Raw genomic sequence first — 115,343 nt, forward strand, 5'->3', positions numbered from 1 at the left:
GCTGGACCTCGGCTACATCGACTACCACCCGGACCAGATCAAGAACCTGCACGTGATCGGCGGCAAGATGCTGCAGCCGTGGGTGAACATGGGCGATGTGATCTGGGATAGCGACATCAACCCTGAAGGCCTGGCCGTCACCTACAAATACCCACTGGGTAGCAGCGCGGAGCTGTTCGGTAGCCTGGGTAACTACAACCTCAAGGACAACGTCGACGGTGACGGCGTGCAATTTCGCCATGACCTGCGCCTGACGTCCGGCCAGTTGGGTACGCGTTTCTCGGTCACCGACAACCTGAAAATGACCTTGGGCGGCAGCATCTACGCCTACAAGAACGACGAAGACAGCCGCTGCACAACCACCACCACGCCTTGCGCATTGGCGGTCAACGGCAACTCGGCCAACAACGAATTCCGCCTGTACGAAGGCTTTGCACAAGCAGACATCGGTGGCCTGGCTGTGCCGCTGTCGTTCTACGGCCAGTACGTGAAAAACAACGATGCGGTGACCGACCAGGACACCGCCTGGTTGCTGGGTGCCAAGTCCAAGGTGTTCGGTTTGAACCTGGACTACAACTACCGCGACGTTCAACGTAATGCCGTCGTCGGCGCCTTCACCGATTCGGACTTCGCCAACGGCACCACCGGCTCGCGCGGTCACAAGATGAAAGTCAGCTACGACATCGACAAGAACTTCGCCATCGGCGCCACCTACTTCCTGACCAAGGCTGACTTTGCCAGCCGGACCCAGCGCGATGCCGACACCAACACCTTGCAGTTGGATGCTGAAGCCAAGTTCTAACGCTTAACATGTAGGAGCGAGCAAGCTCGCTCCTACATGATGTCTTTAAGCCGCTCGGCTGCCAGTTGTTCGGCCAGCGCATCAACCCCCTCCACCGGCTCCTGCGGCATACGCTTGAGCGTTGCCTGCATCAGGCGCATCTGACGGATAAAGCGCCGGCAGTTCGGGCAGAACATCAAGTGATGACGCACCAGCAGACGCTCCCGAAAGGTCAATTGCCCATCGAGGTAGTCACTGGAACGCGCTACTTGTTCTTTACAGGTCAACATTCACCCGTTTCCTCAAAATGCTCCACCGTGGCGAAGACTTTAAGCCGCGCTCGATGCAACAGCACACGGACGTTGGAGAGTGAAAGGGTCAGAAGATTACAGATTTCTTCCAATTCCAGGCCCTGGCGTTCACGCAGTACCAGCACACTGCTTTGCAATTCGGACAAACTCAGAATCGTATGCTCCAGGCACTTGCGCAATTCATCTTCGGTCAGCAGCGCTTCCGGGGTGTCCTGGTGCCAAGCGTAAGGGGCGACAGCCCAATGGCCATCATCCGGGCTGAAGCGGTCATCGCCGATAGTGCCGTGAGGCGAGGGTAAATCGTCGAGAAGGACTTCCCGACGATTTTGTTTGTAACGGCTCTTTGCGGAATTGGCAGTGATCGTCAATAACCATGTCTTGAGGCTAGATCGCCCTTCGAACTTGGCCAGGTTGCGCACCACCGAGAGCCAGGCATCTTGCACCACCTCATCGGCATGGCGCTGGCCGACGATGGCATACGCCACTGCCCGCATCGCACTCTGGTACGTGTTGACCAAATCCTTATAAGCCCGCTGCTCACCCTTGAGCAGGCGTTCAAGCAGGTGCGCATCGTCCGCTGCGGCCATCGTTTACCTCAATCTTGCCGTGGAAATACGCTCAATGTGGGAGCTGGCTTGCCTGCGATCCAGACGACTCGGTGATTCAGGCACACCGAGCCGATGCCTTCGCAGGCAAGCCAGCTCCCACAGTTGACCGCGTCCGGCCACATACTCAGCGTTTGCGCAGGATCACACTGCCAATCGAATACCCGGCGCCAAAGGAGCTGAGTACGGCAACCGCGCCCTTGGGCAGGTCATCCTGATAAGTGTGGAACGCAATCACCGAGCCGGCCGAGCTGGTATTGGCGTAAGTATCGAGGATCACCGGTGCTTCTTCTACTGACGCGTCGCGCCCCAGCAGTTTCTTCACGATCAGATGGTTCATGCTCAGGTTGGCCTGGTGCAGCCAGAAACGCTTCACATCAGTGACACTCAGCTGGTTTTCTGCCAGGTGCTCGCCGATCAATTCGGCCACCATCGGGCAGACATCACGGAACACCTTGCGGCCTTCCTGCACGAACAGCTTGTCGGGGGCGCCGATGCCCTCTTCCGCCGTGCGATTGAGGAAGCCAAAGTTGTTGCGGATGTTGTTGGAGAACTTGGTCAGCAGCTTGGTACTCACCACGTCGAACTGATGTTCGGACGTCGCCAGGTCAGCACGCTCCAGGATCACCGCCGTGGCGGCATCACCGAAGATGAAGTGGCTGTCACGGTCACGAAAGTTCAGGTGGCCGGTGCAGACTTCCGGGTTGACCATCAGGATCGCCCGGGCCTGGCCCAACTGGATGCTGTTGGCCGCGTTCTGGATGCCGAAGGTGGCCGAGGAACACGCCACGTTCATGTCGAAACCGAAACCCTGGATACCCAAGGCTTCCTGGACTTCAATGGCGATCGCCGGGTAGGCGCGTTGCAGGTTGGAGCAGGCGACAATCACGCCGTCGATGTCGGCGGCGGTCTTGCCGGCGCGCTGCAGGGCTTGTTCGGCGGCACCGATGGCCATCTGGCAAAGCACCGACCATTCATCGTTGCTGCGCTCGGGCAGGCGCGGAGCCATGCGCTGTGGATCGAGGATGCCGTCCTTGTCCATCACAAAACGGCTCTTGATGCCGGATGCCTTTTCGATGAATGCCGCGCTCGACTCGGTCAGCGCCTGCACATCGCCACGTTCGATAGCGGCGGCGTTGTCGGCGTTGAACTGTTGTACGTAGGCATTGAAAGACTGCACCAGCTCTTCGTTGGAAATGCTGTTGGCCGGGGTGTACAGGCCAGTGCCGCTGATGACGACGTTATGCACGGTCGTTCCTCTAAATCTGTCAGGCAGAAGATATTGGTACCGTCGTACCAAAATTAAAGTCGTTTGATGTCATCCAGCGGGCATCAAACTGGCAATGCTTTTATTCAATCTTGTGACCGCGAAGTTTGCCACAACACCGGGGATTTGGCGCTATAGGCCAAACAAACACCTTGCGGCAAGGGCTTCAGGGCTCTACCTGGCTCCACTGCTTGCTCAGGCGTTTATCGGAAATCGGCACTTTGGTACCCAACTGCTGGGCAAACAGCGACACCCGGTACTCCTCCAGCCACCAGCGATATAGCTCCAACTGCGGGTCGCGCTTGCCTTCCTGGGTGTGTTTGTTCAGGCGGTTCTGGTACTGCGCCCACAGGCCGCCCAATTCGCTGCTCCACACGCGGTCCTTTTGCACCTGGCTCGGCAGTTTTTCCAGGCGCAGTTCGATAGCCTTGAGGAAACGCGGCAGCTCCTTGAACCACTGGGCTGGGGTTTCCCGCACAAAACCTGGATACACCAGGTTGCTCAGTTGCTGCTTGATATCGTTCAAGGCCACGGCCTGGGCCAGGTCGATCTTGCCCTTGAAGCGTTTTTGCAGGCCGTGCCAAAGTTTCAGCACTTCCAGGGTCAGGCGCGCCAGGCGTTCGGCGTGCTCAGTCCAACTGCCGCGCTTACGTTCAGCCAAGGCCGCCAGGCCAGCGCCATCGCGTGGCAGGCTGGCTTCGCCTTCAAGTACACAGGTATCGAGGCTGGCCAGCAGGATGTCTTCCACCAGCGCGTCGATTCGCCCCAGTTCACGGTACATCAAGCCCAGTTCGGTCAGGCCCGGCAATTTGCCGCGCAGGAATTTCGCCGGCTCCGCCAATTGCTGCATCAGCAGGCGCTGCAAGGCGCGACGGTGCTGGAACTCGGCTTCGGCAGCGGTGGAGAAGCGCCCCTCCTTGACCGTGCCGTTCTCTTCCACCAGTGCCGGATACACCGTCATCGACAGGCCGGCGATGTTCTGCTGGGTCTTTTGCGCCACCGCCGCAAACACCTTGGCCTCTACCGGCTGCTGGCTTTTCGCGGTTTGCGGCACCGCCAAGGCGGCCTGGCTGGCTTCGGCGAACCGTGCAGTCAGCTCGGCCAGGTCACGGCCTTCGCCGAGGAACTTGCCCTGGCCGTCGACCACTTCCAGGTTCATCTTCAGGTGGTTTTCCACCTGTTGCGCCGCCTCGGCCCACGCCTCATCGCTGACCCGCGCACCGGTCATGCGCAGCAATTCACGCCCCAGCGCCTGGGGCAGCGAGCCCTGGCCGAATTCGATGCGTTGCAGCGCGGCCTTGACGAAGTCCGGCACCGGCACGAAGTTTTTGCGCAGCGCCTTGGGCAAGTTGCGCACCAGAGCGATGCACTTGGCTTCGATCAACCCCGGCACCAGCCACTCCAGGCGCTCGGCTGGCAACGCCGGCAACAACGGCGCCGGCACCCGCAGGGTCACGCCGTCACGGGGGTGGTTGGGTTCGAAGTGGTAACTCAAGGCCAGGGCCAGGTCGCCCAGGTGCAAGGTGTCCGGGTAATGCGCGGCGGTGACTTCACTGGCCTCGCGGGCCAGTACGTCTTCTTCACGCATGATCAGCAGTTGCGGGTCTTTCTGGCTGTTGACCTTGTACCAACTGTCAAAGGTGGCGGTCTGGTGAATCTCTGCGGGCAGGCGCGCATCGTAGAAGGCGTACAGGGTTTCTTCGTCGGCCAGGATGTCGCGACGGCGGGCCTTGGCTTCCAGCTCGTCGAGTTGCTCCAGCAGTTTCTGGTTGGCCGTCAGGCACTTGGCCCGGGACTGAATCTCGCCGCGCACCAGGCCTTCACGGATAAACAACTCACGGGACACCACCGGGTCAATCGGCCCGTAATGCACCGGCCGACGCCCTACCACGATCAGCCCGAACAGGGTGATCTGCTCAAAGGCCACCACCTGGCCACGCTTCTTCTCCCAATGGGGTTCGAAGTGGCTTTTCTTGATCAGATGCCCCGCCAGCGGCTCGATCCAGTCGGCATCGATCTTCGCCACCATGCGTGCATAGAGCTTGGTGGTTTCCACCAGTTCGGCGGTCATCAGCCATTGCGGGCGCTTCTTGCCGATGCCCGACGACGGGTGAATCCAGAAGCGACGCTGGCGCGCCCCGAGGTAATCGCCGTCTTCGGTCTTCTGGCCGATCTGGCTGAGCAGGCCGGACAGTACCGCTTTATGCAGCTTCGGATAGTCGGCGGGCTCTTTGTTGAGGCTCAGCTGCATGTCGCGGCAGATCAGGCTCAATTGACGATGGGAGTCGCGCCACTCGCGCAGGCGCAAGTAGTTGAGGAAGTTTTTGCGGCACCAGTTGCGCAACGGGCTGGCGGTCAGTTCCTGGCGCTGCTCCTCGAAACCGCGCCACAGGTTGACCAACCCGGCGAAGTCCGAATCCGGGTCTTTCCACTGTGCGTGGGCTTGGTCGGCCGCTTGTTGACGCTCTGGTGGGCGCTCGCGCGGGTCCTGGATCGACATGGCGCTGGCGACGATCAACACTTCCTGCAAACTGCCGAGCTTGGCCGCTTCCAGCAACATGCGGCCCATGCGCGGGTCCACCGGCAAGCGGGCGAGCTGGCGGCCCAACGGCGTGAGCTGGCTGTTGCGGTCGACCGCCGAGAGTTCTTGCAGCAGGTTGAAACCGTCGCTGATGGCCTTGCCATCCGGCGGTTCGATAAACGGGAAATCGGTGATCTCGCCCAGGCGCAGGTGCAGCATCTGCAGGATCACGGCCGCGAGGTTGGTGCGCAAAATTTCCGGGTCGGTAAATTCCGGGCGCCCGATAAAATCTTCTTCGCTGTACAAGCGCACGCAAATACCCGGTTCAACCCGGCCGCAACGGCCTTTACGCTGGTTGGCGCTGGCCTGGGAAATCGCCTCGATGGGCAGGCGCTGCACCTTGGCGCGGTAGCTGTAGCGGCTGATGCGTGCCGTGCCGCTGTCGATCACATAGCGAATGCCCGGCACCGTCAGCGAGGTTTCCGCAACGTTGGTCGCCAGTACCACGCGCCGGCCTGGGTGGGACTGGAAAATGCGCTGTTGCTCGGCCGGTGACAGCCGTGCGTACAACGGCAAAATCTCGGTGTGTTTGAGCTGCGCCTTGCGCAGCATGTCGGCCGCATCACGAATCTCGCGCTCGCCGGGCAGAAACACCAGCACATCGCCGGGGCTGCGTCGCTCGCTGCGCTCATAGGCGGCGATTTCATCGAGGGTGGCGAGGATCGCCTGGTCGACGGTCAGGTCGTCCTCGACGCGGTTGCCCTCCTCGTCCTGTTCCAGGGTGAGGGGGCGATACCAGGTGTCCACCGGGAAGGTACGGCCCGACACCTCGACTATTGGCGCATCGTCGAAGTGCTTGGAAAAGCGCTCCAGGTCGATGGTCGCCGAGGTGATGATAACCTTCAGGTCGGGGCGGCGCGGCAACAGGGTCTTGAGGTAGCCGAGCAGGAAGTCGATGTTCAGGCTGCGTTCGTGGGCTTCGTCGACGATGATCGTGTCGTAGCGCTCGAGGTAGCGGTCGTTCTGGGTTTCGGCCAGCAGGATGCCGTCGGTCATCAGCTTGATCAGGGTGTTGGAGTCACTCTGGTCTTCGAAGCGCACTTGGTAACCGACCAGCGCACCCAATGGCGTGGACAGCTCTTCAGCGACACGGCTGGCGACACTGCGCGCTGCGATCCGGCGTGGCTGGGTGTGGCCGATCAGACCGTACTGGCCGCGACCGATTTCCAGGCAGATTTTCGGCAACTGGGTGGTCTTGCCCGAACCGGTCTCACCGGCAATGATCAGCACCTGGTGCTTGAGCAGCGCGTCCTTGATCTCATCGCGCTTGGCGGCAATCGGCAGGCTGTCGTCGTAGCGGATCACCGGCAGGCTGGCGCGCCGCGCCGTGACCTGTGCACAGGATGCCTGCATCCGCGCCACCCACTGCGCCAGCTTGTCCTCATCGGGCTTCTTGCGCAGCTCAAGCAACTGCCGGCGCAAGCGGTGGCGGTCGGCGAGCATGGCGTGATCGAGGGCTTTGAGCAGTTGGTCGAGGGTGGGTGCTTGGTCTGTCATCAGCTATTTCGACGGTCATCTATTTATGCACGGCCGGCAAGTGTGGCAGAAAAGCAGCCCATCTGGCAGGCAGTTGAGCTTCAACGGGTGTAAACCGAACCAAAATGTGGGAGCGGGCTTGCTCGCGAAAGCGGTGTGTCAGTCACAGATGTATCAACTGAACCACCGTATTCGCGAGCACGCCCGCTCCCACAGGGGCAATAGGTTATAGCGGGTCTTTGCGGCGGTAGGGGAATACGTCGATCACCTTACCGGCACGAATCGCGTCCTGCAGGCCCTTCCAGTAATCGGCGTTGTACAACTCGCCATGCAACTCGTCGAACAACTTGCGCTGGCCGGCGTCGGCAAACAGGAACGGCGGGAATTCCTCGGGGAACACGTCCAGCGGGCCGATGGAGTACCAGGGCTCGGAGGCCATTTCATCCTCGGGGGTGCGCGGCGCGGGGATATGGCGGAAGTTGGCTTCGGTGAGGAAGCAGATTTCGTCGTAGTCATAGAACACCACGCGGCCGTGGCGGGTGACGCCAAAGTTCTTCAGCAGCATGTCGCCGGGGAAGATATTCGCTGCCGCCAGTTGCTTGATCGCCAGGCCGTAATCCTCCAATGCTTCGCGCACCTGAGCGGGGTTGGCGTTGTCGAGGTAGAGGTTGAGCGGGGTCATGCGTCGCTCGGTCCAGCAGTGGCGGATAAGCACGGTGTCGCCCTCCACTTCGACAGTACCGGCGGCGACTTCCAGCAGCTCGGCCAGGCACTCGGGCTCGAACTTGCTCAAGGGGAAGCGGAAGTCGGCGAACTCCTGGGTGTCGGCCATGCGCCCTACCCGGTCGACGCTTTTCACCAGGCGGTACTTTTCGATCACCGTGGCGCGGTTGACGTTTTTCGACGGCGAGAAGCGGTCCTTGATGATCTTGAACACCGTATTGAAACCCGGCAGCGTAAACACGCTCATGACCATGCCGCGCACGCCGGGGGCCATAATGAACTGGTCATCGGTGGTGGCCAGGTGGTTGATCAGCGCGCGGTAGAACTCGGATTTGCCGTGCTTGTAGAAACCGATGGAGGTGTACAGCTCGGCAATGTGCTTGCCCGGCAGAATGCGCTTGAGAAAGCCAATGAATTCCGCTGGCACGGGCACGTCGACCATGAAATAGGAACGGGTGAACGAGAAGATGATCGACACGTCGGCTTCGTCGGTGATCAACGCATCGATCTGAATGCCACGCCCTTCGCGGTGCAGCAGCGGAATCACCAACGGCCATTGTTCGTCGCGGGTGTAGATGCGCCCCACGAGGTAGGCGCCTTTGTTGCGATACAGCACCGAGGAAAACAACTCGACCTTGAGGTCCGGGTCCTTGCACACCCAATCCGGCAGGTTTTCCCGCAACTGGGCTTCGAGGCGGCGCAGGTCGGCGGGCAGGTCGGCGTAGGGCTCGCTGAAGCGGTAGTCAGAGAAAACCTGCGCGAGCATGTCCGCTATTTTACCGGCCGGCGTGTAGATACGGGTTTGCGCCGCCCGCGCCCGGCGCAGGCTCGGCCGGGTAGTGTGGATGAACATGCAGCCGTCGCTGATCAGGTCATGGCTGAACAGGCCGCAGAAGATCGAGTTGTACCAGGTCTCGGACAGTTCATCGTCAAAGCGCAGGTCGATCAGGCCGATATAGGCGCTTTTTACCAGGGGCCACTGGCCGATGTCATGCAACGGCGCAGGGTCAAAACTGGCGCGCAGGCGGGTCGTGACCTCAGCGACTTTCTCTTCATAGAGGTTGATGCGCGCGGCCGACGCGGCCTGCCCCTGCTGCCACTGGGCCTTCTCGAAACGCTCACGGGCGCCATCGGTGATCTGGCGGAAGTGTTCACGGTAATCGTCGAAACCGTCGAGGATCATCCGGGCGACAGCGAGGGCGGACTGCGACATGCGGGAAACCTCGAACGGGTATCTGGAAGCCCAGAGCTTAGCCAGTGAACCGAGGCAGGAGAAGAATGATTTTGCGCAGGGGTGAACTGACTGCAATTAGCCATTGTGCCGACCTGCCCGCTGGGCAACACTTCTGCGCCCCATTTGGCGTAGGAGTTTTCCGTGAGACCTGTTGACACCCTGTATCTGCTGGGGCTGGCCGCCATTTGGGGCGCGAGTTTCCTGTTTATGCGCATCATCGCCCCGGAAATCGGCACAGTGCCCACCGCGTTTTTCCGCGTGTCGATTGCCGCCGCGGGCTTATTAGTGATCCTGGCGATGATGCGCGTGAGCTGGGATTTCAAGGGCAAGTTCAAGACGGTCCTGTTGCTGGGCGTGATCAACTCGGGGATTCCCGCGACGATGTACTCGGTGGCGGCACAGGTACTGCCGGCAGGTTATTCGGCGATTTTCAACGCCACCACGCCGCTGATGGGCGTGCTGATTGGCGGGCTGTTCTTCAGTGAGCGCCTGACGCCATCGAAAATCGCAGGGGTCGCCCTGGGGCTGTTTGGCGTTGCCGTGCTCACGCGTGCGGGGCCGGTGGCCTTTGATCTGGAATTATTGATGGGCGCACTGGCGTGCCTGCTGGCAACCACGTGCTATGGCTTTGCCGGTTTCCTGGCGCGGCGTTGGCTGGACCAGCGCGGCGGGTTGGACAGCCGTCTCTCGGCCTTGGGCAGCATGTTGGGGGCGACGTTGTTTCTGTTGCCGTTCTTTGCCTACAGCGCCATCAGCCATCCACCGGCGAGCTGGGGCGGCTGGCAGGTGTGGTCGTCTCTGCTGGGATTGGGGCTGGTATGTACGGCGTTCGCCTACATTCTGTACTTCCGCCTGCTGTCGTCCATCGGCCCGGTCAAGTCGATGACCGTGACCTTCATGATTCCGCCGTTCGGCGTGTTGTGGGGTGCGTTGCTGTTGGATGAGCCGCTGTCCATGGCCCACCTGTATGGCGGTGTGCTGATTGCCGGGGCGTTGTGGTTGGTGCTGCGCCCGCAAAAACTGTAGGAGCGACCAATCTCGCTCCTACAGGGGTGGGTTTATTGCTTACGGAATACAAACACCAAGCCGACGATGATCAACGCCATTCCCAGCACACTCAACAAGGCCAGGCGATTACCGAAGATCAGGTAGTCCATCACCGCCGTCACTGCTGGCACCAGGTAGAACAGGCTGGTGACATTCACCAGGTTGCCCCGGGCGATCAGGCGGTACAGCAACAACGTCGCCAGCACGGACACCACCAGCCCCATCCACAGGACCGGCAGGTAAAAACGCGCACTGTGTTCAAAGTGGAACGGCTGGAACGGCACGAACACCGCGCACAGTAGCAACCCGGCCAGGTATTGCAGTGGCAGCGTGCCCAAGGGGTTGTCGGTGATGCGCTTTTGCATGATAGAGCCAAACGTCATGCTCGCCAGCGCCAGCAGCCCGAACACCATCCCGGCCAGAGACATGCCCGCCAACCCGATGCCCTGGTACACCACCATGATCAAGCCCGCCAACCCCAACCCCAGGCCGAACAACCGGCGCCAGGAGCGTTGGCGCTCCATCAGTACCACGGTAAGGATCGGCTGCACGCCCATGATGGTCGCCATCACCCCAGGGGTGACGTTGAGGTCCAGGGCCAGCAGATAGAAAATCTGGTAGGCCCCCAGCAAGACCAGGCCCGTCGCCGCCGCATACAGCAGCGGCTTGCCGGGACGTGGCAGCTTCAACTTGAGGATGGGTACCAACACCACCAACCCCATCAGGGCGATGGCAAAGCGGATCAGCAGAAAGGCAAAGGGCGAAGCATGGGCCAAGCCCAACTTGGAGAAGATCGCCCCGCTGCTCCACAGCAGGACAAACACGCTCGTCGAGGCCGCCGCGGCCACGGATTGTTTCGAAAGCACAGACATGGTTACCACCTGTTATCAGGCTAAAAAGCCGACTCAGTAAAAACTGAATTTCAGTAGGTTTTTTTCAGGCAGGCACGGGGCAACAGCGAATCGCTGATCAGCCCGAAATGCCAACGCCCGGCGGTGATACGACTGCGTACACCGGCGTGCTACTGACAGGTGGGGGGTAGTGACTGATCTGCGCAGGCTGCTTGCCACGGCACGGCACGACCACAGCGTTGACCGCTGAATCGACTACCGCTATGCGCTGGGAAGCTGGCATGTGCTGATCTTTTTGAAGGGATGAAGACGCGACGACTATAACCAGCCGCAAATACATTTTGCAATCCTTTCCCCTCACCCTGTGGGTGGAGGAGTTTTCATGCCGTCCAGGCAGACCGCTCGCTATAATGCCGCCCAGTTTTTTTCCAAGGATTTCACATGATTGCTTTGCCCTGGCTGTACCTCACCCTACTTTCCATTGGCTATGTCGTGGCTTTGATCTACGGCCAACTGGGCGTACTGGCGGCGGTCTCCATCGCACTGTTGCTGGTGGCCGGGTACGCCGTGCGCCAGCAACGCAACCCTTGGGCACGCTACTTGGGCCACGGCTTGTTTATCGTCCTGGCCCTGGGCCTGGCGATGCACTGGCTACCGGGCTTCTATAACGGCCGCGGTATTGCGCCCCAGCGATTTACTCCGGACTCAGTGCCCTTCTCGATGTACCTGAACCAGGACAAACCCCTGATCGGCTTCTGGCTGTTGCTGGCCTGCCCGTGGATTGTGGCGCGGCGTTCATTGCGCCTGTCGATCTGCGTCACAGCCATGGCCCTGACTCTGGCCGCCATCGCCGCCTTGGGTGGCGCGGCCCTGCTGGGGATGATCAGTTGGGCACCCAAGTGGCCGGACGAGGCGTGGCTGTGGGTGTTGAATAACCTGCTGCTGGTGACGTTGGTCGAAGAAGCGCTGTTTCGCGGGTATATCCAGGGCGGCCTGAGCCAACGCTTCAAACACCTGCCCTATGGCGAGAACCTCGCGCTGCTGCTGGCCTCGCTGTTATTCGGCCTGGTGCATTTTGCTGCGGGTTGGCAGTGGATGCTGCTGGCGGGTATTGCGGGCGTGGGCTACGGCCTGGCGTATCGGTTCGGCGGGCTAGGCGCGGCGATTGCCACGCATTTTGGCTTGAATCTGCTGCACTTCGGGTTGTTTACCTACCCGATGCTCGCCGGCTAAGCCTGCCTTCTACAGAGGCAACGCTGTTCGCAGGATTGTTGCAAAAATAAGTTAAATAAATGCCCCGCATGGCCGATACCCCCTGAAAGCCTTGCGGATTGAACAATCATGCGTAATAACCAACCCGTTACCCAGCGCGAACGTACCTTCCCCGCTCAGCAACGGTTGATCTCCACCACAGATGCCAAGGGTGTGATTACCTACTGCAACGACGCCTTTGTCGAAATCAGTGGGTTCACCCGCGAAGAACTGGTGCGCGCGCCACACAACCTGGTGCGTCACCCGGATGTGCCGCCGGCCGTGTTCGCGCATATGTGGTCCACGCTCAAACAAGGCTTGCCATGGATGGGCATTGTCAAGAATCGCTGCAAGACCGGTGACCACTATTGGGTTAACGCCTATGTGACGCCGGTCTTCGACGGTAACCAGGTGATCGGCTACGAATCGGTGCGCATCAAGCCCACCGCCGAGCAGATCCGCCGGGCCGAAGCGCTCTATCAACGCATCAACCAAGGCAAGTCGGCCGTCCCCCAACGGGACAAGTGGCTGCCGGTGTTGCAGGACTGGCTGCCGTTTATCCTGGTCAGCCAGTTGAGCTTCATGATCGGCGCCACCCTCACCTCCCAATGGGGCTTTGCCCTGGCAGCGGCGCTGTCGGTGCCGTTGGGCCTGCTGGGCTTGAGCTGGCAACAGCGCGGTCTCAAGCGTTTGCTGCGCCTGGCCGAACAGACCACGTCCGACCCGTTGATCGCGCAGATGTACACCGACAGCCGTGGCGCACAAGCGCGCCTGGAAATGTCGATCCTCAGCCAGGAAGCGCGTCTGAAGACCTGTCTTACCCGCCTGCAGGACACCGCCGAGCACCTCAACGACCAGGCCGCGCAATCCAACACCCTGGCGCACAACAGCTCCAGCGGCCTGGAACGCCAGCGCGTGGAAACCGAACAGGTGGCCACTGCGGTAAACCAGATGGCGGCGACCACCCAAGAAGTGGCCAGCCACGTGCAGCGCACCGCCGACGCCACCCAGGAAGCCAACCGCCTGACCGGCCGCGGCCGCGATATCGCTGGGGAAACCCGCGAGGCGATTCAGCGTCTTTCGGCAGCCGTTGGAGAGACCGGTGTGACCGTCACGCAACTGGCCAAAGACAGCGATGAAATCGGCGGCGTGGTTGATGTGATCAAAGGCATTGCCGACCAGACCAACCTGCTGGCACTCAACGCCGCTATCGAAGCCGCGCGTGCCGGTGAGATGGGCCGTGGTTTTGCAGTGGTCGCCGATGAAGTGCGCCAACTGGCGCAGCGTACGGCCGAATCCACCGGGCAGATCCATACCCTGATCGCCAAGCTGCAACACACCGCGGCTGCGGCCGTGCAAACCATGGACGCCGGGCACCGCCAAGCCGAAGAAGGTGTGGCACGGGTGATGGAAGCAGACCAGGCCTTGGTAGGTATCAGTGAGGCGGTGGCCAATATCACCGACATGACCACCCAGATCGCAGCCGCAACCGAGGAGCAAAGTGCGGTGGCCGAGGAGATCAGCCGCAACATCAGCACCATTGCGCTGTTGGCGGACCAGACCTCGGAGCAGGCGATGAACTCGGCGCAACTGAGTGAAGAGTTGACGCATACCGCCAATACCCAGTATTCGCTGGTAGAGCGTTTTAACCGATAAACTGCTATCGCAGGCAAGCCAGCTCCCACACTGGACGGTATTCACCGATAGAAATAGGTGAACCCAGCCCAATGTGGGAGGGGGCTTGCCCCCGATAGGGCGCTAACAGGTCCGGAGAAACTCAGCCACCTGCACCGCCGCCGCCTCCAAGTGCTGCTCATGGCTGAACCCCGAAGCCTTCAGCGGCTTCAAGTCATGGTCCCCCGCCGCCAACCACATCACCTCAATGCTCTCTGACAAGTCATAACTCTGCACCGCCGCACGATTGCCCAAGGCATCGCGCTCGCCCTGCACAATCAAGGTGGGCGTCGTAAGCGCAGCCAAGTGCTCCACCCGGGGTTTCTCTGGCTTGCCCACCGCATAGAACGGATAGCCCAGGCACACCAACCCATCGGCGCCCAGTTCATCGGCCAGTAAACTGGCCATCCGCCCGCCCATGGACTTGCCACCCATCGCCAGTTTCCCAGCGACATGACGTCGCACCTCGGCATACACCTCGCGCCAGCACTCCAGCAGTTTCGGCGCCGGATTCGGGGGGCGTTTGCCGCCGTCCACGCGACGCTGTGCCATGTACGGAAACTCGAAGCGCAACACGCTCACGCCATGCCCGGCAAGGCGTGCGGCCATATCGTTCATGAACGCAGAGTCCATCGGTGCGCCAGCGCCGTGGGCCAGGATCAGCGTGACCGGCTCACCCGACGTCGCGCCGGTGGCGACATCCCACAACCAGCCATGTTCCCGTACACACTGCGCCCATTGATCCCCGTCAATACTGGCCTTGTGCTCTTTGCCCATGCTTGCCTCGCTTTTTAGTCTGCCTATAACTCCAGCCCAAGTGCCGCACTTGCTTGGGTTGAACCGTGGATGGGGAACCATGAACACTACTTTAAGTACCGCCTATAACTACAAGGTGGTCCGCCAATTCGCCATTATGACGGTGGTGTGGGGCATCGTCGGCATGGGGCTCGGGGTTTTTCTCGCTGCCCAATTGGTTTGGCCTGCGCTCAACTTCGATTTGCCTTGGACCAGCTTCGGTCGCCTGCGCCCTTTGCACACCAACGCGGTGATCTTCGCGTTCGGTGGCTGTGCGCTGTTCGCCAGCTCCTTTTACTCGGTGCAACGCACCTGCCAGACGCAGCTGTTCGCGCCGAGAGTCGCCGCGTTCTGCTTCTGGGGCTGGCAGCTTGTGATCCTGCTGGCCGCGATCAGCCTGCCACTGGGCTACACCAGCTCCAAAGAATACGCCGAGCTGGAATGGCCGATCGACATCCTGATCACCATTGTCTGGGTCGCCTACGCCATCGTGTTCTTCGGCACGATCATGAAGCGCAAGACCAAGCACATCTATGTGGGCAACTGGTTCTTCGGCGCGTTCATCATCACCGTGGCCATCTTGCATATCGTCAATAACCTGGAAATCCCGGTCAGCCTGACCAAGTCCTACTCGCTGTACGGCGGGGCGACGGATGCCATGGTGCAGTGGTGGTATGGGCACAACGCGGTAGGCTTTTTCCTGACTGCGGGTTTCCTCGGCATGATGTACTACTTCGTGCCCAAGCAGGCCGAACGCCCGGTGTATTCCTATCGCTTGTCGATTGTGCACTTCTGGGCGCTGATCACCCTGTACATCTGGGCCGGCCCTCACCACTTGCACTACACCGCCTTGCCGGACTGGGCGCAGTCCCTGGGCATGGTGATGTCACTGGTGCTGCTGGCGCCAAGCTGGGGCGGCATGATCAACGGCATGATGACCCTCTCGGGTGCCTGGCATAAGTTGCGCAGCGACCCGATCCTGCGCTTCCTCGTCGTCTCCCTGGCCTTCTACGGCATGTCGACCTTCGAAGGCCCGATGATGGCGATCAAGACCGTCAACGCCCTCTCCCACTACACCGACTGGACCATCGGCCACGTACACGCCGGGGCGCTGGGCTGGGTGGCGATGATCTCCATCGGCGCGCTGTACCACATGATCCCGAAAATCTTCGGTCGCGAGCAGATGTACAGCCTCGGCCTGATCAACGCGCATTTCTGGCTGGCCACCATCGGCACCGTGCTCTACATCGCGTCGATGTGGGTCAACGGCATCGCCCAGGGCCTGATGTGGCGTGCGGTCAACGAAGACGGCACCCTCACCTACTCCTTCGTCGAAACTCTGGTGGCCAGCCACCCTGGCTTCATCGTGCGTTTGGTGGGCGGTGCGATCTTCCTCAGCGGCATGTTCCTGATGGCTTACAACACATGGCGCACCGTGCGTTCGGCGCAACCTGCCGAAGTCACCGCTGCCGCGCAGATGGCCTGAGGAGTCGATGATGAAACACGAAACGATTGAAAAGAACGTCGGCCTGTTGATGCTGCTGATGGTGCTCGCCGTGAGCATCGGCGGCCTGACCCAGATCGTCCCGCTGTTCTTCCAGGACGTGACCAACAAGCCGGTCGAAGGCATGAAGCCCTACACCGCGCTGCAACTGGAAGGCCGCGACATCTACATCCGCGAAGGCTGCGTACAGTGCCACTCGCAGATGATCCGCCCGTTCCGCGCCGAGACCGAGCGCTACGGCCACTACTCGGTGGCTGGCGAAAGCGTGTGGGACCACCCGTTCCTGTGGGGTTCCAAGCGTACCGGCCCGGACCTGGCCCGCGTCGGCGCACGCTACTCGGACGACTGGCACCGCGCGCACTTGTACAACCCGCGCAACGTGGTGCCGGAGTCGAAAATGCCGGCCTACCCATGGCTGGTCACCGCCGCCGTCGACAGCAGCCACACCGAGACCAAGTTGAAAGTGATGCGCACCCTCGGCGTGCCGTACACCGACGACGACATCAACGGCGCCGTCGCCAGCCTCAAGGGCAAGACCGAGATGGACGCGCTGGTTTCCTACCTGCAAGTGCTCGGCACTGCCATCAAGAGCAAGAGGTGAGCCATGGGATTTGAATTCGATGCGGGCACCATCCGCGGCCTTGGCACGCTGGTGGTCGCCATCGCCTTTATCGGCCTGTCGCTGTGGGTGTTCAACAACCGCCGCAACGCGGAATTCGAGCAGGCCCGCCTGCTGCCGTTTGCCGATGAACCTTCCCCACCCGACGCTCAAGCAGAGCCAGCCACAAGGAGCACTCGGCCATGACTACGTTCTGGAGTACATGGATCTGCGTATTGACCCTGGGCAGCCTCATCGGCCTGACCTGGCTGTTGGTCGGCACTCGCAAGGGCGAGACCAAGGGCAGCGTCGACCAGACCATGGGCCACGCCTTCGACGGTATCGAGGAATACGACAACCCGCTGCCCCAGTGGTGGTTCATGTTGTTCGCCGGCACCCTGGTGTTTGCCGTCGGCTATCTGATTCTCTACCCGGGCCTGGGCAACTGGAAAGGTGTACTGCCGGGCTATGAGGACGGCTGGACCCAGACCAAGGAATGGGACAAGGAAATGGCCAAGGCCGACGCCAGGTTCGGGCCGATCTTCGCCAAGTTCGCGGCCATGCCGGTGGAAGAAGTCGCCAAGGACCCGCAAGCATTGAAGATGGGCGGTCGCCTGTTCGCCTCCAACTGCGCGGTATGCCACGGCTCGGACGCCAAGGGCGCCTATGGCTTCCCCAACCTGGCGGACAGCAACTGGCGCTGGGGCGGTTCGGCCGAGGCCATCAAGGCCACCATTCTGAACGGTCGCCATGCGGCGATGCCGGCCTGGGGTGAAGTGCTGGGCGAGGACGGGGTTAAGAACGTCGCCGCTTACGTGCGCCACGACCTGGCCAAGTTGCCGTTGCCCGCCGACAACACCGCCGACCTGGCAGCCGGCCAAGCCGCCTTCAGCACCACCTGCGTGGCGTGTCATGGTCCGCAAGGTCACGGCGTGGAAGCCATGGGCGCGCCCAACCTGACCGAGCCTGCCGGGTTTATCTACGGCACCAGCCTGGCACAGTTGCAGCAGACCATCCGCCATGGTCGCCAGGGCCAGATGCCGGCCCAGGACGTGCTGCAAGGCAATGACAAAGTGCACCTGCTGGCGGCTTACGTGTACAGCCTGTCCCATAACGCTGATGGTGCAACGCCAGATAGCCAACCGCAGTAAAAGCCTTATCTGTGGCGAGGGAGCTTGCTCCCTCGCCACAGACATAAGTCGCGACCAAGTGTCGCACCCCTTCCAAACCCAACTTTCCCCTCCTCCTATTCGGGTCTACGCTTGTTCCCACAGTGGAGCAATTCTGGCGTAGGCGACGGTATTCGTTGCGCCCCCTAAAATTCCTGTCCACTTGATCAGCTTTCTATTTCGGTCTTTATCCTTACACCAAACATGGAAAGGGCGCAGAATCTGGCGTGGAACGCATTGATACAGGTCAGCCATTGCGTTGCAATGGCCCCTCGGTTTCTACATACTTGCGGCCGATTTTACCTATAAAAAAACCTAAACCGTGGAACCTTAGAATGAGCACAGCAATCAGTCCGACTGCTTATAACTATAAGGTAGTCCGCCAGTTCGCCATCATGACGGTGGTCTGGGGGATCCTTGGCATGGGGCTCGGGGTGTTCATCGCCTCGCAACTGGTTTGGCCGCAATTGAATTTCGACCTGCCCTGGACGACCTTCGGCCGCCTGCGCCCGCTGCACACCAACCTGGTGATCTTCGCCTTCGGCGGATGTGCACTGTTTGCCACCTCCTACTATGTCGTGCAGCGCACCTGCCAGACGCGACTGATTTCCGATGGTCTTGCCGCCTTCACCTTCTGGGGCTGGCAGGCGGTCATCGTCGGCGCCATCATCAGCCTGCCCCTGGGCTACACCACCACCAAGGAATACGCTGAGCTGGAATGGCCGATCGCCATTTTGCTTGCCATTGTGTGGGTGACCTACGGCCTGGTGTTCTTTGGCACCATCGTCAAGCGCAAGACCAAGCACATCTACGTAGGCAACTGGTTCTACGGGGCCTTTATCGTGGTCACTGCGATGCTGCACATCGTCAACCACGCCTCCCTGCCGGTGAACCTGTTCAAGTCCTATTCGGCCTATTCCGGCGCAACGGACGCGATGATCCAGTGGTGGTACGGCCACAACGCCGTAGGCTTCTTCCTCACCACCGGTTTCCTGGGGATGATGTACTACTTCGTGCCCAAGCAGGCCGAGCGTCCGATCTACTCTTATCGCCTGTCCATCGTGCACTTCTGGGCGCTGATCACCCTGTACATCTGGGCCGGCCCTCACCACTTGCACTACACCGCCTTGCCGGATTGGGCACAGTCCCTGGGCATGGCGATGTCGATCATCCTGCTGGCGCCAAGCTGGGGCGGCATGATCAACGGCATGATGACCCTCTCGGGCGCCTGGCATAAGCTGCGCACCGACCCGATCCTGCGGTTTTTGGTGGTGTCCCTGGCGTTCTACGGCATGTCGACCTTCGAAGGGCCGATGATGGCAATCAAGACCGTCAACTCGCTGTCCCACTACACCGACTGGACCATCGGCCACGTACATGCCGGCGCTCTGGGCTGGGTAGCGATGATCTCCATCGGCGCGCTGTACCACATGATCCCCAAACTGTTCGGCCGCGTGCAGATGCACAGCGTCGGGCTGATCAACGCGCACTTCTGGCTGGCCACTATTGGCACCGTGCTCTACATCGCCTCGATGTGGGTCAACGGCATCACCCAGGGCCTGATGTGGCGTGCGATCAACGATGACGGCACCCTCACCTATTCCTTCGTCGAAGCGCTGCAAGCCAGCCACCCGGGCTTTATCGTACGTGCCCTGGGCGGTGCGTTCTTTGCCAGTGGCATGTTGTTGATGGCCTACAACGTCTGGCGCACCGTGCGTGCCAGCGACCCTGTAGAAGCCGAAGCCGCCGCCAAGATCGCCGTTGTGGGAGCTCACTGATGAAGCATGAAGTCGTCGAGAAGAACATCGGCCTGCTGGCCTTCTTCATGGTCATCGCCGTGAGCATTGGCGGCCTGACCCAAATCGTCCCACTGTTTTTCCAGGACGTGACCAACAAGCCGGTCGAAGGTATGAAGCCGCGCACCGCCCTTGAACTGGAAGGCCGCGACGTCTACATCGCCAACGGTTGCGTGGGCTGCCACTCGCAGATGATACGCCCCTTCCGCGCCGAAACCGAACGCTACGGCCACTACTCGGTCGCCGGTGAAAGCGTGTGGGACCACCCGTTCCTGTGGGGTTCCAAGCGCACCGGCCCGGACCTGGCCCGTGTGGGCGGGCGTTACTCCGATGACTGGCAGCGTGCGCACCTGTACAACCCGCGCAACGTCGTGCCTGAGTCGAAAATGCCGGCGTACCCGTTCCTCGTGGAAAACAAGCTCGACGGCAAGGACACCGCGAAGAAGATGGAAGTCTTGCGCACCCTGGGCGTGCCCTACACCGACGAAGACATCGCCGGTGCGGCCGCCGCCGTGAAGGGCAAGACCGAAATGGACGCATTGGTGGCCTACCTGCAAGGCCTTGGCACCATCATCAAAAGCAAACGGTGACCTACATGGATATCGGGATGATTCGTGGCCTGGGCACCGTTGTGGTGATGGTGGCCTTTATCGGCCTGGCGTTGTGGGTGTTCAGCCCACGGCGCAAGTCGGAGTTTGACGACGCGACCATGCTGCCCTTCGCAGATGACCCCGAAGCCATCAAGCACGTCGAGCAAGCTTCTAGGAGTAACAAAGAATGACTACGTTCTGGAGTCTGTACGTCACAGTCCTCAGTCTGGGTACCATCTTCGCCCTGACCTGGCTGCTGCTGTCGACCCGCAAGGGCCAGCGCACCGAGCAGACGGACGAGACCGTCGGCCACTCGTTCGACGGCATCGAGGAGTACGACAACCCGCTGCCCAAGTGGTGGTTCATGCTGTTTGTCGGCACCATCGTCTTCGCCCTTGGTTACCTGGTGCTCTACCCTGGCCTCGGCAACTGGAAGGGCCTGCTGCCAGGCTACAACTACCTCGACAACGACAAGCAAACCCCGTTCGCCAACGGCCAGACCGGCTGGACCGGCGTGCACGAGTGGGAAAAGGAAATGGCCAGGTCGGAGGCCAAGTTCGGGCCGATCTTCGCCAAATTCGCGTCGATGCCGATTGAAGAAGTCGCCAAGGACCCGCAAGCCTTGAAGATGGGCGGCCGCCTGTTCGCCTCCAACTGCTCGGTGTGCCACGGCTCCGACGCCAAAGGCGCCTACGGCTTCCCCAACCTGACCGACGCCGACTGGCGCTGGGGCAGTGAACCCAACACCATCAAGGAAACCATCATGAAGGGCCGCCACGCGGTGATGCCGGGCTGGGCCGAAGTCATCGGTGAGCAAGGCGTGGCTGACGTAGCAGGCTTTGTGGTGACCCAACTCGATGGCCGCAAACTGCCGGAAGGCGCCAAGGCCGATGTGGCCAACGGTGAGAAACTCTTCGCCGCCAACTGCGTGGCCTGCCACGGCCCGGCTGGTAAAGGCACCCCAGCCATGGGCGCGCCCGACCTGACGCATCCGGGTGCGTTCATCTACGGTTCAAGCTTCGCGCAACTGCAGCAGACCATCCGTTATGGCCGCCAGGGCCAGATGCCGGCGCAGGAGCAGTTGCAGGGCAATGACAAAGTGCACTTGCTTGCGGCGTATGTGTATAGCTTGTCTCATGGGGATAAGAAGGCTGAGGAGCAGTAAAGTTAGCTGAGCACGCCATGGCCTCGCCACTGAGAGAGCGGCGGGGTCATTTCTTGAAAAGCTTAGATCCGGGGTGGGAGCTGGCGTGCCTGCGAAAGCGCTCTGTCCGTCACAAATTGGCTGACCGGCCCATCGCCATCGCAGGCAAGCCAGCTCCCACATTTGTCCTCCTGCACATTCAAGACCGGGCCTGTTGACGGGATGGCCTTGAGACCTGCCGCGTCACCACAACCACAAAAACCGTCCATACTTGCCAAGTCAATTGATCCAGGTCACGTACACCATCAATTGATTTCCCCCAACGCGACCAAAGGTCGCACCCTTTGCGCACCATCGGGGGCGTATCATTAGGCCACTGCAACACCCTTAATTTGACCCCGGCTGGCACGTACTGGCCGAGGCAAATCTCCACCGCCGTGGGATGCAATGATGAGCGACCAGATACCGGTACATGACGTTACCCCGCCTGCCAAAACCGTCGACCTCTACGCTTCGCGTGAGAAGATTTACACCCGCGCCTTCACTGGCTTGTTCCGCAATCTGCGCATGGTCGGCGGTGCCGCTCTGTTTCTGCTGTACTTCGGCACCGTGTGGCTGAACTGGGGCGGTCACCAGGCGGTATGGTGGAACCTGCCGGAGCGTAAATTCTTTATTTTTGGTGCAACGTTCTGGCCTCAGGATTTCATCCTGCTGTCGGGCATTCTCATTGTCGCGGCCTTTGGCCTGTTCTTTATCACCGTATACGCCGGGCGCGTGTGGTGCGGCTATACCTGCCCGCAAAGCGTGTGGACATGGATCTTCATGTGGTGCGAAAAGGTCACCGAAGGCGACCGCAACCAGCGCATCAAGCTCGACAAGGCGCCCATGAGCGCCAACAAATTCCTGCGCAAATTCAGCAAGCACAGCCTGTGGCTGCTGATCGGCTTTGCCACCGGCCTCACTTTTGTCGGCTACTTTTCACCGATCCGTGAACTGGTATTCGATTTCTTCACCGGCCAGGCCGATGGCTGGTCGTATTTCTGGGTGGGTTTCTTCACCCTCGCCACCTACGGCAACGCCGGCTGGCTGCGTGAGCAGGTGTGCATCTACATGTGCCCCTATGCGCGCTTCCAGAGCGTGATGTTCGACAAGGACACCTTGATCGTGTCCTATGACCCCCGCCGTGGCGAAGTGCGTGGCCCTCGTAAAAAGGGTACCGACTACAAGGCCCAGGGCCTGGGCGACTGCATCGACTGCACGATGTGCGTGCAGGTGTGCCCTACCGGTATCGATATCCGCGACGGGCTGCAAATCGAATGCATCGGCTGCGCCGCCTGTATCGATGCCTGCGATAACATCATGGACAAGATGGAGTACCCACGCGGCCTGATCAGCTACACCACCGAACACAACCTGTCGGGGCAGAAAACCCATAAGCTGCGCCCGCGCCTGATCGGTTACGCCCTGGTGTTGCTGGCGATGATCAGCCTGTTGGTGGCGGCCTTCTTCATGCGCTCGCTGGTGGGTTTCGACGTCAGCAAGGACCGCGTGCTGTACCGTGAAAACGCCGAAGGACGCATCGAAAACGTCTACAGCCTGAAGATCATGAACAAAGACCAGCGCGACCACACCTACGTGCTCGACGCCGCTGGCCTGCCAGACCTCAAGCTGCAAGGCCGACGTGAAATCAAAGTGGCCGCGGGCGATATCGTCAGCATGCCGGTGGAGTTGTCGAGTGCGCCGGAGCAGTTGCCGTCGAGCACCAACGAGGTGACCTTCATCCTCAAGGACGCCGATGACACCAGCGTCCATATTGAAGCCAAGAGCCGATTCATCGGCCCACAAGTTCGTTAACAGGGAACACACGCATGCCTGCAACTACTGCCGCCAGCCCTTGGTACAAACACCTCTGGCCCTGGATCATCATCGCGATTCTGGCCTGCTCAGTGACCCTGACCTTGTCCATGGTGACCATCGCAGTGAACAACCCGGACAACCTGGTCAACGACAACTACTACGAGGCCGGCAAAGGCATCAACCGCTCCCTGGACCGCGAACGCCTGGCCCAGACCCTGCAACTGCGCGGCAAGCTGCACCTGGACGAACTGACCGGCGAGGTCGAGCTGCAACTGACTGGCTACAGCAATCCAAATACTCTGGAGCTGAACCTGATCTCCCCGACCCAGCCAGAGAAGGATCGCAAGATCAACCTCACCCGCAGCGACAGCGAGCCCGGTCGCTACATCGGCCAGGTCACCGACAAGGTCGAAGGTCGCCGTTTCGTGGAACTGCTTGGCGTGGAGGGCGGCAACACCTGGCGCCTGTTCGAAGAAGAAGAGGTCAGCCACGACAAGGACTTGCTGCTGGGTGACGAACCGTTGCAGGGCGCCGAGGACCTGAAGAAGTAGACGATGATCGTTCCCACGCTCTGCGTGGTAACGCCTTGCTGGACGCTCTGCGTCTGCTTTGTGACGCAGAACGTCACAGGCAACATTCCCACGCAAAGCGTGGGAACGATCTACGGAACTGAGCAATGACCCAACCCACCCCCTGCTACCACTGCGCCCTACCCGTCCCCTCCGGCAGTCGGTTCACCGCCCAGATCCTCGGCGAACGCCGTGAACTCTGCTGCCCGGGCTGCCAGGCCGTGGCCGAGGCGATAGTGGCCGGCGGGCTGGAAAGCTATTACCAACACCGCAGCGAAGCCTCGGCCAACCCCGAGGCGCTGCCCGTGCAGTTGGTGGACGAGCTGGCGCTGTACGACCGCGCCGATGTGCAAAAACCCTTTGTACGCCATCAGGGCGAGCTGGCCGAAACCACCCTGCTGATGGAAGGCATCAGTTGCGCCGCCTGCGGCTGGTTGATCGAGAAACACCTGCGCAGCCTGCCTGCCGTGGCCGAAGCGCGACTGAACCTGTCCAACCACCGGCTGCACGTGCGCTGGGCCGATGGGCAATTGCCGTTGAGCCAACTGCTCAGCGAGCTGCGCCATATCGGTTACGCCGCCCATCCTTATCAGGCCGACCGCGCAGCCGAACAATTGGCCAGCGAGAATCGACTGGCCCTGCGACAACTGGGAGTCGCCGGCTTGCTGTGGTTCCAGGCCATGATGGCAACCATGGCCACTTGGCCGGAATTCAATATCGACCTGAGCCCGGAATTGCACGTCATCCTGCGCTGGGTTGCGATGTTTCTGACAACGCCCATCGTGTTCTACAGCTGCGCGCCCTTCTTCAAAGGCGCCCTGCGTGACTTGCGCACACGCCACCTGACCATGGACGTCTCGGTGTCCCTGGCGATTGGCGGCGCGTACCTGGCCGGCATCTGGACCGCGATCACTGGCGTAGGCGAGTTGTATTTCGATGCCGTGGGCATGTTTGCCCTGTTCCTGCTGGCCGGGCGCTACCTTGAGCGCCGCGCCCGGGAGCGCACTGCCGCAGCCACCGCCCAACTGGTCAACCTGTTGCCCGCCTCCTGCCTGCGCCTCAAAGACGATGGCCAGAGCGAGCGCATCCTGCTTAGCGAATTGGCGCTGGGTGATCGCGTGCTGGTACACCCCGGCTCCGTACTGCCGGCGGATGGCTTGATTCTCGACGGCCAATCCAGCATCGATGAATCCCTGCTGACCGGCGAGTACCTGCCGCAACCTCGGCGCACGGGCGACAACGTCACGGCCGGCACGCTGAATGTCGAAGGCGCGCTGACCGTCCAAGTGCGCGCATTGGGCCATGACACGCGCTTGTCTGCCATCGTGCGCCTACTGGAGCGCGCCCAGGCCGAGAAGCCGCGCCTGGCACAGATTGCCGACCGCGCTGCGCAGTGGTTCTTGTTGTGCTCGCTGATCGCCGCCGCGCTGATCGGCCTGCTGTGGTGGGAGCTGGACCCGTCGCGGGCGTTCTGGATTGTGCTGGCGATGCTGGTGGCGACCTGTCCGTGCGCTCTGTCCCTGGCCACGCCCACCGCGCTCACCGCCGCCACCGGCACCTTGCACAGTCTCGGGTTGCTGCTGACCCGCGGCCATGTGCTTGAGGGCCTGAACCAGGTTGATACGGTGATTTTCGACAAGACCGGCACCCTCACCGAAGGGCGCCTGGCGTTGCGCGCCATTCGGCCCTTGAGTGCGCTGGACAGCGACCAATGCCTGGGCCTGGCCGCCGCCCTGGAGAACCGTTCCGAACACCCGATTGCCCGTGCCTTCGGCCGTGCGCCGCTGGCCGCCGATGAAGTGCTGAGCACCCCAGGCCTGGGCCTGGAAGGTCGTGTGGGCGAACGTTTGTTGCGCATCGGCCAGCCGGGTTTTGTCTGTGAACTCAGTGGCTGTGCGATTCCCGCCTCACCGGACGAAGCCGGGCAATGGCTGCTGCTGGGCGACCGCAGCGGGGCGCTGGCCTGGTTCGTACTCGACGACCGTCTGCGCAGCGACGCCCCCGCCTTGCTGGCCGCATGCAAGGCGCGGGGCTGGCGCACGCTGTTGCTCTCCGGCGACAGTTCGCCGATGGTGGCCAGTGTCGCCTCTGAGCTGGGTATCGACGAAGCCCACGGCAGCCTGCGCCCTGACGACAAGCTGAAGGTACTGCAAAACCTGCACAAAGAAGGTCGCAAAGTGCTGATGCTGGGCGATGGAGTCAATGATGTGCCGGTGCTGGCCGCCGCTGATATCAGCGTGGCGATGGGCTCGGCCACGGACCTGGCGAAAACCAGCGCCGATGCGGTGCTGTTGTCCAACCGCCTGGATGCGCTGGTGCAGGCCTTCAGCCTGGCGCGGCGCACTCGCCGAGTGATCATCGAGAACCTGTTGTGGGCCGGGTTGTACAATGGGCTTATGCTGCCGTTTGCGGCCCTGGGTTGGATCACTCCGATCTGGGCGGCGATCGGCATGTCCCTCAGTTCGTTGACCGTGGTGCTCAACGCGTTGCGCCTCACTCGCCTGCCGAGCGCGCAAGCCTCGGGCACCGCCCCAGTAACCCGCCCGCTGCCGGCCTGAGCCGCGTGGGCATGGAGTACAGATGCCAGCTCTCTACGTGATGATTCCTGCGGCACTGCTGTTAGTGGGCGTGGCCATCTACATCTTCTTCTGGGCCGTGGACAGCGGCCAGTACGAAGACCTCGATGGCCCGGCCCACAGCGTGCTGTTCGACGACCAGGACCCGAACCACCTGGCCGCCATCGATGAAGCCAACAACCCCGAGCAAGCGCCCAAAGAGCCGCCCCATGCTTGAGCTGGCGCCCTTGCTGGTCTCGGCGCTGATCCTAGGCCTGCTTGGCGGCGGCCATTGCCTGGGCATGTGCGGCGGACTGATGGGCGCGCTGACCCTGGCGATCCCCAAGGAACAGCGCAGCCGCCGTTTTCGCCTGCTGCTGGCATACAACCTGGGGCGCATCCTCAGCTATACCACCGCCGGTTTATTGATCGGCCTGGCCGGTTGGGCGGTGGCCAACAGCCCCGCGGCGATGTTCATGCGAGTGCTTGCCGGACTGCTGCTGATCTGCATGGGCCTGTACCTGGCCGGCTGGTGGAGCGGCCTCACCCGTATCGAAAGCCTGGGACGCGGCCTGTGGCGGCATCTGCAGCCGGTGGCCAACCGTTTGCTGCCGGTGTCCAGCCTGCCCCGTGCCTTGCTGCTAGGCGCGCTGTGGGGCTGGTTGCCGTGCGGGCTCGTCTACAGCACCCTGCTATGGGCGGCGAGCCAGGGCAATGCACTGGACAGCGCCTTGCTGATGCTGGCGTTCGGGCTGGGCACCTGGCCGGTGCTACTGGCCACCGGGCTGGCCGCCGAACGGGTGACGGCGTTATTGCGCAAGCGCAGCGTGCGGGTGACCGGTGGGGTGCTGGTGATGATCTTCGGCCTCTGGACCTTGCCCGGCCCCCATCAGCACTGGCTAATGGGGCATTAACAGGCCCTGTGGCATAGCGCCGCTCCCCGTTGATGCAAATCAAGATGCCTGCACCGCCCTGCCCCTAGACTCGGCCCACTAGCCAATCCGGGGGACCGCCCGCATGCTCGACGCCATTCGTTGGGACACAGATCTGATTCACCGCTACGACTTGGCGGGGCCGCGCTACACGTCCTACCCCACCGCCGTACAATTTGACAGCCAGGTCGGTACTTTCGACCTGCTCCACGCCCTGCGTGACAGCCGCAAGGCCGTAAGGCCACTGTCGCTGTATGTGCATGTGCCGTTCTGCGCCAACATTTGTTACTACTGCGCCTGCAACAAGGTGATCACCAAGGACCGTGGCCGCGCCCAGGCCTACCTGCAGCGCCTGGAGCAGGAAATCCAGCTGGTGGCCTGCCACCTCGACCCGCAGCAGCCCGTGGAGCAACTGCATTTGGGCGGCGGTACGCCCACGTTTCTCAGCCACGATGAACTGCGCCAGGTGATGAAATGCCTGCGCCAGCATTTCAATTTGCTGGATGACGATTCGGGCGACTACGGCATCGAAATCGACCCACGCGAAGCCGACTGGGCCACCATGGGCCTGCTACGCGAACTGGGCTTTAACCGCGTGAGCATCGGCCTGCAAGACCTCGACCCCGAGGTGCAAAGGGCGGTCAACCGCCTGCAAAGCCTGGAAGAAACCCGCGCCGTGATCGATGCAGCGCGCACCTTGCAATTTCGCTCGATCAATATCGACCTGATCTACGGCCTGCCCAAGCAGTCACCGTTGAACTTTGCGCGCACCGTGGAAGAAGTCATCCGCTTACAGCCTGACCGCCTGTCCGTGTTCAACTACGCGCACCTGCCGGAACGCTTCATGCCCCAACGGCGGATCAACACTGACGAGCTGCCCTCACCAGCGGAAAAACTGCTGATGCTGCAAACCACCATCGAACAACTGACCCAGGCCGGTTACCGCTACATCGGCATGGACCACTTTGCCCTGCCAGACGACGAATTGGCCGTCGCCCAGGAAGAAGGCAAACTGCAGCGCAACTTCCAGGGTTACACCACCCACGGGCACTGCGACTTGATTGGGCTGGGGGTGTCAGCGATCAGTCAGATCGGCGACCTGTATTGCCAGAACAGCAGTGATCTGAACCAGTACCAGAATGCCTTGGCGGGTGCGCAATTGGCGACCAGCCGCGGCCTAGTCTGCACTACGGACGACCGGTTGCGACGGGCTGTAATCCAGCATTTGATCTGCAATTTCAGCCTGGCATTCGAGGGGATCGAACAGGCGTACAACATCGATTTTCGCGGCTATTTTGCCGAGTTATGGCCGCAGCTGGAAACGATGGCCGCCGACGGCCTGATCGCGTTGGACGCCCAGGGCATTCGTGTGCTCCCGGCCGGGCGCTTGCTGGTGCGTTCAGTGTGCATGGTGTTCGATGCCTACCTGGAGCACCAGAACAGGCAACGATTTTCGCGGGTCATCTAGACGTACTTACTTCATGGCCAGGCTGGCAGCCTTGACTGCATCACCGGCACTCATGTCTTTCATCGCCTTGGTCAGGGACGCCTGGGCGCTGGTCAAGCTGGCTTGCAGTGCGCTCAACGCTGACTGCAGCCCGGAGAGTCGGGCACGGGCCTGTTCTGGGCTGAGATTTCTGTCGGCCATTACCGCAGCCATCTCGGCTTGTTTCTCGGCAATCTGCTTTTTGATCTCACGAATCATCTTGAGCAGATTCTTGACGTTGTCCGCCAGGCCGCTGTCGTCGATGTCACTGTTTGTGGCTTTTTCCGCCGCAGCAGCTTTCATCGCGGCGCCGGAGATGGTCACCGAAACGGCAGGCTTGGCTTCGTCGGTCGTCGGGATCGCGGCAACATCCGGTTCGGCAGCTTTCTTGGGTTCGGGCAGTGCCTGGATCTGAGTGCGCGAAGCGAGTTGAGCAGTGAGGGCTAACATGGTCTGAGCCGCCGTATTTGTAGTCGATAGCAGGACTATCGGCGGTTTTAGCCAAATCTTTATATACCGGTCGGTTTTTTGTACACGCTGGCCTCCGTGCCCCCCAGTGCGTTACCCTTACGTCTTATGTGTGTTTTCCCACAAGGATTTAAGAAATGTCCGAGCCAGTCAAACTGCGCGCTCACAGCCAGGCCCATTGCAAGGATTGCAGCCTGGCTCCCCTCTGCCTGCCACTTTCATTGAATCTGGAAGACATGGATGCGCTGGACGACATCGTCAAACGCGGCCGCCCGCTGAAAAAAGGCGAGTTTCTGTTTCGCCAGGGCGACAAGTTTGATTCCGTCTATGCAGTACGCTCTGGCGCGTTGAAGACCTTCAGCCTCAGCGACGGCGGCGAAGAGCAAATCACCGGTTTCCACCTGCCAAGCGAGTTGGTCGGGCTGTCGGGGATGGACACCGAGATTCACCCGGTGTCGGCCCAGGCCCTGGAAACCACCTCGGTGTGCGAAATCCCATTCGAGCGCCTGGATGAACTGGCCCTGCAACTGCCGCAATTGCGCCGCCAATTGATGCGCGTGATGAGCCGCGAGATTCGTGACGACCAGCAAATGATGCTGCTGCTGTCGAAGAAAACCGCCGATGAGCGCATTGCCACCTTCCTGGTCAACCTGTCGGCGCGCTTTCGCGCCCGTGGGTTCTCGGCCAACCAGTTCCGCCTGAGCATGTCGCGCAATGAGATCGGTAATTACCTGGGCCTGGCGGTTGAGACCGTGTCCCGCGTGTTTACTCGTTTCCAGCAGAACCAGTTGATCGCCGCCGAGGGCAAAGAGGTGCATATCCTCGACCCGATCCAGCTGTGTGCATTGGCTGGCGGTTCCCTGGAGGTCTGATCCAGGCTGCGGCCGCGCCAATCGGCGAGGCCGCAGGTATACTTCGAGTCCGTTTTCCGCTCTGGACTCCTCGACGATGACTTTTGATTCGTTCGACATCAAATCCCTGATTCGCCCCGTCATCGACTTCCCCAAGCCTGGGGTGATCTTCCGTGACATCACGCCGCTGTTCCAATCGCCCCGCGCCCTGCGCCTGGTGGCCGACAGCTTTGCCCAACGCTATGTCGAAGCCGACTTCACCCATATCGGTGCGATGGATGCCCGTGGCTTCCTGATCGGCTCGATCATCGCCTACCAGCTCAACAAGCCGCTCATCCTGTTTCGCAAGCAAGGCAAGCTGCCGGCGGACGTGCTGGCCGAGGGTTACCAGACCGAGTACGGCGAAGCCTTCCTGGAAGTGCACGCCGACAGCCTGTGCGAAGGCGATTCGGTGCTGATGTTCGATGACCTGATCGCCACCGGCGGCACCCTGATTGCTGCAGCGAACCTGGTGCGGCGCATGGGGGCAAAGATTTTTGAGGCTGCGGCGATTATTGATTTGCCAGAGCTGGGTGGCTCGCAGCGCTTGGCAGACATGGGGATTCCGACGTTTTGCCTGACGCAATTTGGGCTGACCGAGAGATAAGGGTCGTCAGTACTGCCGTCATCGCGGGCAAGCCCGGCTCCCACCTTGGAATGCATTCCCCTGTGGGAGCTGGGCTTGCCCGCGATGAGGCCCGCAAGAACACCCCGGTTTACAACCCCATCTGCTTACTGATGATTTCATTCATCACTTCGCGCGTCCCGCCACCAATCGACAAAATCCGGTTATCGCGATAAAGCCGCTCCACCAGGCTGCCACGCATATACCCCTGCCCCCCCAATATTTGCACCGCGTCATACGTCACCCGATCAGCGGTATCGGTGGCCAGGTTCTTGGCCATGGAAATCTCTTTGATCACGCTCTTGCCAGCGGCCATCTTCGCGGCCTGGCGATAGGTGAACTCGCGGGAAACCTCCACGGCGGTAGCCATTTCCGCCAGGCGATGCTTGAGCACCTGGAATTTGCCGATGGGTTTGCCGAATGCTTCGCGCTGGGCGGCCCACTGGAGGCTTTCCTCCAAGGCCAGTTGCGCGGTCATGTTGGCCATGAGGGCCAAGGCCAGGCGCTCGCTCTGGAAGTTGCCCATGATGCAGGCAAAGCCCATGTTCTCGACACCGATGAGATTGCCCACAGGCACGCGGCAATCGTCGAAGAACAACTCGGCGGTGTCCGACGCCCACCAGCCCATCTTCTTCAGCGGCTGGCCGACGGTGAAACCCGGGATGCCCTTTTCGATCAGCAGCAGGCTGATACCGCCAAAGCCCGGCCCACCCGTGCGCACGGCCACGGTGTAGAAATCAGCGCGAATGCCGCTGGTGATAAAGGTCTTGGCGCCGCTCACGCGGTAATGCTCGCCTTCACGTACGGCGCGGGTTTGCAGGTTGGCTACATCCGAGCCGCCGCTGGGCTCGGTGACCGCCAGGGCGATGATCTTCTCGCCGGCGAGCACCAGAGGCGCTATTCGCTCACGCACGTCGGGCCGGGCCCATTTGACGATGGGCGGCAGGCCGATATCCAGGGAGCCGAGCCCGGCCACCACGCCACCGGAGCCGCAGCGCATCAGCTCTTCGCTGGCGGCGACCTTGGCGAACAGATCGCCTTCGTGGCTGCCACCCAGCGCCTCGGGGTAGCCGATGCCCAGAACGCCCGCCGCACCGGCCTTGAGGTAAAGCTCGCGGGGAAAACTTTCCGCTTCCTCCCATTGCTCGATGCCGGGCAACATCTCGCGTTCGACGAAGCGGCGCACGCTGTCGCGGACCAATTGGTGGCTGGGATCGAAGTATTCCTGAAAGGCAGACATCGGCAAGCTCCATGGCGGGATGGAGCGAACTTACCAAGCGCTTGCTTGGTTATCAAGCCGAATACATTTTTTACCGTCACACAAAACCAATGTGGGAGCCGGGCTTGCCCGCGATGCAGACGCCTCGGTTTTTCAGGTACACCGTGGTGATGCTATCGCAGCGATGCGGCGACCCGACAAGCCAGCTCCCACATTGGGACTGCAGTAGGTTTTAAAGCGCGATGGGTTTGCGGCCTGCGAACGAGTGCGCCAGGGTGCCGCCGTCCACCAATTCCAGCTCGCCACCCAACGGTACGCCATGGGCGATCCGTGAAGTAATCAAACCTTTATTGGTCAGCAACTGAGCGATGTAGTGCGCCGTGGCTTCACCTTCCACCGTCGGGTTGGTCGCCAGGATCACTTCAGTAAAGGTGCCCTGCTCTTCGATTCGCGCCACCAGTTGTGGAATACCGATGGCTTCCGGCCCCAGGCCATCGAGCGGCGACAGGTGGCCCTTGAGCACGAAGTAACGCCCGCGGTAACCGGTCTGCTCCACGGCGTACACATCCATCGGCCCTTCCACCACGCACAGCAACGTGTCGTCGCGACGCGGGTCGGCGCATTGCGGGCAGAGTTCTTCTTCGGTAAGGGTGCGGCACTGGCGGCAATGGCCCACACCTTCCATGGCCTGGCTCAGGGCCTGGGCCAGGCGAGTGCCGCCGCTGCGATCACGCTCCAGCAGTTGCAGCGCCATGCGCTGGGCAGTTTTCTGGCCGACGCCGGGCAAAGTGCGCAAGGCGTCGATCAGTTGGCGAATCAGGGGGCTGAAGCTCATGGGCGAAGGGTCCGACAAAACAACGAGACGCGGTTTATACCCGCGCCCCGGATTAGCGTCAAATACTCAATCCTGCGCGACGCGCACCACCAACTTGCCGAAGTTGCGCCCTTCGAGCAGGCCGATAAAGGCTTCGGGCGCCTGCTCCAGGCCATCGACCACGTCCTCGCGGAACTTGATCTTGCCCTCGCGCACCCAAGGCGCCATAGCGCTGAGGAACTCCGGCTGGCGGTCGCCATAGTCGTCGAACACAATAAAGCCCTGGATCCGCACCCGCTTGGTCAGCAAGGTGCGTTGCAGCGCCGGCAAACGGTCAGGGCCGCTGGGCGCTTCATGGGCGTTATAGCCGGCGATCAACCCGCACAGCGGCACGCGCGCCTTGGGGTTGAGCAAAGGCAGCACAGCATCGAAGACTTTACCGCCGACGTTTTCAAAGTAGATGTCCACGCCTTTGAAGCAGGCCAGGGCCAGTTCATGGGCAAAGTCTTCGCTCTTGTGGTCGATACAGGCGTCAAAGCCCAACTCATCCACCACATAGCGGCATTTGTCCGCGCCACCGGCGATGCCCACCACGCGCAAGCCCTTGAGCTTGGCCACCTGGCCCACCACCGACCCCACCGCGCCCGACGCAGCCGCCACCACCAGGGTTTCCCCGGCCTTGGGCTGGCCGATATCCATCAGGCCCATATAGGCCGTCATGCCCGGCATACCCAGTACGCCCAGGGCCATCGACGGACTCGGCAGACCCTTGGGCAGCGGGATCAGGTTATGGCCTTCGCAAATGCAGTGGCTTTGCCAGCCAGTGGCGCCGACCACCAGGTCGCCCACTTCGAATTTCGGGTTGCGCGATTGCTCGACACGGCTGACAGCCCCACCGGTCATCACTTCACCGATTTCCACGGGTGCGGCGTAGGACGGCGCGTCACTCATGCGTCCACGCATGTAGGGGTCCAAAGACAGATACAGGGTCTTGAGCAGCACCTGGCCGTCTGCCAGGTCCGGCAGGCTGACACGTTCCAGGCGAAAGTTTTCCGGCGTGGGGGCGCCTTGAGGGCGTGAGACCAGAACGATGCGTTGGTTGAGCGTCATTTCTTGAGGCATCAGCGGGGCTCCTTTATCGGTGAGTAGTTTCAACGGTATAGGGTGCAGACCATCGGTGAAGGCTTGGGGTTCGATGTTTCGACCGGCGAAAAAAATGCCAGGCACGATGCCTGGCATTTGAGTCTAGCTAAAGCGTGTATCAGAACGGCAGTTTCATGCCCGGTGGCAGTTGCATGCCAGCGGTCACGCCGGACATTTTGTCCTGGCTGTTGGCTTCGATCTTGCGCACAGCGTCGTTGACGGCTGCGGCGAACAGCGCTTCGAGCATTTCCAGGTCATCTTCACCCACGCCCGGCAATACGCTTGGGTCGATGCTGACACGCTTGATGTCGTGACGACCGGTCATCACCACGCTGACCATATCGCCACCGGCTTTACCGGTGACTTCGGCGTTGGCCAGCTCTTCCTGCATCTTGGCCATTTTTTCCTGCATCTGCTGCGCCTGCTTCATCAGGCCGGCCATGCCACCTTTCATCATGGGAATCACCTCAAAAGTACGTGGATCAATGAATAGCCCGGTGTCATGACGCTTGGGGCACCGGGGCTTCGACAGGTTCAATAGTATCGTGGCGGACGACCGCACCGAACTGTTGCATCATTTGTTGGATAAGCGGATCTGCGTGGATCGAATCCTCAGCCTCGCGCTGGCGGTTAAGGCGCCGACGGGTCGCGGCCTGGGCCGGCGTTTCCTGCTCGGGCTTGATCAGCTCGATGGCAATGGTCAGCGTGCGCCCATGGTACTGGTTGAGCGCATCGTTGAGCCGGCGCTGCTGGGTGGCGTTGAACAAGGCGCTATGGGCCGGGTCCAGGTGCAGCAGCCAGTGGTCGCCTTCGATGGAAATCAGGGTGCAGTTGGCGGCGATACTGCCGGTCATGCCGGAGATCGGCAATTTCGGAAACAATTCCAGCCATTGCAGGGCCAGACCGGTAGCCGGGGCCGCGGCAGGTTCTGCCTCGGGCTCGGGCGCCGGTTCCGCGGTGTGCTCGCTGGCCAGTTCGTCCAGGTAGCTGTAGGCCGAATCCATGTCCGGCTCGATGTAGTCTTCGTCCAGCGGCGGTTCGTCATCCAGGTCAATGCCCGGCGTGGCCGCGTCGACCTGGGCGACCGTCGGTTCAGGAACGGGCGCCGATACCCACTCAGGGGCATCCGGCACCACGCTGTCCGGAGTCGGCGTAGGCATCGGCGTCAGCTCGGGTTGCTCGCCGGTGGTTTCCAGCACGGGCTCCACGGCGGGCTGTTGCTCGGGCTCTACTTGCGCTTCGACCGGGTCATTCCAGGGCAAGTCGACCACGGGTTCGGGCTCGGGCTCAATGACCGGCTCGGGCTCGACCACCGGTGCGACGGCAACCGGCGCAGGTTCAGGCTCAGGTGCCGGCGCAACCGGCTCAGGCACAGCAACCGCAGGCGCTGCAACTACTGGCGCGACAACGGCCGCCCCAGCCACGGGTTTGGCGGAATCAACTGTGGCCTGGCTGATCCCCACTGGCTTTAGCGGCTGTCTCGGTGCGTCTGCCGAATCTGCCGGCCGGAACGCCAGCATGCGCAGCAGCACCATTTCAAAGCCACCCCGCGGGTCGGGTGCCAGGGGCAAGTCGCGGCGACCGATCAGGCCCATCTGGTAGTAGAACTGCACGTCTTCGGCCGGCAAGGCCTGGGCCAGGGCCAATACGCGATCACGGTCGCCATGACCGTTGTCCACGCCTTCCGGCAGGGCCTGGGCGATGGCGACGCGGTGCAATACGTTGAGGATTTCCGAAAGCACGCCATTCCAATCCGGGCCTTGCTCCGACAGGTGGCGCACCGCTTCGAGCAACGCCTTGGCGTCACCCTCGATCAGCGCGTGCAGCACGTCGAACACCTGGCCGTGGTCCAGGGTACCGAGCATGGCGCGCACGTCGGCGGCCATGACCTTGCCTTCACCAAACGCGATGGCCTGGTCGGTGAGGCTCATGGCATCGCGCATCGAACCATCGGCGGCACGGCCCAGCAACCACAGCGCGTCGTCTTCGAACGGTACGTTCTCGACGCCCAGCACGTGGGTCAAATGCTCGACCACACGCTCGGGGGTCATGTTTTTCAGGGAGAACTGCAGGCACCGCGACAAAATCGTTGCCGGAAGTTTCTGCGGGTCGGTGGTGGCCAGGATGAATTTGACGTAGGGCGGCGGCTCTTCCAGGGTTTTCAACAAGGCGTTGAAGGAGTGGCTGGACAGCATGTGCACTTCGTCGATCAGGTAGACCTTGAAGCGGCCACGGCTCGGCGCGTACTGCACGTTGTCCAGCAGTTCGCGGGTGTCTTCGACCTTGGTACGGCTCGCGGCGTCGATCTCGATCAGGTCGACGAAACGCCCTTCGTCGATCTCACGGCACACCGAACAGGTGCCACAAGGCGTCGAGGTAATACCGGTTTCACAATTCAGGCATTTGGCGATGATGCGCGCAATCGTGGTCTTGCCCACCCCGCGCGTACCGGTGAACAGGTAGGCGTGGTGCAGCCGTTGGCTGTCCAAGGCATTGATCAGAGCCTTGAGCACATGGGTCTGGCCGACCATTTCGCGGAACGAGCGCGGGCGCCATTTACGTGCAAGAACCTGATAACTCATCGAAAACCGTCGCAACTGGGAAGCAGAAGCCGGTAATGCTAGCGGAGCAAGGGGGAAATTGCATCCGGCACGCTCGTCTAATCTGACGAAGCTTGTTCGATTGGCCTCCCAGAGGGCACCTGAGGACGTTTTGCTGGCACCTTGGAGCGCCAACGCCCTTCCAGACTGATAGCGGCGACGCTGGCCAGCACGACCACTGCGCCCAGCATCACCTGCAGGGTGACGTGCTCGCCAAGCAGCGTGGCGGCCATCAGCATGGCAACCGGTGGAATCAGGTACATAGCCACCGACGCACGACTGACCTCGACGTGCTTCAACACGTAACCCCAGGCCAGATAGGCCAAGGCACTGGGAAAAATACCCAGCACCAGCACGGCGAGATTCTCCCCCATCGGTGCCTGCATGATGGCGGCGGGCAGTCCCGGTAGGTTCACGCACAGCATCAGCGTGCCGGACCACACCATGTAGCACGCCATCGTCAACGGGCTGTAGCGATGGGCGTAATGTCGCTGGATGGCGAAGTACACACTCCATGAGCAGGCCGCCAACAAGATCAGCAAACCCCGTGGGTTGAGATCGCCCATGCCCTGGTCGCCCCAGATCACCACCAGTACGCCAGCCAACCCCAACAGTACGCAACCCCAGCGCCAGGCGCTGACCTGCTCTTTCAAGCAGAAAAACGCGATCAACACACTGAACAACGGCGCCGACTGTGCCAACACACTCGACGCTGCCGCCGTCACCCATTGCTGCCCATGATTGAGACTGGTGTGGTGCAGGAACACCCCGAAAAAGCCCAGCACCAACAACCACGGCAGGTCGCGCAATGGTGGCCGTCCAATTCCCACCCCCCAGGCCACGCAGCCCATGAATACCGACGCGATCAAAAACCGCAGCAGCGCCAATTGGCCGGGGCTATAACTGTGCAACCCCATGTGTACGCCGATGGGCGAATACGCCCAGCAGAGAATGACGCTGGCAATGACTAGCGTAAGCTTCAGAGGTGACGGAGTATTCATCGACAGCATCCACGCAAAAGGAATGCTGCCAGTCTTGGCCCAGGCCAGGCATAGGACAATTAAGCGTTTCTGACTTCTGAAATCATTGGAACTGAGCAATGGAACTGGCCCAACTGAAAATGGTGCGAGCCGTGGCGCAAACCGGCAGCGTGGCCCAGGCAGCACTGCAATTGCACTGTGTGCCGTCCAACATCACCACGCGCATCAAGCAGCTGGAAAGCGAGTTGGGCACGCCGCTGTTTATCCGTGCTGGCCGAGGGCTGGCGATCAGCGCTGCGGGAGAAATCTTCCTGGATTACTGCGAACGTATCCTGGCCTTGGTGGATGAATCCAAACGCGCGGTGGATGCCAGCGCCATTCCCCGTGGCACCTTGCGCATCGGTGCGGTGGAATCCAGTGCCAGCGGGCGCTTGCCGCCGCTGCTGGCGGAATACCACCGGCGTTATCCCAATGTCAGCCTGGAACTGGTCACCGGTGCCTGGGCGCAACTGCTGGACGACCTGCAGCACCACCGCCTGGACGTGGCGCTGGTGGCCGCCGGCGGCAAACGCACGAAGCTGGAACAGAGCGTGGTCTACAGCGAACGCCTGGTGCTGATCGCCAGCGCGTGCAGCGCGCCTATCAATAGCGCCGAAGACTTGGCCGGCCGTACATTGCTGGTATGGCCGCCGGGCTGCCCTTATCGCGCCGCCCTGGAAAACTGGCTCAAGCCCCATAACGTCAAGCCAGCGATTGCCAGCTATGCAAGCTGGGGCACGATCATCGGTTGCGTCAGCGCGGGGATTGGCGTGGCGTTGGCACCCGAGGGGATCCTGGCGCGCTATGAACAGGCCAATCAGTTGGCGTCTTATCGCTTTGAAGCGCTGACGCCCGTGGACAACCTGTTGTTCTGGCATACGGACACCCAGCGGCACCTGGCGCGAGATGCGTTCGCCGGGCTACTGCGCGAGACCTTTGGCTGACTTGCTCGCTTCTACAATTTAGGGCTTCGGGGCAGCCAACCGTGCGTACTGGCCCTGGCTGATCCAGCCCGTGAAAGAGCGGTCGTCAGCGTTGATGAATTCCACCTGCGCCCAACCGTCCTTGAACGCCAGTACGCCCACCACGTCATGCTTGACGATGTAGGGCCGCTTTGCCGCTTTGGCGCCCGGCGTTTTAAGCAGGTAAGCCTTGTCGGCAGACACCGTCACCAAGCCGATCCATTGTTTGCTGGCGGTCTGGCTCAGCTCCAGGCCCGTGGCGATTTCCGGCATCAGCACATTGATGCAGCCAGGGTGTTGGCGGCCCTGCGCCACGGTCAGGGTCACCCCGTCGGGCGCCGCGGCCACACTGCCTGGGTAGGCAGCGTCCCGCCAGGTGGTGAGCGCTTCGGGCTTGCCTTGCAGGTAGAACGTGCAACCACGGGCCACACCCTCGCCCATCGATTCCTGATAGAACCCCTCGACCTGATGCCCAGGCGTCACCGCCAGCATCAGCCCTTCATATTTACCTGAATGCAACGCCGCCGAGCCGGCCAACGCGGGCGCCACGGCGCACCACGACAACACTCCCATCGCCAGATAACGAATCATCTTATTTCTTCCCTTCAAAGGCTTCGTAGGCTTGTTTCATCAGGACGTCATAGTTGCCGTAATCGTCGCCATTATAGTTTCGGGCCATGGCGGTAAAATCCTTGTTTTTCATCGCGCTCAACAAGGCCGAGTTGTGGCTGCAAAGGCTGAGATAGGCCTTGAGTTGATTACCGGCATTGACCTTCAATGACGCCACGAACTCAAACACCGTCTTGAACCCGCACGCCGCGAAATTGAACCCCATGATTTGAAACATGCCCCAGGAGGCCGACATCAAGGCCGCTTCCTGGTCCAGCGCAAAGGCAGTGGCCATGGTCTCCCAGGCCTTGACCTGATCCTTGTTGTTCGTCTGCCATTGCGGGCCGGCTTTTTTCTTGTAGACATACGACAGCAGCGGCTGCGACTGGTCGTAGATGTGCTTGGTGTACTTGCGAAAGTGGTGCCCTTCAAAGGCGATGATCGGCAACTTGGCAGGCCCGAACCCCACCTTCCCGCCCGACTCCACCGTGGCGAACGCCTTGACCACATTCACCGAAATACCGTTGCCCAATTGCTTGGCGGCGTTCTGGAAATCCGTATCGCTCAAGGTCGTCCCGCCGTCGCAGGTGGACTGCATCATCAACTGCCGGTTACGCCGCTCGGCCTCGATCACCGCACGCACACGGTCCAGGTACACATTGACCGTGGCCTGTACCGCATCGATGTTGTTATTGCCGAAAATGTTGAGAAACGTCGGAATGCGCGTGTTAGGAAAAGCCCGCACCGGCACCTTCAGCGCCTCTTCGATCAGACTGTTGAACGTTCGCCCGGTGGGGTCGATCACGCCATCGGGATGGGCGTACTTGAGATGGCGAAACTGATACTGGCTGATGCACTGCACCAACTGGCCGTCGCACTTGCCGTTTTCCAGCAAGGCAAACCCCATCTTGGGAATGATCAAATTGAATAGATACTGGATGCACTGAACATCGGCGGGCAAGTTGCGGGCTTTGCCGGGCGTCCCTACCGAAGCACTGATAAGACGAGGCAACCCTTGCAGGCTTTTCATGACAGACATCCTTGTGAGTGAAAGAAGCGATAGCACTTCAATATCAAATCCATGCCCTTGTCATACTCTGAAACAAGTGGCCGGCGCAAGCTAACAAGGCGGTCTGCGGGTTGTCCAGAGGGCTTTATGAAAGTTGTGAAACAGCCGGATTAAATCCGTCAGTAACCGTGGGATTCACGGGTCTTTTGATACTTGTGGTAGTCGAGCCACTCGACCACATCGTAGGGCAGGTACAACTGCACCCGGGCTCGTGAAATCGCGATATACACCGCACAGAGTCGTTGATCGAACGCGTAGGCGTCCTGGAACTTCACGTTGGTCAACAGTTCCGGCGTAAGCAATACCCGGTCGAACTCCATGCCGCCCGCATCCTGCGCCAGCATCAACAGGACGCGCTCGTCCGGATGGCCGATCAACCTGTTCAAACGCGTGACATCCGCCACGTTAAAGCCTTTTTCCAGTTCGGCCTCGACCCACAGAAACGCCTCATCGAACTGGCAGGCTTCGCGCACCTGCTGCCAATCGGCCATGTCACTGAAAAACGCATGGGGGCCGAGGTCATTGAACTCATTGCTATAGAAATCGGGTTTGAACAACGCGATGACCGTGTCCATGAAATGCTTGAGCGACTGCTGGGCCTCTTTGCTCGCCAGGCCGAACGCACAACGGGCGTGGCTCAGTTGGATCGCCCACTGCATGGTGTCCCAATGGGAAGCGGTCAACACCACGCAACCTTGCGGGGGTACAAAACCCTGCGGATAAAACTCAATGCCGACATCGGCATCGCGTGCGCCCTCGAAAAGCGATTTGCTTTTTTCCGAGTGCAAGCTGATCAACGGGTTGACCAGGCGCTCGACATTGCGCCCGGAACGCACGGAGTAGCACACGTCGGTATGGCGAACCTCACGGGCGCGTTTGACCACGCCGCCACTGGCCTGCTGATACTCATCCCCCAAAGTGATCAGCACCTGGCGGCCGCGCTCGATGATTTGCAGCAACGGCGCGGGGATGTCCTGGCTCTCATCGATGAGCACGTGGGTATAGCGCTCGGGGACGACGCAGCCTGCAAGGCTGGCGCGCTTGATCATCAACAAGGCTTCAAACCCGGTATGCCGGCCCCAGGCCGGGTTCGCCTCAAGGTAGCCCCACAACCGGCTGGCATATTCGAGCAGCACCCTGGCATCGACGCCGGCGAGCGGTTGCTTGAAATGCGGCAAATGCTGGGCCGACAAGCTGTACTCCCAAGAGCGGCAGTAGGCTTCAAGCACCTTGAGGCACACCTCCACTACCGCTTGCCCTTCCAGGCGACGAAAACCAAAGATATTCAGTTCTTGGGCGAGCGCCTGCTTGGTCGGCACCCTCACCGGCGCATTCAGCGGCTTTGGCCTGGGGCCATGCAATAGAGCATGGGCGAAGTCCTGAAAGGTATGCCCGGCCTTACGCTCCCGCGCTCCCACCATGCGAGCACGCAGGGTTTCGAGTTTTGCCGGGGTGCGTGCCAGCAGCAAGGTCTTTTCCGGGCGCAGGTGCTCCAGCAAGGCCACCAGCAGGTGACTCTTGCCAATGCCTGCGTAGCCTTGCACATGCAGGTCTTCGTTCAGGTTGGCACGGAAGGTTCTGAGCAGCTTGTCCTGCTCGGCGCTCAACCAGCGCTCGCGATGCCTGGGCGTGATCACCTGCTGGCTGAACGGATCATTGGCCTTGAGATGGCGGACTTTATACTCGACGTCCCATTTGCCACTGGGTAACAGGTAGTCCTGCGCCTGGACTTCCTCCTCCAGCAGAAAGCGCAGCTTCAGGCTTTTGACCACATTGAGGCCGAAGTACAGCTTCCTCTGATCGAACAGCCGCTGCGCTTCAGAGAGCAGGGACACACTGGCCGAATGGCGGGCATCGACTGCCCAGTCAATCAGCTTGGCCAACACTTTTTCAGCACCGTTGGCGCTAAGGTCGCTTTCCGGCACCTGCGCCAGATTCTGGATCACCAACACCGCCGCCAATTGGGGCTCACTCAGGGCTACAAGCGCATCGAAACCCTCACTGCCCAACAACCCCGCACAGGTGTGCTCGGTGACCGGCAAGAAAACAGGGCTGGATAAATTGAAATGTTCCGAGTGCATAGAGCCTCGTAGCCAGGGGAAGAGACGCTTGGGAGTATGCCACTAGACGGGAAATGACCGTCATGCACTGTGCAGGAAGCATCACAGATGACGGGCTGAAAATAACTTGAGATTTAGAAGGGACTGCAGAAGGGAGCGTTATGGAGGCAACCCCACCAGCCACACCCCGGCACACAATGTTCCCGCTGTGGCTGCTGCCTTCCGGCTCTGACCAGGTTCACGGGTAATCGTTGCGGGGGGACCGATGGGGTCACCATAACGACGCTGCCTCTCGGCAAGCCGCGCCATTGTACCCATCTCATCGGAAGTTACAACCGTTGGTTCCGGATTAAAAAATGAGAAGGCTCAAGCACTTGCCATAACCCCATCAGCCCTGCCGCCTTCTTCCTGGATGACCAGGTGAATAAAGTGCAGCTTGGCAATCACCGCGGGCGGCAGCACGAAGGGGTAGAAATCCGGCTGGCCCATGGCGCGGGACAGTTCGTTGAGCATGCCGGCCAGTTCGATCCAGGCATTGACGAAGGAAAGGAATGCCGGGCCGCCAGGGTGTTGCGGGTCGTAGAGCGTGGTCAGGGGGAATGGCTGGTAATCCAGGTCCATCTCGCGGGCGCTCATGCCAAAGCCCAGGGCTGTGTCCACGGCGTCCATCATGTGCAGGTAGTGGGCCCAGGTTTCAGCCCAATCTTCCCAGGGGTGCATGGTGGCGTAGGCGCTCACGCAGGTGAGTTGCCAGTCGGGGCGCGGGCCGTTCTGGTAGTGCTGGTCGAGGGCCTCGGCATAACTGGCGCGTTCGTCGCCGAACAGGTTGCGAAAATGAGGGAGCCAGTGGCTGTTGGCGATCAGGCGGTCCCAGTAGTAATGACCGACTTCATGGCGAAAATGGCCGAGCAAGGTGCGGTACGGCTCGCGCATCTGTACGCGGACTTTTTCGCGGTGGGCGTCATCGGCTTCCTTGATGTCCAGGGTGATCAGCCCATTGGCGTGGCCGGTGGTGGGCGCGTTGCCTTCCAGGTCGATACCGATAAAGTCGAAGGCCAGGCCAGTCTCTTCGTCAACGCTCTTGGGCACCACTTGCAGGCCCAGGCTGATCAGTTGCGCCACCAAGCGGCGCTTGGCGGTTTCGACCTTGCGCCAGCGTTCGGGGTTTTCCGCAATTGATAGGTCAGGAATGGTGCGGTTCAGGCTACAGGCCACGCACAACGGCGCGGTGCTGTGGGCAGGAATCAGCCAGTTGCACGCAGCCGGTGAGTCGAGGTTGGCGCAGCGCCGAAAAGCGCCAGCATCAAGATTGTCGTCGGCCAGCCAAGTACCGACCACCGGCCCAGGTTGCAGGGACGACAGGCGGCTTTGCTGCGGCTGGTAACCCAACGCCGCCTGGCAGGCCAGGCATTGGCTGTTGCGAAAGAACAGCGACTGGCCACACCGGCATCGCCACACCTTGCTGTTGCGCGAGGTTTCGGCCATGAACGGAGCGGCGATGCGCGTGCTGAGTTGCTCGAAGTAGCGGAACATGGCGATCTCTCCCTGGGGTGACAGAGACTAGATCATTTCTCGGGAGAGAACGTTCCCACGCTCCGCGTGGGAATGCCGCCTTGGACGCTCTGCGTCTGCGCGAAGGCCGTGACGCGGAGCGTCACAGGATGCGTTCCCACGCGGAGCGTGGGGACGATCAATCAGACGGTGATGTTGTGCTTGGCCAGGAAGGCGACGAAGGCCTCTTCGTCCAGTACTTTCAGGCTCAGCTCATTGGCCTTGGCCAGTTTCGAGCCGGCGCCGGGTCCCGCCACCACACAGTGGGTTTTCGCCGAAACGGAACCGGCCACCTTGGCCCCCAGGCTTTCGAGCTTGTCCTTGGCCACATCGCGGCTCATCAACTCCAGGGAGCCGGTGAGTACCCAGGTGTGCCCGGCTTCGGGCAAGCCTTCAACGACCTTTTTCTCGCTCTGCCAGTGCATGCCGAAGTCCTTGAGCTGCTGCTCGATGGCCAGGGCATGGTTGGCGTTGTCGGCATTGTCGAAAAACTCCCGTACAGCCTTGGCTTGCTTCTCGGGCAGCGCCTGGCGCATGTCGAGCCAGTCAGCCTTGATGATGCCCTCCAGCGAACCGAACTTGTCCGCGAGCTTCTGCGCAGCACCTGGCCCTACCGACGGCACGTGCAGTTTGTCGAGCAAACCGCCCAAGGTGGTGCTGGCGGCGAATTCCGCGCTGAGTTCGCCCTGCTCCTGCAATTGCAGGCCGCATTCGTCTGGCGACAACAGCGCGCCAATCACCTGCTGGTTGTGCCCGTCTTCAAAGAAGCTATGGATCTCATGGGCCACTTCCAGCCCTACATCCGGCAAGTACGTCAGCACCTCTGGCAACGCCTTTTGAACACGCTCCAGGGACGCCAGCGAGCGCGCCAGCACCTTGGCCGTCTCCTCGCCCACATCGGGAATGCCCAAGGCGTAGATAAAGCGTGCCAGGGTCGGGGTCTTGCTGTTTTCGATGGCGCTGATCAGCTTCTTGCTGGAGATATCGGCAAAGCCTTCCAGGTCGATGATCTGTTCGTATTTGAGCTTATAGAGATCGGCCGGCGAGCCGATGAGCTGTTCATCCACCAGTTGCTCGATGGTCTTGTCGCCCAGGCCGTCGATGTCCATGGCCCGGCGCGAGACGAAATGAATGATGGCCTGCTTGAGTTGCGCACCGCAGGCCAGACGCCCGACGCAACGGTACACCGCGCCTTCGCTGACGGTTTCCTTGCCCTTACTGCGCTTGACCAACTGCGTGCGCTCCACATGGGAACCGCACACCGGGCAATTTTGCGGGATCTGCACAGCGCGGGCGTTTTCCGGGCGGCGTTCGGTGACCACCGAGACCACCTGCGGAATCACATCACCGGCGCGGCGGATGATCACGGTGTCACCGATCATCAGCCCCAAGCGTGCCACTTCGTCCATGTTGTGCAGGGTGGCATTGGACACGGTCACACCGGCCACCTTGACCGGCTTGAGGCGCGCCACCGGCGTGACCGCACCGGTACGGCCGACCTGGAATTCCACGTCGAGCAGCTCGGTGAGTTCTTCCATGGCCGGGAATTTGTGCGCGATCGCCCAGCGCGGCTCGCGGGCACGGAAGCCCAGTTCACGCTGGTAGGCAATGCTGTTGACCTTGAACACCACGCCGTCGATTTCATAGCCCAGCGCATTGCGGCGCTCGCCGATGTCGCGGTAGTAGTCCAGGCATTCCTGAATGCCCTTGGCCAGCTTCAACTCGTGGCTGATCGGCATGCCCCACTTCTGCAACTGCTTGAGGTTGCCGATATGGGTGTCGCTGATATCCGCGGTCACCTGGCCGATGCCATAGCAGCAGAACTCCAGCGGGCGACTGGCGGTGATCTTCGAATCCAGTTGGCGCAGGCTGCCCGCCGCGGCGTTGCGCGGGTTGGCGAAGGTCTTGCCACCCACTTCCAGTTGCGAGGCGTTCAACCGCTCGAAACCGGCCTTGGACATGAACACTTCACCGCGCACTTCCAGGGTGGCTGGCCAGCCCGCGCCGTGCAGTTTCAGAGGGATATTGCGCACGGTGCGCACGTTGACGCTGATGTCCTCGCCCGTGGTGCCGTCGCCCCGGGTGGCACCGCGCACCAGCTCGCCATCCTGGTACAACAGGCTGACCGCCAGGCCATCCAGCTTCGGCTCGCAGCTGTATTCCACCGCCGCGCCAGCGCCAAACAGATCGCCCACCGGCAGGTCAAGGCCCTCGGTGACCCGGCGATCAAACTCCAGCATGGTGGTTTCATCGAAGGCGTTGCCCAGGCTGAGCATCGGGATCTCGTGCTTGACCTGGGTGAACGCCGACAATGCCGCACTGCCGACCCGCTGCGTCGGCGAATCACGCGTCACCAGTTCTGGGTGCTCGGCCTCCAGAGCTTTGAGCTCGTGGAACAGGCGGTCGTATTCGGCGTCCGGGATGCTCGGCTCGTCGAGGACGTGGTAGCGGTAGTTATGCTGATCCAGTTCAGCGCGCAGTTCGAGGATGCGGGTATGGGCGGCGGTCATGGGTGTTCTCTCATAAAGCAAAAGAGCAGCCGAAGCTGCTCAATATGTTAGTGCACGGATTCTACAGACAACGCTTAAGATCGTTCCTCAGCGTTTCTGTGTCAGGGCGCGACGCTCGAACTCGACGATGCGCTGACGGTAGTGTTCGATGGTCTGGGCGGTGAGCACGCTGCGTTGGTCGTCCTTGAGCTCGCCGTTGAGTTCCTGGGACAGCTTGCGGGCGGCGGCCACCATCACGTCGAACGCTTGTTTGGGGTGACGCGGGCCTGGCAGACCAAGGAAGAAACTCACCGCCGGGGTGCTGAACAGGTCGATATCGTCGAGATCGAACGTGCCCGGCTTGACCGCGTTGGCCATGGAGAACAGCACTTCGCCGTTACCGGCCATGCTTTCGTGACGATGGAAGATATCCATCTCGCCAAAACGCAGGCCGCTTTCGAGGATGTTCTGCAAGAGTGCCGGGCCTTTGAAACCGCCGGCGTCGCGGCAGATCACGCTGATGACCAGCACTTCTTCGGCAGCCGGCTGATCGTTCACCGATTGGCGCGACGCGCTTTTGGTCGCGGTCTCGTCCGGGAAATCATCATCACGGCTGCTGAAGCTCGGGCCGTCGTCAACGTCGAGGTTCAGGTCGCCCTGGTGTGGCTCGGCAACCGCCGCGCCACCACGCTTGCCGCGCTTGGAGGACGGTTCGCGGGCTTCACGCAGCGGGGCGCTCATCGACGGCAGGTCGTGCTCGTCCAGTTGCGGCTCTTTATGGGTATCCAGCACACGGGGCGGCCCAAGCAGCTCGGCGGCGCCGTCGTCGTCAGGCAAGTTGGACAGGTTTCGGTCCAGACGGAACTTGAGCTTGCCCTTGCCACCGCGCATACGGCGCCAGCCATCGAAAAGAATACCGGCAATGACAATGATGCCGATGACGATCAGCCACTCGCGCAGACCGATTTCCATGTAATCCCGTGCCTCTAATAAAAAATGCTGAAAAATAAGGGGTTTAGCACCGTGCAAACCGCTTTAAAACGTGGCGCCAACTCTATGTTCTGACTGACGTTTTGCCCACGCACACGAAAAATTGACATTAAACTAGCACGACCAAAGATAACTTTACACCGTCTGTCAAAATGCCTTGAACAAATATGTCCATTTGCCACTTTCCCCAGACCGGTAAATCGCGCTACAGCGTGCTGTAAATTCTCTCTCCCGGCGTGGTTCAGGATTCCACCATCGCCATCGCCTCTTCCACATCCACCGCGACCAATCGCGAACAGCCCGGCTCATGCATCGTCACCCCCATCAACTGGTCGGCCATTTCCATGGCGATCTTGTTGTGGGTGATATAGATGAACTGCACCGTCTGGGACATCTCTTTGACCAACCGAGCGTAGCGTCCAACGTTAGCGTCATCCAGCGGCGCGTCAACCTCGTCGAGCATGCAGAACGGCGCCGGGTTCAACTTGAAGATGGCAAATACCAGGGCCAATGCGGTCAGGGCTTTCTCGCCGCCGGACAACAAATGGATGGTGCTGTTCTTCTTGCCCGGAGGCCGCGCCATGATCGTTACCCCTGTATCGAGTAGATCTTCGCCCGTCAGTTCCAAGTAGGCGCTGCCACCACCGAAAACTTTTGGGAATAACGCCTGTAAACCGCCATTAATCTGATCAAAGGTATCTTTAAAGCGGTTGCGGGTTTCCTTGTCGATCTTGCGGATCACGTTTTCCAGGGTGTCCAGGGCTTCAACCAGATCAGCGTCCTGGGCATCCAGATAACGTTTACGCTCGGACTGCTGCTGGTACTCATCGATAGCGGCGAGGTTGATCGCGCCCAGGCGTTGAATACGTGCGGCAATCCGTTCAAGTTCTTCTTCGGCGTCTTTCTCGTTGGCCTGGGCGGTCAGGGTGTTGAGCACGCCGTGCAGGTCATAGCCGTCTTCCAGCAATTGGTCTTGCAAGGTCTTGCGGCGCACGGTGAGGGCTTGCCATTCCATACGCTGTTGTTCGAGCTGGCCGCGGATCAACTGGGATTGCTGCTCGGCCATGGTGCGACGCTTTTCGGCGTCGCGCAGTTCGCGGTCTGCGTCTTCCAGGGCGATCTGTGCGGTCTTGAGTTCGACGTCGACGGTCATGCGCTTATCGAGCAATTCCTCAAGCTTGAGGCGCAGCTCTTCCAGCGGCGCCTCGCCCTCCTCCAGGTTGAGGCTCAGTTGCTCGCGCTTTTCGGTCAGGCGTTCGGACTGCATCTCCAGGCGCTCAAGGGCCTGGCGCGTGGAATCATGCTGGGCGCGCAACGAGCCCAAGCGTACGGCCAACTGATGGGCGTGGTCCTTGTGCTGCCGGGCTTCCTGGCGCACGCGGTCAAGGCGCTCACGCAGGCTGTCGCGCTGGGCCAGCAGCAACTCGCGCTGTTCGGTGTCCAGGGCCATGCTGTCGAGGGCTTCCTGCAAGTGCAGGCGCGCTTCACCGATCTGTTCGTGTTCCAGGGCGCGCTGTTCGCCCATCTCGGCCACTTCTTCGTCAAGACGGGTGCGGCGCAGGGTCAATTGCTCCACCTTGGCCCTGCTCGCAGACAACTGGGCTTTCAATTCGCCTTGCTGGCGCGCTTCGTCCTGCAACAGCCGACGCAGGTGTTCGCGGCCGGTTTCCTGCTGACGCTGGGTAGCACGCAGGGTTTGCAGTTCGGTTTCCAGGCTTTCCAGTGTGGCTTCGCGTTCTTCACGCTCAGCGCTCAGGTTGACGATTTCCTGGCCACGGGCCAATACGCCACTTTCCGCCTCACTGGCGCGGCGCACGCGCAGGAAGTGGCGGCCGACCCAATAACCATCGCGGCTGATCAAGCTTTCGCCGGCCGCCAATTGGCCGCGTTGGGCCAAGGCTTGCTCCAGAGACTCCACCGGCCTGACCTGGCCCAGCCAAGGCGACAGATCCATCGCCGCCTCGACCTTGTCCAGCAAACTACCCGGCACCCGCGCACCCTCGGGCGCCGGGCTGAGCAGGCGCAAATCGCCCTGGGCAAACCCGGCCAGGTCGAAGCCGCCGAAATCATCCACCAGCACCGCTTGCAGATCGGCGCCCAGCACGGTTTCCACCGCCAATTCCCAGCCGGCTTCGACTTTCAAGCCTTCGGCCAGGCGGGGGCGTTCGGCCAAATGCTGGTCGCGCAGCCATTCGGCGGTGCCGGTACCGGGGTCGAGCGCGGCTTGCTGCAAGGCCTCCAGCGAAGCCAACCGACCATTGAGCCGCTGCAAGTCGCCCTGGGCTTGCTGCTGCGCCTGGGTCGCGGTGTGCAATTGCTGACGCAGTTGCTCCAGGCGCTCCACTTGCTGCTCTTCGCTGGCCTCCAGCTCTTCCAGGGTCATTTCGCTTTCGGCCAGTTGTTCGCTCAGCGCCATGATCGCCGCGTCTTCCGGGTCGGCGGCGAGCAGTACGCGCTCTTCCTGCAGCCGGCGCTGGCGCTCGGCCAGGCGTTCCATGCTGGTTTCCAGCTGCTGGATGCGCGACTGCTGCACCTCGGCCTGGCGGCGTGGCTCGGCGGATCGCAGGTTGAAGGCGTCCCACTGCTCCTGCCAGCCGTGCATGGTGGCTTCGGATTCTTCCAGGGCGGCGGCGGCCTCTTCGGCGGCGGCGCTGGTGATTTCCTGCTCGGGGGTGAGCATGTCCAGCTCTTCGCCCAAGGTCAGCAGCAAGGTACGGTCATGGCCCAGGTGCGATTCGGTTTCCAGGCGTGCGCGTTCGGCTTCCTTCAAGTCATCCTGCAACTGGCGCAAACGCTGCTGGCCGTGCTGGATACTCTGCTCGACCCGGGCAATGTCACCGCCCACCGAATAGAAGCGGCCTTGCACCAGATTGAAGCGTTCGGACAACTCATGGTGACCGTCACGCAGGCGCTCAATGCTGGCGTCGGCATTGCGCTGCTCGGCCACCAGCGCTTCAAAGCTGACTTCCTGGGTGCCAATAATCGCTTCGCGCTGGCCCACCTGGTCATTCAAGGCCTGCCAGCGCAGGGCCGACAGTTGCGCCTTGAGCTGGCGCTCTTCGCCCTTGTATTCCTGATACTTCTCGGCGGCCTGCGCCTGGCGGTGCAGGCGTTCGAGCTGGCGCTCCAGCTCTTCGCGCAGGTCGGTCAGGCGGGCGAGGTTTTCGTGGGTGCGACGGATACGGTTTTCAGTCTCGCGACGGCGCTCCTTGTACTTGGAGATGCCGGCCGCTTCTTCGATAAAGTTACGCAGGTCTTCGGGCTTGGCTTCGATCAGCTTGGAGATCATGCCCTGCTCGATGATCGAATAGCTGCGCGGGCCCAGGCCGGTGCCGAGGAAAATATCGGTGATATCGCGACGGCGACACTTGGTGCCGTTGAGGAAGTAGCTGTTCTGGCTGTCGCGGGTGACTTTACGACGGATGGAAATTTCCGCGTAGGCGGCGTATTCGCCGATCAGGGTGCCGTCGGAGTTATCGAATACCAGTTCGATACTGGCCTGGCTCACCGGCTTGCGGCTGGTGGAGCCGTTGAAAATGACGTCGGTCATCGACTCGCCGCGCAGGTTTTTCGCCGAGCTCTCGCCCATCACCCATCGCACGGCGTCGATGATGTTCGACTTGCCGCAGCCATTGGGCCCCACCACCGCCGCCATGTTGCTGGGGAAGTTGACGGTGGTGGGGTCGACGAAGGATTTGAACCCCGCCAACTTGATGCACTTGAGCCGCACGCTTAGGCGTCCGCCAAGGCTGCGATGACCAGCGAACTGCTGCGCTGGCAATAGGCTGTGAGCACCAGGCGAATCTGCACCAGGTCACGGGCCAGTACTGCGGCGAGCAATTGCTCGAACAGCGCCAGGAACTCGCTCATGGACGCCTTGCGCTGATCCAGGGCCAGGTAATAAGCGCGGTTCATCGCCGGCTGCAGGTTTTCGACGGTTTCCTGCAAATAAGGGTTGTTGGCGAAGGGGTACGCGGCGCGCATCACGCTGAAGCTTTCTTCGACGAAAGCGCGGATGTCCTCACGCTCCAGGCTCAATTGAAGGCGTTGCTGGATCTGCAGAAACGGCGCCATGTCGGCCTGGGTCTGCCAGCCTTCGGCAACCGCATTGCCGAGCAGGATGTACATCTCGCCCATCAACGTACACAGGCTCTGCACCTTGTGCGCGGTAAGTTCGGTGACGTGAGCGCCACGGCGCGGCAGGATCGCAATCAAATGGCGGCGCTCAAGGATCAGCAAAGCTTCGCGCACGGAACCACGGCTGACGTTGAGCGCCAGCGTGACCTTCTGTTCCTGGATCCGCTCCCCAGGCTTGAGATCGCCGCGAATGATACGTTCGGCGAGGTGGTGAGCAATTTGCTCGGCGAGACTGTCCGGCGCCTTGAACGTCATGTTTTCCCTTCAAAATCTTCTATCAGTACAAGCGCGGCAGTGTAGCGCATTGGCCCGCTGATGGCGCTACGCCCACCGTGGCGAATTTGGCATGAAATAAGCAACGTTGAAGCCTGTAAGCCGCCAAAAACGCCGGTTCCAGAAGACTGGACCATAATTGAAAGTGTTGCGACCGGATTTTCTTGACCTTTAGGTCAGAAAACCATTGACCGAAAAGTCAGACATGACTAGATTCGGCGCAAAGCGGTTAACAACAATAATGAGTCTGCGAGGCCTTCCGTGATCCAGTTTTTACTTAACCAGGAACTCCGTAGCGAGCACGCCCTGGACCCCAACCTGACCGTGCTCAACTATCTGCGCGAGCATGTGGGCAAACCCGGTACCAAGGAAGGCTGCGCCAGCGGCGACTGTGGCGCGTGCACCGTGGTGGTCGGCGAGCTGCACACCGACGAGCAAGGCGCCGAGCAGATTCGTTACCGCAGCCTCAATTCCTGCCTGACGTTCGTGTCGTCGCTGCACGGCAAACAACTGATCAGCGTTGAAGACCTCAAGCACAAGGGTCAACTGCACAGCGTGCAACAGGCCATGGTCGAGTGCCATGGCTCACAGTGCGGCTTTTGCACCCCGGGCTTCGTGATGTCGCTGTTTGCCCTGCAAAAGAACAGCGACGCCCCCGACAGCCACAAAGCCCATGAAGCCCTGGCCGGCAACCTGTGCCGCTGCACCGGTTATCGCCCGATTCTCGCCGCCGCCGAACAGGCCTGCTGCAACAAGCCCCTGGATCAATTCGACAGCCGCCAGGCTGAAACCATCGCCCGCCTCAAGGCTATCGCGCCGACCCAGACCGGCGAACTCAACAGTGGTGACAAGCGCTGCCTGGTGCCACTGACCGTTGCCGACCTGGCCGACCTCTATGACGCCTACCCACAAGCCCGGCTGCTGGCCGGCGGCACTGACCTGGCGCTGGAAGTCACCCAGTTCCACCGCACCCTGCCGGTGATGATCTACGTCGGCAACATTGAAGCCATGAAGCGCATCGAGCAGTTCGACGACCGCCTGGAAATCGGCGCGGCCACCGCCCTCTCCGACTGCTACGCCGCGCTGCACCATGAATACCCGGACTTCGGCGAACTGCTGCAACGCTTCGCCTCCCTGCAAATTCGCAACCAAGGCACCCTGGGCGGCAATATCGGCAACGCTTCGCCGATTGGTGACTCGCCGCCGCTGCTGATTGCCCTGGGCGCGCAGATCGTACTGTGCAAGGGCAACACCCGCCGCACCCTGGCGCTGGAAGACTATTTCATCGACTACCGCGTCACCGCGCGCCAGGACAGCGAGTTCATCGAGACCATCATCGTGCCCAAGGGCCACACGCTGTTCCGGGCCTACAAGGTGTCCAAGCGCCTGGACGACGATATTTCCGCCGTATGCGCAGCGTTCAACCTGAAGATCGACAACGGCGTGGTCAGCCAAGCGCGCGTTGCGTTCGGCGGCATGGCCGCCACGCCAAAACGCGCAACCCGCTGCGAGGCTGCGCTGGTAGGCGCCACTTGGAATGCGGCCACGGTAGAAAAAGCCTGCACCGCCCTGGCCGGCGACTTCACCCCACTGTCGGACTTCCGCGCCAGCAAGGAATACCGCCTGCTCAGCGCGCAGAACCTGCTGCGCAAATACTTCATCGAACTGCAAACGCCGCACATCGAGACTCGGGTGACCGCTTATGTCTAACCATCACGCCGTGGTAAAAACCCAGGCCGAACTTGCCGCACTGTTTGCCCAGGACCTCACCACCGGAGTCGGGCGCAGCGTCAAGCATGACAGCGCTGCCAAACACGTCAGCGGTGAAGCACAGTACATCGACGACCGCCTGGAATTTCCCAACCAGTTGCACCTGTATGCGCGCATGTCGGACCGCGCCCACGCCCGGATCATCAGCATCGACACCGCGCCCTGCTACGCCTTCGACGGCGTGCGCATTGCGATCACCCATGAAGACGTACCGGGCCTGAAAGACATCGGCCCGTTGATGCCCGGCGACCCACTGCTGGCCATCGACACCGTTCAGTTCGTCGGCCAGGTGGTGCTGGCCGTGGCCGCCCGCGACCTGGAGACCGCACGCAAGGCGGCAATGGCGGCAGTGATCGAATATGAAGACCTGGAGCCAGTGCTGGATGTGGTCGAGGCGTTTCGCAACAAGCACTTCGTGCTCGACAGCCACACCCACCAACGCGGCGACTCGGCCACTGCGCTGGCAAGCGCCAAGCATCGCATACAGGGCACCTTGCATATCGGCGGCCAGGAACACTTTTATCTGGAAACCCAGATCTCTTCGGTGATGCCCACCGAAGACGGCGGCATGATCGTCTACTGCTCCACGCAAAACCCCACCGAAGTGCAGAAGCTGGTGGCCGAAGTGCTGGATGTGTCGATGAACAAGATCGTGGTCGACATGCGCCGCATGGGCGGTGGTTTTGGCGGCAAGGAAACCCAGGCCGCCAGCCCGGCGTGCCTGTGCGCCGTGGTGGCGCGCCTCACTGGCCAGCCGACCAAGATGCGCCTGCCACGGGTCGAAGACATGCTGATGACCGGCAAGCGCCACCCCTTCTATATCGAATACGACGTAGGGTTTGACGACAACGGCCGACTGCACGGCATCAACCTGGAACTGGCGGGTAACTGCGGTTGTTCGCCGGACCTGTCCAACTCGATTGTCGACCGCGCCATGTTCCACGCCGACAACTCGTATTACCTGGGCGACGCCACGGTCAACGGCCATCGCTGCAAGACCAATACCGCCTCCAACACGGCCTATCGCGGCTTCGGCGGCCCGCAGGGCATGGTCGCCATCGAAGAGGTGATGGACGCCATCGCCCGCCATCTAGGCCAAGACCCGCTGGCCGTGCGCAAGGCCAACTACTACGGCAAGACCGAGCGCAACGTTACCCACTACTACCAGACCGTCGAGCACAACATGCTCGAAGAAATGACCGCCGAGCTTGAGGCCAGCAGCCAATACGCAGAGCGCCGCGAAGCGATCCGCCTGTACAACGCCCACAGCCCGATCCTGAAAAAAGGCCTGGCGCTGACCCCGGTGAAATTCGGTATTTCGTTCACCGCCAGTTTCCTCAACCAGGCCGGCGCGCTGATCCATATCTACACCGATGGCAGCATCCACCTGAACCACGGCGGCACCGAGATGGGCCAGGGCTTGAATACCAAGGTCGCGCAAGTCGTGGCCGAGGTATTCCAGGTAGAAATCGACCGCGTCCAGATCACCGCCACCAACACCGACAAGGTACCCAACACCTCGCCCACCGCTGCCTCCAGCGGCGCCGACCTGAACGGCAAGGCCGCGCAGAATGCGGCCGAAACCATCAAGCAGCGCCTGGTGGAATTTGCGGCGCGCAAGTACGACGTAAGCGAGGCGGACGTAGAGTTTCGCAACGGCCATGTGCGCGTGCGCGAGCAGATCCTGAGCTTCGAGGCGTTGATCCAGCAGGCGTATTTCGCCCAGGTATCGCTCTCCAGCACAGGTTTCTACAAAACCCCGAAAATCTTCTACGACCGCAGCCAGTCACGCGGGCGGCCGTTCTACTACTACGCGTTCGGCGCGGCCTGCTGCGAAGTGATCGTCGACACCCTGACCGGCGAATACAAAATGCTGCGCACCGACATCCTGCATGACGTGGGCGCCTCGCTGAACCCGGCCATCGACATCGGCCAGGTGGAAGGCGGCTTCATCCAGGGCATGGGCTGGCTGACCATGGAAGAGCTGGTGTGGAACAACAAAGGCAAGCTGATGACCAACGGCCCGGCCAGCTACAAGATCCCGGCAGTGGCCGACATGCCGCTGGACCTGCGGGTGAAGCTGGTAGAGAACCGCAAGAACCCGGAGGACACGGTGTTCCATTCCAAGGCCGTGGGCGAGCCGCCGTTCATGCTGGGGATTGCGTCGTGGTGTGCGATCAAGGATGCAGTGGCGAGTTTGGCTGACTATCGCCAACAGCCCAGGATCGATGCGCCGGCCACGCCCGAGCGGGTGTTGTGGGGGTGTGAGCAGATGCGGCAGTTGCGGGCGGCGAAAGCTGTCGAGGCTGACACTGAATTGGCTTCGCTCTAGACCCAGGCGCTGCCATCGCGGGCAAGCCCGGCTCCCACATTTTGAGGTGCTAACCCGATCAAATGTGGGAGCTGGCTTGCCTGCGATAGCGGCCGAACTAACAGCAGAAATGTTGAGGTAGACATGGACAACTGGATCAGCGCCCTCGCCACCCTGCACAACCAGGGCGAACCCTGCGTGCTCGTCACCATCATCGAGGAACTCGGCTCAACCCCGCGCAACGCCGGTTCCAAGATGGTCATCAGCGCCGCGCACACCTTCGACACCATCGGCGGCGGGCACCTGGAATACAAGGCGATGCAGATCGCCCGAGACATGTTGGTGCGCGGCCAGCAGAACACTCATCTGGAGCGCTTCAGCCTCGGCGCCAGCCTGGGCCAGTGCTGCGGTGGCGTCACCGTGCTGTTGTTCGAGCCCATGGGCCAGGCGCAGGCGCACATCGCCGTGTTTGGCGCCGGCCATGTCGGCCGTGCGTTGGTGCCATTGCTGGCAAGCCTGCCCTGCCGGGTGCGCTGGATCGATTCCCGCGAGCAGGAATTCCCGCAGCACATCCCCCAAGGCGTGCGTAAAATCGTCAGCGAAGAGCCGGTCGACGAAATTGCCGACTTGCCAGCAGGCAGTTACTGCATCGTCATGACCCACAACCACGCGCTGGACCTGGAACTGACTGCCGCCCTGCTCAAGCGCAACGACTTCGCCTACTTCGGCCTGATTGGCTCGAAAACCAAGCGGGTCAAATTCGAACACCGCCTGCGTGATCGCGGCTTTGACGCCGCGCAATTGCAACGCATGCGCTGCCCCATGGGCCTCCCCGAGGTCAAGGGCAAGCTCCCGGTGGAGATCGCCATCTCCATCGCCGGCGAAATCATTGCCACCTATAACGCCAATTTCGGCCAGCACCTTGCCGGCGCCGAACCTATTGCCAAACTGCTGCCGGCTTCACGCCGCAGCCAAGCTATCTAAATCGAGACGATCATGCCTTTGACTCGCAAAGCCTACCGTGCCGCCATCCTGCACAGCATCGCCGACCCTGCCGTGGTCGGGATCGAAGCCTCCTATGAATATTTCGAGGACGGCCTGCTGGTGATCGACAACGGCCAGATCAGCGCCCTTGGTCACACCAGCGACCTGCTGCCGAGCCTGCCCGCCGATATCGACATCACCCATTACCAGGACGCGCTGATTACCCCTGGCTTGATCGACACCCATATCCACCTGCCACAGACCGGGATGGTCGGCGCCTATGGCGAGCAACTGCTGGACTGGCTCAACACCTACACCTTCCCTTGTGAAAGCCAGTTTGCCGACAAGGCTCACGCCGAAGAAGTCGCGGATATTTTCATCAAGGAGTTGCTGCGCAACGGCACCACCACAGCGCTGGTGTTCGGCAGCGTGCACCCACAATCGGTGAATGCATTCTTTGAAGCGGCCGAGAAACTCGACCTGCGCATGATTGCCGGCAAGGTGATGATGGACCGCAACGCGCCTGATTACCTGACCGACACCGCCGAATCCGGCTACCAGGAAAGCAAGGCGCTGATCGAACGCTGGCACGGCAAGGGGCGCCTGCATTACGCGGTGACGCCACGCTTCGCCCCTACGAGTACGCCGGAGCAATTGACGCTGGCCGGTCAGTTGCTGGGCGAATACCCGGATTTGTACATGCAGACCCACATCAGCGAAAACAAGCAGGAAATCGAGTGGGTCAATGAGCTGTTCCCGGAGCGCAACGGCTACCTGGATGTCTACGACCACTACAAGCTGCTCGGCGAGCGCTCGGTGTTTGCCCACGGCGTACACCTGTGCGATGACGAATGCGCACGGCTGGCAGAGACCGGCTCGGCAGTCGCGTTCTGCCCGACGTCGAACTTCTTCCTCGGCAGTGGTCTGTTCAACCTGCCGATGGCCGAAAAACACAACTTGAACGTGGGCCTGGGCACCGACGTGGGTGGCGGCACCAGCTTCTCGCTGCTGCAAACCCTGAACGAAGCGTACAAGGTCATGCAACTGCAAGGTGCGCGGCTGAGCCCGTTCAAGTCGCTGTACCTGGCCACCCTGGGCGGCGCTCGAGCGCTGCGCCTGGAAGACAAGATCGGCACGTTGCAACCAGGCACCGATGCAGACTTCCTGGTGTTGGATTACAACGCCACGCCGCTGCTGAGCTATCGCCTGAAACAGGCCAATAACATTGCCGAGACGTTGTTTGTGCTGATGACGCTTGGGGATGATCGGACGGTGTTGCAGACCTATGCAGCCGGGCAGCTCGTTCACCAGCGCTGATCTCAGAGCCCCCCACAAAACCAATGTGGGAGGGGCTTGTGTGGGAGCTGGCTTGGCAGCGATGCAGGCACCGCGGTATGTCAGTTACACCGCGGTGATGCTATCGCAGGCAAGCCAGCTCCCACACAAGCCAGCTCCCACATTTGATTGGATTTACAACTTTACAGACGAACGCCCAGGTTTTTTAGTCTGCAAAAGGTGCGAAAACACCGCATGCAAATCATCCGACGCACTCTCTTCATCGAGGTTGAGCTTGCTGTCGATGTGATCCATGTGATGCATCATCAAGTTCACCGCCAACGTCGCATCCCGGGCTTCGATCGCGTCGATCAACTGGGTGTGCTCATCGTAGGAACAGTGCGAGCGGTTGCCGCTTTCATACTGGGCGATGATCAATGAGGTCTGGGACACCAGGCTGCGCTGGAAGCTGATCAGCGGCGCGTTCTTCGCGGCTTCGGCCAGCTTCAAGTGGAACTCGCCAGAGAGACGGATACCGGCGCCACGGTCACCGCGCGAGAAGCTGTCGCGCTCGTCGTTGACCATCTGGCGCAACTCGGCCAACTGCTCGGCCGTGGCGTGCTGCACCGCCAATTCTGTGATCGCCCGCTCCACCAGGCGCCGGGCCATGAACACCTGGCGTGCTTCTTCGACGCTTGGGCTGGCAACCACCGCACCGCGATTGGGCCGCAGCAGTACCACGCTTTCATGGGCCAGGCGCGACAGCGCGCGGCGAATGATGGTGCGGCTCACGCCGAAGATCTCGCCCAGTGCCTCTTCACTCAATTTGGTTCCGGGCGCCAGGCGTTGTTCAAGGATCGCCTCGAAGATATGCGCATAGACGATATCGTCCTGGGTTCCGCTGCGACCGGCCTTGCCGGCTCGCGGTTGTTTCTTGAGAGGTTGCAACTGTTCGTTCATGGGCACTCGGGTTTGAGAACGGCGAATTAACGGTAATACGGCAACAGCGTGTCGCTGGCAAGTATCACCTAAAAACAGCGCACATTGTACACAACCCACTGCGCCAACACACTGTACGGCTGTTTGCGGGCTCGGCTGTATTGCAATGACTCGTTACGTTTGAGTTTAGGCTTGAATCAGAGCCGCCAGCGGCAAATTCCCGGCAATAAGGAACACCTCTCCATGACCGACGCCACCCAAGCGCCCTTGCGCCCACTGGCCGACACTTCTGCGTCGGCCGTCGTCGCCGGCTTTATCGCCATGATGACCGGCTACACCAGCTCCCTGGTGCTGATGTTCCAGGCCGGCCAGGCCGCCGGCTTGACCACGGCGCAGATTTCTTCGTGGATCTGGGCGATTTCCATCGGCATGGCGGTGTGCAGCATCGGCCTGTCCCTGCGCTATCGCACACCGATCACCATCGCCTGGTCCACCCCTGGCGCGGCGCTGCTGATCACCAGCCTGGGCGGCGTGAGCTATGGCGAGGCCATCGGTGCCTACATCACCTGCGCGGTACTGGTGACGCTCTGCGGGTTGACCGGCAGCTTTGAGAAACTGGTCAAGCGGATTCCGGCGTCACTGGCGGCGGCGTTGCTGGCGGGGATCCTGTTCAAGATCGGCAGCGAGATTTTCGTCGCCGCCCAGCATCGTACCGGGCTGGTGCTGGGGATGTTCTTCACCTACCTGATCATCAAGCGCCTGTCGCCGCGTTATGCCGTGCTGGCCGCCTTGCTCATCGGTACCGCCTTGTCAGGGCTGATGGGGCTGCTGGATTTCAGCGGTTTTCATCTGGAGGTGGCGACGCCTGTTTGGACGACGCCGCACTTCTCGTTGGCGGCGACCATCAGCATCGGCATTCCGCTGTTCGTGGTGGCCATGACCTCGCAGAACATGCCCGGCGTAGCCGTGCTGCGAGCCGACGGCTACACCGTGCCGGCGTCGCCGTTGATCACTACCACTGGCCTGGCGTCATTGGTGCTGGCACCGTTCGGCTCCCACGGCATCAACCTGGCGGCGATCAGCGCCGCGATCTGCACCGGGCCGCACGCCCATGAAGACCGCAACAAGCGCTACACCGCTGCGGTGTGGTGTGGGGTGTTCTATGGGATTGCCGGGGTATTCGGCGCCACGCTGGCAGCATTGTTCGCAGCCCTGCCCAAGGAACTGGTGCTGTCGATTGCGGCGTTGGCGTTGTTTGGCTCGATCATCAATGGCTTGAGCATCGCCATGAATGAGCCGAAGGAACGGGAAGCGGCGCTGATCACCTTTATGGTCACGGCGTCAGGCTTGACGTTGTTTTCCATCGGTTCGGCGTTCTGGGGGATTGTGGCGGGGGTGTTGACGCTGCTGATTCTGAATTGGCGCAAGGCATAAAAAAACGGCGACCCTCAGGTCGCCGTTTTTTTCAGTATCACTTAGCCGCGTTGATCGGCTTTTCCGGATACCACACGTCCAGCAACGGGCTGACTTCAGCCTTGGTCAGCTCGGAACGGGTTTTCAGCCAGGCTTCCACGGCAGCACGCTGCTCTTCGGAGACCGAGCCACGCTTTTGCAGGCAAACCAGACCGTAGTCATCGCCGCCGACATAGCCCAGGCCATTGGCTTCCATGGCTTCTTTGATGAATGCTTCGAGGAAAGCGTCGATAGCTTCTTCACTCAGGCCTTCGTTGAAGTCCAGGTTCAGTTCGAAACCCAGCTCTTGAAATTCATCAACGCACAGTTTTTTGCGCAGACGCTGGGAACGGTTAGTCGCCATTGGAACAATCCTCATAAGTATTAACGGGCGGCACTTTAGCAGTTTAAGGCGGCAATTGCCCGACTCTCTGGGACCGACGGGCAAATGCGCGCAAAAAAACCATGATTAGCAGCTATCGTTCAGCTACACGTGGCGCCAGCTTGGGGCATAATGCCGACACTTTCGTGACCAATGAGGGATTTTCTTCCATACCCCTCGCCTTTTTCACCCTCCTCAGCAGTAGGGTTTTATTTCTTATGATCAAATCTTTGCGCTCAGTGTTACTTGCCAGTGTTGTCTTGCCCCTGGCCTTTTCCGTTTGCGCCGCTCCCGTCAATAACACCCTGCCACCCAGCGTTGCGCAGGCCTTGCAGAAGGCCAAGCTGCAAAATACCGCGCTGTCCCTGGTGATGCTGCCCCTGAACGGCCCTGGTACCCCTACGGTCTTCAACGCCGACGTCTCGGTGAACCCGGCTTCCACCATGAAGCTGGTCACCACTTATGCGGCCCTGGAAATGCTCGGCCCCAACCATCAGTGGAAGACCGAGTTCTACACCGATGGCACCCTCAGCGGCGGCGTGCTGCGTGGCAACCTGTACCTCAAGGGCGGCGGCGATCCCAAACTGAACATGGAAAAGCTCTGGTTGCTGATGCGCGACCTGCGTGCCAATGGCGTGCAGCAAGTCACTGGCGACCTGGTGCTAGACCGCAATTTCTTCAACCAGCCGCAATTGCCCGAGTTCAACGACGACGGCAACGATGAGAACAAGCCGTTCCTGGTCAAGCCCGACGCCTTGCTGGTCAACCTCAAGGCCCTGCGCTTCGTGACCCGCAATGATTCGGGGCGGGTGATCGTATCGGTCGAGCCGCCGATTGCCAGCATTCGCATCGACAACCAGGTGAAAGTCACCAACGCCAAGCAGTGCACCGGTGACGTGCGCTACAGCCCGGTGACCGCTGCCGACGGCAGCGTGACCGTGACCGTCAGCGGCCAACTGGGTGATGGCTGCAGCTCGCAGACTTACCTGTCGCTGCTCGACCACGCCACCTACACCGCAGGTGCTGTACGGGCGATCTGGAAGGAATTGGGCGGTACCATCCAGGGCCGTGACATCCAGGCTCCGGTGCCCAAGGATGCCAAGGTACTTGCCCGCGCCTTCTCGCCGGACCTGGCGGAGATCATCCGCGACATCAACAAGTACAGTAACAACACCATGGCCCAGCAGTTGTTCCTGAGCCTGGGTGCGCAGTTTCGCAACGACGCCGATGGCGACGATGCCAAGGCCGCGCAACGCGTAGTGCGCCAGTGGCTGGCCAAGAAAGGCATCACCGCGCCGCACCTGGTGATGGAAAACGGCTCCGGCCTGTCCCGCGCCGAACGGGTCAGCGCCCGCGAGATGGCGGCCATGCTGCAAGCCGCGTGGAAAAGCCCTTATGCGGCGGAGTACATCAGCTCGATGCCGATCGCCGGCACCGACGGCACCATGCGTAAACGCCTGAAAACCACCGCCCTGCGCGGCGAAGCCCATGTGAAGACCGGCACCTTGAACACCGTGCGCGCCATTGCCGGTTACAGCCGCGACAACAATGGCAATACCTGGGCGGTGGTGGCGATTCTCAACGACTCCAAGCCTTGGGGAGCCTCGTCGGTGTTGGATCAGGTGCTGCTGGACCTGTATCGCCAGCCGAAGGCCGTTGCAGCCGCACCGGTTCTCTAAAGCACCACATCACCCTGTCTGATCGTTCCCACGCTCTGCGTGGGAATGCTGTTTTGGACGCTCTGCGTCCGCGCTCAAGGCGTGACGCGGAGCGTCTTAGGATGCATTCCCACGCAGAGCGTGGGAACGATCATTCAAGCGTCAGGGCTTCCTCGACGCGATCCCTGCCCGCCTGCTTGGCCACGTACACCGCCGAATCAGCGCGCAGCAGCAAGCCATCGATACCTTCGTCGATCCGCCAACTGGCCACGCCGAAGCTGGCGGTAACCACCCCCACCGGCTCCATCGCCGCATCACGCAACGACTGCCACAACTGCATCGCCAGGCTGTAAGCCTGTGCGCCATCAGTGTTGGGGCACAGCACCACAAACTCTTCCCCACCCAGCCGGCAAAATACATCGGTACGGCGCAAGCGTTGGCCGATACGCTTGCACAACTCCTGCAACACGCCGTCGCCCACGGCATGGCCGTGCTGATCGTTGATGCGCTTGAAGTGGTCGATATCGAGCATGATCAACGACAGCGCGCCAGAGGTACGGTTGAGCCGGAGCATTTCGCCCTTGAGACGATCCTGGAAATAGCGCCGGTTATAGATCCCTGTCAGGGAGTCGGTAATGGACAGTGCGCGCAGTTCATCCTCGACCCGTTTGAGATCAGAAATATCCGATACATAACCGTGCCAAAGCGTACCGCCTCCCGGCAATTCTTCCGGCGTCGCTTCGCCGCGAATCCAGCGCAGGCCTCGCTGAGGTAATTGCACGCGGTACTCTTCGCGCCAATGGCTCAGTTGCAACGCAGAAAGGCGTATCGAGGCACGCACTCGCTCCAGGTCCAAAGGGTGAATGCGCTCCAGCACCTTGCCCGCATCCTGCTGCAGCACGCCCAGTTCGATTTCATAGATATCGCGCATGCCTTCACTGGCATAGATGAAACGCCAATTGTCCTGTGGTTCCAAAGTGAACTGGAAGATTCCACCCGGTACATGGGCACTGAGTTTTTTCAGCAGGCGGTCGCGTACCGCAAGGGCCTCATAGGCGCGCTTTTGCTCGGTGACATCCAGGTAAATCGCCAAGTGCCCGACCCACAGGCCATGGTCATCCAAGAGCACGGTCGGCAACATGTTGACCGTCAGTTGGCTGCCATCCTTGCGCACCAGCGTCCACTCACGCCCTTCATGTTGACTGTCCGGGCTCTCCACCAGCATCGCCTGGCTCGCTGGAATGCGCTTGCCCAGCGCCCTGCTCAACGGCTCAGCGCGGGCGTCGAGTTCCGCGGCCACGTGCAGGCGGTCCAAGGTCATATGCCCCAGCACCTCCTCGGCCGTAAAGCCCAACATCTGTTCGGCACCGGCATTGAAGGTGTTGATCACACCGCGCAGGTCAGTGGCAATGATCGCCACTTGAGTCGCCGCATTCAGCACGCTGCGCAGTTGCCCATGGGCACCGCGCAACTCCTGCTCACGGGCACGCAATTGAACGGTGCGTTGCTCCACCAGTTTCAGTGCGCGCTGGCGCTGGCTGACCAGCATGTAAAGCAGCGCACTGAGCAAGGCGCTGAGCAACACGCCCATCGCCAGAATGGCGTGCATCGAAGAATGGTTGGCCTTGTCGAACACTTCGCTGGCGCTCAGGCTCAGGGCGTAGACATGATCGCCCAGGGTGAGGCGACGTGCAGCCGTCAAGCCACTGCTGCCCAAGGCGTTACTGGACGCGTACAACACCCGTTGCTGGGTGTCGGAGGTGTCTACGATCTGCATCACCAGGTTGTCCCGGTTGGGCCTGGGCAACCCCTCGGCCACCAGCTGGCGCATGCTGATCACCGCCATCACAAAGCCGTAAGGCTCGGCATCTGCGACTTTGCTCACGGGCGCCACCAACAACACGCCTGCCGCATAAGCGGGCTCCACACCCACCAATTGCATGGGCTGTGACACCGCCAACTGGCCGCTTTCTTGCGCACGCGCCAGCGCTGACCGGCGCAGGGGCTGGGCCAGCAGATCAAAGCCCAGCGGCGAGCCCAGCAAACTTTGGGTCTGGCTGTACAGCACCGGTACGTATTCATCGCGCTCGGCCGCGGGCGCCAACTCACCTGCAGTATTCAGTTCGCGGATACTGAAGGGAATGCCACGCTGGCGAGAAATGTCCTGCTCAAACAAGCTGCGCTGCGTACGAAATATCCGTGGTGCCCAGGCATAGGCACGGGCATGCAACAACAGCGGTTTGGCGAAACCGTCGAACTCGGCGCGGGATACCTCTGCGGAATTGACGAAGAAACGCTGCAGGCTGCCCAGGCGTTGTTCCTGATCTTCAAAACGTTCCTGGATGCGGCTGTAGCGTTCGTTGACCAGCAACTGGAACCGCTGGCGCACCTGCTGCTGATACAGGTCCGAAGCCGCCCACGCGACGACCACCGTCAGCGCGCTACCGACCAGTAACACCACCAATGCCACCAGCCAAGCCGATGCCTGCTCACTGATAAAACCAAGGATTTTCGGGCGAACGACTTGCATCGGCATAGGCAACACTCACAGCGCCAGTGTGCGGGGGTGTCACTTTGGCTAGGGCTTAAGTTATAGCCATCGGTCATGGGTTTGACCAGTGCAAAAACAATAGGAGCGAGCTTGCTCGCGAAGAACCTGAGAGCGCTGCGTTAAACCGGATACGCAGCGCTATCGTTGACGATCTTCGCGAGCAAGCTCGCTCCTACAGAGAAAAATCAGCGTGCGGTGATTTTCCAGGCGCGGTGGATCTTGGCATTGCGCGCAAAATCAGGGTCGATGGTCTTGTCGCTGATTTCCTCGACCGCATAGCGTTCGCTGAGGTTGTCTTCCAGCTGGAACTTGCGGAAGTTGTTGGAGAAGTACAGCACGCCACCCGGCGCCAGGCGTGCCATGGCCAGGTCGAGCAACTGCACATGGTCACGCTGCACGTCGAAGATGCCTTCCATGCGCTTGGAGTTGGAGAAGGTCGGCGGGTCGATGAAAATCATGTCGAATTCATCGCGGCTCGCTTCCAGCCACGCCATCACGTCACCCTGTTCCAGGCGGTTCTTGTCGGAGAAGCCGTTGAGGGAGAAATTGCGACGCGCCCAGTCCAGATAGGTCTTGGACAGGTCGACGCTGGTGGTGCTGCGCGCGCCGCCCTTGGCAGCATGCACACTGGCTGTGGCGGTGTAGCAATACAGATTGAGGAAGCGCTTGCCCGCCGCTTCCTTCTGGATGCGCATGCGCATCGGGCGATGGTCGAGGAACAGGCCGGTGTCCAGGTAATCGGTGAGGTTGACCAGCAACTTAACGCCGCCTTCACTGACCTCGGTGAACTTGCCTTGGGCACTCTGACGCTCGTATTGCTTGGTGCCGCTCTGACGCTCACGACGCTTGACCACCACACGGCTCTTGTCGACGTTCAGTGCCTGGGGAATTGCCGCCAAGGCATCGAACATGCGGGCCGAGGCTTTTTCCGGGTCGATGGATTTAGGCGCGGCGTATTCCTGCACGTGCACCCAATCGTGGTACAGGTCGATCGCCATGGAGTACTCAGGCATGTCGGCGTCATACACACGGTAGCAATCCACCCCTTCGCGCTTGGCCCATTTGCCCAACAGCTTGAGGTTCTTCTGCAGGCGGTTGGCGAACATCTGCCCGCCTTCGCTCAAGCGCGCCTGTTCCACCACGGGGGCCGGGGCGGGCTTGATCGGGTTGCCGTTCTTGTTGTACTGACGCTCTGCCGGCTCGCTCGGGGCCTGGTCGTAGGCCGCTTGCTCACGTTCGGCCTGGCGCTGTTCAGGAGTGCGGCGTTCGCCGGTGACGAACTGGTCCGGATTGACCTTGATCAGCAGCAACTTGCACGGCAATGCGCCGTTCCAGAACGAATACTGTTTGTGGCTGCGGATACCCATGCGCTTGCCCAGGTCCGGCGCGCCGGTGAACACTGCGGCTTCCCAGCCCATACAGGCTTGGCGCAAGCGTTCGCCGAGGTTCTGATAGAGATACAACAGGCTGGCTTCGTCACCCAGGCGCTCACCGTAGGGTGGGTTGCAGATCACCAAACCTTTCTGATTCTGATCCGGGCGCGGCTCGAACGTGCCCACTTCGCCCTGGTACACCTTGATCCAGTGGCTCAGGCCGGCGCGTTCGATGTTGTTGCGTGCGGGCTGGATCAGGCGCGGGTCGGCTTCGTAGCCACGTACCCACAGCGGCGGCTTGTTCATGCCGATGGCCGCCCGCTCAGTCGCCTCGGTATGCAGCTTTTTCCACAACGCCGGGACGTGACCCAGCCACGTGGTGAAACCCCACAGCTCACGGTTAAGGTTGGGGGCCATGTCGGCGGCGATCATTGCGCCTTCAACCAGGAAGGTGCCGACACCGCACATCGGGTCGGTCAGCGCGCCGCCTTCGGCGGCAATACGTGGCCAGCCGGCGCGAATCAGGATCGCCGCTGCCAGGTTTTCCTTCAGGGGTGCCGCGCCCTGCTGCAGGCGGTAGCCACGCTGATGCAGGCTGTGGCCGGAAAGGTCCAGGGACAGGATCGCTTCGCCACGGTCCAGGCGCAGGTGAATGCGCAGGTCAGGGTTGATCTTGTCGATGGACGGACGCTCGCCGGTCGGGGTGCGCAGTTTGTCGACGATCGCATCCTTGACCTTCAGCGCCCCGAAGTGGGTGTTGTCGATCCCCGAGCCGTGGCCGCTGAACTCTACCGCGAGGGTACCGTCGGGGACCATGTGGTCAGCCCACTCGATGTCCAGCACGCCGTGGTAAAGATCCTCGGCGTCTTTCATCGGGAAACGCTTGAGCACCAGCAACACGCGGTTGGCCAAGCGCGACCAGAGGCACAAGCGGTAGGCGGTTTCCATGTCAGCCATGCCGCGCACGGCCGAGGTGTGCTCGCGGGCTTCCTCAAGGCCAAGCCCGACGGCTTCCTCGATCAGCAGGCCTTCGAGGCCCTTGGGGCAGGTGAGGAAGAGTTCAAAACGGTCCGACATGGGGCATTCCAGGCTTTTCAGCAATAAGTGAACCGGCGACGCATCGCCGGTTCGGTTTTCAATCAAGCACTTTTCTCGAAGAGTGCTCGCGTGGCACGAATGTGCCGTTCCACCCCGTCTGGCGGGCTCTTGAGCCTTTATTGGCGAGGCAGAAGAAGAATGTTGCGCAACAAAAAGAAATATTCCGACCCTTCGTCGAATAATAACCGACTGCAATAGGCGGGCATTCTCACTAAGGAATTAAACCTTTCCTCTTTACAGGGCACATCATAGCTGGCTTTGCCCTATAAAAGGGGCGAATAACCAGCCCAGCTTATGGCTATAGCATCGTTATCGTTACGTGCTTATGACAAAACGATCATTGAATACATGTGACCTATTGGTTAGAACTCAACACAGGTTGGCGCCGTAACGGTGCCAACACATTGGCTCGCCACGCCGGCAGCGAGCCCACCAACGGCAGAAAAACTCTGCCCGGCCTTGGACAAGGCCGAAGGATATCTAGACAGTCAACAAGTGAGGGAAACACCCTATGAGAAGACTTAAGCGTGATCCGTTGGAAAGAGCATTTTTACGCGGATATCAATATGGCGTTCATGGAAAATCCCGTGAGCTTTGCCCATTTACTCTACCGTCGGTACGCCAAGCCTGGATCAACGGCTGGCGAGAAGGACGCGGCGACAACTGGGACGGTATGACTGGCACTGCGGGCATCCACAGACTCAACGAACTTCACGCCGTCGGCTAATCAGGGGATTTAATTGCGACACACACATCTTTGAACTTGTAGCGACTTAACCACGCGCGCCCCATCCGGGCGGCGGGCTTCGGCCCAGGGGCTCCTTTATGGAGCCCTTTTTATTGCCTGATCAGCGCAAGGCAGCGATGGCATCCACCGACTGGCGAATCAATGCCGGGCCTTTGTAGATGAAGCCGGAGTACAACTGCACCAGGCTGGCGCCGGCCGCGATCTTCTCAGCCGCGTGTTTGCCTTCGGTGATACCGCCCACAGCGATGATCGGCAAACGCCCAGCCAACTCGGCCGCCAGCACCTTGACGATATGGGTGCTCTTATCCCGCACCGGCGCGCCCGACAGGCCGCCGGCCTCGTCACCATGGGCCAGGCCTTCGACGCCCACGCGGCTGAGGGTGGTGTTGGTCGCAATCACCGCGTCCATCCCAGAATCCACCAGGGCCTGGGCCACCAGGACGGTTTCTTCATCGCTCATGTCCGGCGCGATCTTGATGGCCAGCGGCACACGCTTGCCATGCCGCACGGCCAGGTCTTCCTGGCGCTGGCGCAAGGCTTCGAGCAGTTGCTTGAGGGAATCGCCAAATTGCAGGCTGCGCAGCCCCGGGGTGTTGGGCGAGCTGACGTTGACGGTGACATAGCTGGCGTGGGCGTAGACCTTGTCCAGGCATATCAGGTAGTCATCCACCGCACGTTCCACGGGCGTGTCAAAGTTCTTGCCAATGTTGATACCCAGAATGCCGGTGTACTTTGCCGCCTGAACCCGCGACAGCAGATGGTCGACGCCGAGGTTGTTGAAGCCCATACGATTGATGATCGCCTCCGCTTCCGGCAGCCGGAAGATGCGAGGCTTGGGGTTGCCCGGTTGCGGCCGTGGGGTCACGGTGCCGATTTCGACAAAGCCGAACCCCAGTTGCGCAAACCCGTCGATGGCCGCGCCGTTCTTGTCCAGGCCGGCAGCCAGACCGACCGGGTTGGGGAAGTCGAGCCCCATCACCGACACCGGCACTTTCGCCGCTGCCTTGCATACCAGGCCATTGAGCCCCAGACGGCCACCGGCACCGATCAGGTCCAGGGACAGATCGTGGGAGGTTTCCGGGGAGAGTTTGAACAACAGCTGGCGGGCCAGGGTATACATGGGCGGGCTAGACTCGGATGGCGGCAAAAGGTGGCGCTGATTATAGCCGGGGTGGCGGCCTGCATGCGAGGCGTGCCACCTGATCTCATTGACGTTGCGCCGTCAACGCCTCATAACGCACCCAGATCCTTTCGGCGTAGCGCAGGCGTAATGCCTCACGCTGTGGCCCGGGCCCCGGCCCCACGTTGTAAGCCCCAACCGCCGTCCAGTTATAGCCAAAACGCTGGATGAACTCGGCAAGAATCGAGGCGCCTACTTCTACCGACAGGCAGGGCTCGCTCAACAGCCGTTCTTCGGTAATGCCTTGCTTGAGCAAGCGCGGCAAATGGATGCTGTTGATTTGCATCAAGCCGATATCCCGCGTGCCATTGCGGTTGGTGTAGTTCATCGCTTGCGCCCGGTAACCCGATTCGACCGAGGCGATAGCTTGCAGCAACTCCGGCTCAAGGTCGTGGCGGCTGGCCGCCTCTTCCCAGCAAAAGGCCCAGGCCTGGCTGCTGCCCATCAATACCCCGAGCACCAGGCCTTTGCCCCATGCCTTAACTCTGGACATTGCTGGCCTGACCACAGACGGCGCACACGTGCGCCACTGCCCTGGGTTGATCACCTGTGCGCACCGGGCAGGTAAAGCGATAGCCCTTGCCATAAATCGTCTTGATAAAGCCTTTGTCGGCCCTCAAGTGCTTGCGCAGGGAATAGATACACCGCGTGAGTGACTCATCGGCCACTTCCCCCCGAGGCCAGGCCAGTTCCAGCAAGCGGTCCTTGGTCATCAGCGCGCCGCCGGAAGCCAGCAGCAACCGCAGCACATGCCCCTCCTTGGGAGCCAACTGAATATCCGCCTCCACACCCGTCAACCGGCCATCGCCATGCAAGGTCCAACGAGCGAAGACCAGGGACGTCGTCGTTTCATCCATTACGACGGCCATACGCACCTCTGTAGTCGACTACTGACATTCAAATCCATACTGTGTGAACCAATTCATCTGCCATTGGCATGACTATAAAAACCGCGCCCCGTACCTGCGTTAGGAAAAAACCCATTCATTTGCCTTTTTTGGGCCGAAGCCGGTCAGATAATTCGCTCGCACCCTTATCGCGGCAGCCACTCCTGAAAGGTTTCCTGTAATTCAACTCCTAGCCGATCCTCCAACTGCACCAACTCTCCCACTGCCATCAGTTGCCCATTGACCCGCACCTCCACACAGCGGGTGACGCCTGGGTCCAAGGGCAGCACCTTCCCCGGTGCGAATGCGGCCAAACGCTTGCGGCTGATCAGTTGCTCCTGCAGCAATATTTCCAGGTGCATGGACAAACGCCTTTTTCAGGGGGAAGACTCAGGGTCCGCTCGCAGGAACGCACGTCGCACGTACTCATATTGCGCGGCGGTCAACTGAGGTGCGCCGACCAGTTGCACGTCTCCACCGACAGCCTGCGCCGGCCCCGGCGAGGCTTCATCCAGCGGCTGGGCGACATCCAACTCGGCCACCCGTTTTTCGATAACCTTCACTTGGGCAGGTGAACCCTTGATCAACAGACTGTTGGTATCCGGATAAGCCATTAACACAAGGCGGCCATCGGCCAGTTGGTCCTTCTGCGCCTGGGATAACCGAGCTTTGATCATTGAAGCCATGCCCGGTACAAGGACCCTGTTGGCACCTGCGCCCTGCAGGTGATCGTCCACGAGGACGTTGATCACTTTCACCACGCCGAATAACGACGCATGCTCTGGCACCTTGCGTGGGGGGCGGTCCATCAGTTGAGCGAGGCGCAATACCTGGTCGACATAACGGGAAGGCCCGGTTACATAGAACGTACGCGCGCCGTTTTCACGCAGGGGGTAGCGCGGCTCATCCAGCCCCGCACGCCGCATGATGCCGCGCAGCCTATTGACGGAAATATGCCGCAGCACCACCGCCGAGCTTCTCTCGTCTTCGGCGCCGTAGAGCGGCAACTCCTCGCCACGGGCCGTGGCATTGCCCAGTACCAGCACGGCGCACAGCAGCGCGCTGTACAGCCAGCGGCAATTGAGGGTTGCGAGGTAATCAGCGTGCACCGTGGGTATGCCTGGCGGTCTGGCCTGAAGAAGCGGCCATACTGCGAGGCGCACGAGGTTCAATCATGATCGAAAGCTGACGGCCTGTTGCAACCGCCCCACCCATGGCATGTGCCTTGCTTTGCACTCTGTATCAGGCTCGCACCAAAGGCGGCACGGGCCTACGGACAAAGGCGTCGTTCCCCTGCAATGGCCTATACGCCAACCAGGGAAACGGCGCTTTTTTTTAGAAAAAGGCAGGTATTGATGAACGATCCGCTGGCTTGGGTAAACGGCAGCGATGCCCCAGAAAAGAGCAGCCTGGACCTGGGGTTCATGGCCCTGACCGATTGCGCCTCGCTGGTGGTCGCCGCCACCCAGGGCTTCGCCCAACCCTACGGCCTCACACTCAACCTCAAGCGCCAGGCGTCCTGGGCCAACCTGCGCGACAAGCTGGTCAGCGGTGAATTGGACGCCGCCCACAGTCTCTACGGGCTGATCTATGCCGTACACCTGGGCATCGGCGGCGTCGCCCCCAGCCCCATGGCGGTGCTGATGGGGCTGAACCAGAATGGCCAGGGCATCAACCTGTCCCATGGCCTGCAACAGCAAGGGATGATCACTCCTGAGGCGTTGAAGCGCCATGTGCACCAAAGCCGGACAAAACTCACCTTCGCCCAGACGTTTCCCACCGGCACCCACGCCATGTGGTTGTATTACTGGCTGGCGAGCCAAGGCATTCATCCCTTGCAGGATGTGAACAGCGTAGTAGTGCCGCCGCCACAAATGGTGGCGCACCTGCAAGCCGGCCGCATCGACGGCCTTTGCGTGGGTGAACCTTGGTGCGCCAGCGCAGTGCAACAGAACCAGGGCTTTACCCTGGCGACCAGCCAGGCGATCTGGCCGGACCACCCGGAAAAAGTCCTGGGCTGCACCCAAGCCTTCGTTGACGCCTACCCCAATACCGCACGCGTGCTGGTCATGGCGATCCTGGAGGCCAGCCGGTTTATCGAGCAGAGCCGTGAAAACCGCCGCTCTACCGCCCAGTTGCTCAGTGCCCCTGAATACCTCGATGCGCCTGTGGCTTGCATCGAACCACGCTTGCTGGGGGACTATGACGATGGCCTGGGCAACCAGTGGCAAGATCCCCATGCACTGCGCTTTTTCGCCGACGGCGAGGTGAACCTGCCCTACCTCAGCGATGGCATGTGGTTCATGACCCAGTTTCGGCGCTGGGGCTTGCTGCGTGAAGACCCGGACTACCTGGGCGTCGCCCGGCAGGTGCAGCAACTGGCGCTGTACCGCCAGGCGGCCGAGACGCTGGGCATTACCCCGGGCAACTCGGACATGCGCCGCAGCCAGTTGCTCGACGGCAAGACCTGGGACGGCAGCGATCCCGCCGGCTATGCCCGCAGCTTCCACCTTCACGCCTTGGCCGATGACGCCAATCGCCAAGCGCTGCGCTGACAGGAGCCGGACGATGCTGCGAATCCTGTTGATCAACGACACCCCGCGCAAGGTAGGGCGCCTCAAGGCCGCATTGACCGAGGCCGGCTTCGAGGTGATCGATGAGTCCGGCTTGACCATCGACCTGCCCGCACGCGTCGAAACAGTGCGTCCTGATGTGATCCTGATCGATACCGAGTCACCCGGGCGCGATGTGATGGAGCAAGTGGTGCTGGTCAGCCGCGATCAGCCCCGGCCCATCGTGATGTTCACCGACGAGCACGACCCGAATGTGATGCGCCAGGCCATCAAGTCCGGCGTCAGTGCCTATATCGTCGAAGGCATCCAGGCCCAGCGCCTGCAACCGATCCTCGATGTGGCCATGGCGCGCTTCGAGAGTGACCAGGCCCTGCGCGCCCAGCTTCATGCTCGCGACCAGCAACTGGCCGAACGCAAGCGCATCGAGTTGGCCAAGGGCCTGCTGATGAAGATGAAGAGCTGCAACGAGGAAGAGGCCTACACCCTGATGCGCCGCCAGGCCATGAGCCGTCAACAGAAACTGATCCAGGTGGCGGAGCAGATTATTGCCATGAGCGAGTTGCTCGGCTGATCTGGCTCAGCTCTTGCTAAAGAATTATCACAGGTAGCCAACGGCGGTTGCCCCCTCACGACAAAGACGTCGCCCACCCGGTTTGCCCTTGCGAACCCGGTGGCGGCGTTTTTTCGTTTCTAGACCCCCAACCGTTGAGGTGCGTGATGAAATCAAGCTTCTGGAAATCCGGGCACACCCCGACCCTGTTTGCCGCGTTCCTGTATTTCGACCTGAGCTTCATGGTCTGGTACCTGCTGGGCCCCCTGGCGGTGCAGATTGCCGCTGACTTGCACCTGACCACCCAACAGCGCGGCCTGGTGGTGGCCACCCCGATCCTGGCGGGCGCGGTGCTGCGCTTTTTGATGGGAATGCTGGCCGACAAGCTGTCGCCCAAGACCGCCGGGCTGATTGGCCAGGTGATTGTGATCGTGGCGCTGTTCTGCGCCTGGAAACTGGGGATCCACAGCTACGAACAAGCGCTGCTGCTGGGCATGTTCCTGGGCATGGCCGGTGCGTCCTTCGCCGTCGCCCTGCCCTTGGCATCACAGTGGTATCCGGCGGAGCACCAGGGCAAAGCCATGGGCATCGCCGGCGCCGGTAACTCCGGCACCGTGTTTGCCGCGCTGCTGGCGCCCGTGCTGGCGGCCGCCTTTGGTTGGAGCAACGTGTTCGGCTTTGCGCTGATCCCACTGGTGCTGACCCTGATCGTGTTCGCCTGGCTGGCGCGCAATGCCCCTCAGCGGCCAAAAGCCAAAGCCATGGCCGACTACTTCAAGGCCCTGGGCGACCGCGACAGCTGGTGGTTCATGTTCTTTTACAGCGTGACCTTCGGCGGCTTTATCGGCCTGGCCAGCGCCCTGCCCGGCTACTTCAACGACCAGTACGGCCTGAGCCCGGTGACCGCCGGCTATTACACCGCCGCCTGTGTGTTCGGTGGCAGCCTGATGCGCCCATTGGGTGGCGCCCTGGCAGACCGGTTCGGCGGGATCAAGACTCTGCTCGGCATGTACAGCGTGGCGGTGATCTGCATTGCGGCAGTGGGGTTCAACCTGCCCAGTTCCTACGCGGCGCTGGCGCTTTTCGTCTGCACCATGCTCGGCCTGGGCGCTGGCAATGGGGCGGTATTCCAACTGGTGCCACAGCGTTTTCGCAGTGAGATCGGCGTCATGACCGGCCTGATCGGCATGGCCGGCGGCATCGGTGGCTTCGCCCTTGCGGCGGGCATGGGCGCCATCAAGCAGAGTACTGGCAGCTATCAACTGGCCCTGTGGTTGTTCGCCAGCCTCGGTGTGCTGGCCTGGTTCGGCCTGCATGGGGTGAAACGGCGCTGGAGAACCACCTGGGGTTCGGCCGCCGTGACCGCCGCCCGCGTCTGATGAGCCTACAACTGAGCGTCGCCCAGGCCAGTGCCATCGGCCCGCGCAGCGAGAACCAGGATGCGCTGCGGGTGGTCACGCCCATGGCGGAACTGGCCGCGAGCAAAGGCTACCTGTGCGCGCTGGCCGACGGCGTCAGCCAGTGCGCCGACGGCGGCCTGGCCGCACGCTCGACCTTGCAGGCGCTGGCCGTGGACTACTACGCCACGCCGCAGACTTGGGGCGTGGCCCAGTCGCTCGAACGTCTGTTGGTCGCGCAGAATCGCTGGTTGCAAGCCAACGGCGGCGGCCAACCGTTGCTCACCACCCTCAGCGCCCTGGTGTTTCGCGGCCAACGCTTCACCCTGGCCCATGTCGGTGATTGCCGGGCGTATCGTTGGCTTGACGGCGAGTTGCAACGCATCAGCGAAGACCATGTGTGGGAACAGCCGGGCATGCAGCATGTACTCAAGCGCGCCCTCGGCCTGGATCAGCACCTGGTGCTGGACTTCCTCGATGGTCCATTGCGCGAGGGCGAGTGTTTCCTGCTGCTCAGCGACGGGGTATGGGCCACGCTGGGCGATCACAGCATCGGTGCGATCCTGCGCGAGCAAAGCGACCTCGACCTGGCCGTCAACACCCTGGTCAGCGCCGCCCACCTGGCGGGTAGCCAAGACAACGCCAGCGCCTTGCTGGTGCGCATCGATCAACGCGGCGCGGCCACCCTCGGCGACGCCCTGGTGCAGTTGCAGCAATGGCCACTGCCGCCACCGCTGAAAGTCGGACAAATCTTTGAAGGCTGGCAGGTGCAAAGCGTGCTGGCGCAGAGTCGGCAGTCGTTGCTGTACCGCGTGCACGACGCCCAGGGGCACCCCTGGCTGCTCAAGACCTTGCCGTTGCGTTGCGACGATACCGATGCGGCCCAGGCCTTGTTATCGGAGGAATGGTTTCTGCGCCGGGTCGCCGGCCGGGCCTTTCCCGAAGTGCATGCCGCCAGTGGCCGTCAGCATTTGTACTACGTGATGCGCGAATACGCCGGGCAAACCCTGGCCCAACTGTTCCAACAACAGGGCCCTCTTCCGTTGGCACAATGGCAGTCGATTGCAGAACGCTTGCTGCGCGCCGTGGGCCTGCTGCATCGCCGGCAGATCCTGCACCGCGACATCAAGCCAGAAAACCTGCTGCTGGGAGAAGATGGCGAACTGCGAGTGCTGGACTTCGGCCTGGCCTATTGCCCCGGGCTCTCCGAGGACCGTGCCCACCTGCTGCCCGGTACCCCAAGTTTTATCGCACCCGAGGCGTTCGCTGGCGAGCAGCCTACGGTACAACAGGATTTGTATAGCGTCGGCGTGACCTTGTATTACCTGCTGACTGGGCATTACCCCTACGGTGAAATCGAGGCCTTCCAACGGCCCAGGTTTTCCCAACCCGTCAGCGCCAGCCGTTATCGCCCCGACTTGCCGGAGTGGTTGCCGCACAGTCTGGAACGAGCGCTGTTCGCTGTCCCGGGCCAACGCTATGAAACCGCCGAAGAATGGCTGTTGGTGCTGGAGCAGGCCGACCGCCGCGAATTGAGCCTACGCCCACGGCCTTTGCTCGAACGCGAACCCTTGAAAGTCTGGCAGACCCTGGCGATGGCCTCGCTTTTGCTCAATCTGGTGCTGTTGTACTGGTTGATGCACCACTAACGGGCAGAATCCGCCGACTCTCTGTGTAAACGCCCAGTAAAACTGGGGCTATAGGGACTTGGCACAGCTGCTGCATTAGCTTTTGCCAACACCCCACATATAGCCGCTCCTTCAACGACGAAGGGCCGAGCTTCCCGAGAGAACGGGACCAGGACAAAGGCGTCCTCGCTAGCTGACTAGCGGGGATGCCTTTTTTGTTTGCGCACGATTTGTCGAGCCATTGCGGAGAACGACATGAAAAAACTCAAACTGGTGATGATCGGCAACGGTATGGCCGGGGTTCGCACCCTGGAAGAACTGCTCAAGCTGAGCAACGAGCTATACGACATCACCGTGTTCGGCGCCGAGCCTCACACCAACTACAACCGCATCCTGCTGTCGCCGGTACTGGCCGGTGAGCAAACCTTCGAAGAGATCGTGCTCAACGACCTGGATTGGTACCTGAACAATAACGTCAAACTGCTGCTCAACCGCAAAGTGGTGCAGATCGACCGGGTCAAGCGCAAAGTCATCGCCGAAGACGGCACCGAGGCCGAATATGACCGCCTGCTGATCGCTACCGGGTCCACGCCGTTTATCCTGCCAATTCCCGGCAACAGCTTGCAGGGCGTGATTGGTTACCGCGACATTGCCGATACACAGGCGATGATCGACACCGCCAAGACCCACAAGCATGCGGTGGTGATCGGCGGCGGCCTGCTCGGCCTGGAAGCGGCCAACGGCTTGATGCTGCGCGGCATGCACGTGACGGTGGTGCACATCGGTGAATGGCTGCTGGAGCGGCAACTGGACAAGACCAGCGGCCAGCTACTGCAAACCGAACTGGAAAGTCGCGGCCTGGTGTTTCGCCTGTGCGAGCAGACCCAGGCCCTGCACGATGCCGGCAATGGCCGCGTCGGCTCGGTGCAGTTCAAAAATGGCGACATCATCCCGGCCGACCTGGTGGTGATGGCTGCCGGCATCCGCCCCAATACCGAACTCGCGGAAAAGTCCGGCATCCCTTGCAACCGTGGGATCCTGGTCAACGACACGATGCAAACCTACGACCCGCGTATCTATGCGATCGGTGAATGCGCCAGCCATCGCGGCATCGCCTATGGCCTGGTGGCACCCTTGTTCGAACAGGCCAAGGTCTGCGCCAACCACCTGGCCCAATTGGGCTTTGCCACTTACAAGGGCTCGGTGACCTCCACCAAGCTGAAAGTCACCGGCATCGACCTGTTCTCCGCTGGCGACTTCATGGGCGGCGAAGGCACCGAGACCATCACGCTCTCCGACCCGATTGGCGGCGTGTACAAGAAGCTGGTGATCAAGGACGATATCCTGGTCGGCGCCTGCCTGTACGGCGATACCGCCGATGGCGGCTGGTATTTCCGCCAGATCCGTGAGAACCACGCCATCGGTGAAATCCGCGATCACCTGATGTTCGGTGAAAATGCACTCGGCGATGTCGGCCACCAAGGCCAGGACAAAGCCATGAGCATGGCCGACAGCGCCGAAGTCTGCGGCTGCAACGGCGTGTGCAAGGGCACCATCGTCAAGGCGATCCAGGAACAAGGGTTGTTCAGTGTCGACGAGGTGAAAAAACACACCAAGGCCGCCAGCTCCTGCGGCTCCTGTGCCGGCCTGGTCGAGCAGATCCTGATCAACACCGTGGGCGGCGCCGCCGACGTCAAACCCAAAAGTGAAAAAGCCATCTGTGGCTGCAGCGACCTCAACCACGGGCAGATCCGCCAGGCCATCCGCGAGCAGCACCTGCTGACCATCGACAGCACCATGCGTTACCTGAACTGGCGCACCCCCAATGGCTGCGCCACCTGCCGCCCGGCGCTCAACTATTACCTGATCTCCACCTGGCCCGGCGAAGCCAAGGACGACCCGCAATCGCGGCTGATCAACGAACGGGCCCACGCCAATATTCAAAAAGACGGCACCTATTCTGTGGTGCCACGGATGTGGGGCGGCGTGACCAACCCTTCGGAGCTGCGCCGCATCGCCGATGTGGCCGACAAGTACAACGTGCCGATGGTCAAGGTCACCGGCGGCCAGCGTATCGACTTGCTCGGTATCAAGAAGCAGGACTTGCCTGGGGTATGGAAGGACCTGGATATGCCGTCCGGGCATGCCTATGGCAAATCCATCCGTACCGTCAAAACCTGTGTGGGCAGCGAGTTCTGCCGGTTTGGTACGCAGAACTCCACACAACTGGGCATCGAGCTGGAGCATGACCTGTTCAACATGTGGTCGCCCCACAAGGTCAAGTTGGCGGTGTCCGGTTGCCCACGCAATTGCTCGGAAGCGGGCATCAAGGACGTAGGCATTATCGGTGTCGACTCGGGCTGGGAGATGTACATCGGCGGCAACGGCGGGATCAAGACCGAAGTCGCGGAGTTCTTCGTCAAGGTGAAAACCGCCGAGGAAGTGCGTGAATACAACGGCGCGTTCCTGCAGTTGTACCGCGAAGAAGCCTTCTACCTGGAGCGCACCGTGCACTACCTGCAGCGAGTGGGCATGGAGCATATCAAGAAGGCCGTATTGGAAGACCCGGCGCGCCGCCAAGCCCTCAATGAGCGTTTGCAGTTCTCGTTGTCATTTGAGCAGGACCCGTGGAAGGAACGCCTGGAGCAGCCGCTGCTGAAAAAGGAATTCGACGTGATCCCCGTCAAACAACTGGAGGTCTCGCTATGAACTGGCTGGATATCTGCGCCCTCGATGAAATCAACGCCCTGGGCTCGCGCATCATCAGCGGGCCCAAAGGTGACATCGCGATTTTTCGCACCAGTGACGATGAAGTCTTTGCCCTCGACGACCGCTGCCCGCACAAGGGCGGGCCGCTGTCCCAAGGCTTGATCTACGGCAAGCGCGTGGCCTGCCCGCTGCACAACTGGCAGATTGACCTGGCGACTGGCCAAGCCCAGGCCCCGGATATCGGCTGCGCCCACCATCATCAGGCCCGGGTCGAAAACGGCCGGGTGATGCTGGCCCTGCGGGACGCGGGTTGATGAACCGCCAGACCACCGCGTCCACCTGCTGTTATTGCGGGGTGGGCTGCGGCGTGCTGATCGAGCATGACGGCGAACAGATCCTGGGGGTGCAAGGCGACCCCAGCCATCCGGCCAACTTCGGCAAGTTGTGCAGCAAAGGTGCCAGCCTGCACTTGACCGGCGACGTGAGCGCCCGCGCCCTGTACCCGCAATTACGCTTGGGCAAAGCACTGGCACGCACTCGCACCGACTGGGACACCGCCCTGGAACACGCGGCCAACGTGTTTGCCGAGACGATTGCCGAACACGGGCCCGACAGCGTGGCGTTCTATATCTCCGGGCAACTGTTGACCGAGGACTACTACAGCTTCAACAAGTTGGCGCGGGCGTTGGTGGGCACTAATAATATCGACAGTAACTCCCGGCTGTGCATGTCTTCGGCAGTGGTCGGCTACAAGCGCAGCCTGGGCGCCGATGCGCCGCCGTGCAGCTATGAAGACCTGGAAAACAGCGACTGCGTGATGATCGTCGGCAGCAATATGGCCTACGCCCATCCGGTATTGTTCCGGCGCCTGGAGCAAGCCAAGGCGCAACGCCCGCAGATGAAAGTGCTGGTGATTGACCCTCGGCGTACCGACACCTGCGACTTGGCCGACCTGCACCTAGCGATCTTGCCGGGCACGGATGTGGCGTTGTTCCACGGCATTTTGCATCTGTTGCTGTGGGAAGACTGGGTCGACCGCGCGTTTATCCAGGCCCACACCGACGGCTTGGCCGAACTCAAGCGCCTGGTGCATGACTACACGCCGCAGATGGTCACGCAGCTATGCGGCATCAGCGTCGAACAGTTGCGCCTGTGCGCGCAGTGGGTGGGCACCTCCAGCAGCTTTCTGTCGCTGTGGTGCATGGGGCTTAACCAATCCACCGCCGGCAGCGCCAAAAACAGTGCACTGATCAACCTGCATTTAGCCACGGGGACCATTGGCCGGCCGGGCTGCGGGCCGTTTTCCCTGACCGGCCAACCGAACGCCATGGGTGGGCGCGAAACCGGCAGCCTGTCCAATTTGCTGCCGGGCCACCGCGAAGCGGCCAACCCTGAACACCGCGCTGAAGTGGCGGCCTATTGGGGCGTGGAACAACTGCCCGCGACCACCGGCCTTACCGCCATCGAACTGTTTGAACAGGTGCAGGCGGGGAAGATCAAGGCGTTGTGGATCGCCTGTACCAACCCGGCCCAATCGCTGCCCGACCAGAACGCGGTGCGCGCCGCTTTGGCAGCGTGCCCGTTCGTGGTGTTGCAGGAAGCCTTTCGTACCACCGAAACCGCCGCCTATGCCGACCTGCTACTGCCCGCCGCCAGTTGGGGTGAAAAAGACGGCACGGTGACCAACTCCGAGCGACGTATTTCCCACGTGCGCCGCGCCATCAACCCACCGGCTGAAGCACGCGCGGATTGGGCGATCACCGTGGATTTCGCACAACGCCTGGAGCGCCGTCTGCGGCCGGGGTTGCCGAGCCTGTTCGCCTTTGAGCACGCGGCGCAGCTGTTTGATGAATTCAAGCCACTGACTCAAGGCCGTGACCTGGATATGTCCGGCATCAGCCACGCCCTGCTCGACCAGCTCGGCCCGCAGCAATGGCCGTTTCCCGAGGGTGCGCAAGCGGGTACGTCGCGCTTGTACACCGACGGTATTTTCCCCACTGACACTGGGCGGGCGCAGTTTGTCGCCGAGCCTTATCGCGCCGCCAAGGAACAGCGCGATGCGCGATTTCCCCTGACCCTGATCACCGGTCGACTGCGTGATCAATGGCACGGCATGAGCCGCACCGGCACGGCAGCGCAGTTGTTCGGGCACGTCAGTGAAGCATTGTTGAGCCTGCATCCGGATGAGCTACGCCGCCACCGCTTCAAAGAGGGTGACCTGGTCAGCCTGAAAAGCCGTCGCGGCAGCGTGATCGTCGCCGTCGGCAGCGATGACAGTGTGCGTCCCGGCCAAGCGTTTCTGCCCATGCACTGGGGCGACCGCTTTCTCAAGGGCGGCGTCAATACCCTCACTCAACCGGCGTTCGACCCTTTGTCCAAGCAGCCGGAGCTCAAGCACAGCGGCGTGCGCCTGGAAGCCGTGCAACTGCCGTGGCAGCTGTTTGCGCTGATCGAAGGCGATGTACAGCAGCACTTCGAAGCCTTGCGCCCACTGTGTGAAACCTTTGCCTACGTCAGCCTGAGCCTGGCTGGCCGTGAACGCCCCGCGCTGCTGGTGCGCGCCGCGCATACCGAGGCGCCCGACCTGCAACTCTTGACCCGTATCGACCACCTGCTGGGCCTCAACGACGGCCCGGTAATGGCCTATGACGACCCGCGCCGCTCAATCGGCAAGCGCGTGAAGATCGAGAAAGGCCGCATCACCGCCCTGCGCCTGGCCGGCGAAACCCTGGCCCGTCACTGGCTGCAAAGCCTGTGGCTGGAAGGCCGGGCCGACGAGCAACTGCGGCGCTGGTTGCTGGCGCCCTTGAGCGCGCCACCGGGCGGTACCACGGCCAGCAACAAGATTGTGTGCAACTGCAAGAACGTCAGCGAAAACGCCGTGTGTGCCGGTATCGGCAGCGGCCTGGACCTGGATGGCCTCAAACAGGCCTTGGGCTGCGGCACCCAATGCGGCTCCTGCGTGCCGGAAATCAAACGTCTTTTGGCCAGCAACCCGCAGCCAATCGCCATCAGTGTGTAAGGGGAACAACATGAGCGCAAAAGTGTGGCTGGTAGGCGCAGGTCCGGGTGACCCGGAGTTGCTGACCCTGAAAGCGGTCCGGGCTCTGCAGGCAGCGGACGTCGTGCTGATTGATGATCTGGTCAACCCGGCAGTACTGGAACACTGCACCAGCGCCCGGGTGATTACCGTCGGCAAGCGCGGGGGATGTCGTTCTACCCCGCAGGATTTCATTCACCGCCTGATGTTGCGTTATGCACGCCAGGGCAAGTGCGTAGTACGCCTTAAAGGCGGTGACCCGTGTATTTTTGGCCGCGGTGGCGAGGAGGCAACCTGGCTGCGCGAGCGTGGTGTCGAGGTGGAATTGGTCAATGGCATCACCTCAGGGCTGGCCGGAGCAACCCAGTGCGATATCCCGTTGACCTTGCGCGGGGTGAGCCGTGGAGTGACCTTGATCACCGCGCATACCCAGGATGACAGTAGCTTGAACTGGCGTGCGCTGGCGGAGGGTGGAACCACGCTGGTGGTGTATATGGGTGTGGCGAAGCTGGAAGAAATCCGCGAACAGCTGCTCAACGGCGGCATGGCTGCGGATATGCCGGTGGCAATGATCGAAAACGCTTCATTGCCCCAGCAACGCGAATGCCGCAGCTCCCTGGCGGCCATGCGTGAAGCGGCAAAAACCTTTGCGCTGAAGAGCCCGGCCATCCTGGTGATTGGCCAGGTTGCCGGCGCCGCACAGATGGCTAGCATCGCCGCTGCGGCAAGCGCCTGAGGCAAATCGCAGGCGAAAAAAAGCCCGGCCTGAGCCGGGCTTTTCTTTACTACTCAGTAATTACTGAGCGGTAGCTTCAACCGACGCTTCTACGCGACGGTTAACAGCGCGACCAGCTTCAGTTGCGTTGTCAGCAACTGGGCGGGATTCGCCGTAACCAACAGCAGTTACACGGCTAGGAGCAACGCCGTCTTTAACCAGGACTTGCTTAACAGCGTCAGCACGACGCTGGGACAGCTTCTGGTTGTAAGCGTCTGGACCTACGGAGTCAGTGTGACCAGCAACTTCTACGTTGGTAGCTGGGTACTGAGCCATGAAGTCGGCCAGGTTTTTAACGTCGCCGTAGCTGTTAGGCTTAACAACGGCCTTGTCGAAGTCGAACTTAACGTCCAGCTCAACACGAACAACCTGAGCAACCGGAGCTTCTGGCTCTGGAACTGGCTCTGGAGCTGGTGCTGGGGTAGGAGCTGGAGCAGCTGCGCCAGCGTTACCGCCGAAGTTCACGCCCAGGCCAACCAGTGCGGAGTAGTCCCACTTGCCGTTGTCCAGACCGTAGTCAGCTTCAACACCAGCACGAGCGTACAGGTTGTTGGTGAAGTAGTACTTCACGCCGGTACCGATGGTAGCGAAAGTGGTCTGGTCGCGACCGCTGTGGCCGTCAGCCTGAACGTTGGTACGGCTCTGGTGGCCGAAACCGCCTTCAACGTATGGACGCAGGCTATCAACGCCAGCCTGACCGAAGTGGTACTGAGCAACGAGGCTGCCAGTGTCACCTTTGATCTTCTGGTTGCCAGTGCCGTCGTTCGAACGGGTGTGGTTGGTCTTGTCGTACGACAGATTCAACGACAGATCGTCGGTCAGGAAGTAACCAATGCGAGCGCCTGGGTTGAAGCCGTCTTCGATGTGCTTAACGCTATCGTTGTACTGCTTCTTGTAGAACAGCTCGCCTTCAACTGCGCCTTGGCCTTGTGCCAGAACGCCGAAAGAAGTAGCGGCAATAAGAGAACCAATGGCCAAGCCCAAGGTGTTTTTCAGTTTCATCCGTTAAATCCCCATCTGGTGATTGTAAAGCAGTCCCACAAACCGGGGGACAACTCGGCGACAAGTCTAACAGAACTTGCCTACACGTAAGAGATATTTGCTACGCACTAAGTTTCAGTCTCGCCCGCAAATTTCTCACGTAATTTATCAAGAGCACGCTTGTACCGCATTTTTGTAGCACTCAAACCCATATGCATGATGTCAGCGATTTCCTGAAATTCCAGCTCTGCGACAAATCGAAGCACCAGAATTTCGCGGTCAATCGGGTTCACATGCACCAACCAGCGATCAAGTCCGCCCTTTTCCTCGGGTGCCGGCGCCTTCTCTTCAGACGCCTCCTCAAGGGGGTCCAGACTCAAAGCGTCCATCAAGCGACGCTTTCGCCGTTCCTTCCGATACTGCGTGATGCACTCGTTGTACGTGATGCTGTACAGCCAGGTCTTGAACTTCGATTTGCCCTCGAAGTTCTTCAGGCCGTATAGCACCTTGAGCATCACTTCCTGACAGACATCATCCGCGTCTCTATCGTTCCCCAAATACCTTGAACAAACGTTGAACAGAGTGCGTTGATACCTGCGCATCAATTCTTCGTACGCGCGTGTTACGTGAAACAGCTCCGTGTGCGAGCGCGCGACCAACTCCTCATCAGAGAGCTCACGGGGGTCATAGCGCGTGGACAGCGTTTGGGCTTTATTCAAAACAAGTCGTGCCGACAGTCAGGTCAATGTCCGCTGCAACCCGGTCTCCCGGGTTTGCGGCGGCGTACATTAGCAGGATTTGCCGGATTAGCGGCTACTGACCTGCTGCTCCAGGAGAATCCGGTTGGACAGCGACACCAGTTCCCCGTCATCGGTCAGCACGGTCGTCTTGACTGTGCCGATCTCCTCGATTTGCCCTTCGACCTCGCCCACACGCACCTGTTGCCCAACTTGATACAGCTCACGCACATAGATTCCCGCAAGAATCTGACCGGCAATTTCCCGGCTTCCCAACCCCATGGCCAGCGCAACTGCCAGACCAACGGTAATCAAAACAATCACAATCACGTGGTTGAGCAGGTCAGTTTTGACCTCCAACTGGCTGATCGCGACGGAAATACTGATGATGATCACCAGCCCCTGGGCAATTCGTCCCAGGCCCGCTGCGTAGTCCAACCCCACGCCTTCGGCGGCCCCGCGCACCAGCCCGTTGGCCAGTTGCGCGAGTAGAACCCCCACCAGCAGCACCAGCGCGCCGCCGAAAACTTTCGGCAAATACAGTGCCAGCATGTCGAGCGTAGCTGAAACTCGCTCAAGTCCAAGGGACTGCGCTGCAGAAACCAGAAAAATAAGTAGAACGAACCAATAGACGATCTTGCCGATCAGGGTCGAAATCGGTACTTGCAACCCCGCGCGACCGAGCAGTTTGGTCAGGCCAGTGCCAGCCATCAGGCGATCGAGCCCCAGTTTGGCGAGCAATTTGGACAGCAGGGTATCGAGCAGCTTGGCCACGACAAAACCCAGCAATACCAGGACCAGGGCACCAAACAGGTTGGGAATGAAATTCGCCACCTTGGTCCACAATGCGGTCATCGCGGTGACCAGGCTCTGGGTCCAGAGATCAAGTTCCATATTCAATCAGCCTTATCAGCAGTGCTAGCAAGAGGTTTACGACGGGAAACCGGTGACACATGGGCCGAACCGTTGTTCAGGGCCATCATCAACGCCGGCAACCAACGCCCGAGCAGACCGAACAGGTCACCCGCCCCTACCTGACGGTTGGCGGTTTTCAGTACGCGGCCCAGGCAGGCATCGTCATCACGGTTGGATGGCGAAGCATTGAGCATGTCACGCAAAGACTGTTCGAACGGATCGTGCATAGAGACCTCTCGCAAGTGATTTAAAAGACGAGGGTAAAATTCATCGGGTCACATCGGCCCTTTCTTACGTTCAGGTCATATTCAGGTCAAACCCAGCGCAATCGTCGAAATAACCACCATTGCCCCAGTGCCACAGACACCATCAACAGGCACGCGATCATGAATCCATAAGGGCTGGCAGAGAATGGAATGCCGCCCACATTGATACCGAGCAAACCGGTAAGAAAACTCATCGGCAAGAAGATCCCGGTGATGATCCCGAAGCGGTACATGGTGCGGTTCATGCGCAGGCTCAAGCGCCGGTCTTCAGCCTCCAGCACAAGCCCCACGCGCTCTCTGGCCAATTCCAGCTCTTCCAGGTAACGGGTCAGGCTGTTGTGCAGTTCGTTCCAATAGTCCGCATCGTCGTCGCAGAACCACGCCAATTTGATTCGTGTCAGCTGGGCGAAAATATCCCGCTGGGGGGCCAGGAAGCGCTTGAGTCCGGCGGCTCTTCGACGGATCTGCAGAACGCTGCCGTGCTCCGGAGTATACCGTTCGTCGGCATCGAGTTTTTCTTCCTCGGAATCGACGATTTCAGACAAGCCGGCGACCAGATCCTGCACTTTGTTGGTCAGGTACTGAGCCATATAAAGGATGAGTTCAGACGCCGTCTTGGGGCCTTTGCCGTCTGCCAGTTGCACCAGCAACTCATCGGTAGCGCGCAAGGGGCGCAAACGCAGGGAAATCACTCGGTTGGCGGCGGCGAAAATGCGCACCGACACCATGTCTTCCGGCTCCGCGCCTGGGTTGAGATTGATTCCGCGCAGAAACAGCAGCAATTCGGCGTCCGGCAGCGGCAACAGCCGTGGACGGGTGTTTTCCTCCAGCAGCAGGTCACAGGCAAACTCGCTCAGGCCGCTGGATTTGCGCAGCCAGGTCTGGGTTTGAGGATGGCTGCGATCCCAGTGCAGCCACAGGCTTTCCTGGGGCTGCAACTGCAAATCGTCGAGCTCAGTCCGGGCAATCGAACGCGCACCGCCTTTACCGTCCAGCACCAGGGCATGCACCAGCCCCCATTGCGCGTTTTCTTCTTCGAACATCCTCACCCCGATCGGTTGCGGCAGTTTATTCAGGCATTTTCAGCGGGCTGGGTGACACGATCACCCCGTTGTTATCGGCATAAATGTACTCCCCGGGGCGGAACGTCACGCCTGCGAATGTCACCGGGACGTTCAGGTCGCCAAGGCCGCGCTTGTCGGTTTTTTTCGGATGAGAGGCCAGGGCCTGTACACCCAGGTCGGTCTGGGCGATGACGTCGACATCACGGATACACCCGTAGATCACCAGCCCTTCCCAACCATTTTTCGCGGCTTTCTCGGCAATCATGTCACCCAGCAACGCGCAGCGCAGGGAACCACCACCGTCGACCACCAGCACTTTGCCAACGCCCGGCAGGTCAGCCTGCGCCTTGACCAGGGAGTTATCCTCGAAGCATTTGAGGGTGACAATCTCGCCACCAAAGGAGTCTCGGCCACCGAAGTTGCTGAACATCGGCTCCACTACCTGCACCAGCTCCGGGTAGGCGTCACACAGGTCGGGGGTCACGTAATGGTTCATCGAGAAACTCCTGTCATCAAAGAAGAGGTCGAACATCCACGGTGTACATCAAGAAAACGCCCCGCGACAGGCATTCTTTAAGTGCCTGGGCGTTGGCGGCGGCCATGATCAAACCCGGTTCAGCGTAACGCAATACACGTTGCGCGACTGAATATGACCAGAACCGCGTGGCGCGTCATATCTTAGCCGCAACCATTCAAGAGTGAAACGCCCTTGGTAGAGCGTTTCGTCAAACCGCTGCGGACACTTCGGATTGCGTACCGAATAAGGGTGTCAGCGGGTCGTTCAACCAGCGCTCGACCAAAGGCCACACTTGGGCCTGGGCCGCTTTACTGACCAGCATCTGCACATGGCCGAAATCGTCGCTGAAACCTTGCTGACGTCCCAGGCACAGGTACTGGCGATGCTCGCTGCCCACTTGCTCGAAGAGCTTGCGGCAGGCCCAGTCCGGGTCTTGCCGGTCGCCCGCTGCGCTCACCGCCAACAGCGGCACATCGACCTGCGCCAAGCCTTTCCACCAGTCATGCTCGGCATCGCCAAACCGGCCGAACAGGCCGTTCCAACGCATCGCTTCGATCATCACGCCGGCCGGCTCGTCCTCGGGCCCACGCTTGAAGCGCGGGCCCGACAGATGGGCAAGGCGCTTGAGGATAAAGCGAGCGCCCCACTCCACCGGTGGAATTTTCAACGGCCAGTGGGTGCGACTGACCTGGCAGCCGAACAACGCCACCGACGCCACCGCTGATGCATCCAAGTGCTGCCCACCCAAGGCCGCAGCCAGGGTGGTGGCACCGAGGGAATGCCCGATCCAGTGCGGAATCTGCCCGCTTTGCTCACACACAAACGCCCCCACGGCCGGCAAATCGTAGCGCGCATAATCGGCGACGCGGTTTCTGGCGTAGTCGTGATTGCGCTTGGACAAACCATGACCGCGCATTTCCGGGATCCACACATCAAATCCGCGACGTGCGAGGTAAGCCCCCAGGCCAATTCCTTTTGGCGAATACCAGAAACGTCGATTGGAAAAACTGCCATGCAACAAAATAATCGGCGTGCCCCGGTTTTCCGGGACATCGGCCAGGCCCAAACGGGTAACCGCCAGCTCGACGGTGCCGTCCGGGCTGTTACCGGGTTTGAGTCGGTAGACGTCTTCACTCAGGTCGCCCCGACGTTCAGCGCTGATCAGGGCGACAGGAAACAGATGGCTGCTGCTTTGCATAATGCTCTTGCACAAAAAAGGGCGGCGTCCGCAAGGATTCCCGCCCTGTACAGATAAGAATGCCGGTCACCCGCAACGAGTGACCGGCACTTTTGACCACGCGATCTTAGGCGGACGCTTGGCCTTCAGCCAGGAAGAACCAGGTTTCCAGCACGGAATCGGGGTTCAGCGAGACGCTCTCGATCCCCTGCTCCATCAGCCATTTGGCCAGGTCCGGGTGGTCCGAAGGGCCTTGGCCGCAGATACCGATGTACTTGCCAGCCTTGTTACAGGCCTGGATGGCGTTGGCCAGCAGCTTCTTGACCGCTGGGTTACGCTCGTCGAACAGGTGGGCGATGATCCCCGAGTCGCGGTCCAGGCCCAGGGTCAACTGCGTCAGGTCGTTGGAGCCGATGGAGAAACCGTCGAAGAACTCCAGGAACTCTTCAGCCAGGATGGCGTTGGACGGCAATTCGCACATCATGATCACGCGCAGGCCGTTCTCGCCACGGGTCAGGCCGTTTTCTGCCAGCAGGTCCACCACCTGGCTCGCTTCGCCCAGGGTGCGCACGAAGGGCACCATGATCTCGACGTTGGTCAGGCCCATCTCGTTGCGCACGCGCTTGAGCGCACGGCATTCAAGCTCGAAGCAGTCACGGAAGGCTTCGCTGATGTAACGCGAGGCGCCGCGGAAACCCAGCATCGGGTTTTCTTCTTCCGGCTCGTAGAGCTTGCCGCCGATCAGGTTCGCGTATTCATTGGACTTGAAGTCCGACAGGCGCACGATGACCTTTTTCGGGTAGAACGCCGCAGCCAGGGTGCTGATGCCTTCGACCAGTTTCTCGACGTAGAAACCTACCGGGTCGTTGTAGCCGGCGATGCGCTTGTCGACGCTTTCCTTGATGTCCAGCGGCAGGCCGTCATAGTTCAGGAGTGCCTTGGGGTGCACGCCGATCATGCGGTTGATGATGAATTCCAGGCGGGCCAGGCCCACGCCGGCGTTCGGCAACTGGGCGAAATCAAAGGCACGGTCCGGGTTGCCGACGTTCATCATGATCTTGAACGGCAGGTCGGGCATGGCGTCGATGGAGTTTTGCTTGATATCGAAGCCCAGCTCACCTTCGAAGATAAAGCCGGTATCGCCTTCGGCGCAGGACACGGTCACACCCTGGCCATCCTTGAGCAGTTGGGTGGCGTTGCCGCAACCCACGACTGCCGGAATCCCCAGCTCACGGGCAATGATCGCCGCGTGGCAGGTACGCCCGCCACGGTTGGTGACAATGGCACTGGCGCGCTTCATCACCGGTTCCCAATCCGGGTCGGTCATGTCGGAAACCAGTACGTCACCCGGCTGGACCTTGTCCATCTCGGACACGTCCTTGATGATCCGCACCTTGCCTGCGCCAATGCGCTGGCCAATGGCACGGCCTTCTACCAGCACGGTGCCGGTTTCCTTGAGCAGGTAGCGCTCCATGACGTTGGCCGAAGTGCGGCTCTTCACGGTTTCCGGGCGAGCCTGCACGATGTACAGCTTGCCGTCGTCACCGTCCTTGGCCCACTCGATGTCCATCGGGCACTTGTAGTGCTTTTCGATGATCATCGCTTGTTTGGCCAACTCGCTGACTTCAGCGTCGGTCAGGCAGAAACGCGCACGCTCGGCCTTGTCGACTTCAACGGTTTTGACCGAGCGACCGGCCTTGGCCTCGTCGCCGTAGATCATCTTGATGGCCTTGCTGCCCAGGTTACGGCGCAGGATGGCCGGGCGGCCCGCTTCGAGGGTGCCCTTGTGTACGTAGAATTCGTCCGGGTTGACCGCGCCTTGTACGACGGTTTCGCCCAGGCCGTAGGCGCCGGTGATAAACACCACGTCACGGAAACCGGATTCGGTATCCAGGGTGAACATCACACCGGCAGTGCCGGTTTCCGAACGCACCATGCGCTGCACGCCGGCAGACAGGGCCACCAGCTTGTGGTCGAAACCCTGGTGTACGCGGTAGGAGATCGCACGGTCGTTAAAGAGGGAGGCAAACACTTCCTTGGCCGCGCGGATCACGTTTTCGACGCCGCGAATGTTGAGGAAGGTTTCCTGCTGGCCGGCAAAGGAGGCGTCCGGCAAGTCTTCGGCGGTGGCCGAGGAACGCACGGCGACGGCCATGTCCGGGTTACCGGCCGACAGGGTGGCGAAGGCGGTGCGAATTTCTTCGTTGAGCTTCTCGGGGAACTCGGCTTCCATGATCCACTGGCGGATCTGGGCGCCGGTCTTGGCCAGGGCGTTGACGTCATCGACGTCCAGGGCGTCCAGCGCGGCGTGGATCTGGGCGTTGAGGCCGCTCAGCTCTAGGAAGTCGCGGTAAGCCTGGGCCGTGGTGGCGAAACCACCGGGCACCGAGACACCAGCGCCTGCAAGATTACTGATCATCTCGCCGAGGGATGCGTTCTTGCCCCCCACATGCTCTACATCATGGACGCCGAGCTTATCGAGGGAAACTACGTACTCTACCAAGGTGATCTCTCCACTTTCTGTGTTGGAAAAGCTCAGGACGCGGGTTGCTCAGTAGGAGCTAACGCCAGCGCTTGTGGCCTGGACCTGGAAAATAAGTGAGAATGCGGCCCACTGCGGGACGGCAAAATCGCGCCTATCATATCCAAGATTCGCCATCAGCTTAAGGCCCAGGGCTCAAATGAAACGATCTGCTTTCTTTATTTCCGACGGCACCGGCATCACAGCCGAAACATTGGGCCAGAGCCTGCTCGCGCAGTTCGAAAACATTACCTTCGCCAAATTCACCCGGCCTTATATAGACAGCGTGGATAAAGCGCGGGCCATGGTACAACAAATCAATCTGGCGGCTGAAAAAGACGGTTTTCGCCCGATCATTTTCGACACCATCGTCAATCAAGACATTCGTGAGATTCTCGCAACGTCGAATGGTTTCATGATCGACATTTTCTCTACCTTCCTGGCGCCGTTGGAACAGGAGCTGAGTGAACACTCCTCCTATTCCGTCGGAAAGTCCCATTCCATCGGGCATAACTCCAACTATATGGAGCGCATCGAGGCGGTGAACTTCGCCCTCGACAACGACGACGGCGCCCGCACCCACTACTACGACAAGGCCGACCTGATCCTGGTGGGCGTGTCGCGTTGCGGCAAGACCCCCACCTGCCTGTACATGGCCATGCAATTCGGTATTCGTGCGGCCAACTATCCGCTGACCGAAGATGACATGGAACACCTGACCCTGCCCGCCGCCTTGCGCGCGCACTCACACAAACTGTTCGGCCTGACCATCGACCCGGACCGGCTGACCGCCATCCGCAACGAACGCAAGCCCAACAGCCGCTACTCCAGCTATGCCCAGTGCGAATTTGAAGTGCGGGAAGTAGAAAATCTGTTCCGTCGCGAAAATATTGCGCACATCAATTCCACGCATTTTTCGGTGGAAGAGATTTCGGCGAAGATTCTGGTGGAGAAGGGTGTGGAGCGGCGCTTCAAGTGATCTCTGTCGCCTGATCTGATCGTTCCCACGCTCTGCGTGGGAACGCCGCCTGGGACGCTCCGCGTCCCGCAATAGCGACGCGGAGCGTCGCAAGATGCATTCCCACGCAGAGCGTGGGAACGCCGCCTGGGACGCTCCGCGTCCCGCAATAGCGACGCGGAGCGTCGCAAGATGCATTCCCACGCAGAGCGTGGGAACGAGCAACGGTAACGCGGATTTACAGATGAAACCGCCCGCCCCCCTGCCCCAGCGCCGTCGCCAGCGCGTCAAACCCCTCGCGCAATAACTGATCATCGCCCGACGTGTTGCAGATACTCGCCCGAATAAACTGCGGCACCGCCGTCTGCCCCACGGCAAAAGCCTCGGCGGTGGCGATCAGGTAATTGTTCTGTTTGAGCTCCGCCTCGATTTCCGAGGCCCGCCAGGGCTCCGGTACTTCGATCCAGAAGTGCGGGCTGTTGAGGTGGGTGCGATAGGCCAAGCCGTTCAATAAATCTTCGACTAACGTCTTGCGGCGGCTGATCTCATTGATCTGCTGACGCAACAAATATTCCGCCGTGCCGTTTTCAATCCACTGGGTCGCCAACTCCAGAGTCACAGGTGTGGCCATCCAGCAGGTCGAACGCAGCGCCGCAGAAATGCGACTGACCAGCGCCGGCGGCGCATGCACGTAGCCCACCCGCAAACCGGCCGATACCGCCTTGCTCAGGCTGCTGATCAAGATCGTACGCTCAGGCGCGAAATAGCTGAGGGGCGGCGGACGGTCCTCCACCAGCACACCGTGGGCTTCGTCCTCCAGAATCAGCAGGTTATGTTCGCGACACACCCTGGCCAACGCTTCGCGGCGCGCCACCGACAACACAGCGGTGGTCGGATTCTGGATAGTCGGCGTGCAGTACAACGCCGAAATACGGTGATTGCGACAGACCTCATCCAGCGCCGTGGGCAGCACACCTTCCTCGTCCATCTCCAGGCCGATCAGCCGCACCCCCAACATGCGTGCGGCGGTAATCAGCCCTGGGTAAGTCAGTTGCTCGGTCACCACTGTATCGCCAGCACGCAGCAACGCCATCATGGCGCACAGCAAGCCGTGCTGGCCGCCGTTGACGCAGATGACCTGCTCGGGAATCGGATGAAACTCGCGCTGCACCAGCCATTGCGCGCCCGCTTCACGGTAACGCGGCAGGCCGGCGTCGGGGGTGTAGGCGCTGATGTCCTGGAGGAACTTGGCGTTGGTCGACAGGGTTTGGAAGCTCTGGGCGAGAAACACCGTCTCTTGCCCGGGAATGTGCATATTGCGGCTCATGTCGAAGTACTGGCGCGGCTCCTCGCTGAAATTACGAAAGCCCTCATCACGCTGGCGCTCCATCCCACGCTTGCGCACGAAGGTGCCGTCACCTACCCGCGCAACCACCAGGCCCAGGCGTTCCAGTTCACCGTAAGCCCGGCTGATGGTGCCGATGGTCACGCCTAAATTGTCGGAAAGCACCCGATGGGGCGGCAGTTTTCGTCCCGGTTCAATCAAGCCTTCGAGGATGCCCCGTTCCATCACATCGGACAGGCGCTTGTACTTCACGCCCTGCCCGTTGGACAAGCCCTCACGCATAATTGACACCATGTCAATATTTGTTTTGACAGCCATCTTTCGCCCTAATAGTGTGCTTTTACGGGTTCAATCGCCGATAAACATAACTCATTACAAGTTCAATATAGAGTTCAATTCCGGCTCAGGGAAGCAATAAACGATGCCAATGTCCGCCGTTCTCGAAAACACTGCAAAAACAAAAACGCAAAAACAGTGGCTCGCCGGGCTGGTGACCAGCGTGATGTTCCTGATCGTGTGCCTGAGTTGGGGCACCACGTGGCTGGGCATCAAGATCGCCGTCGAGAGCGTGCCGCCGCTGACATCCGCCGGCCTGCGCTTTCTCATCGCGTTTCCGCTGTTCCTGTGTTTTGCCATGGTGCGCCGTGAGCCGATCCTGTTTCCCCGGGAAAGCCGCTGGTTCTTCGTGTTTGTGACCCTGTCTTACTTCAGCGTTCCCTACTATTTGCTCAACTACGGCGAAATGCATGTGTCGTCGGGCCTCACCGCCCTGCTGTTCAGTTGCATGCCGGTATTCATCCTGATCTTCTCGGCGCTGTTCCTGCGCGAGCGCATCTATTTTTCCCAGGTGGTCGGCATCGGCATCGGTTTCGGCAGCCTTTACATGATCATCAAGAGCCAGGGCCTGCACCTGGACCACGCCGAGTTCTTCGGGGTACTGGCCATTCTGAGCGCCGCGATCATGCACGCCTTGTGCTATGTCATTACCAAGCAAAAAGGCAGCGCCATCAGCGTCATCACCTACAACACCCTGCCCATCGGCATTGCCGGGCTGATGCTGTTGCTGGCCGGCCTGTGGTTTGAAACACCGACGTTCGACGCCATTACCCTGCGCTCCTGGAGCGCGCTGTTCTACCTGGGGCTGGTGGCCTCGGTGGGCGGGTTCATTGTGTATTTCATGCTGCTCAAGCGCCTGAGCCCGATCATCCTGTCGTTCGTCTTCATCATCTTCCCGGTGTTCGCGGTCATCATCGGAGCCTGGTACGAAGGCGTGGAAATTTCCCGCGACCTGATGCTGTACTCGGCGATCCTGCTGGCCGGCTTTGCGATCACCAAATTGCCGATCGAAAAACTCATGGCCAAGAAAAAGTGACCCTCAACCAACGCGAGAGAAACATGGACGTCCTCCGCCCTACCGCCCTGGAACAGATCTACGCCCACGCCAGCCGCAGCTACCCCGAGGAGTGCTGTGGTTTCGTCTTCGCCGACGGCAGCGTGTACCTGGGCAGCAATATCCAGAATGAGCTGCACCGCAAGAACCCCGAGATGTACCCACGCAGCGCGGCCAATGGCTACACCTTTTCGGTGGCCGACACCCTGCTGATGAACAAGGCGTTTCGCAGTGACAACCCGGTGGTAGTGATTTACCACTCACACCCGGATGTGGGCGCCTATTTCAGTGACGAAGACCAGGACAAGGCACTGTTCCTGGGCGAGCCGATCTTCCCCGTCAGCTATTTGGTGGTGGATGTCCGCCAGGGCCAGGCCCTGGGCTCCAAGCTGTTTGCCTGGGATGGCAAGCATTTCTCCCTTCAACCTTTCAACGACCTGCACACGGAGTTGTCCATGAACGCTGTCTCTTTCCCCGACATTCTGGTTCGCGTGGCCAAGCTGCCGGAATCGACCCTTGAGGGCGCCGGATCGACATTGCGCGAAGTCATTGAAAATCTCTGCACCCATCACCCCCAATTGCGTCAGCACCTGTTCCATGAAAAGAACGACCAGCTCAAGGAACACTTCCTGTTTACCGCCGAGGAGGCGTTGATCGACGCCGATGAACCCCTGCCAGCAAAAGCCCGGATCGAAGTGTTGCTCGCCACTTCAGGTGGCATGGACATCGATGCCCTGAGCAACGAAGAAGTGCAGCGCTATGTGCGCCACATCACCCTGCCGGGCGTCGGCCGCGAAGGCCAATTGAACCTGAAGAAAGCCAAGGTGCTGGTCATCGGTACCGGCGGCCTGGGCTCGCCCATCAGCCTGTACCTGGCGGCGGCCGGCATCGGCACTCTGGGGCTGGTGGACTTTGATGTGGTGGAAAGCAGCAACCTGCAACGCCAGATCGTGCATGGCAACAGCACCCTGGGCATGCCCAAGGTCGAGTCCGCCAAGCAGCGCCTGCTGGACCTCAATCCGCATATCCAGATCAACGCGTACAACACCGCGCTCAACAGCGACAACGCCCTGGCACTGGTGGGCGCCTATGACCTGGTGATCGACGGCACCGACAATTTCGACACCCGCTACCTGGTCAACGACGCCTGTGTGCAGCTGGGTAAACCCTTGGTGTACGGCGCCATCTACCGTTTCGACGGGCAGATCAGCGTGCTCAACTATAAAGGTGGGCCGTGCTATCGCTGCCTGTTCCCCAAGGCCCCACCCGCAGAGCTGGCGCCCAATTGCAGCGCGGGCGGTGTGATCGGCGTGTTGCCGGGCGTGGTCGGTATGATCCAGGCCACCGAGGCGATCAAATTACTGATCGGCATTGGCGAACCCTTGTCCGGCCGCTTGATGCGCTTCGACGCGCTGGCGATGAAGTTCAGCGAGATCCGCTTCAAGCGCCGCGCTGACTGCCCCTGCTGCTCGGACCTGCGCCACAGCGAAACCGTCGCGCCGGCCACCTGCGCCGATGCCTTACCGAGCCAGCCCTCCCTGGCCGCGGAACGCTACATCAAGCCCCAGGTACTCAAGCAAGTGCTCGAACACCCTAGCAGCGCCGATGTATTGCTGGACGTGCGTGACGCCAGCGAACTGGAAGTGTGCAAATTACCGGGCGTGGTGCATATCCCGCTGGCAGAACTGGATGGGCAGCTCGCCAGTCTGAGCCGCGACAACACCCACTACCTGATCTGCTACGCAGGCACCCGCGCCGAGCAAGCCGCCAGCACCCTGTTGGCCGCTGGCTTTGCCAACACCAAAGTCCTGCAGGGCGGCATGAAACATTGGGTTCGCGACGTCGAACCTGACATGCCGCTGTACTGAGAGTGGGGACGTACTGATGCTGCATAACTCCATTCTCGACGTGATCGGCCAGACGCCGATCGTGCGTCTGGCCCAGTTTTCCGAAGACCTCGGCATCGAGGTCTACGCCAAGCTGGAGTCGCTCAACCCCGGTGGCAGCCACAAGGCGCGCATCGCCCTGGGCATGATCCTGGATGCCGAGCGCCGCGGTGTGCTGATCCGTGATTCCGGGCAGACCATCATCGAACCCAGTGGCGGCAACACCGGCATTGGCCTGGTGATGGCCGGCAATGTGCTGGGCTACAAAGTGGTGCTGGTGATCCCTGACAACTACAGCCCGGAAAAACAGAAGCTGCTGCGTCTGTACGGTGCGAGGGTAGTGCTGTCCGACAGTCGCCTGGGCAATAACTCCCACGGCGAAAAGTGCATGGAGCTGCAGTTGGAAAACCCCAACTACGTGATGCTCAACCAGCAACGCAATGGCGCCAACCCCCAAACCCACCGCGACACCACCGCTCCGGAAATCCTTCGCGCCTTCGGTGAACAGCGCGTGGATTACTTCGTCAGCGGCATTGGCACCGGGGGCCATATCACCGGTATCGGCGAAACCCTCAAGGCCGCCTGGCCCGCGCTGCGAGTGATGGGCGTAGAACCGGAAGAATGCGACCTGCTCAAAGACCGGCACGCGGCGCACGGGATCCAGGGCCTGTCGATCGGCCTGATCCCCAGCATCCTCAACCTGGACGTGATCGACGGCATGCTCAAGGTGTCGCACGCCGATTGCCTGGAAATGATCAAACGCATCATGCGCACCGATGCCATCAGCCTGGGGCTGTCTTCGGCCGCCAACATGGTCGCCATCGCCCAACTCGCCCCCGAACTGCCGCCTGAAACGGTGGTGTTGACCATGGTCTACGACAATGCCGACAGCTACCTGCCCAGTTTCGAGTAACCGGGTTTTTAACCATCCAACATACGGGGGTGTCTCCATGGGGGGCTTTATCGACATGCAACAGCTGCACGATGAGTTGCTCACCCACCTCATCACCACCCTCACGCCCAGACAGATGAAGCAGCTGGAGCCGCACCTGGCGCCGTTGATTCAGAACGCCGCCCAGGCGGTGGCCGAGGACCTGATTGCCTATGCCTATCGCGACCCCGCGTCCCGTGGGCGCGGTGAGTTGATCCTGGAATCCTACGCCTCGTTCAAGGCCGTGCTGTTCTACCGCCTTGCGCACCTGGTCTGGCATTTCCAGGGCCCAGACAACGGCGATTTTTCGCGCATGGCCCTCAAGCTGAGTAACCAGGGCAAGATCCTCTCCGGTGCCGAGATTCACCCGGCAGCGCGCATCGGCCGCCGCTTTGTGCTGGACCATGGCTACGGCACCGTCATCGGCGAAACCTGCGTGATCGGCAACGACTGCTACATCCTCTGCGGCGTGACCCTGGGTGCGCGCGGTATTGCCAACAACCCGGACGGCAAACGCCACCCGCGCCTGGGCAACAACGTCGAAGTCGGCGCCGGCGCCCGGGTGCTGGGCTATGTTTCGATCGGCGATAACGTGTTTATCAGCCCCTCCTGCGTGATTACCCAAGACGTGCCGGCAGGCACCAAGGTCAAGGTGGTCAACCAGATCCAACTGCAAAAAAACGATGAATCGGACCACAGCAACTACCTCGGCGCCTTTGCCCTGGATGAGCGCTTGCACGTGGTGGGCGAAGTGAGTGCCGGCCACAAGGTCACCGTGCTGGACGCCGACTTTCATCCACTGCAAGGGCTGATGCTTGAACCCACGGTGAAAGAGCGGCATCACCTGCAGTTTCGTCTGCGTCGCCTCGACACCGGCGAACAACTGCCACGCCTGCCGCTGAACCTGAAGGTATGCGGGCCGGAATTTGAAATCACCCTGCTCTCTCCCCCTGGCTTGAGCGCACTGGTGCGCCACCTCTTGCAAGCCACCCCATTGATCGTCGGAGGTTGAACATGTCTGTGCATACCATGGAAACCCTGGCGCTGTTTGACAGCGCGCCCTACCAGAACGCCTTCAGCGCCCGGGTGATTGCCATCAGCGAACAGGGTATCGCCCTGGAGCACACCCTGTTCTACCCCACCGGCGGCGGGCAACCAGGCGATACCGGTCACCTCACTCTGGCCGATGGCACACGGGTGCAAGTGACCGGCACCGTGCGCGATCCGGTGTTGCGCTCGATCATCTGGCACCAGGTGGACCACTACCCCGAACAGTTGGCCGCTGGCGTCCAGGTCGACGCTGGGCTGGATTGGGAGCGGCGCTACCAGCACATGAAGATGCACACTTGCCTGCACTTGCTGTGTTCGCTCATCGACGCGCCCGTGACCGGTTGCAGCATCAGCGCAGATAAAGGCCGCCTGGATTTCGACCTGCCAGAAATGACCTTGGACAAAGACCGCCTCACCCAAGACCTCAACGCCCTTATCGAACAAGCCCACGCGGTCAAAACTCTGTCGATGCCCGCCACCGAGTACGCGACCCTGCTGCAGATCACCCGCACCCAGGCGGTTGCGCCGCCGGTGGTCTCCGGTTCGGTCCGGGTGATTGAAATCCCCGGCATCGATATCCAGCCCTGCGGCGGCACCCATGTGCTCAATACCGAGGAAATCGGCCGGGTGTTCTGCGAAAAGATCGAGAAAAAGAGCAAGCACAACCGCCGGGTGATACTGCGGTTTGAATAGATTCTGAAGCAGAAACTTCAGTCAACTGTGGGAGCTGGCTTGCCTGCGATAGCTGACATCCAGTCAATTCATGTGGGGCTGACACACCGCTATCGCAGGCAAGCCAGCTCCCACAGCGACCGTGCTGTTTTTCAGATCGTGAACAGGTCCATGAAACGGTTCACAGGTGTCGCCTCAAGCCGCGCCTGGTCCTTGCACAGGGCGACAATCTCAGCGCTGCGTTGCGCGGTGAACCGCGTGGCCAGGTTGGCCTTGAACTTGTCTTCCAGCAGTGGAATGCCGTCCACCCGACGGCGGCGATGGCCAATCGGGTACTCCACCACCACCTGCTCGGTGCAGGTGCCATCCGTGAAAAACACCTGCACCGCGTTGGCAATCGAGCGCTTGTCGGCCTCCAGGTATTCGCGGCTGTAGCGCGGGTCTTCGATGACGACCATCTTGTCGCGCAGCTCATCGATGATCGGGTGGGCCGCGTGGAAATCATCTTCATACTGCTCGGCCACCAGGTTGCCGAACGCCAAGGGCACGGCGGTCATGTATTGCAGGCAGTGGTCGCGATCGGCGGCGTTGGCCAATGGGCCGACCTTGGAAATAATGCGAATCGCCGACTCGTGAGTCGTGATCACGATGCGGTCGATTTCATGCAGGCGATGCTTGACCAGCGGGTGCAGGGCGACTGCCGCTTCACAGGCAGTTTGCGCGTGAAACTCGGCCGGGAAGCTGATCTTGAACAGCACGTTCTCCATCACGTAGGTGCCGTAGGGTTGGGGCAGGCTGAACGCGCGCTTATCCTCGGGCTTGAGCGCCAAGTCCTTGTTGGTGTGGCTGAACAGCACGTCGTAGAAGCCCCACTGCGGCGCACTCAATACACCGGGGATGCCCATTTCGCCACGCAAGGCGATGTCTGCCAGGCGTACGCCGCGGCTCGATGCATCGCCTGCGGCCCAGGATTTGCGCGAGCCGGCATTCGGTGCATGGCGATAGGTGCGCAGCGCCTGGCCATCGACAAAAGCGTGTGACAACGCCGATAGCAGTTGCTCGCGGTTGGCGCCCATCAGCTTGGCGGTGACCGCCGTGGTAGCGACTTTCACCAACAACACATGGTCGAGGCCTACCCGGTTGAAGGAGTTTTCCAAGGCAATCACACCTTGGATTTCGTGGGCCATGATCATCGCTTCCAGCACTGCACGCACGGTCAACGGCGCGTCGCCATTGGCCAGGCGCTTTTGCGACAGGTGATCGGCCACGGCGAGGATGCCGCCCAGGTTGTCCGAAGGGTGGCCCCATTCAGCAGCGAGCCAGGTGTCGTTGTAGTCGAGCCAGCGCACGATGCAACCGATATCCCAGGCGGCCTTGACCGGGTCCAGGCGGAACGAAGTGCCCGGCACCCGTGCGCCAAACGGCACCACGGTACCCTCTACCATCGGCCCCAGGTGCTTGGTGCACTCGGGGAAGCGCAGGGCCAGCAGGCCACAGCCGAGGGTGTCCATCAGGCAGTTGCGGGCGGTATCCAGGGCGTCCTGGGAGTCGATGCGGTAGTTGAGGACGTAGTCGGCGATGTCCTGCAACACCGGGTCGTAGTCGGGACGGTTGTTCTGGTCGACGTTGGCGCTCATGGCGGTTCTCCTAAAAGTTGGGGTTGTTCCTCGAGGTCAAGGTTGATGTTGATCGTTCCCACGCTCCGCGTGGGAATGCATCCCGTGACGCTCTGCGTCACAGCAGGACGCAGAGCGTCCCAGGCGGCGTTCCCACGCGGAGCGTGGGAACGATCAAGCTAGAAAGCGTCGCCGGGGATGCGTACGTAGCCTTCCATCAACACCCGCGCACTGCGGCTCATGACGGCTTTTTTCACCACCCATTCACCGTCCACCTGGCTGGCCTCAGCCCCCACGCGCAAGGTGCCGGACGGATGCCCGAAGCGCACGGCATTGCGCTCTACGCCGCCCGCCGCCAGGTTGACCAAGGTGCCGGAAATCGCCGCGGCGGTGCCAATCGCCACCGCCGCGGTGCCCATCATCGCGTGGTGCAGTTTGCCCATCGACAAGGCGCGCACCAGCAGGTCCACATCGCCGGCCTTGATCGCCTTGCCGCTGGAGGCCACGTAATCGGCAGGTTTGGCGACGAACGCCACCTTGGGCGTGTGCTGGCGCTGGGCGGCTTCGTCCAGGTGTTTGATCAGGCCCATGCGCAACGCGCCATACGCCCGCACGGTCTCGAACATCGCCAGGGCCTTGGGGTCGCTGTTGATCGCGCCTTGCAGCTCGGTACCGGTGTAGCCCAAGTCCTGGGCGTTGATGAAAATCGTCGGGATACCGGCGTTGATCAACGTGGCCTTGAAGGTACCGACGCCGGGTACCTCCAGGTCGTCGACGAGGTTGCCAGTGGGGAACATCGAGCCACCACCGCCCTCTTCTTCCGCCGCGGGGTCCATGAATTCCAACTGCACTTCGGCAGCCGGGAAGGTCACGCCGTCCAGTTCAAAGTCGCCGGTTTCCTGCACCGCGCCGTCAGTGATTGGCACGTGGGCGATGATGGTCTTGCCGATATTGGCCTGCCACACCCGCACCACGGCCACGCCGTTATGGGGTACGCGGGCCGCATCGACCAGGCCGGCGCTGATGGCGAACGAACCCACCGCCGCCGACAGGTTGCCGCAGTTGCCGCTCCAATCGACAAATGGCTTGTCGATGGAGACCTGGCCGAACAGGTAATCCACGTCGTGATCGGCGCGGCTGCTTTTGGCCAGGATCACGGTCTTGCTGGTGCTCGAGGTGGCACCCCCCATGCCGTCGATCTGCTTGTCATAGGGGTCGGGGCTGCCAATCACCCGCAGCAACAAGGCGTCGCGTGCAGGGCCCGGCACCTGCGCCGCGGCGGGCAGGTCCTGGAGGCTGAAGAACACGCCCTTGCTGGTGCCGCCACGCATGTAGGTGGCGGGGATTTTGATTTGCGCTACGTGTGCCATGGTTATCCTCTTCAGGCGGTCGCCTTTGATTCCAGGAAGTCCTGGGCGAAACGTTGCAACACGCCACCGGCTTCGTAGATCGACACTTCTTCGGCGGTGTCCAGGCGGCAGGTCACTGGCACCTCGACACGTTCGCCATTCTTGCGGTTGATCACCAGGGTCAGTTGCGCACGCGGGGTGCGCTCGCCGACCACGTCATAGGTTTCACTGCCGTCGATTTGCAGGGTGTGGCGGTCGGTGCCTGGCAGGAACTCCAGGGGCAACACGCCCATGCCCACCAGGTTGGTGCGGTGGATGCGCTCGAAGCCTTCGGCGGCAATCGCTTCCACACCGGCCAGGCGTACGCCCTTGGCCGCCCAGTCGCGGGACGAACCTTGGCCATAGTCGGCGCCGGCGATGATGATCAGCGGTTGCTTGCGCTCCATGTAAGTCTCGATGGCTTCCCACATCCGCGTGACCTTGCCTTCCGGCTCGATGCGCGCAAGAGAGCCCTGCTTGACCTTGCCGTTTTCCTGCACCATTTCGTTGAACAGTTTCGGGTTGGCGAAGGTGGCGCGCTGCGCCGTCAAATGGTCACCCCTGTGTGTCGCGTAGGAGTTGAAGTCGACCTCGGGCAAGCCCATTTTCGCCAGGTATTCACCGGCGGCGCTGTCCAGCATGATCGCGTTGGACGGCGACAAGTGGTCGGTGGTGATGTTGTCCGGCAGCACCGCCAGCGGGCGCATACCTTTGAGCGGTCGCGCACCGGCCAACGCGCCTTCCCAGTACGGCGGGCGGCGGATATAGGTGCTTTGTGGGCGCCAGTCGTACAGCGGCGTGACCTTGGGCCCGGTGTCTTCGTGGATGGCGAACATCGGGATATACACCGCACGGAATTGCTCGGGTTTTACCGAAGCCTTGACCACCGCGTCGATCTCTTCATCGCTCGGCCAGATGTCTTGCAGGCGGATTTCGTTGCCGTCGGCATCCAGGCCGAGCACGTCCTTCTCGATGTCGAAACGGATGGTGCCGGCAATCGCATAGGCCACCACCAGCGGCGGCGACGCCAGGAAGGCTTGCTTGGCGTAAGGGTGAATGCGCCCGTCAAAGTTGCGGTTACCCGACAACACCGCGGTGGCGTACAGGTCGCGGTCGATGATCTCTTGCTGGATCACCGGGTCGAGTGCGCCGGACATGCCGTTGCAGGTGGTGCAGGCAAAGGCCACCACGCCAAAACCGAGTTTTTCCAGCTCATGGCCCAGGCCGGCTTCTTCCAGGTACATGGCCACGGTTTTCGAGCCCGGCGCCAAAGACGACTTGACCCACGGCTTGCGGGTCAGCCCCAGCTTGTTGGCGTTGCGTGCCAACAGGCCGGCGGCGATCACGTTGCGCGGGTTGCTGGTGTTGGTGCAACTGGTGATGGCGGCGATGATCACTGCGCCGTCGGGCATTTGCCCCGGCACGTCATCCCATTGGCCGGCAATGCCTTTCGACGCAAGGTCGCGGGTGGCCAGGCGGGCATGGGGGTTGCTCGGGCCGGCCATGTTGCGCACGACGCTGGAGAGGTCGAAGCTCAGGCTGCGCTCGTACTGCGCGCCTTTCAAGTCGTCCGCCCACAGGCCAGTGTGGCGTGCATATTGCTCGACCAAAGCGACTTGTTCGTCTTCGCGACCGGTGAGTTTGAGGTAGGCAATGGTTTGCGCGTCGATGTAGAACATCGCGGCGGTGGCGCCGTACTCCGGGGCCATGTTGGAGATGGTGGCACGGTCACCCAAAGTGAGTGCCGACGCCCCTTCGCCGAAGAACTCCAGCCAGGCGCCGACCACCTTCTGCTGGCGCAGGAATTCGGTGAGCGCCAGCACCATATCGGTGGCGGTGATGCCCGGTTGCAGCTTGCCGGTCAATTCCACGCCCACGCTTTCCGGCAGGCGCATCCACGACGCGCGGCCGAGCATCACGCTCTCGGCTTCCAGGCCACCGACGCCGATGGCGATCACCCCCAGGGCGTCTACGTGAGGCGTATGGCTGTCGGTGCCGACACAGGTATCCGGGAAGGCCACGCCGTCACGCACTTGAATCACCGGGGACATTTTCTCCAGATTGATCTGGTGCATGATGCCGTTGCCCGGCGGGATCACATCAACGTTCTTGAAGGCCTTTTTGGTCCACTCGATAAAGTGGAAGCGGTCTTCGTTGCGACGGTCTTCAATGGCGCGGTTTTTTTCGAAGGCTTGCGGGTCAAAGCCACCGGCCTCGACGGCCAGTGAATGGTCGACGATCAGTTGGGTGGGCACCACCGGGTTGACCTGCGCCGGGTCGCCGCCTTGCTGGGCGATGGCATCGCGCAGGCCGGCGAGGTCGACCAGAGCGGTCTGGCCGAGGATGTCATGGCACACCACGCGGGCGGGGAACCACGGGAAGTCGAGGTCGCGCTTGCGCTCGATCAGTTGGCTCAGGGACGCGTCGAGGGTGGCCGGGTCGCAACGGCGCACCAGGTTCTCGGCGAGCACGCGCGAAGTGTAGGGCAGCGTGGCGTAGGCGCCGGGGGTGATTGCCTCGACAGCCGCACGGGCGTCGAAGAAATCCAGGCGGCTGCCGGGGAGCGGTTTGCGAAATTCAGTGTTCATCGTCAGGACTCGGTCACGGTAAGTTCGAAAGGTGAACTGTCGACACTGGCTTTGTTTCCTGTGGGAGCTGGCTTGCCTGCTCCCACACACAAGCACATGAGCCAGCGGGCACAGCCCATCCCATTCAGCGACGTTCGATTGGCACGAACTTGCGCTGCTCAACGCCGGTGTACTCGGCGCTTGGACGGATGATGCGGTTGTTGGCGCGCTGCTCGAACACGTGCGCAGCCCAGCCAGTCAGGCGCGAGCATACGAAAATCGGCGTGAACAGCTTGGTCGGGATGCCCATGAAGTGGTACGCCGAGGCATGGTAGAAATCGGCGTTAGGAAACAGCTTCTTCTGTTCCCACATGGTCTTGTCGATGGCTTCGGAGACCGGGAACAACACGGTGTCGCCCACTTCGTCAGCGAGCTTTTTCGACCAGCCCTTGATCACTTCATTGCGCGGATCGCTGTCTTTATAGATCGCGTGGCCAAAGCCCATGATCTTGTCTTTGCGCGCCAACATGCCAAGGGTGCCTTCAACCGCTTCCTGGGCCGAGGAGAAACGTTCGATCATTTCCATCGCCGCTTCGTTGGCACCGCCGTGCAGCGGGCCGCGCAGGGAGCCGATGGCAGCGGTGACGCAGGAATACAGGTCGGACAATGTCGATGCACACACCCGTGCGGTGAAGGTCGAAGCGTTGAATTCGTGTTCAGCGTAGAGGATCAGCGACACGTTCATCACTTTGACGTGCAGCTCGCTCGGTTTCTTGCCATGCAGCAGGTGCAGGAAGTGGCCACCGATGCTCGGCTCGTCGGTCACGCAGTCGATGCGCTGGCCGTCGTGGCTGAAGCGATACCAGTAGCACATGATCGCCGGGAACGCGGCGAGCAGGCGGTCGGTGACATCGCGCTGCACGCTGAAATCTTTCTCCGGCTCGATATTGCCCAGGAACGAGCACCCGGTGCGCATCACGTCCATCGGATGGGCGTCGGCGGGGATGCGTTCGAGCACTTCTTTCAGGGCCTGGGGCAGGTCACGCAGTTTGCTCAGCTTGTTGCTGTAAGCGGCCAGTTCGGCCTGGGTTGGCAGTTCACCGTACAGCAGCAGGTAGGCGACTTCTTCAAACTGGGCGTCGGCGGCCAGTTCGCGTACGTCGTAGCCACGGTAGGTCAGGCCGGCGCCGGCCTGGCCCACGGTGGACAGTGCCGTCTGCCCGGCGACCTGGCCACGCAGGCCAGCACCACTCAATACTTTTGCTTCAGCCATGTTCGTTCTCCAATTTTGTAGTTGTTCAGGGAACCACAGGGTTTATTTTTTCGCGGCGAACAGCGCGTCGAGCTTCTGCTCGAAGGTGTGGTAGTCGATGCGATCGTAAAGCTCCATGCGCGTTTGCATGGTGTCGATCACATTCTGCTGGGTACCGTCGCGACGAATCGCGGTGTAGACATTCTCGGCCGCCTTGTTCATGGCACGGAAAGCCGAGAGCGGGTACAGCACAATGGAAACATCCGCAGATTTCAACTGTTCGGTGGTGTACAGCGGTGTGGCGCCGAACTCGGTGATGTTCGCCAGGATCGGCGCCTTCACGCGGGAGGCGAACAGCTTGTACATCTCCAGTTCAGTGATGGCTTCCGGGAACACCATGTCGGCACCGGCCTCGATGCACGCGGCGGCACGCTCCAGCGCGGACTCCAGGCCCTCGACCGCCAGGGCGTCGGTGCGCGCCATGATCACGAAGCTGTCATCGGTGCGCGCATCCACGGCGGCCTTGATGCGGTCGACCATTTCTTGCTGGGACACGATTTCTTTGTTGGGGCGATGACCGCAGCGCTTGGCGCCCACCTGGTCTTCGATATGGATGGCGGCGGCGCCGAACTTGATCATCGACTTGACGGTACGTGCCACGTTGAACGCCGAGGAGCCGAAACCGGTGTCCACGTCCACCAGCAGCGGCAGGTCGCACACGTCGGTAATGCGGCGCACGTCGGTGAGCACGTCATCCAGGCCGGTGATGCCCAAGTCCGGCACGCCCAGGGAGCCGGCGGCTACACCGCCACCTGACAGGTAAATCGCCTTGAAGCCGGCGCGCTTGGCCAAGAGCGCATGGTTGGCATTGATGGCGCCCACCACTTGCAAGGGCTGTTCGCTGGCGACGGCGTCACGGAAACGCTGGCCGGGAGTGCTGTTGTTGTTGGAACTCATGACTCACCTCGTGATGAAGGCGCACCGTCCGGGAAGTGACGGGCAATGTTGCGTTTGGAGGCGCCGATATGCCGGCGCATCAACAGTTCGGCCAGTTCACCGTCGCGATCGGCAATCGCGTCCAGAATGCGGTGATGCTCGGCAAAGGCCTGACGTGGACGATTGGGGGTGGCGGAGAACTGGATGCGGTACATGCGCACCAGTTGATACAGCTCGCCGCAGAGCATTTGGGTGAGGGTGCGGTTACCGGCACCTTGAATGATGCGGTAGTGAAAATCGAAGTCGCCTTCCTGCTGGTAATAGCCGACACCGGCCTGGAACGCCGCATCCCGTTCGTGGGTGTGCAACACCTGGCGCAGCTCCTCGATCTCTGCGTCAGTCATACGCTCGGCGGCCAGGCGACAGGCCATGCCCTCTAAGGACTCGCGAATCTCATACAGTTCGACCAGCTCGGCGTGACTCAAAGACACCACGCGTGCGCCGACATGAGGCACCCGCACCAGCAGGCGCTGGCCTTCCAGGCGATGGATCGCTTCGCGCAGCGGGCCGCGACTGATGCCGTAGGTGCGCGCCAGCTCCGGCTCGGAAATCTTGCTACCGGGGGCGATTTCGCCTTTGACGATGGCGGCCTGGATACGCCGGAAGACGTTCTCTGACATGGTCTGGGAATCGTCTGGTGCCACCGATGGTTTTTCCAGTTGCTCCAGCATATTGTCGACACCTTTAAAATCAATGCCGCAAAAACTAGCCAATAAGCCTCTCATAGTCAAAGAATAAATACACATTGTCGACAATCGTCTAATAACCCCATCAATCGCCCGCCCAGGCATGGCCGCCTGCCAGCGCTGGCGCCAAAAAAGCATCATGTTAGAATGCCCGCCGCTTTTGCCTGACATCAGATGATGAAAGGGCGCACCCGAGATTGCGCAGCAATGCCAGTCCCCATGAAATGAACAGTGCACTGCCCTGCCTCAGGATTTATGAGACTCAAGCCTTACCTACTAGTGATGTGCCTGCTGTGCATACCGAGCCTTGGCGCTGGCGCCGAGAAGACCGTGTACGGCCTGAATGAATACGCCAAGCTTGCGGGTATCGACCTGGAAGTGGCGGCCAAACTCGACACCGGCGCCAAGACCGCCTCGTTGAGTGCCCGCGATATCAAGCGCTTCAAGCGCAATGGCGAATCCTGGGTACGCTTCTACCTAGCCATCGACACCGCCCATTCCCACCCCATCGAACTGCCCCTGGCGCGTGTCAGCAAGATCAAGCGCCGCGCCGGCGACTACGACCCCGATGAGGACAAGAACTACACCGCCCGCCCAGTGATTGCGCTGGATATCTGCATGGGCAGTGCTTTACGCAGCATCGAAGTGAACTTGACTGACCGCAGCGCATTCCAATACCCGCTGCTGATTGGCTCCGAAGCCTTGAAACGCTTTGATGCGCTGGTCGACCCCAGTCTTAAATATGCAGCAGGCAAACCCGCCTGCGCCGCCGACGCTTAATACCGCCGAGTAAACCGAATGCGCTCTCTGACCCTGCACCTGAAAATCCTGATCACCTTGCTGGTGGTGCTGGGCATTTCGGTCACCGCCTATCAGATCTTCGTGCTGGGAATTCCCGTCACCGAAGATGCCACCGACGACTTGTGGAACATCGACGCCAAGGTCGAGTTCGTCGCCAACCCGAAAGACCCGGTCAAGATCCAGATGTTCGTGCCGCCCTTGAGCCGCGACTTCGTCAGCCTCAATGAGAGCTTTATCTCGAACAACTACGGGGTGAGCGTCAACCGCATCGACGGCAACCGCAAGGTCACCTGGTCGGCGCGCCGGGCCAAGGGCAACCAGACCCTCTATTACCGCCTGGTGCTGACCAAGCGCTACAGCGGCGAAAAGATCAAGATCAAAGGCCCGACCTTCCGCGACAGCATCGCCGTGGAAGGCCCGGAAAAGATCGCCGCCGAAGCCTTGCTGGCCCCGATCCGCCAGCACTCGGCCGACGTCGAAACCTTTATCAGTGAAGCCATCAAGCGCACCAACAACCTCAACGACGACAATGTGAAGTTGCTGCTGGCCGGCGACCCCTCGACGCCGCACAAAGCCAAGATCGTCGAACTGCTGCTGTCCATCGCCCACGTGCCGGTAGAGAAAGTCCACACCATCCGCCTGGTGGCCGACCAGCCGCAAACCCCGGAACTGTGGCTGCGCAGTTTCAACGGCAACGACTGGCTGTACTTCAACCCGGAAACTGGCGAACAGGGCCTGCCCGCCGACCGCCTGCTATGGTGGACCGGCGATGAAAACCTGATCACCGTCGATGGCGGCAAGAAAGCCATGGTGACCTTCAGCCTGAACAACAGCGAGATGAATGCCATCCGCCTGGCCAAGCTGACGGACGAAAACACCGACGCCAACTTCCTCGAATACTCGCTGTACGGCCTGCCGCTGCAAACCCAGCAGACCTTCATGATCATGGTGATGATCCCGATAGGCGTGCTGGTGATTCTGATCCTGCGCAACCTGATCGGCCTGCAAACCCTGGGTACCTTCACACCGGTGCTGATCGCCCTTGCGTTCCGCGAGACGCAACTGGGCTTCGGGATTGTGCTGTTCACAATTATCACAGCACTGGGGTTATCACTCAGGTCCTACCTGGAACACTTGAAACTGCAGATGTTGCCGAGGCTGTCGGTGGTGCTGACCTTTGTGGTGGTGCTGATTGCCGCCATCAGCCTGTTCAGCCACAAGCTGGGGCTGGAACGCGGCTTGTCGGTGGCGCTGTTCCCGATGGTGATCCTGACCATGACCATCGAACGCCTGTCGATTACCTGGGAGGAGCGTGGCGCCAACCATGCGCTGAAAGTGGCGATTGGCACCCTGTTCGCTGCGTCCCTGGCGCACCTGATCATGAGCGTGCCGGAGTTGGTCTACTTCGTGTTCACCTTCCCGGCGATCCTGTTGATCCTGGTGGGCTTCATGCTGGCCATGGGTCGCTACCGCGGCTATCGCCTCACCGAGCTGGTGCGTTTCAAGGCGTTCCTGAAGGCTGACTCTTGATGTTCGGCTTCTGGAAGACCTGGAAGGCCCTGGAAGCGCGGGGGATCATGGGTATTAACCGGCGTAATGCCGACTACGTGCTCAAGTACAACAAGCGCAGCCTGTACCCGATAGTGGATGACAAGATCATTACCAAGGAACGGGCGCTGGCCGCCGGTATCCATGTACCGGAAATGTACGGGGTGATCTCCACCGAAAAGGAAATCGACAAGCTCGACGAGATCATCGGCGGGCGCAGCGACTTCGTGATCAAGCCCGCCCAGGGCGCCGGTGGCGACGGCATCCTGGTGGTTGCAGACCGTTTTGAAGGGCGCTATCGCACGGTGTCCGGCAAGATCATCAGCCATGAAGAGATCGAGCACCAGATTTCCAGCATCCTCACCGGCCTGTACTCCCTCGGCGGCCACCGCGACCGCGCGTTGATCGAGTACCGCGTGGTGCCCGACCAGATCTTCAAGAGCATCAGCTATGAAGGCGTGCCGGACATCCGCATCATCGTGCTGATGGGTTACCCGGTGATGGCGATGCTGCGCTTGCCCACCCGCCAGTCCGGCGGCAAGGCCAACCTGCACCAGGGCGCGATCGGCGTGGGTGTAGACCTGGCCACCGGCCTGACCCTGCGCGGCACCTGGCTGAACAACATCATCACCAAGCACCCCGACACCACCAACGCGGTGGATGGCGTGCAACTGCCCAACTGGGACGGTTTCATGAAACTCGCAGCCGGCTGCTATGAGCTGTGCGGGCTGGGTTATATCGGCGTGGACATGGTGCTGGACCAGGAAAAAGGCCCGCTGATCCTTGAGCTGAACGCACGGCCAGGGCTGAACATCCAGATTGCCAACGACTGCGGCTTGACCTTGCGCACCCATGCGGTGGAGGCGCGGCTGGAAGAACTCAAGGCGGCCGGGGTGACAGAAACCCCAGAAGAACGGGTGAAGTTCGTGCAGGAGATGTTCGGGCATATTCCGCCGGTTGAAGGTTAAGCAGCGCATCGCAGGCAAGCCCGGGCTCGCTAGGTGGGAGCTGGCTTGCCTGCGATAGCTTTCTGACAAGCCATCCATCCCCCAGGCTATGCCCTCTATCGAGCTATCACCGACATCCCCCCTAGGAGCAAGTCCTACAGAGGACTACAATCCCCTCCCCCACGCCACTGGCTGATTCACCCTCGCATGTCGACCTGTTCCGTTTACCCCTTACCCTACCGGGCCAACCCCGCCGAGTACTTTGCGGCTATTCGCCATGCGCCTGGCGCGGTGCTGCTCGACAGCGGCCGCCCGGCTGCCGAGCGGGGGCGCTATGACCTGCTCAGCGCCTGGCCTGAAGCAACCTTGACGGTTGGGCCGGATGAAAGCGGCGGCGATTTCCTGCAACGCTTGCGAGAGAACCTGGCGCAGTTGGGTGAGGCCGCCCTGCCTGCTGGGGTTGAATTGCCCTTTGCCGGCGGTTTGATCGGTTACTTGAGCTATGACTTCGGCCGGCACCTGGAACAGGTTGCACGCCTGGCCGTGGACGACCTGCACCTGCCGGATGCGCGCCTGGGGTTGTATGCCTGGGCGCTGGTCAGCGATCACCAGGCGCGCACCAGCCAGCTGGTGTTTCACCCGGTGCTGGCCGATAGCGAGCGGCAACGGCTGATCGCTCTGTTCAGTCATGCAACGGGCAGCGCGCCCACCGCCTTCAAGCTTCAGGGCCCCATGGCGCCGGACCTCAGCCTGGAGGCATATCAGCAGGCCATCCTGCGTATTCAGGATTACATTCAGGCCGGCGACTGCTACCAGGTCAACTTTACCCAACGCTTTCGCGCACCTTGTAGCGGCGACCCGTGGGCGGCCTACTGCGCCCTGCGCGAGGCCTGCCCGACACCGTTTTCCGGGTTCCAGAGCCTGCCGGATGACGGCGCGGTGCTGAGCCTGTCGCCGGAACGCTTTGTGCGCATCAGCGAACGCCAGGTCGAGACTCGCCCGATCAAGGGCACCCGCCCTCGCGGCCTGACGCCAGAAGAGGATGCCGCCAACGCCGCCGAACTGCTGGCCAGCCCCAAGGACCGCGCAGAAAACCTGATGATCGTCGACCTGCTGCGCAACGACCTTGGCCGCAGTTGCCGTATCGGCTCAGTGAAAGTGCCGGAGCTGTTCAGCCTGGAAAGCTACCCCAACGTGCACCACTTGGTGAGCAGCGTCACTGGCATATTGGCCGACGACAAAGACGCCCTCGACCTGATCGCCGGCAGCTTCCCTGGCGGCTCCATCACCGGCGCGCCGAAGATTCGCGCCATGCAGATCATCGACGAGCTTGAACCCACCCGCCGCGGGTTGTATTGCGGCTCGCTGGTGTACCTGGACGTGCGCGGCGAGATGGACAGTTCCATCGCGATTCGCAGCTTGCTGGTCAAGGATGGGCAGGTGTGTTGCTGGGGTGGCGGCGGGATTGTGGCGGATTCAGAGTGGCAGGCGGAGTATCAGGAGTCGCTGACGAAGGTGCGGGTGTTGTTACAAACGTTGGAAAACCTGTAGGGCACAGCCCCTGCCTAGCGTTCGAGTAGAACGCCATGCGATAGAAAAAGCCTGAATCAGAACCGCTGTGGACGGAATAGACGCTTGCATATAGCGTCCGGATCGACCGTCCACCGCCACCTGTGAAGGATCACATGAAGCGACTACCTCCTCGTCTGGAAATATTTCCGAGATTGCCTAACCGCGCAATCGCACCTATGATCTCCCAAAATGGGAGGTTGAAGCGATGCGGATAATCGCTCTCTCTACCCTACGAATATTCTGGGAAAGCCATTCAGCTTATAGCGACGCCAGAACACCGCTGATCGAGTGGTATCGGCACATGGAAAAGGCCAATTATCCAACACCGCAAGCACTCAAGTGCCGAGCTCAGAACAGCGAGCATTCTTAAGGGCGGCAGGGTCGTGTTCAACGTCGGCGGCAACAAGTATCGAGTGATCATGGCCATCGACTACCAGCGACAACTAGGGTTTATACGGTTCGTGGGGACCCACGCTCAGTACGACCAGATCAACGCGGAGACTGCGTGATGAACATCAAACCTATTCACTCCCAGGAAGAACTGACTGCGGCACTCGTACGAGTCGAGCAGATATGGGGAGCACTACCCGGCTCGCCTGAAGGTGATGAGCTGGAAATCCTGGCAATCCTCATCGAGAAGTACGAAGCCGAGCATTACCCCATGCCCCCTTCGGATCCGGTAGAGGCTATCAAGTTTCGCATGGAGCAATTGGGCATGACCGCCCGCGATCTGGAGCCGTTTATCGGCACCAGTGGGCGGGTGTCAGAGGTGCTGAACCACAAGCGCAAGCTGAGCCTGGCGATGATCAAACGCCTGCATGAAGGCTTGCGTATTCCTTATGAGCGCTTGCTGGCCGAGGGTTAGGCGGTGACGGAGCCGATGCCATCGCGGGCAACCCCGGCTCCCTCAGTTGACCGCGTCGTTTGACGTTACAGGGTCGAAGGTGGGAGCTGGCTTGCCTGCGATGGGGCAATCAGCCGCGCCGCATAACTTACAGGCTCAACTGCCGATTCGACGCCTTGATAAACTCTTTTTTCAAGTCTTCAAACGTATGCACCGCCGGGAACTGCGGGAATTCGCGAATCACATTGTCCGGCGCATGGAACAGAATCCCACGGTCAGCTTCACCCAGCATGCTGGTGTCGTTGTAGGAATCACCGGCAGCGATCACGCGGTAGTAGAGCGTCTTGAATGCCAGCACCGATTGGCGCTTGGGGTCTTTCTGGCGCAGTTGGTAGCTCACCACCCGATCGTTTTCATCGGTGATCAAGCGGTGGCAAAGCAAGGTCGGGAAACCCAGCTGACGCATCAGCGGCTGGGAGAACTCATAGAAGGTGTCGGACAGGATCACCACCTGGAAGCGCTCGCGCAGCCAATTGACGAACTCAATGGCGCCGTCCAGCGGTTTGAGCGTGGCGATAACGGCCTGGATATCGGCCAGCTTGAGCCCATGCTCGTCGAGGATGCGCAGGCGTTGCTGCATCAGCACGTCATAGTCGGGAATGTCGCGGGTGGTGGCGCGCAGGGATTCAATACCGGTTTTTTCGGCGAAGGCGATCCAGATTTCCGGAACCAGCACCCCTTCCAGGTCAAGGCAGGCAATTTCCACACGACACTCCTGTTAGATATTGTTAGTTGAGCGAGCAAAAGGACTGCCGAACTCTAGCGACTCACGCCAGCCGCCGCAACGCGGGACAGTTTTTGATACCATCGCCCTCCTAGAGAGCGCTCAGCGCCACTGACCTGTAGGAACCGTCCTGATGAACCAAGCCTTCGACGTCGTTGAACTCGCCACGACTTATGCCAACAAGTCTGCCCAGGACATTCTCAAGCTGGCGTTCAGCCAGTTCGGCGATGACCTGTGGATTTCCTTCAGCGGTGCCGAGGATGTGGTGCTGGTGGACATGGCCTGGAAGCTGAACAAGAACGTCAAGGTGTTCAGCCTCGACACCGGCCGCCTGCATCCGGAGACCTACCGGTTTATCGAGCAGGTGCGTGAGTTCTACAAGATCGACATCGAGCTGATCTCGCCAGACCCGAGCAAGCTGGAGCCCTTCGTCAAAGAGAAAGGCCTGTTCAGCTTCTATAAGGACGGCCATGGCGAATGCTGCGGCATCCGCAAGATCGAACCGCTGCGCCGCAAACTCGCAGGTGTCAGCGCCTGGGCCACCGGCCAGCGCCGCGACCAGAGCCCCGGCACTCGCAGCCAGGTGGCGGCGCTGGAAATCGACACGGCGTTCTCCACGCCGGAACGCACCCTGTACAAGTTCAACCCGCTGGCGCAGATGACCAGCGAAGAGGTGTGGGGCTACATCCGCATGCTGGAGCTGCCGTACAACAGCCTGCATGAGCGCGGCTTCATCAGCATCGGCTGCGAGCCCTGCACCCGGCCGGTACTGCCCCGCCAGCATGAGCGCGAAGGCCGCTGGTGGTGGGAAGAAGCCACGCAGAAGGAATGCGGGCTGCATGCGGGGAATATCATCAGCAAGGCTTGAGCCTCTCATGCCACCGCCTCTGTAGGAGCGAACTTGCTCGCTCCTACAGAAAGCGAGATTTCCTTTCGGC

At 61.0% G+C, this 115,343-nt stretch carries 95 protein-coding genes, 1 other RNA gene and 1 pseudogene (1 of these 97 only partly in view); 49 read left to right on the top strand and 48 right to left on the bottom strand.

Annotation, left to right across the window (positions count from 1 at the left end; all coding sequences use genetic code 11):
• Window positions 1–802 carry the 3' portion of a putative porin gene (locus AB4P90_RS20975; protein WP_003193136.1) on the top strand. The gene continues 521 nt to the left of window position 1, outside the view, so the window shows 802 of its 1,323 coding nt (coding positions 522–1,323); its start codon lies beyond the left edge, outside the window; its stop codon occupies window positions 800–802.
• Between the two features lie 32 nt (window positions 803–834).
• On the opposite strand, the gene AB4P90_RS20980 is transcribed toward AB4P90_RS20975, so the two are convergent.
• The 5 genes from AB4P90_RS20980 to aceK form a co-directional block, all read right to left on the bottom strand.
• Window positions 835–1,071, bottom strand: a complete 237-nt coding sequence (locus AB4P90_RS20980; protein ID WP_020302662.1) for an anti-sigma factor — start codon at window positions 1,069–1,071, stop codon at window positions 835–837.
• Window positions 1,065–1,679, bottom strand: a complete 615-nt coding sequence (locus tag AB4P90_RS20985; RefSeq protein ID WP_014719433.1) for an RNA polymerase sigma factor — start codon at window positions 1,677–1,679, stop codon at window positions 1,065–1,067. Before AB4P90_RS20985 ends, AB4P90_RS20980 begins: the two co-directional genes overlap by 7 nt.
• Window positions 1,680–1,824: 145 nt before the next feature.
• The gene (locus AB4P90_RS20990; protein ID WP_003193141.1) at window positions 1,825–2,946 is read right to left on the bottom strand and encodes a beta-ketoacyl-ACP synthase III; all 1,122 of its coding nucleotides are present in this window, start codon (window positions 2,944–2,946) and stop codon (window positions 1,825–1,827) included.
• Window positions 2,947–3,130: 184 nt separating this feature from the next.
• Window positions 3,131–7,042, bottom strand: a complete 3,912-nt coding sequence (hrpA, locus tag AB4P90_RS20995; RefSeq protein ID WP_395605347.1) for an ATP-dependent RNA helicase HrpA — start codon at window positions 7,040–7,042, stop codon at window positions 3,131–3,133.
• A 205-nt stretch (window positions 7,043–7,247) separates the two neighbouring features.
• Window positions 7,248–8,957 (bottom strand): bifunctional isocitrate dehydrogenase kinase/phosphatase, encoded by a 1,710-nt coding sequence (aceK, locus tag AB4P90_RS21000; protein WP_395605348.1) that lies wholly within the window; start codon window positions 8,955–8,957, stop codon window positions 7,248–7,250.
• A gap of 162 nt (window positions 8,958–9,119) precedes the next feature.
• On the opposite strand from aceK, the gene AB4P90_RS21005 reads away from it, so the two are divergent.
• Window positions 9,120–10,004, top strand: a complete 885-nt coding sequence (locus AB4P90_RS21005) for a DMT family transporter (protein ID WP_014719437.1) — start codon at window positions 9,120–9,122, stop codon at window positions 10,002–10,004.
• Between the two features lie 32 nt (window positions 10,005–10,036).
• Here AB4P90_RS21005 and AB4P90_RS21010 read toward each other — a convergent pair whose 3' ends face one another.
• Window positions 10,037–10,897, bottom strand: a complete 861-nt coding sequence (locus tag AB4P90_RS21010) for a DMT family transporter (RefSeq protein WP_014719438.1) — start codon at window positions 10,895–10,897, stop codon at window positions 10,037–10,039.
• A 420-nt stretch (window positions 10,898–11,317) separates the two neighbouring features.
• Here AB4P90_RS21010 and AB4P90_RS21015 point away from each other — a divergent pair, with 420 nt between their 5' ends.
• Together AB4P90_RS21015 and AB4P90_RS21020 are read left to right on the top strand one after the other, a co-directional pair.
• Window positions 11,318–12,109, top strand: a complete 792-nt coding sequence (locus AB4P90_RS21015; RefSeq protein ID WP_019820478.1) for a CPBP family intramembrane glutamic endopeptidase — start codon at window positions 11,318–11,320, stop codon at window positions 12,107–12,109.
• A gap of 108 nt (window positions 12,110–12,217) precedes the next feature.
• Window positions 12,218–13,783 (top strand): PAS domain-containing methyl-accepting chemotaxis protein, encoded by a 1,566-nt coding sequence (locus AB4P90_RS21020; protein ID WP_014719440.1) that lies wholly within the window; start codon window positions 12,218–12,220, stop codon window positions 13,781–13,783.
• 102 nt (window positions 13,784–13,885) lie between these two features.
• Here AB4P90_RS21020 and AB4P90_RS21025 read toward each other — a convergent pair whose 3' ends face one another.
• Window positions 13,886–14,578 (bottom strand): alpha/beta family hydrolase, encoded by a 693-nt coding sequence (locus tag AB4P90_RS21025; protein WP_166405759.1) that lies wholly within the window; start codon window positions 14,576–14,578, stop codon window positions 13,886–13,888.
• Between the two features lie 79 nt (window positions 14,579–14,657).
• Between AB4P90_RS21025 and ccoN (AB4P90_RS21030) the strand changes: the two genes are divergently transcribed.
• The 14 genes from ccoN (AB4P90_RS21030) to hemN all read left to right on the top strand — a co-directional run bounded on the left by ccoN (AB4P90_RS21030) (window position 14,658) and on the right by hemN (window position 28,778).
• Window positions 14,658–16,082, top strand: coding sequence for a cytochrome-c oxidase, cbb3-type subunit I (gene ccoN / locus AB4P90_RS21030; RefSeq protein ID WP_019820482.1), 1,425 nt, complete (start codon window positions 14,658–14,660; stop codon window positions 16,080–16,082).
• Window positions 16,083–16,092: 10 nt separating this feature from the next.
• Window positions 16,093–16,701 (top strand): cytochrome-c oxidase, cbb3-type subunit II, encoded by a 609-nt coding sequence (gene ccoO / locus AB4P90_RS21035; protein WP_003193159.1) that lies wholly within the window; start codon window positions 16,093–16,095, stop codon window positions 16,699–16,701.
• Window positions 16,702–16,704: 3 nt separating this feature from the next.
• Entirely contained in the window at window positions 16,705–16,905 is a 201-nt protein-coding gene (locus AB4P90_RS21040; RefSeq protein WP_003193161.1) for a cbb3-type cytochrome c oxidase subunit 3, read from the top strand.
• Window positions 16,902–17,849 (top strand): cytochrome-c oxidase, cbb3-type subunit III, encoded by a 948-nt coding sequence (gene ccoP / locus AB4P90_RS21045; RefSeq protein ID WP_014719442.1) that lies wholly within the window; start codon window positions 16,902–16,904, stop codon window positions 17,847–17,849. Before AB4P90_RS21040 ends, ccoP (AB4P90_RS21045) begins: the two co-directional genes overlap by 4 nt.
• A 353-nt stretch (window positions 17,850–18,202) precedes the next feature.
• Window positions 18,203–19,645: a cytochrome-c oxidase, cbb3-type subunit I gene (ccoN, locus tag AB4P90_RS21050; RefSeq protein WP_014719443.1), complete on the top strand. Its 1,443-nt coding sequence runs from the start codon at window positions 18,203–18,205 to the stop codon at window positions 19,643–19,645.
• On the top strand, window positions 19,645–20,253 hold the full coding sequence (ccoO, locus tag AB4P90_RS21055; RefSeq protein WP_003193167.1) for a cytochrome-c oxidase, cbb3-type subunit II: 609 nt from the start codon (window positions 19,645–19,647) through the stop codon (window positions 20,251–20,253). Before ccoN (AB4P90_RS21050) ends, ccoO (AB4P90_RS21055) begins: the two co-directional genes overlap by 1 nt.
• 5 nt (window positions 20,254–20,258) lie before the next feature.
• Window positions 20,259–20,444, top strand: a complete 186-nt coding sequence (locus AB4P90_RS21060; protein WP_003193169.1) for a CcoQ/FixQ family Cbb3-type cytochrome c oxidase assembly chaperone — start codon at window positions 20,259–20,261, stop codon at window positions 20,442–20,444.
• A complete protein-coding gene (gene ccoP, locus AB4P90_RS21065; protein ID WP_201914549.1) occupies window positions 20,441–21,418 on the top strand; it encodes a cytochrome-c oxidase, cbb3-type subunit III in 978 nt (325 codons plus the stop codon). The genes AB4P90_RS21060 and ccoP (AB4P90_RS21065) overlap by 4 nt, the downstream gene beginning before the upstream one ends.
• Window positions 21,419–21,847: 429 nt before the next feature.
• Complete coding sequence (ccoG, locus tag AB4P90_RS21070; protein ID WP_019820489.1) at window positions 21,848–23,251, top strand: cytochrome c oxidase accessory protein CcoG; 1,404 nt, start codon at window positions 21,848–21,850, stop codon at window positions 23,249–23,251.
• A gap of 14 nt (window positions 23,252–23,265) precedes the next feature.
• Entirely contained in the window at window positions 23,266–23,805 is a 540-nt protein-coding gene (locus AB4P90_RS21075) for a FixH family protein (RefSeq protein ID WP_014719446.1), read from the top strand.
• A 125-nt stretch (window positions 23,806–23,930) separates the two neighbouring features.
• Window positions 23,931–26,381 (top strand): heavy metal translocating P-type ATPase, encoded by a 2,451-nt coding sequence (locus AB4P90_RS21080; protein WP_395605349.1) that lies wholly within the window; start codon window positions 23,931–23,933, stop codon window positions 26,379–26,381.
• Window positions 26,382–26,403: 22 nt separating this feature from the next.
• Window positions 26,404–26,616: a cbb3-type cytochrome oxidase assembly protein CcoS gene (ccoS, locus tag AB4P90_RS21085; protein ID WP_014719448.1), complete on the top strand. Its 213-nt coding sequence runs from the start codon at window positions 26,404–26,406 to the stop codon at window positions 26,614–26,616.
• Entirely contained in the window at window positions 26,609–27,292 is a 684-nt protein-coding gene (locus AB4P90_RS21090) for a sulfite exporter TauE/SafE family protein (protein ID WP_395605350.1), read from the top strand. Before ccoS ends, AB4P90_RS21090 begins: the two co-directional genes overlap by 8 nt.
• Window positions 27,293–27,395: 103 nt before the next feature.
• Window positions 27,396–28,778 carry an oxygen-independent coproporphyrinogen III oxidase gene (hemN, locus tag AB4P90_RS21095; protein ID WP_395605351.1) on the top strand — a complete coding sequence of 461 codons (1,383 nt, stop codon included), beginning with the start codon at window positions 27,396–27,398 and terminating at the stop codon, window positions 28,776–28,778.
• 6 nt (window positions 28,779–28,784) lie between these two features.
• Here hemN and AB4P90_RS21100 read toward each other — a convergent pair whose 3' ends face one another.
• Window positions 28,785–29,246, bottom strand: a complete 462-nt coding sequence (locus AB4P90_RS21100; RefSeq protein ID WP_014719451.1) for a hypothetical protein — start codon at window positions 29,244–29,246, stop codon at window positions 28,785–28,787.
• 155 nt (window positions 29,247–29,401) lie between these two features.
• Here AB4P90_RS21100 and fnr point away from each other — a divergent pair, with 155 nt between their 5' ends.
• Entirely contained in the window at window positions 29,402–30,136 is a 735-nt protein-coding gene (gene fnr, locus AB4P90_RS21105) for a fumarate/nitrate reduction transcriptional regulator Fnr (protein WP_005790290.1), read from the top strand.
• Window positions 30,137–30,212: 76 nt separating this feature from the next.
• Entirely contained in the window at window positions 30,213–30,761 is a 549-nt protein-coding gene (locus tag AB4P90_RS21110) for an adenine phosphoribosyltransferase (protein ID WP_003193191.1), read from the top strand.
• A gap of 109 nt (window positions 30,762–30,870) precedes the next feature.
• On the opposite strand, the gene AB4P90_RS21115 is transcribed toward AB4P90_RS21110, so the two are convergent.
• The 6 genes from AB4P90_RS21115 to AB4P90_RS21140 all read right to left on the bottom strand — a co-directional run bounded on the left by AB4P90_RS21115 (window position 30,871) and on the right by AB4P90_RS21140 (window position 37,556).
• Entirely contained in the window at window positions 30,871–32,019 is a 1,149-nt protein-coding gene (locus AB4P90_RS21115) for an acyl-CoA dehydrogenase family protein (protein ID WP_014719452.1), read from the bottom strand.
• A 211-nt stretch (window positions 32,020–32,230) separates the two neighbouring features.
• Window positions 32,231–32,833, bottom strand: coding sequence for a recombination mediator RecR (gene recR, locus AB4P90_RS21120; RefSeq protein ID WP_014719453.1), 603 nt, complete (start codon window positions 32,831–32,833; stop codon window positions 32,231–32,233).
• A 66-nt stretch (window positions 32,834–32,899) separates the two neighbouring features.
• Window positions 32,900–33,934 (bottom strand): NADP-dependent oxidoreductase, encoded by a 1,035-nt coding sequence (locus tag AB4P90_RS21125; RefSeq protein WP_003193196.1) that lies wholly within the window; start codon window positions 33,932–33,934, stop codon window positions 32,900–32,902.
• Window positions 33,935–34,073: 139 nt separating this feature from the next.
• Window positions 34,074–34,412, bottom strand: a complete 339-nt coding sequence (locus AB4P90_RS21130) for a YbaB/EbfC family nucleoid-associated protein (protein WP_003193199.1) — start codon at window positions 34,410–34,412, stop codon at window positions 34,074–34,076.
• Window positions 34,413–34,455: 43 nt separating this feature from the next.
• Window positions 34,456–36,537: a DNA polymerase III subunit gamma/tau gene (gene dnaX / locus AB4P90_RS21135; protein WP_014719454.1), complete on the bottom strand. Its 2,082-nt coding sequence runs from the start codon at window positions 36,535–36,537 to the stop codon at window positions 34,456–34,458.
• A gap of 77 nt (window positions 36,538–36,614) precedes the next feature.
• On the bottom strand, window positions 36,615–37,556 hold the full coding sequence (locus tag AB4P90_RS21140; RefSeq protein WP_060767340.1) for a DMT family transporter: 942 nt from the start codon (window positions 37,554–37,556) through the stop codon (window positions 36,615–36,617).
• A gap of 98 nt (window positions 37,557–37,654) precedes the next feature.
• Here AB4P90_RS21140 and AB4P90_RS21145 point away from each other — a divergent pair, with 98 nt between their 5' ends.
• Complete coding sequence (locus AB4P90_RS21145) at window positions 37,655–38,518, top strand: LysR family transcriptional regulator (protein WP_014719456.1); 864 nt, start codon at window positions 37,655–37,657, stop codon at window positions 38,516–38,518.
• 18 nt (window positions 38,519–38,536) lie between these two features.
• On the opposite strand, the gene AB4P90_RS21150 is transcribed toward AB4P90_RS21145, so the two are convergent.
• The 9 genes from AB4P90_RS21150 to AB4P90_RS21190 all read right to left on the bottom strand — a co-directional run bounded on the left by AB4P90_RS21150 (window position 38,537) and on the right by AB4P90_RS21190 (window position 51,696).
• Window positions 38,537–39,127 (bottom strand): hypothetical protein, encoded by a 591-nt coding sequence (locus AB4P90_RS21150; protein WP_014719457.1) that lies wholly within the window; start codon window positions 39,125–39,127, stop codon window positions 38,537–38,539.
• Between the two features lies 1 nt (window position 39,128).
• The gene (locus AB4P90_RS21155) at window positions 39,129–40,175 is read right to left on the bottom strand and encodes an N-acetylmuramidase family protein (RefSeq protein WP_014719458.1); all 1,047 of its coding nucleotides are present in this window, start codon (window positions 40,173–40,175) and stop codon (window positions 39,129–39,131) included.
• Between the two features lie 158 nt (window positions 40,176–40,333).
• Entirely contained in the window at window positions 40,334–42,295 is a 1,962-nt protein-coding gene (locus AB4P90_RS21160; protein WP_395605352.1) for a hypothetical protein, read from the bottom strand.
• Between the two features lie 150 nt (window positions 42,296–42,445).
• Window positions 42,446–42,542: signal recognition particle sRNA small type (gene ffs, locus AB4P90_RS21165), an RNA gene on the bottom strand.
• Between the two features lie 98 nt (window positions 42,543–42,640).
• The gene (locus AB4P90_RS21170) at window positions 42,641–43,807 is read right to left on the bottom strand and encodes a putative zinc-binding metallopeptidase (protein ID WP_014719460.1); all 1,167 of its coding nucleotides are present in this window, start codon (window positions 43,805–43,807) and stop codon (window positions 42,641–42,643) included.
• Between the two features lie 161 nt (window positions 43,808–43,968).
• A complete protein-coding gene (gene ligA / locus AB4P90_RS21175) occupies window positions 43,969–46,335 on the bottom strand; it encodes an NAD-dependent DNA ligase LigA (RefSeq protein ID WP_395605353.1) in 2,367 nt (788 codons plus the stop codon).
• A gap of 87 nt (window positions 46,336–46,422) precedes the next feature.
• Window positions 46,423–47,286 carry a cell division protein ZipA gene (zipA, locus tag AB4P90_RS21180; protein WP_014719462.1) on the bottom strand — a complete coding sequence of 288 codons (864 nt, stop codon included), beginning with the start codon at window positions 47,284–47,286 and terminating at the stop codon, window positions 46,423–46,425.
• Between the two features lie 259 nt (window positions 47,287–47,545).
• The gene (gene smc / locus AB4P90_RS21185) at window positions 47,546–51,034 is read right to left on the bottom strand and encodes a chromosome segregation protein SMC (RefSeq protein ID WP_032903102.1); all 3,489 of its coding nucleotides are present in this window, start codon (window positions 51,032–51,034) and stop codon (window positions 47,546–47,548) included.
• Window positions 51,035–51,036: 2 nt separating this feature from the next.
• Window positions 51,037–51,696, bottom strand: coding sequence for a GntR family transcriptional regulator (locus AB4P90_RS21190; RefSeq protein ID WP_014719464.1), 660 nt, complete (start codon window positions 51,694–51,696; stop codon window positions 51,037–51,039).
• 279 nt (window positions 51,697–51,975) lie between these two features.
• Between AB4P90_RS21190 and xdhA the strand changes: the two genes are divergently transcribed.
• The 4 genes from xdhA (at window position 51,976) to guaD (ending at window position 58,096) form a co-directional block, all read left to right on the top strand.
• Window positions 51,976–53,424 (top strand): xanthine dehydrogenase small subunit, encoded by a 1,449-nt coding sequence (xdhA, locus tag AB4P90_RS21195; RefSeq protein WP_275967917.1) that lies wholly within the window; start codon window positions 51,976–51,978, stop codon window positions 53,422–53,424.
• Window positions 53,417–55,816 carry a xanthine dehydrogenase molybdopterin binding subunit gene (xdhB, locus tag AB4P90_RS21200; protein WP_105227769.1) on the top strand — a complete coding sequence of 800 codons (2,400 nt, stop codon included), beginning with the start codon at window positions 53,417–53,419 and terminating at the stop codon, window positions 55,814–55,816. The genes xdhA and xdhB overlap by 8 nt, the downstream gene beginning before the upstream one ends.
• A gap of 123 nt (window positions 55,817–55,939) precedes the next feature.
• Window positions 55,940–56,779 (top strand): xanthine dehydrogenase accessory protein XdhC, encoded by an 840-nt coding sequence (gene xdhC, locus AB4P90_RS21205; protein ID WP_014719467.1) that lies wholly within the window; start codon window positions 55,940–55,942, stop codon window positions 56,777–56,779.
• A 12-nt stretch (window positions 56,780–56,791) separates the two neighbouring features.
• Window positions 56,792–58,096, top strand: coding sequence for a guanine deaminase (gene guaD / locus AB4P90_RS21210; RefSeq protein ID WP_395605354.1), 1,305 nt, complete (start codon window positions 56,792–56,794; stop codon window positions 58,094–58,096).
• A 153-nt stretch (window positions 58,097–58,249) separates the two neighbouring features.
• Here guaD and AB4P90_RS21215 read toward each other — a convergent pair whose 3' ends face one another.
• Complete coding sequence (locus AB4P90_RS21215) at window positions 58,250–59,014, bottom strand: GntR family transcriptional regulator (protein ID WP_014719469.1); 765 nt, start codon at window positions 59,012–59,014, stop codon at window positions 58,250–58,252.
• 222 nt (window positions 59,015–59,236) lie between these two features.
• Here AB4P90_RS21215 and AB4P90_RS21220 point away from each other — a divergent pair, with 222 nt between their 5' ends.
• Window positions 59,237–60,427 carry a benzoate/H(+) symporter BenE family transporter gene (locus AB4P90_RS21220; RefSeq protein ID WP_019820510.1) on the top strand — a complete coding sequence of 397 codons (1,191 nt, stop codon included), beginning with the start codon at window positions 59,237–59,239 and terminating at the stop codon, window positions 60,425–60,427.
• Between the two features lie 37 nt (window positions 60,428–60,464).
• Here AB4P90_RS21220 and AB4P90_RS21225 read toward each other — a convergent pair whose 3' ends face one another.
• A complete protein-coding gene (locus tag AB4P90_RS21225) occupies window positions 60,465–60,809 on the bottom strand; it encodes a YggL family protein (protein ID WP_003193255.1) in 345 nt (114 codons plus the stop codon).
• A gap of 236 nt (window positions 60,810–61,045) precedes the next feature.
• On the opposite strand from AB4P90_RS21225, the gene dacB reads away from it, so the two are divergent.
• Window positions 61,046–62,506, top strand: a complete 1,461-nt coding sequence (gene dacB / locus AB4P90_RS21230; RefSeq protein WP_014719471.1) for a D-alanyl-D-alanine carboxypeptidase/D-alanyl-D-alanine-endopeptidase — start codon at window positions 61,046–61,048, stop codon at window positions 62,504–62,506.
• A 130-nt stretch (window positions 62,507–62,636) separates the two neighbouring features.
• On the opposite strand, the gene AB4P90_RS21235 is transcribed toward dacB, so the two are convergent.
• Window positions 62,637–65,021, bottom strand: a complete 2,385-nt coding sequence (locus AB4P90_RS21235) for a diguanylate cyclase (protein WP_020302639.1) — start codon at window positions 65,019–65,021, stop codon at window positions 62,637–62,639.
• Between the two features lie 200 nt (window positions 65,022–65,221).
• Entirely contained in the window at window positions 65,222–67,486 is a 2,265-nt protein-coding gene (gene rlmKL / locus AB4P90_RS21240) for a bifunctional 23S rRNA (guanine(2069)-N(7))-methyltransferase RlmK/23S rRNA (guanine(2445)-N(2))-methyltransferase RlmL (RefSeq protein ID WP_014719473.1), read from the bottom strand.
• Between the two features lie 532 nt (window positions 67,487–68,018).
• Between rlmKL and rmf the strand changes: the two genes are divergently transcribed.
• Entirely contained in the window at window positions 68,019–68,234 is a 216-nt protein-coding gene (gene rmf / locus AB4P90_RS21245) for a ribosome modulation factor (RefSeq protein ID WP_002553055.1), read from the top strand.
• 121 nt (window positions 68,235–68,355) lie between these two features.
• On the opposite strand, the gene AB4P90_RS21250 is transcribed toward rmf, so the two are convergent.
• From AB4P90_RS21250 to AB4P90_RS21270, 5 genes are all read right to left on the bottom strand, one after another.
• On the bottom strand, window positions 68,356–69,375 hold the full coding sequence (locus AB4P90_RS21250) for a quinone-dependent dihydroorotate dehydrogenase (RefSeq protein ID WP_057701027.1): 1,020 nt from the start codon (window positions 69,373–69,375) through the stop codon (window positions 68,356–68,358).
• Window positions 69,376–69,460: 85 nt separating this feature from the next.
• Complete coding sequence (locus AB4P90_RS21255) at window positions 69,461–69,928, bottom strand: transglycosylase SLT domain-containing protein (RefSeq protein WP_014719475.1); 468 nt, start codon at window positions 69,926–69,928, stop codon at window positions 69,461–69,463.
• Complete coding sequence (locus tag AB4P90_RS21260; RefSeq protein ID WP_014719476.1) at window positions 69,915–70,304, bottom strand: winged helix-turn-helix domain-containing protein; 390 nt, start codon at window positions 70,302–70,304, stop codon at window positions 69,915–69,917. The genes AB4P90_RS21255 and AB4P90_RS21260 overlap by 14 nt, the downstream gene beginning before the upstream one ends.
• Before the next feature lie 164 nt (window positions 70,305–70,468).
• Complete coding sequence (locus AB4P90_RS21265) at window positions 70,469–70,684, bottom strand: FliM/FliN family flagellar motor switch protein (RefSeq protein WP_003193267.1); 216 nt, start codon at window positions 70,682–70,684, stop codon at window positions 70,469–70,471.
• A 15-nt stretch (window positions 70,685–70,699) separates the two neighbouring features.
• Complete coding sequence (locus tag AB4P90_RS21270; RefSeq protein ID WP_395605355.1) at window positions 70,700–71,431, bottom strand: secretin N-terminal domain-containing protein; 732 nt, start codon at window positions 71,429–71,431, stop codon at window positions 70,700–70,702.
• 246 nt (window positions 71,432–71,677) lie between these two features.
• Here AB4P90_RS21270 and AB4P90_RS21275 point away from each other — a divergent pair, with 246 nt between their 5' ends.
• The 8 genes from AB4P90_RS21275 (at window position 71,678) to cobA (ending at window position 82,955) form a co-directional block, all read left to right on the top strand.
• Window positions 71,678–72,877 carry a CmpA/NrtA family ABC transporter substrate-binding protein gene (locus AB4P90_RS21275; RefSeq protein WP_014719479.1) on the top strand — a complete coding sequence of 400 codons (1,200 nt, stop codon included), beginning with the start codon at window positions 71,678–71,680 and terminating at the stop codon, window positions 72,875–72,877.
• A 13-nt stretch (window positions 72,878–72,890) separates the two neighbouring features.
• Window positions 72,891–73,466, top strand: a complete 576-nt coding sequence (locus tag AB4P90_RS21280) for an ANTAR domain-containing response regulator (RefSeq protein ID WP_003193274.1) — start codon at window positions 72,891–72,893, stop codon at window positions 73,464–73,466.
• A gap of 146 nt (window positions 73,467–73,612) precedes the next feature.
• Window positions 73,613–74,824 (top strand): NarK/NasA family nitrate transporter, encoded by a 1,212-nt coding sequence (locus AB4P90_RS21285; RefSeq protein ID WP_003193275.1) that lies wholly within the window; start codon window positions 73,613–73,615, stop codon window positions 74,822–74,824.
• Window positions 74,824–76,491, top strand: coding sequence for a protein kinase (locus tag AB4P90_RS21290; protein WP_395605356.1), 1,668 nt, complete (start codon window positions 74,824–74,826; stop codon window positions 76,489–76,491). Before AB4P90_RS21285 ends, AB4P90_RS21290 begins: the two co-directional genes overlap by 1 nt.
• A gap of 234 nt (window positions 76,492–76,725) precedes the next feature.
• Entirely contained in the window at window positions 76,726–79,179 is a 2,454-nt protein-coding gene (gene nirB, locus AB4P90_RS21295) for a nitrite reductase large subunit NirB (RefSeq protein WP_014719482.1), read from the top strand.
• The gene (nirD, locus tag AB4P90_RS21300; protein ID WP_014719483.1) at window positions 79,176–79,493 is read left to right on the top strand and encodes a nitrite reductase small subunit NirD; all 318 of its coding nucleotides are present in this window, start codon (window positions 79,176–79,178) and stop codon (window positions 79,491–79,493) included. The genes nirB and nirD overlap by 4 nt, the downstream gene beginning before the upstream one ends.
• The gene (locus AB4P90_RS21305; RefSeq protein ID WP_275967920.1) at window positions 79,493–82,201 is read left to right on the top strand and encodes a nitrate reductase; all 2,709 of its coding nucleotides are present in this window, start codon (window positions 79,493–79,495) and stop codon (window positions 82,199–82,201) included. Before nirD ends, AB4P90_RS21305 begins: the two co-directional genes overlap by 1 nt.
• A 10-nt stretch (window positions 82,202–82,211) precedes the next feature.
• A complete protein-coding gene (gene cobA, locus AB4P90_RS21310) occupies window positions 82,212–82,955 on the top strand; it encodes a uroporphyrinogen-III C-methyltransferase (protein ID WP_371360230.1) in 744 nt (247 codons plus the stop codon).
• Window positions 82,956–83,015: 60 nt separating this feature from the next.
• On the opposite strand, the gene AB4P90_RS21315 is transcribed toward cobA, so the two are convergent.
• The 8 genes from AB4P90_RS21315 to ppsA all read right to left on the bottom strand — a co-directional run bounded on the left by AB4P90_RS21315 (window position 83,016) and on the right by ppsA (window position 91,154).
• Entirely contained in the window at window positions 83,016–83,996 is a 981-nt protein-coding gene (locus tag AB4P90_RS21315; RefSeq protein WP_019820540.1) for an OmpA family protein, read from the bottom strand.
• Between the two features lie 107 nt (window positions 83,997–84,103).
• Window positions 84,104–84,694: an RNA polymerase sigma factor SigX gene (sigX, locus tag AB4P90_RS21320; protein WP_003193286.1), complete on the bottom strand. Its 591-nt coding sequence runs from the start codon at window positions 84,692–84,694 to the stop codon at window positions 84,104–84,106.
• 87 nt (window positions 84,695–84,781) lie between these two features.
• Window positions 84,782–85,606: a mechanosensitive ion channel domain-containing protein gene (locus tag AB4P90_RS21325; protein ID WP_003193288.1), complete on the bottom strand. Its 825-nt coding sequence runs from the start codon at window positions 85,604–85,606 to the stop codon at window positions 84,782–84,784.
• A 2-nt stretch (window positions 85,607–85,608) separates the two neighbouring features.
• A complete protein-coding gene (locus AB4P90_RS21330; RefSeq protein WP_014719486.1) occupies window positions 85,609–85,854 on the bottom strand; it encodes a hypothetical protein in 246 nt (81 codons plus the stop codon).
• Window positions 85,855–85,940: 86 nt separating this feature from the next.
• Window positions 85,941–86,936: a zinc transporter ZntB gene (locus AB4P90_RS21335; protein ID WP_014719487.1), complete on the bottom strand. Its 996-nt coding sequence runs from the start codon at window positions 86,934–86,936 to the stop codon at window positions 85,941–85,943.
• Between the two features lie 25 nt (window positions 86,937–86,961).
• Entirely contained in the window at window positions 86,962–87,453 is a 492-nt protein-coding gene (gene rraA, locus AB4P90_RS21340) for a ribonuclease E activity regulator RraA (RefSeq protein WP_019820544.1), read from the bottom strand.
• A gap of 229 nt (window positions 87,454–87,682) precedes the next feature.
• On the bottom strand, window positions 87,683–88,672 hold the full coding sequence (locus tag AB4P90_RS21345; RefSeq protein ID WP_014719489.1) for an alpha/beta fold hydrolase: 990 nt from the start codon (window positions 88,670–88,672) through the stop codon (window positions 87,683–87,685).
• A 106-nt stretch (window positions 88,673–88,778) separates the two neighbouring features.
• Entirely contained in the window at window positions 88,779–91,154 is a 2,376-nt protein-coding gene (gene ppsA, locus AB4P90_RS21350) for a phosphoenolpyruvate synthase (RefSeq protein WP_003193296.1), read from the bottom strand.
• A 178-nt stretch (window positions 91,155–91,332) separates the two neighbouring features.
• Between ppsA and AB4P90_RS21355 the strand changes: the two genes are divergently transcribed.
• A complete protein-coding gene (locus AB4P90_RS21355; protein ID WP_003193298.1) occupies window positions 91,333–92,151 on the top strand; it encodes a pyruvate, water dikinase regulatory protein in 819 nt (272 codons plus the stop codon).
• A 217-nt stretch (window positions 92,152–92,368) separates the two neighbouring features.
• Here the strand turns inward: AB4P90_RS21355 and AB4P90_RS21360 are convergent, their stop codons facing one another.
• Entirely contained in the window at window positions 92,369–93,793 is a 1,425-nt protein-coding gene (locus tag AB4P90_RS21360) for a PLP-dependent aminotransferase family protein (protein WP_073521949.1), read from the bottom strand.
• Window positions 93,794–93,902: 109 nt separating this feature from the next.
• On the opposite strand from AB4P90_RS21360, the gene AB4P90_RS21365 reads away from it, so the two are divergent.
• From AB4P90_RS21365 to AB4P90_RS21385, 5 genes are read left to right on the top strand one after another with little or no spacing between them, the layout of a single operon-like run.
• The gene (locus tag AB4P90_RS21365; RefSeq protein ID WP_395605357.1) at window positions 93,903–94,847 is read left to right on the top strand and encodes a DMT family transporter; all 945 of its coding nucleotides are present in this window, start codon (window positions 93,903–93,905) and stop codon (window positions 94,845–94,847) included.
• 23 nt (window positions 94,848–94,870) lie between these two features.
• A complete protein-coding gene (moeB, locus tag AB4P90_RS21370; RefSeq protein WP_060767352.1) occupies window positions 94,871–96,733 on the top strand; it encodes a molybdopterin-synthase adenylyltransferase MoeB in 1,863 nt (620 codons plus the stop codon).
• A 16-nt stretch (window positions 96,734–96,749) separates the two neighbouring features.
• A complete protein-coding gene (locus AB4P90_RS21375) occupies window positions 96,750–97,664 on the top strand; it encodes a PLP-dependent cysteine synthase family protein (RefSeq protein WP_395605358.1) in 915 nt (304 codons plus the stop codon).
• A gap of 37 nt (window positions 97,665–97,701) precedes the next feature.
• A complete protein-coding gene (locus AB4P90_RS21380; RefSeq protein WP_014719494.1) occupies window positions 97,702–98,694 on the top strand; it encodes a serine O-acetyltransferase in 993 nt (330 codons plus the stop codon).
• A 2-nt stretch (window positions 98,695–98,696) separates the two neighbouring features.
• A complete protein-coding gene (locus AB4P90_RS21385) occupies window positions 98,697–99,425 on the top strand; it encodes an alanyl-tRNA editing protein (protein WP_014719495.1) in 729 nt (242 codons plus the stop codon).
• A gap of 131 nt (window positions 99,426–99,556) precedes the next feature.
• Here AB4P90_RS21385 and prpD read toward each other — a convergent pair whose 3' ends face one another.
• From prpD to AB4P90_RS21415, 6 genes are all read right to left on the bottom strand, one after another.
• Complete coding sequence (gene prpD, locus AB4P90_RS21390) at window positions 99,557–101,041, bottom strand: 2-methylcitrate dehydratase (protein WP_395605359.1); 1,485 nt, start codon at window positions 101,039–101,041, stop codon at window positions 99,557–99,559.
• Window positions 101,042–101,199: 158 nt separating this feature from the next.
• Window positions 101,200–102,390, bottom strand: a complete 1,191-nt coding sequence (gene prpF, locus AB4P90_RS21395) for a 2-methylaconitate cis-trans isomerase PrpF (RefSeq protein WP_395605360.1) — start codon at window positions 102,388–102,390, stop codon at window positions 101,200–101,202.
• An 11-nt stretch (window positions 102,391–102,401) separates the two neighbouring features.
• Window positions 102,402–104,996, bottom strand: coding sequence for a Fe/S-dependent 2-methylisocitrate dehydratase AcnD (gene acnD / locus AB4P90_RS21400; protein ID WP_020302623.1), 2,595 nt, complete (start codon window positions 104,994–104,996; stop codon window positions 102,402–102,404).
• Between the two features lie 124 nt (window positions 104,997–105,120).
• Window positions 105,121–106,248: a 2-methylcitrate synthase gene (gene prpC, locus AB4P90_RS21405; RefSeq protein ID WP_014719499.1), complete on the bottom strand. Its 1,128-nt coding sequence runs from the start codon at window positions 106,246–106,248 to the stop codon at window positions 105,121–105,123.
• 42 nt (window positions 106,249–106,290) lie between these two features.
• On the bottom strand, window positions 106,291–107,184 hold the full coding sequence (prpB, locus tag AB4P90_RS21410) for a methylisocitrate lyase (protein ID WP_003193320.1): 894 nt from the start codon (window positions 107,182–107,184) through the stop codon (window positions 106,291–106,293).
• Window positions 107,181–107,894: a GntR family transcriptional regulator gene (locus tag AB4P90_RS21415; protein WP_014719500.1), complete on the bottom strand. Its 714-nt coding sequence runs from the start codon at window positions 107,892–107,894 to the stop codon at window positions 107,181–107,183. Before AB4P90_RS21415 ends, prpB begins: the two co-directional genes overlap by 4 nt.
• Before the next feature lie 270 nt (window positions 107,895–108,164).
• Here AB4P90_RS21415 and AB4P90_RS21420 point away from each other — a divergent pair, with 270 nt between their 5' ends.
• The 6 genes and pseudogenes from AB4P90_RS21420 to AB4P90_RS21445 all read left to right on the top strand — a co-directional run bounded on the left by AB4P90_RS21420 (window position 108,165) and on the right by AB4P90_RS21445 (window position 113,642).
• On the top strand, window positions 108,165–108,689 hold the full coding sequence (locus AB4P90_RS21420) for an ATP-dependent zinc protease (RefSeq protein ID WP_014719501.1): 525 nt from the start codon (window positions 108,165–108,167) through the stop codon (window positions 108,687–108,689).
• Between the two features lie 18 nt (window positions 108,690–108,707).
• Complete coding sequence (locus tag AB4P90_RS21425; protein ID WP_014719502.1) at window positions 108,708–110,240, top strand: inactive transglutaminase family protein; 1,533 nt, start codon at window positions 108,708–108,710, stop codon at window positions 110,238–110,240.
• The gene (locus AB4P90_RS21430; protein WP_003193326.1) at window positions 110,240–111,226 is read left to right on the top strand and encodes an alpha-L-glutamate ligase-like protein; all 987 of its coding nucleotides are present in this window, start codon (window positions 110,240–110,242) and stop codon (window positions 111,224–111,226) included. The genes AB4P90_RS21425 and AB4P90_RS21430 overlap by 1 nt, the downstream gene beginning before the upstream one ends.
• 186 nt (window positions 111,227–111,412) lie before the next feature.
• On the top strand, window positions 111,413–112,756 hold the full coding sequence (gene pabB / locus AB4P90_RS21435) for an aminodeoxychorismate synthase component I (RefSeq protein ID WP_106111327.1): 1,344 nt from the start codon (window positions 111,413–111,415) through the stop codon (window positions 112,754–112,756).
• A 226-nt stretch (window positions 112,757–112,982) separates the two neighbouring features.
• A pseudogene (locus AB4P90_RS21440) lies at window positions 112,983–113,286 on the top strand (type II toxin-antitoxin system HigB family toxin).
• Entirely contained in the window at window positions 113,286–113,642 is a 357-nt protein-coding gene (locus AB4P90_RS21445; RefSeq protein ID WP_069868696.1) for a type II toxin-antitoxin system HigA family antitoxin, read from the top strand. The pseudogene AB4P90_RS21440 and the gene AB4P90_RS21445 overlap by 1 nt, the downstream one beginning before the upstream one ends.
• A 127-nt stretch (window positions 113,643–113,769) precedes the next feature.
• Here the strand turns inward: AB4P90_RS21445 and thrH are convergent, their stop codons facing one another.
• Window positions 113,770–114,387, bottom strand: coding sequence for a bifunctional phosphoserine phosphatase/homoserine phosphotransferase ThrH (thrH, locus tag AB4P90_RS21450; RefSeq protein ID WP_014719505.1), 618 nt, complete (start codon window positions 114,385–114,387; stop codon window positions 113,770–113,772).
• Window positions 114,388–114,538: 151 nt separating this feature from the next.
• Between thrH and AB4P90_RS21455 the strand changes: the two genes are divergently transcribed.
• A complete protein-coding gene (locus AB4P90_RS21455; RefSeq protein ID WP_014719506.1) occupies window positions 114,539–115,273 on the top strand; it encodes a phosphoadenylyl-sulfate reductase in 735 nt (244 codons plus the stop codon).
• Window positions 115,274–115,343: the final 70 nt, after the last annotated feature.

The sequence above is a fragment of the Pseudomonas sp. B16120 genome, from assembly GCF_044218845.1.
Classification (GTDB): Bacteria; Pseudomonadota; Gammaproteobacteria; order Pseudomonadales; family Pseudomonadaceae; genus Aquipseudomonas; species Aquipseudomonas paracarnis.

What these genes read in the sequence shown, in the direction of transcription:
- AB4P90_RS21445 (WP_069868696.1), top strand. Translation starts at nt 113,286, where the DNA reads ATGAACATCAAACCTATTCACTCCCAGGAAGAACTGACTGCGGCACTC.
- AB4P90_RS21385 (WP_014719495.1), top strand. Translation starts at nt 98,697, where the DNA reads ATGTCTGTGCATACCATGGAAACCCTGGCGCTGTTTGACAGCGCGCCC.
- aceK (WP_395605348.1), bottom strand. Translation starts at nt 8,957, where the DNA reads ATGTCGCAGTCCGCCCTCGCTGTCGCCCGGATGATCCTCGACGGTTTC.
- AB4P90_RS21155 (WP_014719458.1), bottom strand. Translation starts at nt 40,175, where the DNA reads ATGAAAAGCCTGCAAGGGTTGCCTCGTCTTATCAGTGCTTCGGTAGGG.
- ccoO (WP_003193159.1), top strand. Translation starts at nt 16,093, where the DNA reads ATGAAACACGAAACGATTGAAAAGAACGTCGGCCTGTTGATGCTGCTG.
- rlmKL (WP_014719473.1), bottom strand. Translation starts at nt 67,486, where the DNA reads ATGTCGGACCGTTTTGAACTCTTCCTCACCTGCCCCAAGGGCCTCGAA.
- ccoS (WP_014719448.1), top strand. Translation starts at nt 26,404, where the DNA reads ATGCCAGCTCTCTACGTGATGATTCCTGCGGCACTGCTGTTAGTGGGC.
- ccoG (WP_019820489.1), top strand. Translation starts at nt 21,848, where the DNA reads ATGAGCGACCAGATACCGGTACATGACGTTACCCCGCCTGCCAAAACC.
- AB4P90_RS20980 (WP_020302662.1), bottom strand. Translation starts at nt 1,071, where the DNA reads ATGTTGACCTGTAAAGAACAAGTAGCGCGTTCCAGTGACTACCTCGAT.
- hemN (WP_395605351.1), top strand. Translation starts at nt 27,396, where the DNA reads ATGCTCGACGCCATTCGTTGGGACACAGATCTGATTCACCGCTACGAC.
- AB4P90_RS21305 (WP_275967920.1), top strand. Translation starts at nt 79,493, where the DNA reads ATGAACCGCCAGACCACCGCGTCCACCTGCTGTTATTGCGGGGTGGGC.
- nirB (WP_014719482.1), top strand. Translation starts at nt 76,726, where the DNA reads ATGAAAAAACTCAAACTGGTGATGATCGGCAACGGTATGGCCGGGGTT.
- AB4P90_RS21020 (WP_014719440.1), top strand. Translation starts at nt 12,218, where the DNA reads ATGCGTAATAACCAACCCGTTACCCAGCGCGAACGTACCTTCCCCGCT.
- AB4P90_RS21150 (WP_014719457.1), bottom strand. Translation starts at nt 39,127, where the DNA reads ATGATTCGTTATCTGGCGATGGGAGTGTTGTCGTGGTGCGCCGTGGCG.
- prpC (WP_014719499.1), bottom strand. Translation starts at nt 106,248, where the DNA reads ATGGCTGAAGCAAAAGTATTGAGTGGTGCTGGCCTGCGTGGCCAGGTC.
- dnaX (WP_014719454.1), bottom strand. Translation starts at nt 36,537, where the DNA reads ATGAGTTATCAGGTTCTTGCACGTAAATGGCGCCCGCGCTCGTTCCGC.
- recR (WP_014719453.1), bottom strand. Translation starts at nt 32,833, where the DNA reads ATGAGCTTCAGCCCCCTGATTCGCCAACTGATCGACGCCTTGCGCACT.
- AB4P90_RS21225 (WP_003193255.1), bottom strand. Translation starts at nt 60,809, where the DNA reads ATGGCGACTAACCGTTCCCAGCGTCTGCGCAAAAAACTGTGCGTTGAT.
- ccoP (WP_014719442.1), top strand. Translation starts at nt 16,902, where the DNA reads ATGACTACGTTCTGGAGTACATGGATCTGCGTATTGACCCTGGGCAGC.
- ccoO (WP_003193167.1), top strand. Translation starts at nt 19,645, where the DNA reads ATGAAGCATGAAGTCGTCGAGAAGAACATCGGCCTGCTGGCCTTCTTC.
- AB4P90_RS21275 (WP_014719479.1), top strand. Translation starts at nt 71,678, where the DNA reads ATGAACGATCCGCTGGCTTGGGTAAACGGCAGCGATGCCCCAGAAAAG.
- AB4P90_RS21160 (WP_395605352.1), bottom strand. Translation starts at nt 42,295, where the DNA reads ATGCACTCGGAACATTTCAATTTATCCAGCCCTGTTTTCTTGCCGGTC.
- AB4P90_RS21115 (WP_014719452.1), bottom strand. Translation starts at nt 32,019, where the DNA reads ATGTCTGCCTTTCAGGAATACTTCGATCCCAGCCACCAATTGGTCCGC.
- prpB (WP_003193320.1), bottom strand. Translation starts at nt 107,184, where the DNA reads ATGAGTTCCAACAACAACAGCACTCCCGGCCAGCGTTTCCGTGACGCC.
- prpD (WP_395605359.1), bottom strand. Translation starts at nt 101,041, where the DNA reads ATGAGCGCCAACGTCGACCAGAACAACCGTCCCGACTACGACCCGGTG.
- rmf (WP_002553055.1), top strand. Translation starts at nt 68,019, where the DNA reads ATGAGAAGACTTAAGCGTGATCCGTTGGAAAGAGCATTTTTACGCGGA.
- AB4P90_RS21455 (WP_014719506.1), top strand. Translation starts at nt 114,539, where the DNA reads ATGAACCAAGCCTTCGACGTCGTTGAACTCGCCACGACTTATGCCAAC.
- AB4P90_RS21215 (WP_014719469.1), bottom strand. Translation starts at nt 59,014, where the DNA reads ATGAACGAACAGTTGCAACCTCTCAAGAAACAACCGCGAGCCGGCAAG.
- acnD (WP_020302623.1), bottom strand. Translation starts at nt 104,996, where the DNA reads ATGAACACTGAATTTCGCAAACCGCTCCCCGGCAGCCGCCTGGATTTC.
- AB4P90_RS21010 (WP_014719438.1), bottom strand. Translation starts at nt 10,897, where the DNA reads ATGTCTGTGCTTTCGAAACAATCCGTGGCCGCGGCGGCCTCGACGAGC.
- AB4P90_RS21330 (WP_014719486.1), bottom strand. Translation starts at nt 85,854, where the DNA reads ATGCACGATCCGTTCGAACAGTCTTTGCGTGACATGCTCAATGCTTCG.
- ligA (WP_395605353.1), bottom strand. Translation starts at nt 46,335, where the DNA reads ATGACCGCCGCCCATACCCGCATCCTCGAACTGCGCGCTGAACTGGAT.
- moeB (WP_060767352.1), top strand. Translation starts at nt 94,871, where the DNA reads ATGGACGTCCTCCGCCCTACCGCCCTGGAACAGATCTACGCCCACGCC.
- nirD (WP_014719483.1), top strand. Translation starts at nt 79,176, where the DNA reads ATGAACTGGCTGGATATCTGCGCCCTCGATGAAATCAACGCCCTGGGC.
- AB4P90_RS21015 (WP_019820478.1), top strand. Translation starts at nt 11,318, where the DNA reads ATGATTGCTTTGCCCTGGCTGTACCTCACCCTACTTTCCATTGGCTAT.
- AB4P90_RS21430 (WP_003193326.1), top strand. Translation starts at nt 110,240, where the DNA reads ATGTTCGGCTTCTGGAAGACCTGGAAGGCCCTGGAAGCGCGGGGGATC.
- AB4P90_RS21335 (WP_014719487.1), bottom strand. Translation starts at nt 86,936, where the DNA reads ATGTTCGAAGAAGAAAACGCGCAATGGGGGCTGGTGCATGCCCTGGTG.
- AB4P90_RS21060 (WP_003193169.1), top strand. Translation starts at nt 20,259, where the DNA reads ATGGATATCGGGATGATTCGTGGCCTGGGCACCGTTGTGGTGATGGTG.
- prpF (WP_395605360.1), bottom strand. Translation starts at nt 102,390, where the DNA reads ATGGCACACGTAGCGCAAATCAAAATCCCCGCCACCTACATGCGTGGC.
- AB4P90_RS21080 (WP_395605349.1), top strand. Translation starts at nt 23,931, where the DNA reads ATGACCCAACCCACCCCCTGCTACCACTGCGCCCTACCCGTCCCCTCC.
- dacB (WP_014719471.1), top strand. Translation starts at nt 61,046, where the DNA reads ATGATCAAATCTTTGCGCTCAGTGTTACTTGCCAGTGTTGTCTTGCCC.
- AB4P90_RS21220 (WP_019820510.1), top strand. Translation starts at nt 59,237, where the DNA reads ATGACCGACGCCACCCAAGCGCCCTTGCGCCCACTGGCCGACACTTCT.
- guaD (WP_395605354.1), top strand. Translation starts at nt 56,792, where the DNA reads ATGCCTTTGACTCGCAAAGCCTACCGTGCCGCCATCCTGCACAGCATC.
- AB4P90_RS21235 (WP_020302639.1), bottom strand. Translation starts at nt 65,021, where the DNA reads ATGCCGATGCAAGTCGTTCGCCCGAAAATCCTTGGTTTTATCAGTGAG.
- AB4P90_RS21425 (WP_014719502.1), top strand. Translation starts at nt 108,708, where the DNA reads ATGCGCTCTCTGACCCTGCACCTGAAAATCCTGATCACCTTGCTGGTG.
- zipA (WP_014719462.1), bottom strand. Translation starts at nt 47,286, where the DNA reads ATGGAAATCGGTCTGCGCGAGTGGCTGATCGTCATCGGCATCATTGTC.
- AB4P90_RS21325 (WP_003193288.1), bottom strand. Translation starts at nt 85,606, where the DNA reads ATGGAACTTGATCTCTGGACCCAGAGCCTGGTCACCGCGATGACCGCA.
- ccoN (WP_019820482.1), top strand. Translation starts at nt 14,658, where the DNA reads ATGAACACTACTTTAAGTACCGCCTATAACTACAAGGTGGTCCGCCAA.
- AB4P90_RS20985 (WP_014719433.1), bottom strand. Translation starts at nt 1,679, where the DNA reads ATGGCCGCAGCGGACGATGCGCACCTGCTTGAACGCCTGCTCAAGGGT.
- AB4P90_RS21360 (WP_073521949.1), bottom strand. Translation starts at nt 93,793, where the DNA reads ATGGCTGTCAAAACAAATATTGACATGGTGTCAATTATGCGTGAGGGC.
- AB4P90_RS21415 (WP_014719500.1), bottom strand. Translation starts at nt 107,894, where the DNA reads ATGCTGGAGCAACTGGAAAAACCATCGGTGGCACCAGACGATTCCCAG.
- AB4P90_RS21125 (WP_003193196.1), bottom strand. Translation starts at nt 33,934, where the DNA reads ATGCCTCAAGAAATGACGCTCAACCAACGCATCGTTCTGGTCTCACGC.
- AB4P90_RS21285 (WP_003193275.1), top strand. Translation starts at nt 73,613, where the DNA reads ATGAAATCAAGCTTCTGGAAATCCGGGCACACCCCGACCCTGTTTGCC.
- AB4P90_RS21090 (WP_395605350.1), top strand. Translation starts at nt 26,609, where the DNA reads ATGCTTGAGCTGGCGCCCTTGCTGGTCTCGGCGCTGATCCTAGGCCTG.
- AB4P90_RS21075 (WP_014719446.1), top strand. Translation starts at nt 23,266, where the DNA reads ATGCCTGCAACTACTGCCGCCAGCCCTTGGTACAAACACCTCTGGCCC.
- AB4P90_RS21345 (WP_014719489.1), bottom strand. Translation starts at nt 88,672, where the DNA reads ATGCAAAGCAGCAGCCATCTGTTTCCTGTCGCCCTGATCAGCGCTGAA.
- AB4P90_RS21110 (WP_003193191.1), top strand. Translation starts at nt 30,213, where the DNA reads ATGACTTTTGATTCGTTCGACATCAAATCCCTGATTCGCCCCGTCATC.
- AB4P90_RS21025 (WP_166405759.1), bottom strand. Translation starts at nt 14,578, where the DNA reads ATGGGCAAAGAGCACAAGGCCAGTATTGACGGGGATCAATGGGCGCAG.
- xdhB (WP_105227769.1), top strand. Translation starts at nt 53,417, where the DNA reads ATGTCTAACCATCACGCCGTGGTAAAAACCCAGGCCGAACTTGCCGCA.
- fnr (WP_005790290.1), top strand. Translation starts at nt 29,402, where the DNA reads ATGTCCGAGCCAGTCAAACTGCGCGCTCACAGCCAGGCCCATTGCAAG.
- AB4P90_RS21130 (WP_003193199.1), bottom strand. Translation starts at nt 34,412, where the DNA reads ATGATGAAAGGTGGCATGGCCGGCCTGATGAAGCAGGCGCAGCAGATG.
- AB4P90_RS21290 (WP_395605356.1), top strand. Translation starts at nt 74,824, where the DNA reads ATGAGCCTACAACTGAGCGTCGCCCAGGCCAGTGCCATCGGCCCGCGC.
- AB4P90_RS21100 (WP_014719451.1), bottom strand. Translation starts at nt 29,246, where the DNA reads ATGTTAGCCCTCACTGCTCAACTCGCTTCGCGCACTCAGATCCAGGCA.
- ccoP (WP_201914549.1), top strand. Translation starts at nt 20,441, where the DNA reads ATGACTACGTTCTGGAGTCTGTACGTCACAGTCCTCAGTCTGGGTACC.
- AB4P90_RS21280 (WP_003193274.1), top strand. Translation starts at nt 72,891, where the DNA reads ATGCTGCGAATCCTGTTGATCAACGACACCCCGCGCAAGGTAGGGCGC.
- AB4P90_RS21380 (WP_014719494.1), top strand. Translation starts at nt 97,702, where the DNA reads ATGGGGGGCTTTATCGACATGCAACAGCTGCACGATGAGTTGCTCACC.
- AB4P90_RS21250 (WP_057701027.1), bottom strand. Translation starts at nt 69,375, where the DNA reads ATGTATACCCTGGCCCGCCAGCTGTTGTTCAAACTCTCCCCGGAAACC.
- AB4P90_RS21140 (WP_060767340.1), bottom strand. Translation starts at nt 37,556, where the DNA reads ATGAATACTCCGTCACCTCTGAAGCTTACGCTAGTCATTGCCAGCGTC.
- AB4P90_RS21375 (WP_395605358.1), top strand. Translation starts at nt 96,750, where the DNA reads ATGCTGCATAACTCCATTCTCGACGTGATCGGCCAGACGCCGATCGTG.
- ccoN (WP_014719443.1), top strand. Translation starts at nt 18,203, where the DNA reads ATGAGCACAGCAATCAGTCCGACTGCTTATAACTATAAGGTAGTCCGC.
- AB4P90_RS21260 (WP_014719476.1), bottom strand. Translation starts at nt 70,304, where the DNA reads ATGGCCGTCGTAATGGATGAAACGACGACGTCCCTGGTCTTCGCTCGT.
- AB4P90_RS21145 (WP_014719456.1), top strand. Translation starts at nt 37,655, where the DNA reads ATGGAACTGGCCCAACTGAAAATGGTGCGAGCCGTGGCGCAAACCGGC.
- AB4P90_RS21420 (WP_014719501.1), top strand. Translation starts at nt 108,165, where the DNA reads ATGAGACTCAAGCCTTACCTACTAGTGATGTGCCTGCTGTGCATACCG.
- xdhC (WP_014719467.1), top strand. Translation starts at nt 55,940, where the DNA reads ATGGACAACTGGATCAGCGCCCTCGCCACCCTGCACAACCAGGGCGAA.
- AB4P90_RS21365 (WP_395605357.1), top strand. Translation starts at nt 93,903, where the DNA reads ATGTCCGCCGTTCTCGAAAACACTGCAAAAACAAAAACGCAAAAACAG.
- AB4P90_RS21265 (WP_003193267.1), bottom strand. Translation starts at nt 70,684, where the DNA reads ATGCACCTGGAAATATTGCTGCAGGAGCAACTGATCAGCCGCAAGCGT.
- AB4P90_RS21355 (WP_003193298.1), top strand. Translation starts at nt 91,333, where the DNA reads ATGAAACGATCTGCTTTCTTTATTTCCGACGGCACCGGCATCACAGCC.
- AB4P90_RS21040 (WP_003193161.1), top strand. Translation starts at nt 16,705, where the DNA reads ATGGGATTTGAATTCGATGCGGGCACCATCCGCGGCCTTGGCACGCTG.
- AB4P90_RS21190 (WP_014719464.1), bottom strand. Translation starts at nt 51,696, where the DNA reads ATGACGTTCAAGGCGCCGGACAGTCTCGCCGAGCAAATTGCTCACCAC.
- rraA (WP_019820544.1), bottom strand. Translation starts at nt 87,453, where the DNA reads ATGAACCATTACGTGACCCCCGACCTGTGTGACGCCTACCCGGAGCTG.
- hrpA (WP_395605347.1), bottom strand. Translation starts at nt 7,042, where the DNA reads ATGACAGACCAAGCACCCACCCTCGACCAACTGCTCAAAGCCCTCGAT.
- AB4P90_RS21255 (WP_014719475.1), bottom strand. Translation starts at nt 69,928, where the DNA reads ATGTCCAGAGTTAAGGCATGGGGCAAAGGCCTGGTGCTCGGGGTATTG.
- cobA (WP_371360230.1), top strand. Translation starts at nt 82,212, where the DNA reads ATGAGCGCAAAAGTGTGGCTGGTAGGCGCAGGTCCGGGTGACCCGGAG.
- AB4P90_RS21170 (WP_014719460.1), bottom strand. Translation starts at nt 43,807, where the DNA reads ATGTTCCGCTACTTCGAGCAACTCAGCACGCGCATCGCCGCTCCGTTC.
- AB4P90_RS21315 (WP_019820540.1), bottom strand. Translation starts at nt 83,996, where the DNA reads ATGAAACTGAAAAACACCTTGGGCTTGGCCATTGGTTCTCTTATTGCC.
- pabB (WP_106111327.1), top strand. Translation starts at nt 111,413, where the DNA reads ATGTCGACCTGTTCCGTTTACCCCTTACCCTACCGGGCCAACCCCGCC.